This window comes from Streptomyces sp. CG 926 (assembly GCF_003148825.1).
In the GTDB taxonomy this organism is placed as follows: domain Bacteria; phylum Actinomycetota; class Actinomycetes; order Streptomycetales; family Streptomycetaceae; genus Streptomyces.
Genome location: NZ_QGGZ01000005.1, coordinates 1 through 110,096 on the forward strand (window position 1 = coordinate 1; position 110,096 = coordinate 110,096).

115 protein-coding genes, 1 tRNA gene and 1 rRNA gene (1 of these 117 running past the window's edge) are annotated in these 110,096 nt (G+C 71.6%); 61 read left to right on the top strand and 56 right to left on the bottom strand.

Annotated elements, in window-relative coordinates; all coding sequences use genetic code 11:
• From rrf to BCL76_RS14605, 3 genes are all read left to right on the top strand, one after another.
• Positions 1-93 (top strand): 5S ribosomal RNA (rrf, locus tag BCL76_RS14595); the annotation flags it as partial.
• Between the two features lie 132 nt (positions 94-225).
• Entirely contained in the window at positions 226-807 is a 582-nt protein-coding gene (locus tag BCL76_RS14600; RefSeq protein ID WP_109779956.1) for a GNAT family N-acetyltransferase, read from the top strand.
• A complete protein-coding gene (locus BCL76_RS14605) occupies positions 804-1,238 on the top strand; it encodes a hypothetical protein (RefSeq protein WP_109779957.1) in 435 nt (144 codons plus the stop codon). The genes BCL76_RS14600 and BCL76_RS14605 overlap by 4 nt, the downstream gene beginning before the upstream one ends.
• Here the strand turns inward: BCL76_RS14605 and BCL76_RS14610 are convergent.
• The 6 genes from BCL76_RS14610 to BCL76_RS14635 all read right to left on the bottom strand — a co-directional run bounded on the left by BCL76_RS14610 (position 1,235) and on the right by BCL76_RS14635 (position 8,485).
• A complete protein-coding gene (locus tag BCL76_RS14610; protein WP_109779958.1) occupies positions 1,235-2,938 on the bottom strand; it encodes a type VI secretion protein in 1,704 nt (567 codons plus the stop codon). The two genes, BCL76_RS14605 and BCL76_RS14610, sit on opposite strands and share 4 nt — an antisense overlap.
• A gap of 2 nt (positions 2,939-2,940) precedes the next feature.
• Positions 2,941-4,356: an ATP-binding protein gene (locus tag BCL76_RS14615; RefSeq protein WP_030733206.1), complete on the bottom strand. Its 1,416-nt coding sequence runs from the start codon at positions 4,354-4,356 to the stop codon at positions 2,941-2,943.
• Positions 4,357-4,375: 19 nt separating this feature from the next.
• Positions 4,376-5,938 (bottom strand): SCO6880 family protein, encoded by a 1,563-nt coding sequence (locus BCL76_RS14620; protein ID WP_030768218.1) that lies wholly within the window; start codon positions 5,936-5,938, stop codon positions 4,376-4,378.
• Positions 5,935-7,248: a hypothetical protein gene (locus BCL76_RS14625; RefSeq protein ID WP_109779959.1), complete on the bottom strand. Its 1,314-nt coding sequence runs from the start codon at positions 7,246-7,248 to the stop codon at positions 5,935-5,937. Before BCL76_RS14625 ends, BCL76_RS14620 begins: the two co-directional genes overlap by 4 nt.
• Positions 7,238-8,074 (bottom strand): hypothetical protein, encoded by an 837-nt coding sequence (locus BCL76_RS14630; RefSeq protein ID WP_109779960.1) that lies wholly within the window; start codon positions 8,072-8,074, stop codon positions 7,238-7,240. The genes BCL76_RS14625 and BCL76_RS14630 overlap by 11 nt, the downstream gene beginning before the upstream one ends.
• A 102-nt stretch (positions 8,075-8,176) precedes the next feature.
• The gene (locus BCL76_RS14635) at positions 8,177-8,485 is read right to left on the bottom strand and encodes a hypothetical protein (protein ID WP_008742356.1); all 309 of its coding nucleotides are present in this window, start codon (positions 8,483-8,485) and stop codon (positions 8,177-8,179) included.
• 399 nt (positions 8,486-8,884) lie between these two features.
• Here BCL76_RS14635 and BCL76_RS14645 point away from each other — a divergent pair, with 399 nt between their 5' ends.
• Entirely contained in the window at positions 8,885-10,039 is a 1,155-nt protein-coding gene (locus BCL76_RS14645) for an alpha/beta fold hydrolase (protein WP_309136836.1), read from the top strand.
• Positions 10,040-10,253: 214 nt separating this feature from the next.
• Here BCL76_RS14645 and BCL76_RS14650 read toward each other — a convergent pair whose 3' ends face one another.
• On the bottom strand, positions 10,254-11,099 hold the full coding sequence (locus tag BCL76_RS14650; protein WP_109779961.1) for a pentapeptide repeat-containing protein: 846 nt from the start codon (positions 11,097-11,099) through the stop codon (positions 10,254-10,256).
• Between the two features lie 77 nt (positions 11,100-11,176).
• Between BCL76_RS14650 and BCL76_RS14655 the strand changes: the two genes are divergently transcribed.
• From BCL76_RS14655 to BCL76_RS14675, 5 genes are all read left to right on the top strand, one after another.
• The gene (locus BCL76_RS14655; protein WP_030728571.1) at positions 11,177-11,785 is read left to right on the top strand and encodes a LysE family translocator; all 609 of its coding nucleotides are present in this window, start codon (positions 11,177-11,179) and stop codon (positions 11,783-11,785) included.
• A 51-nt stretch (positions 11,786-11,836) separates the two neighbouring features.
• Complete coding sequence (locus tag BCL76_RS14660) at positions 11,837-12,640, top strand: thioesterase family protein (protein WP_109779962.1); 804 nt, start codon at positions 11,837-11,839, stop codon at positions 12,638-12,640.
• A gap of 80 nt (positions 12,641-12,720) precedes the next feature.
• A complete protein-coding gene (locus BCL76_RS14665) occupies positions 12,721-14,433 on the top strand; it encodes a serine/threonine-protein kinase (RefSeq protein WP_109779963.1) in 1,713 nt (570 codons plus the stop codon).
• A 58-nt stretch (positions 14,434-14,491) separates the two neighbouring features.
• Entirely contained in the window at positions 14,492-15,511 is a 1,020-nt protein-coding gene (locus BCL76_RS14670; RefSeq protein WP_181382553.1) for a C40 family peptidase, read from the top strand.
• Positions 15,512-15,712: 201 nt separating this feature from the next.
• A complete protein-coding gene (locus BCL76_RS14675) occupies positions 15,713-16,429 on the top strand; it encodes a phosphatase PAP2 family protein (protein ID WP_109779964.1) in 717 nt (238 codons plus the stop codon).
• A gap of 208 nt (positions 16,430-16,637) precedes the next feature.
• Here the strand turns inward: BCL76_RS14675 and BCL76_RS14680 are convergent, their stop codons facing one another.
• The gene (locus tag BCL76_RS14680) at positions 16,638-16,850 is read right to left on the bottom strand and encodes a hypothetical protein (protein ID WP_109779965.1); all 213 of its coding nucleotides are present in this window, start codon (positions 16,848-16,850) and stop codon (positions 16,638-16,640) included.
• A gap of 83 nt (positions 16,851-16,933) precedes the next feature.
• Positions 16,934-17,149, bottom strand: a complete 216-nt coding sequence (locus BCL76_RS14685) for a hypothetical protein (RefSeq protein WP_109779966.1) — start codon at positions 17,147-17,149, stop codon at positions 16,934-16,936.
• Between the two features lie 132 nt (positions 17,150-17,281).
• Here BCL76_RS14685 and BCL76_RS14690 point away from each other — a divergent pair, with 132 nt between their 5' ends.
• The gene (locus BCL76_RS14690) at positions 17,282-18,115 is read left to right on the top strand and encodes a hypothetical protein (RefSeq protein ID WP_030768184.1); all 834 of its coding nucleotides are present in this window, start codon (positions 17,282-17,284) and stop codon (positions 18,113-18,115) included.
• 159 nt (positions 18,116-18,274) lie between these two features.
• Entirely contained in the window at positions 18,275-18,460 is a 186-nt protein-coding gene (locus BCL76_RS14695; protein ID WP_037883851.1) for a hypothetical protein, read from the top strand.
• 207 nt (positions 18,461-18,667) lie between these two features.
• Here the strand turns inward: BCL76_RS14695 and BCL76_RS14700 are convergent, their stop codons facing one another.
• The gene (locus BCL76_RS14700) at positions 18,668-18,982 is read right to left on the bottom strand and encodes a metal-sensitive transcriptional regulator (RefSeq protein ID WP_030009310.1); all 315 of its coding nucleotides are present in this window, start codon (positions 18,980-18,982) and stop codon (positions 18,668-18,670) included.
• A gap of 206 nt (positions 18,983-19,188) precedes the next feature.
• Here BCL76_RS14700 and BCL76_RS14705 point away from each other — a divergent pair, with 206 nt between their 5' ends.
• Together BCL76_RS14705 and BCL76_RS14710 are read left to right on the top strand one after the other, a co-directional pair.
• On the top strand, positions 19,189-19,809 hold the full coding sequence (locus BCL76_RS14705; RefSeq protein ID WP_008742369.1) for a DUF47 domain-containing protein: 621 nt from the start codon (positions 19,189-19,191) through the stop codon (positions 19,807-19,809).
• A gap of 5 nt (positions 19,810-19,814) precedes the next feature.
• Positions 19,815-20,816, top strand: a complete 1,002-nt coding sequence (locus tag BCL76_RS14710; RefSeq protein WP_109779967.1) for an inorganic phosphate transporter — start codon at positions 19,815-19,817, stop codon at positions 20,814-20,816.
• A gap of 175 nt (positions 20,817-20,991) precedes the next feature.
• Here the strand turns inward: BCL76_RS14710 and pstB are convergent, their stop codons facing one another.
• The 7 genes from pstB to mshD form a co-directional block, all read right to left on the bottom strand.
• Complete coding sequence (pstB, locus tag BCL76_RS14715) at positions 20,992-21,768, bottom strand: phosphate ABC transporter ATP-binding protein PstB (RefSeq protein WP_030768179.1); 777 nt, start codon at positions 21,766-21,768, stop codon at positions 20,992-20,994.
• 29 nt (positions 21,769-21,797) lie between these two features.
• Positions 21,798-22,880: a phosphate ABC transporter permease PstA gene (gene pstA, locus BCL76_RS14720; RefSeq protein ID WP_109779968.1), complete on the bottom strand. Its 1,083-nt coding sequence runs from the start codon at positions 22,878-22,880 to the stop codon at positions 21,798-21,800.
• A complete protein-coding gene (pstC, locus tag BCL76_RS14725; protein WP_109779969.1) occupies positions 22,880-23,869 on the bottom strand; it encodes a phosphate ABC transporter permease subunit PstC in 990 nt (329 codons plus the stop codon). The genes pstA and pstC overlap by 1 nt, the downstream gene beginning before the upstream one ends.
• Before the next feature lie 130 nt (positions 23,870-23,999).
• Positions 24,000-25,136, bottom strand: coding sequence for a phosphate ABC transporter substrate-binding protein PstS (gene pstS / locus BCL76_RS14730; RefSeq protein WP_030768171.1), 1,137 nt, complete (start codon positions 25,134-25,136; stop codon positions 24,000-24,002).
• A gap of 247 nt (positions 25,137-25,383) precedes the next feature.
• The gene (locus BCL76_RS14735) at positions 25,384-26,358 is read right to left on the bottom strand and encodes a CHAD domain-containing protein (protein ID WP_109779970.1); all 975 of its coding nucleotides are present in this window, start codon (positions 26,356-26,358) and stop codon (positions 25,384-25,386) included.
• A complete protein-coding gene (locus BCL76_RS14740) occupies positions 26,339-28,618 on the bottom strand; it encodes an RNA degradosome polyphosphate kinase (RefSeq protein WP_109779971.1) in 2,280 nt (759 codons plus the stop codon). The genes BCL76_RS14735 and BCL76_RS14740 overlap by 20 nt, the downstream gene beginning before the upstream one ends.
• A 409-nt stretch (positions 28,619-29,027) precedes the next feature.
• Complete coding sequence (gene mshD, locus BCL76_RS14745) at positions 29,028-29,954, bottom strand: mycothiol synthase (protein WP_109779972.1); 927 nt, start codon at positions 29,952-29,954, stop codon at positions 29,028-29,030.
• Between the two features lie 168 nt (positions 29,955-30,122).
• Here mshD and BCL76_RS14750 point away from each other — a divergent pair, with 168 nt between their 5' ends.
• A complete protein-coding gene (locus BCL76_RS14750; RefSeq protein ID WP_109779973.1) occupies positions 30,123-31,940 on the top strand; it encodes a bifunctional metallophosphatase/5'-nucleotidase in 1,818 nt (605 codons plus the stop codon).
• 114 nt (positions 31,941-32,054) lie between these two features.
• Here the strand turns inward: BCL76_RS14750 and BCL76_RS14755 are convergent, their stop codons facing one another.
• Positions 32,055-32,837, bottom strand: coding sequence for an alpha/beta fold hydrolase (locus BCL76_RS14755; protein WP_109779974.1), 783 nt, complete (start codon positions 32,835-32,837; stop codon positions 32,055-32,057).
• A 122-nt stretch (positions 32,838-32,959) separates the two neighbouring features.
• On the opposite strand from BCL76_RS14755, the gene BCL76_RS14760 reads away from it, so the two are divergent.
• Positions 32,960-33,529, top strand: coding sequence for a TetR/AcrR family transcriptional regulator (locus BCL76_RS14760; protein ID WP_109779975.1), 570 nt, complete (start codon positions 32,960-32,962; stop codon positions 33,527-33,529).
• Between the two features lie 147 nt (positions 33,530-33,676).
• Positions 33,677-34,543 (top strand): phosphatidylinositol-specific phospholipase C, encoded by an 867-nt coding sequence (locus BCL76_RS14765; protein WP_109779976.1) that lies wholly within the window; start codon positions 33,677-33,679, stop codon positions 34,541-34,543.
• Here the strand turns inward: BCL76_RS14765 and BCL76_RS14770 are convergent.
• The 3 genes from BCL76_RS14770 to BCL76_RS14780 all read right to left on the bottom strand — a co-directional run bounded on the left by BCL76_RS14770 (position 34,523) and on the right by BCL76_RS14780 (position 38,031).
• Positions 34,523-35,956, bottom strand: coding sequence for a HAMP domain-containing sensor histidine kinase (locus tag BCL76_RS14770; protein ID WP_109779977.1), 1,434 nt, complete (start codon positions 35,954-35,956; stop codon positions 34,523-34,525). The genes BCL76_RS14765 and BCL76_RS14770 overlap by 21 nt on opposite strands.
• The gene (locus tag BCL76_RS14775) at positions 35,953-36,684 is read right to left on the bottom strand and encodes a response regulator transcription factor (RefSeq protein WP_109779978.1); all 732 of its coding nucleotides are present in this window, start codon (positions 36,682-36,684) and stop codon (positions 35,953-35,955) included. The genes BCL76_RS14770 and BCL76_RS14775 overlap by 4 nt, the downstream gene beginning before the upstream one ends.
• 75 nt (positions 36,685-36,759) lie before the next feature.
• Entirely contained in the window at positions 36,760-38,031 is a 1,272-nt protein-coding gene (locus tag BCL76_RS14780; RefSeq protein ID WP_109779979.1) for a S1C family serine protease, read from the bottom strand.
• Positions 38,032-38,175: 144 nt separating this feature from the next.
• Here BCL76_RS14780 and BCL76_RS14785 point away from each other — a divergent pair, with 144 nt between their 5' ends.
• Positions 38,176-39,228 carry a MerR family transcriptional regulator gene (locus BCL76_RS14785; protein ID WP_109780301.1) on the top strand — a complete coding sequence of 351 codons (1,053 nt, stop codon included), beginning with the start codon at positions 38,176-38,178 and terminating at the stop codon, positions 39,226-39,228.
• A gap of 7 nt (positions 39,229-39,235) precedes the next feature.
• On the opposite strand, the gene BCL76_RS14790 is transcribed toward BCL76_RS14785, so the two are convergent.
• Positions 39,236-40,258 (bottom strand): LacI family DNA-binding transcriptional regulator, encoded by a 1,023-nt coding sequence (locus BCL76_RS14790; RefSeq protein ID WP_109779980.1) that lies wholly within the window; start codon positions 40,256-40,258, stop codon positions 39,236-39,238.
• A 24-nt stretch (positions 40,259-40,282) separates the two neighbouring features.
• Complete coding sequence (locus tag BCL76_RS14795) at positions 40,283-41,119, bottom strand: response regulator transcription factor (protein WP_109779981.1); 837 nt, start codon at positions 41,117-41,119, stop codon at positions 40,283-40,285.
• A 469-nt stretch (positions 41,120-41,588) separates the two neighbouring features.
• Here BCL76_RS14795 and BCL76_RS14800 point away from each other — a divergent pair, with 469 nt between their 5' ends.
• The 13 genes from BCL76_RS14800 (at position 41,589) to ygfZ (ending at position 51,295) form a co-directional block, all read left to right on the top strand.
• Positions 41,589-41,843: a MoaD/ThiS family protein gene (locus tag BCL76_RS14800; RefSeq protein ID WP_030387258.1), complete on the top strand. Its 255-nt coding sequence runs from the start codon at positions 41,589-41,591 to the stop codon at positions 41,841-41,843.
• A gap of 10 nt (positions 41,844-41,853) precedes the next feature.
• Positions 41,854-43,392 (top strand): hypothetical protein, encoded by a 1,539-nt coding sequence (locus BCL76_RS39765; protein ID WP_258309671.1) that lies wholly within the window; start codon positions 41,854-41,856, stop codon positions 43,390-43,392.
• Positions 43,393-43,455: 63 nt separating this feature from the next.
• Positions 43,456-44,172, top strand: coding sequence for an LmeA family phospholipid-binding protein (locus tag BCL76_RS14810; protein ID WP_109779982.1), 717 nt, complete (start codon positions 43,456-43,458; stop codon positions 44,170-44,172).
• A 161-nt stretch (positions 44,173-44,333) separates the two neighbouring features.
• Positions 44,334-44,417, top strand: coding sequence for a putative leader peptide (locus BCL76_RS40495; RefSeq protein ID WP_350206375.1), 84 nt, complete (start codon positions 44,334-44,336; stop codon positions 44,415-44,417).
• 177 nt (positions 44,418-44,594) lie between these two features.
• The gene (locus BCL76_RS14815) at positions 44,595-45,440 is read left to right on the top strand and encodes a sulfurtransferase (RefSeq protein ID WP_030768131.1); all 846 of its coding nucleotides are present in this window, start codon (positions 44,595-44,597) and stop codon (positions 45,438-45,440) included.
• 65 nt (positions 45,441-45,505) lie between these two features.
• Positions 45,506-45,796 carry a DUF1416 domain-containing protein gene (locus BCL76_RS14820; protein WP_030011783.1) on the top strand — a complete coding sequence of 97 codons (291 nt, stop codon included), beginning with the start codon at positions 45,506-45,508 and terminating at the stop codon, positions 45,794-45,796.
• Positions 45,797-45,961: 165 nt separating this feature from the next.
• Positions 45,962-46,225, top strand: a complete 264-nt coding sequence (locus BCL76_RS14825; RefSeq protein WP_109779983.1) for a DUF3099 domain-containing protein — start codon at positions 45,962-45,964, stop codon at positions 46,223-46,225.
• A gap of 112 nt (positions 46,226-46,337) precedes the next feature.
• Entirely contained in the window at positions 46,338-47,123 is a 786-nt protein-coding gene (locus tag BCL76_RS14830) for a hypothetical protein (protein WP_258309672.1), read from the top strand.
• Complete coding sequence (locus BCL76_RS14835) at positions 47,120-47,956, top strand: hypothetical protein (protein WP_258309673.1); 837 nt, start codon at positions 47,120-47,122, stop codon at positions 47,954-47,956. Before BCL76_RS14830 ends, BCL76_RS14835 begins: the two co-directional genes overlap by 4 nt.
• The gene (locus tag BCL76_RS14840; RefSeq protein ID WP_258309674.1) at positions 47,953-48,924 is read left to right on the top strand and encodes a hypothetical protein; all 972 of its coding nucleotides are present in this window, start codon (positions 47,953-47,955) and stop codon (positions 48,922-48,924) included. The genes BCL76_RS14835 and BCL76_RS14840 overlap by 4 nt, the downstream gene beginning before the upstream one ends.
• A 281-nt stretch (positions 48,925-49,205) precedes the next feature.
• Positions 49,206-49,778, top strand: coding sequence for an FABP family protein (locus tag BCL76_RS14845; protein ID WP_109779985.1), 573 nt, complete (start codon positions 49,206-49,208; stop codon positions 49,776-49,778).
• A 65-nt stretch (positions 49,779-49,843) separates the two neighbouring features.
• On the top strand, positions 49,844-50,299 hold the full coding sequence (locus BCL76_RS14850) for a Fur family transcriptional regulator (RefSeq protein ID WP_258309675.1): 456 nt from the start codon (positions 49,844-49,846) through the stop codon (positions 50,297-50,299).
• A 21-nt stretch (positions 50,300-50,320) separates the two neighbouring features.
• The gene (gene ygfZ, locus BCL76_RS14855) at positions 50,321-51,295 is read left to right on the top strand and encodes a CAF17-like 4Fe-4S cluster assembly/insertion protein YgfZ (protein WP_109779987.1); all 975 of its coding nucleotides are present in this window, start codon (positions 50,321-50,323) and stop codon (positions 51,293-51,295) included.
• Between the two features lie 9 nt (positions 51,296-51,304).
• On the opposite strand, the gene dtd is transcribed toward ygfZ, so the two are convergent.
• A complete protein-coding gene (gene dtd, locus BCL76_RS14860; RefSeq protein WP_109779988.1) occupies positions 51,305-51,730 on the bottom strand; it encodes a D-aminoacyl-tRNA deacylase in 426 nt (141 codons plus the stop codon).
• A gap of 136 nt (positions 51,731-51,866) precedes the next feature.
• Here dtd and BCL76_RS14865 point away from each other — a divergent pair, with 136 nt between their 5' ends.
• The 4 genes from BCL76_RS14865 (at position 51,867) to BCL76_RS14880 (ending at position 55,015) form a co-directional block, all read left to right on the top strand.
• Positions 51,867-52,442, top strand: a complete 576-nt coding sequence (locus BCL76_RS14865; protein ID WP_109779989.1) for an RsiG family protein — start codon at positions 51,867-51,869, stop codon at positions 52,440-52,442.
• 45 nt (positions 52,443-52,487) lie between these two features.
• On the top strand, positions 52,488-53,732 hold the full coding sequence (locus BCL76_RS14870; RefSeq protein WP_109779990.1) for a GNAT family N-acetyltransferase: 1,245 nt from the start codon (positions 52,488-52,490) through the stop codon (positions 53,730-53,732).
• A 73-nt stretch (positions 53,733-53,805) separates the two neighbouring features.
• On the top strand, positions 53,806-54,564 hold the full coding sequence (locus tag BCL76_RS14875; RefSeq protein ID WP_109780304.1) for a putative protein N(5)-glutamine methyltransferase: 759 nt from the start codon (positions 53,806-53,808) through the stop codon (positions 54,562-54,564).
• A 4-nt stretch (positions 54,565-54,568) separates the two neighbouring features.
• Positions 54,569-55,015 (top strand): hypothetical protein, encoded by a 447-nt coding sequence (locus BCL76_RS14880; RefSeq protein ID WP_109779991.1) that lies wholly within the window; start codon positions 54,569-54,571, stop codon positions 55,013-55,015.
• Here the strand turns inward: BCL76_RS14880 and BCL76_RS14885 are convergent.
• Both BCL76_RS14885 and BCL76_RS14890 read right to left on the bottom strand, forming a co-directional pair.
• Positions 55,012-55,560, bottom strand: coding sequence for a hypothetical protein (locus BCL76_RS14885; RefSeq protein ID WP_258309676.1), 549 nt, complete (start codon positions 55,558-55,560; stop codon positions 55,012-55,014). The genes BCL76_RS14880 and BCL76_RS14885 overlap by 4 nt on opposite strands.
• An 85-nt stretch (positions 55,561-55,645) precedes the next feature.
• Positions 55,646-56,149: an NUDIX domain-containing protein gene (locus tag BCL76_RS14890; protein ID WP_375137919.1), complete on the bottom strand. Its 504-nt coding sequence runs from the start codon at positions 56,147-56,149 to the stop codon at positions 55,646-55,648.
• Between the two features lie 143 nt (positions 56,150-56,292).
• Between BCL76_RS14890 and BCL76_RS14895 the strand changes: the two genes are divergently transcribed.
• From BCL76_RS14895 to BCL76_RS14905, 3 genes are all read left to right on the top strand, one after another.
• Positions 56,293-56,676, top strand: coding sequence for a helix-turn-helix domain-containing protein (locus BCL76_RS14895; RefSeq protein ID WP_109779994.1), 384 nt, complete (start codon positions 56,293-56,295; stop codon positions 56,674-56,676).
• 23 nt (positions 56,677-56,699) lie between these two features.
• Positions 56,700-57,242, top strand: coding sequence for a hypothetical protein (locus BCL76_RS14900; protein ID WP_109780305.1), 543 nt, complete (start codon positions 56,700-56,702; stop codon positions 57,240-57,242).
• Positions 57,243-57,383: 141 nt separating this feature from the next.
• Positions 57,384-57,722, top strand: a complete 339-nt coding sequence (locus tag BCL76_RS14905; protein WP_030728455.1) for a DUF2516 family protein — start codon at positions 57,384-57,386, stop codon at positions 57,720-57,722.
• Positions 57,723-57,798: 76 nt separating this feature from the next.
• Here the strand turns inward: BCL76_RS14905 and BCL76_RS14910 are convergent, their stop codons facing one another.
• The 9 genes from BCL76_RS14910 to BCL76_RS14955 form a co-directional block, all read right to left on the bottom strand.
• On the bottom strand, positions 57,799-59,205 hold the full coding sequence (locus BCL76_RS14910; protein WP_109779995.1) for a PP2C family protein-serine/threonine phosphatase: 1,407 nt from the start codon (positions 59,203-59,205) through the stop codon (positions 57,799-57,801).
• A gap of 354 nt (positions 59,206-59,559) precedes the next feature.
• Entirely contained in the window at positions 59,560-60,627 is a 1,068-nt protein-coding gene (locus tag BCL76_RS14915) for a C40 family peptidase (RefSeq protein ID WP_258309678.1), read from the bottom strand.
• A gap of 262 nt (positions 60,628-60,889) precedes the next feature.
• Positions 60,890-61,711: an SAM-dependent methyltransferase gene (locus BCL76_RS14920; protein WP_109779997.1), complete on the bottom strand. Its 822-nt coding sequence runs from the start codon at positions 61,709-61,711 to the stop codon at positions 60,890-60,892.
• 125 nt (positions 61,712-61,836) lie between these two features.
• Complete coding sequence (locus tag BCL76_RS14925; protein WP_109779998.1) at positions 61,837-62,754, bottom strand: hypothetical protein; 918 nt, start codon at positions 62,752-62,754, stop codon at positions 61,837-61,839.
• A gap of 30 nt (positions 62,755-62,784) precedes the next feature.
• On the bottom strand, positions 62,785-63,684 hold the full coding sequence (locus BCL76_RS14930) for a hypothetical protein (protein WP_109779999.1): 900 nt from the start codon (positions 63,682-63,684) through the stop codon (positions 62,785-62,787).
• Positions 63,685-63,794: 110 nt separating this feature from the next.
• Entirely contained in the window at positions 63,795-64,667 is an 873-nt protein-coding gene (locus tag BCL76_RS14935; protein ID WP_181382555.1) for a hypothetical protein, read from the bottom strand.
• Between the two features lie 35 nt (positions 64,668-64,702).
• On the bottom strand, positions 64,703-65,614 hold the full coding sequence (locus BCL76_RS38960; RefSeq protein WP_181382556.1) for a hypothetical protein: 912 nt from the start codon (positions 65,612-65,614) through the stop codon (positions 64,703-64,705).
• A gap of 68 nt (positions 65,615-65,682) precedes the next feature.
• Positions 65,683-66,591 carry a hypothetical protein gene (locus BCL76_RS14945; protein WP_109780002.1) on the bottom strand — a complete coding sequence of 303 codons (909 nt, stop codon included), beginning with the start codon at positions 66,589-66,591 and terminating at the stop codon, positions 65,683-65,685.
• A gap of 238 nt (positions 66,592-66,829) precedes the next feature.
• Positions 66,830-67,222, bottom strand: a complete 393-nt coding sequence (locus BCL76_RS14955) for a YgjP-like metallopeptidase domain-containing protein (RefSeq protein WP_109780004.1) — start codon at positions 67,220-67,222, stop codon at positions 66,830-66,832.
• A 329-nt stretch (positions 67,223-67,551) separates the two neighbouring features.
• Between BCL76_RS14955 and mshA the strand changes: the two genes are divergently transcribed.
• Both mshA and BCL76_RS14965 read left to right on the top strand, forming a co-directional pair.
• Positions 67,552-68,922: a D-inositol-3-phosphate glycosyltransferase gene (mshA, locus tag BCL76_RS14960; protein ID WP_109780005.1), complete on the top strand. Its 1,371-nt coding sequence runs from the start codon at positions 67,552-67,554 to the stop codon at positions 68,920-68,922.
• Positions 68,915-69,400, top strand: a complete 486-nt coding sequence (locus tag BCL76_RS14965; RefSeq protein WP_030768078.1) for a YbjN domain-containing protein — start codon at positions 68,915-68,917, stop codon at positions 69,398-69,400. The genes mshA and BCL76_RS14965 overlap by 8 nt, the downstream gene beginning before the upstream one ends.
• A 50-nt stretch (positions 69,401-69,450) precedes the next feature.
• Here the strand turns inward: BCL76_RS14965 and BCL76_RS14970 are convergent, their stop codons facing one another.
• Entirely contained in the window at positions 69,451-70,779 is a 1,329-nt protein-coding gene (locus tag BCL76_RS14970) for an MDR family MFS transporter (RefSeq protein ID WP_109780006.1), read from the bottom strand.
• Positions 70,780-70,932: 153 nt separating this feature from the next.
• On the opposite strand from BCL76_RS14970, the gene BCL76_RS14975 reads away from it, so the two are divergent.
• Complete coding sequence (locus BCL76_RS14975; RefSeq protein ID WP_109780007.1) at positions 70,933-71,694, top strand: phosphoglyceromutase; 762 nt, start codon at positions 70,933-70,935, stop codon at positions 71,692-71,694.
• 89 nt (positions 71,695-71,783) lie between these two features.
• Here BCL76_RS14975 and BCL76_RS14980 read toward each other — a convergent pair whose 3' ends face one another.
• Both BCL76_RS14980 and BCL76_RS14985 read right to left on the bottom strand, forming a co-directional pair.
• Positions 71,784-72,275, bottom strand: a complete 492-nt coding sequence (locus BCL76_RS14980) for a hypothetical protein (protein ID WP_109780008.1) — start codon at positions 72,273-72,275, stop codon at positions 71,784-71,786.
• A gap of 92 nt (positions 72,276-72,367) precedes the next feature.
• Positions 72,368-72,946: a DUF2867 domain-containing protein gene (locus tag BCL76_RS14985; protein WP_109780009.1), complete on the bottom strand. Its 579-nt coding sequence runs from the start codon at positions 72,944-72,946 to the stop codon at positions 72,368-72,370.
• Positions 72,947-73,042: 96 nt separating this feature from the next.
• Between BCL76_RS14985 and BCL76_RS14990 the strand changes: the two genes are divergently transcribed.
• Positions 73,043-73,600, top strand: a complete 558-nt coding sequence (locus BCL76_RS14990; RefSeq protein ID WP_109780010.1) for a TetR/AcrR family transcriptional regulator — start codon at positions 73,043-73,045, stop codon at positions 73,598-73,600.
• Positions 73,601-73,623: 23 nt separating this feature from the next.
• Here the strand turns inward: BCL76_RS14990 and BCL76_RS14995 are convergent, their stop codons facing one another.
• From BCL76_RS14995 to phoU, 3 genes are all read right to left on the bottom strand, one after another.
• On the bottom strand, positions 73,624-74,106 hold the full coding sequence (locus BCL76_RS14995; RefSeq protein ID WP_109780011.1) for a hypothetical protein: 483 nt from the start codon (positions 74,104-74,106) through the stop codon (positions 73,624-73,626).
• A 140-nt stretch (positions 74,107-74,246) separates the two neighbouring features.
• The gene (locus BCL76_RS38965; RefSeq protein ID WP_181382557.1) at positions 74,247-74,396 is read right to left on the bottom strand and encodes a hypothetical protein; all 150 of its coding nucleotides are present in this window, start codon (positions 74,394-74,396) and stop codon (positions 74,247-74,249) included.
• Between the two features lie 170 nt (positions 74,397-74,566).
• Positions 74,567-75,244, bottom strand: a complete 678-nt coding sequence (gene phoU, locus BCL76_RS15000; RefSeq protein WP_030009600.1) for a phosphate signaling complex protein PhoU — start codon at positions 75,242-75,244, stop codon at positions 74,567-74,569.
• A 217-nt stretch (positions 75,245-75,461) separates the two neighbouring features.
• Between phoU and BCL76_RS15005 the strand changes: the two genes are divergently transcribed.
• Both BCL76_RS15005 and BCL76_RS15010 read left to right on the top strand, forming a co-directional pair.
• Positions 75,462-76,661 (top strand): sensor histidine kinase, encoded by a 1,200-nt coding sequence (locus BCL76_RS15005; protein ID WP_051763887.1) that lies wholly within the window; start codon positions 75,462-75,464, stop codon positions 76,659-76,661.
• Positions 76,662-76,702: 41 nt separating this feature from the next.
• The gene (locus tag BCL76_RS15010; protein ID WP_030009598.1) at positions 76,703-77,383 is read left to right on the top strand and encodes a response regulator transcription factor; all 681 of its coding nucleotides are present in this window, start codon (positions 76,703-76,705) and stop codon (positions 77,381-77,383) included.
• 224 nt (positions 77,384-77,607) lie between these two features.
• Here the strand turns inward: BCL76_RS15010 and BCL76_RS15015 are convergent, their stop codons facing one another.
• A complete protein-coding gene (locus BCL76_RS15015; protein ID WP_109780012.1) occupies positions 77,608-78,300 on the bottom strand; it encodes a DUF461 domain-containing protein in 693 nt (230 codons plus the stop codon).
• A 636-nt stretch (positions 78,301-78,936) separates the two neighbouring features.
• Between BCL76_RS15015 and BCL76_RS15025 the strand changes: the two genes are divergently transcribed.
• The 6 genes from BCL76_RS15025 (at position 78,937) to BCL76_RS15050 (ending at position 85,194) form a co-directional block, all read left to right on the top strand.
• Positions 78,937-79,419 carry a CarD family transcriptional regulator gene (locus tag BCL76_RS15025; protein ID WP_003953493.1) on the top strand — a complete coding sequence of 161 codons (483 nt, stop codon included), beginning with the start codon at positions 78,937-78,939 and terminating at the stop codon, positions 79,417-79,419.
• Positions 79,420-79,690: 271 nt separating this feature from the next.
• Positions 79,691-80,437 (top strand): 2-C-methyl-D-erythritol 4-phosphate cytidylyltransferase, encoded by a 747-nt coding sequence (gene ispD / locus BCL76_RS15030; protein WP_109780013.1) that lies wholly within the window; start codon positions 79,691-79,693, stop codon positions 80,435-80,437.
• Complete coding sequence (gene ispF, locus BCL76_RS15035; protein WP_109780014.1) at positions 80,427-80,939, top strand: 2-C-methyl-D-erythritol 2,4-cyclodiphosphate synthase; 513 nt, start codon at positions 80,427-80,429, stop codon at positions 80,937-80,939. The genes ispD and ispF overlap by 11 nt, the downstream gene beginning before the upstream one ends.
• Positions 80,940-81,033: 94 nt before the next feature.
• The gene (cysS, locus tag BCL76_RS15040; protein WP_109780015.1) at positions 81,034-82,440 is read left to right on the top strand and encodes a cysteine--tRNA ligase; all 1,407 of its coding nucleotides are present in this window, start codon (positions 81,034-81,036) and stop codon (positions 82,438-82,440) included.
• Between the two features lie 94 nt (positions 82,441-82,534).
• Positions 82,535-83,506 (top strand): 23S rRNA (guanosine(2251)-2'-O)-methyltransferase RlmB, encoded by a 972-nt coding sequence (gene rlmB / locus BCL76_RS15045; RefSeq protein WP_030768032.1) that lies wholly within the window; start codon positions 82,535-82,537, stop codon positions 83,504-83,506.
• Between the two features lie 158 nt (positions 83,507-83,664).
• Complete coding sequence (locus BCL76_RS15050; protein WP_109780016.1) at positions 83,665-85,194, top strand: DoxX family membrane protein; 1,530 nt, start codon at positions 83,665-83,667, stop codon at positions 85,192-85,194.
• A 152-nt stretch (positions 85,195-85,346) separates the two neighbouring features.
• Here the strand turns inward: BCL76_RS15050 and BCL76_RS15055 are convergent, their stop codons facing one another.
• The 3 genes from BCL76_RS15055 to BCL76_RS15065 all read right to left on the bottom strand — a co-directional run bounded on the left by BCL76_RS15055 (position 85,347) and on the right by BCL76_RS15065 (position 87,858).
• The gene (locus BCL76_RS15055) at positions 85,347-86,114 is read right to left on the bottom strand and encodes a nucleotidyltransferase family protein (protein ID WP_109780017.1); all 768 of its coding nucleotides are present in this window, start codon (positions 86,112-86,114) and stop codon (positions 85,347-85,349) included.
• Between the two features lie 28 nt (positions 86,115-86,142).
• Positions 86,143-86,556: a hypothetical protein gene (locus BCL76_RS15060; protein ID WP_030768027.1), complete on the bottom strand. Its 414-nt coding sequence runs from the start codon at positions 86,554-86,556 to the stop codon at positions 86,143-86,145.
• A 213-nt stretch (positions 86,557-86,769) separates the two neighbouring features.
• Positions 86,770-87,858: an ABC transporter ATP-binding protein gene (locus BCL76_RS15065; RefSeq protein WP_109780018.1), complete on the bottom strand. Its 1,089-nt coding sequence runs from the start codon at positions 87,856-87,858 to the stop codon at positions 86,770-86,772.
• Between the two features lie 173 nt (positions 87,859-88,031).
• Between BCL76_RS15065 and BCL76_RS15070 the strand changes: the two genes are divergently transcribed.
• From BCL76_RS15070 to BCL76_RS15080, 3 genes are all read left to right on the top strand, one after another.
• On the top strand, positions 88,032-88,721 hold the full coding sequence (locus tag BCL76_RS15070) for a hypothetical protein (protein WP_109780019.1): 690 nt from the start codon (positions 88,032-88,034) through the stop codon (positions 88,719-88,721).
• Between the two features lie 68 nt (positions 88,722-88,789).
• A tRNA-Thr gene (locus tag BCL76_RS15075) sits at positions 88,790-88,864 on the top strand.
• Between the two features lie 455 nt (positions 88,865-89,319).
• Positions 89,320-90,540, top strand: coding sequence for a DUF7927 domain-containing protein (locus tag BCL76_RS15080; protein WP_181382558.1), 1,221 nt, complete (start codon positions 89,320-89,322; stop codon positions 90,538-90,540).
• Positions 90,541-90,575: 35 nt separating this feature from the next.
• Here BCL76_RS15080 and BCL76_RS15085 read toward each other — a convergent pair whose 3' ends face one another.
• Positions 90,576-91,976, bottom strand: coding sequence for an NAD(P)/FAD-dependent oxidoreductase (locus BCL76_RS15085; protein ID WP_109780021.1), 1,401 nt, complete (start codon positions 91,974-91,976; stop codon positions 90,576-90,578).
• A gap of 671 nt (positions 91,977-92,647) precedes the next feature.
• On the opposite strand from BCL76_RS15085, the gene BCL76_RS15090 reads away from it, so the two are divergent.
• The gene (locus BCL76_RS15090) at positions 92,648-93,541 is read left to right on the top strand and encodes an aminoglycoside phosphotransferase family protein (protein WP_109780022.1); all 894 of its coding nucleotides are present in this window, start codon (positions 92,648-92,650) and stop codon (positions 93,539-93,541) included.
• Positions 93,538-94,011 (top strand): GNAT family N-acetyltransferase, encoded by a 474-nt coding sequence (locus tag BCL76_RS15095; protein WP_109780023.1) that lies wholly within the window; start codon positions 93,538-93,540, stop codon positions 94,009-94,011. The genes BCL76_RS15090 and BCL76_RS15095 overlap by 4 nt, the downstream gene beginning before the upstream one ends.
• A 2-nt stretch (positions 94,012-94,013) precedes the next feature.
• Here the strand turns inward: BCL76_RS15095 and BCL76_RS15100 are convergent, their stop codons facing one another.
• Positions 94,014-95,006, bottom strand: a complete 993-nt coding sequence (locus tag BCL76_RS15100) for a zinc-binding dehydrogenase (protein ID WP_109780306.1) — start codon at positions 95,004-95,006, stop codon at positions 94,014-94,016.
• Between the two features lie 79 nt (positions 95,007-95,085).
• On the opposite strand from BCL76_RS15100, the gene BCL76_RS15105 reads away from it, so the two are divergent.
• Together BCL76_RS15105 and BCL76_RS15110 are read left to right on the top strand one after the other, a co-directional pair.
• Complete coding sequence (locus BCL76_RS15105; protein WP_109780024.1) at positions 95,086-95,766, top strand: pentapeptide repeat-containing protein; 681 nt, start codon at positions 95,086-95,088, stop codon at positions 95,764-95,766.
• A 152-nt stretch (positions 95,767-95,918) separates the two neighbouring features.
• Positions 95,919-96,914, top strand: coding sequence for a glycoside hydrolase family 26 protein (locus BCL76_RS15110; RefSeq protein ID WP_109780025.1), 996 nt, complete (start codon positions 95,919-95,921; stop codon positions 96,912-96,914).
• Between the two features lie 40 nt (positions 96,915-96,954).
• On the opposite strand, the gene BCL76_RS15115 is transcribed toward BCL76_RS15110, so the two are convergent.
• Genes BCL76_RS15115 through BCL76_RS15125 form a run of 3 tightly spaced genes read right to left on the bottom strand, consistent with a single transcriptional unit; the run spans position 96,955 to position 99,337 of the window.
• A complete protein-coding gene (locus tag BCL76_RS15115) occupies positions 96,955-97,458 on the bottom strand; it encodes a hypothetical protein (RefSeq protein WP_109780307.1) in 504 nt (167 codons plus the stop codon).
• A 44-nt stretch (positions 97,459-97,502) separates the two neighbouring features.
• The gene (locus BCL76_RS15120) at positions 97,503-98,123 is read right to left on the bottom strand and encodes a response regulator (protein ID WP_109780026.1); all 621 of its coding nucleotides are present in this window, start codon (positions 98,121-98,123) and stop codon (positions 97,503-97,505) included.
• The gene (locus BCL76_RS15125) at positions 98,120-99,337 is read right to left on the bottom strand and encodes a sensor histidine kinase (protein WP_109780027.1); all 1,218 of its coding nucleotides are present in this window, start codon (positions 99,335-99,337) and stop codon (positions 98,120-98,122) included. Before BCL76_RS15125 ends, BCL76_RS15120 begins: the two co-directional genes overlap by 4 nt.
• Before the next feature lie 386 nt (positions 99,338-99,723).
• Here BCL76_RS15125 and BCL76_RS15130 point away from each other — a divergent pair, with 386 nt between their 5' ends.
• Complete coding sequence (locus BCL76_RS15130; protein ID WP_030766406.1) at positions 99,724-100,290, top strand: GlcG/HbpS family heme-binding protein; 567 nt, start codon at positions 99,724-99,726, stop codon at positions 100,288-100,290.
• Positions 100,291-100,322: 32 nt separating this feature from the next.
• Positions 100,323-101,732 carry a M1 family metallopeptidase gene (locus tag BCL76_RS15135; protein WP_181382559.1) on the top strand — a complete coding sequence of 470 codons (1,410 nt, stop codon included), beginning with the start codon at positions 100,323-100,325 and terminating at the stop codon, positions 101,730-101,732.
• A 37-nt stretch (positions 101,733-101,769) separates the two neighbouring features.
• Here BCL76_RS15135 and BCL76_RS15140 read toward each other — a convergent pair whose 3' ends face one another.
• On the bottom strand, positions 101,770-102,288 hold the full coding sequence (locus BCL76_RS15140; RefSeq protein WP_109780029.1) for a GNAT family N-acetyltransferase: 519 nt from the start codon (positions 102,286-102,288) through the stop codon (positions 101,770-101,772).
• 68 nt (positions 102,289-102,356) lie between these two features.
• Positions 102,357-102,932, bottom strand: coding sequence for a TerD family protein (locus BCL76_RS15145; RefSeq protein ID WP_030718836.1), 576 nt, complete (start codon positions 102,930-102,932; stop codon positions 102,357-102,359).
• 235 nt (positions 102,933-103,167) lie between these two features.
• Between BCL76_RS15145 and arfB the strand changes: the two genes are divergently transcribed.
• Positions 103,168-103,593: an alternative ribosome rescue aminoacyl-tRNA hydrolase ArfB gene (arfB, locus tag BCL76_RS15150; RefSeq protein ID WP_109780030.1), complete on the top strand. Its 426-nt coding sequence runs from the start codon at positions 103,168-103,170 to the stop codon at positions 103,591-103,593.
• Positions 103,594-103,656: 63 nt separating this feature from the next.
• On the opposite strand, the gene BCL76_RS15155 is transcribed toward arfB, so the two are convergent.
• On the bottom strand, positions 103,657-104,226 hold the full coding sequence (locus tag BCL76_RS15155) for a flavin reductase family protein (protein ID WP_258309699.1): 570 nt from the start codon (positions 104,224-104,226) through the stop codon (positions 103,657-103,659).
• 302 nt (positions 104,227-104,528) lie between these two features.
• Between BCL76_RS15155 and cdgB the strand changes: the two genes are divergently transcribed.
• Positions 104,529-106,331, top strand: a complete 1,803-nt coding sequence (cdgB, locus tag BCL76_RS15160) for a diguanylate cyclase CdgB (RefSeq protein WP_109780031.1) — start codon at positions 104,529-104,531, stop codon at positions 106,329-106,331.
• Positions 106,332-106,399: 68 nt separating this feature from the next.
• Positions 106,400-107,449 (top strand): CBM35 domain-containing protein, encoded by a 1,050-nt coding sequence (locus BCL76_RS15165; protein ID WP_109780032.1) that lies wholly within the window; start codon positions 106,400-106,402, stop codon positions 107,447-107,449.
• A 165-nt stretch (positions 107,450-107,614) separates the two neighbouring features.
• On the opposite strand, the gene BCL76_RS15170 is transcribed toward BCL76_RS15165, so the two are convergent.
• The 3 genes from BCL76_RS15170 to BCL76_RS15180 form a co-directional block, all read right to left on the bottom strand.
• Positions 107,615-108,535, bottom strand: coding sequence for a 1-phosphofructokinase family hexose kinase (locus BCL76_RS15170; protein ID WP_109780033.1), 921 nt, complete (start codon positions 108,533-108,535; stop codon positions 107,615-107,617).
• A 112-nt stretch (positions 108,536-108,647) separates the two neighbouring features.
• Positions 108,648-109,799, bottom strand: a complete 1,152-nt coding sequence (gene nagA, locus BCL76_RS15175; protein ID WP_109780034.1) for an N-acetylglucosamine-6-phosphate deacetylase — start codon at positions 109,797-109,799, stop codon at positions 108,648-108,650.
• Positions 109,799-110,096 carry the 3' end of an ROK family protein gene (locus BCL76_RS15180; protein ID WP_109780035.1) on the bottom strand. It continues 635 nt past the right edge of the window, so only the last 298 of its 933 coding nucleotides appear in the window; its start codon lies off the right edge, out of view; it ends in the stop codon at positions 109,799-109,801. Before BCL76_RS15180 ends, nagA begins: the two co-directional genes overlap by 1 nt.

Genomic DNA, 110,096 nt, shown 5'->3' on the forward strand with positions numbered 1-110,096 from the left:
CGCCCGGTTTACATTCCGAACCCGGAAGCTAAGCCTTTCAGCGCCGATGGTACTGCAGGGGGGACCCTGTGGGAGAGTAGGACGCCGCCGAACAATCATTGTGGGAAAGCCCCGCACCAACCCTTCACGGGTTCGGTGCGGGGCTTTTCTGCGTTCACGGGCCGGAATCGAGGGCGTCGGAAAACGCAGGTGAGCCGGCAATGGTCCGTGGTTAGGATCCCGGACATGAGCGATGACAGCGATGACTATGTGATCAGGGCCGTACGGGGCGACGAGTGGAAGCAGGTCAAGGAGCTGCGGCTGGTGGCGCTCCGGGATCCGGCTGCGGCCGTGGCCTTCCTGGAGACCGAGGAAGGCGCCCTGGCCCAGGGCGACGAGTTCTGGCAGCAGCGTGCCGCGGGGGCGGCCGAGGGGCGGGGCGCTCGGCAGTTCATCGCCGAGGCCGGCGACGGGCGGTGGGTCGGGTCGGTGACCGTGCTCATCGAGGCGCAGGGCGGTACCGACTACTTCGGTGAGGCCATCGAGCAGCAGCAGGGCCACCTGGTCGGGGTGTTCGTACGGCCCGAGCAGCGGGGAAGCGGGCTCGTGGAGAGGCTGTTCGACGCCGCGCTGGAATGGGCCTGGTCGCTGGAGGAGCCGGCGACCGAGCGGGTGCGGTTGTTCGTGCACGAGGACAACCCGCGGGCGGAGAGCTTCTATCGGCGGTACGGGTTCAAGGCCAGTGGTCTGCTGATACCGCTGGAGACGGGCGCCAAGGAGCGGGAGTACGTCTACACGCGGCCGACCCAGTCGGGCGCCGCGATGTGAGGACGGAAGAGGACGCTCCGGTCGAGGAGCGGTTCCTGTCGGTCGAGTGCCATGCCGATGGGACCGCTCTGACGGCTTTCGGCCAGGGGCTTCCACGGCTTGCGGCGAACGAGGCGGCCGTGTTCCTCGGGTACAACTACGCCGATGTCCCGGTGGGAAGGCGGTACACGCACTGCTTCCGGCGTGCGGACGCGGAGGTCGCCGAGCAGGTGACCACCACCGTCGTCGCTGTCACCCAGCAGTTCGGACACGCCTGGGACTACATCCCTCACGGGTGGAAGACGCTGGCCGTGCTGCGGTTCGAGCCCGGGATCCCGGCGATGGTCCGGGATCTTCCGCACAGCGGGCTCTGGTTCGACCATCGCGCTTGCGTGTACATCGCGGACGCGCAGACGTGGGGAGCCCATGTCGCCGGCGGGTCGGCGTACTAGGGGAGGGCGGCTTCCGGCCAGCGGGAGCGGGCCTGTTCGCGGCTGCGGCACAGGGCGAGCAGGGGGAGCGTTCCCTCGGTCAGGAGTTCCGGGAGCTGGGGGATCGGGGCCACGGCGGCCACGTCGTCCAGCACCAGGGAGAGTGGTGGGTCGAGCCGACCGTGGGATGACCGTGCGGCCATGCGGCGGCCGTGCTCGACCACGTGAGAGGCGAGTGCGGTGAGCAAGGGCATCGCACCCGGGTGGGTGCGGGGATCCTCCAGAGCTTCACCCACCAGGTAGAGGGTGCCCCCTTCGGCGACGAATGATGCCAGGGCGAGGGCATCGGCCCGGTTCGGGTTGCAGGCCTCGCGGATGTGGATCGAGGTCAGGCAGGACAGGGCACGGGCCGTCAGGTTCTGGGCGAGCTCGCGGCGTTCGGGGTGGGCGGTGAGGGCGCTCTCCAGCTCGCCGGCCGCGCCGGGGGCGGCCTGGGGGTGGGTACGCAGGACGCGGACCGGGTCCTGGGCGCTGTTGCCCTGTGCCCAGCGGTGGAGCAGCTTGAACGGGCGGTTGTCCAGGGCGGCGGCCTGGAGCCAGCTGCGCAGGAGGGTTTCCGCGGTGTCGGCCATTGCCGCGTCCATGCGGGCCTGTGGGCGTACGGGGGCCAGCAGGGCGATGGCTCGGGCGGCGGCGGTATCGCGGTCGGCGCAGCCATCGGCGGGGTTCCAGTGCATGCGGGCCGGGGTGTCGCACAGGTGGGAGGGGTCGTAGAGGAGGACCGGGCCGAGTTTGGCGCGGGCGTCCTTGGTCTCGGCCCACAGGGTGGGGGACGAGGTCACGACGAGGGCGGCGCCTTCGATCTCGCGGATGCGGTGGGTGGCGGCGCGGAGGCGGGTGTTGGGGCCGGTGTAGGTGAGGCCGTCGGCGGTGGCGCCTTGCTGGGAGTTGGCTGCCGTCGCTGCCGTCGCTGCCGTCGCTGCCGCCGCTGCCGCCGCTGGTTGGGGGGCGTAGCCGAAGCCGTAGCGGTAGGCCTCGTCGGCGGGTGCGGCGCCGTGGCCGGGGGCGCTGCCCCCGGACCCCCGCGCCTCAAACGCCGGCGAGGCTGAAAGATCGGGGCTCCGCCCCGCGCCCCGCGCCTCAAACGCCGGCGAGGCTGGAGGGGACGGCAGGGCTGGAGGGGACGGCAGGGCTGGAGGGGACGGCGAGGCTGAAGGGGATGGCGAGGCTGGAGGGGGCGGTGAGGTTGGGAGGGGTGACTGAGCGGGAATGGGTGACGAGGACGGCTGGGGCGAGGGGGTCGGCTGTGTCGCGGAGGGTTGGGGGGCCGGTTCGGGGACGGTGGCTTGTTCGGCCAGGGCGCGGCGGGACTTGGTGCGGGCCACCACGCCGATCACGAAGACCGTGAGGACGAAGAGGATCAGCAGCTGGCTGACGAACAGGCCCCAGAAGAGGCCCCAGCCCGACAGGGCCGCCGGGTCGGTGTCCGGCCAGGCGGCGGGGATGTCGTGCGGTTGCGCTATCAGGGCGCGGACGGCTTCGGGGGTGCGGGTGAAGGTGATCGTGTCGGGCCAGGAGCCTTTGGCGAAGACGGCCGCGAGGCCGGTGGCCGACCAGACGAGGACGGCGAGGCCGAGGAGGAAGGCCAGGAGGCCGACCAGCAGGCCGTCCGGGACGCCGCCGCTGCGCGCGGGGGGCTCCGTACGTCGTGCGTCGTGCATGGTCAGGCCACCGTGGTCGCGGAACCGGGGCCGCCGCGGCGGCGTTCGATGGACAGGGCCCGTTCCTCCGCCTCCAGTTCGGCGGCGAGCATGTCGGCGGGGAGGCGGGTGGGGGTGGAGGACTCGGTCATGGCGCGGTCGGTGAAGACGAGGGGGCGTTCGGCTTCGGTGATCAGGTGTTTGACCACCTGGACGTTGCCGTTGACGTCCCAGACCGCGATGCCCGGGGTGAGGGTCGGGATGATTTCGACGGCCCAGCGGGGCAGGCCCAGGACCCGGCCCGTGGCTCTGGCTTCGTCCGCCTTCTGGGCGTAGATCGTTCGGGTCGAGGCCATCTTGAGGATGGCCGCGGCCTCGCGTGCGGCCGCGCCGTCGACGACGTCCGAGAGGTGGTGGACGACGGCGACGAAGGACAGGCCCAGGCGCCGGCCGAACTTCAGCAGGCGCTGGAACAGCTGGGCCACGAAGGGGCTGTTGATGATGTGCCAGGCCTCCTCGACGAGGAAGATGCGCTTCTTCCGGTCGGGGCGGATCCAGGTGTGCTCCAGCCAGACGCCGACGATCGCCATGAGGATCGGCATCGCGATGGAGTTGCGGTCGATGTGGGAGAGGTCGAAGACGATCAGCGGGGCGTCGAGGTCGATGCCGACGGTGGTGGGGCCGTCGAACATGCCGCGCAGGTCACCGTCGACGAGGCGGTCGATGACGAGCGCGACGTCGAGGCCCCAGGCCCGGACATCGTCTATGTCGACGTTCATCGCGAGGGCGGATTCGGGCTCGGGGTGGCGCAGTTGTTCCACGATGTCGGTGAGCACGGGCTGGCGCGTGGTGATGGTTTCCACGACGTAGGCGTGCGCGACCTTGAGGGCGAAGCCGGAGCGTTCGTCCAGGCCGTGGCCCATGGCCACCTCGATGATGGTCCGGAGCAGCGCGAGCTGACCGGTCGCGGTGATGGCCGGGTCGAGGGGGTTGAGGCGGATCCCGTCGTCGTTGGCGGCGATGGGGTCCAGGCGGATGGGGGTTATCCCCAGCTGCTGGGCGATCAGGTTCCACTCGCCGACGCCGTCCTCGCCCTGGGCGTCGAGGACGACGACCTGGCGGTCCTTGAAGCGGAGCTGGCGTAGGACGTAGGTCTTCTCCAGGGCGGACTTGCCGTTTCCGGATTCGCCGAGGACCAGCCAGTGGGGGGCCGGGAGCTGTTGTCCGTAGAGCTGGAAGGGGTCGTAGATGTAGCCCTTGCCGCTGTAGACCTCGCGGCCGATGATGACGCCGGAGTCGCCGAGTCCGGGGGCGGCGGTGGGCAGGTAGACGGCTTGCGCCTGCCCGGTGGAGGTGCGGACGGGCAGGCGCGTGGTTTCGACTTTGCCGAAGAGGAAGCTGGTGAAGGCGTCCGTCAGGGCGGACATGGGATCTCGCATGGGCGGCACTTCCCTCCAGCTAGCGTCGGATGCCGGTGGCGAACGGCAAGGTGTTGACGAAGGCGCGGTGGTGCTCGCGGTCGCACCATTCCAGCTTCAGGTAGGACTTGCCGGCGGAGGCGCGGATCGTCCGCTTGTCGCGGGCGAGGGCCTCCGGCGAACGCGAGGACACCGTGATGTACCCGACGAGGTTGACTCCTGCCGCACCGCTGGCGAGATCTTCACCTCTTTGGTCGAGTCGGCCGTGGGCGGCGATGTCGCGGGGGTCGACGGTGCGGTTCATCTTGGCGGCGCGGGAGGCGTCGGCCTCGTCGTTGGTCTTCTCGGTGAGCATGCGCTCGATGGCGATCTCGGTGGGCTCCAGGTCCATGGTGACGGCGACGGTACGGATCACGTCGGGGGTGTGGACGAGGAGCGGGGCGAGGAAGTTGACGCCCACGGGCGTCATCGGCCATTCCTTGACCCAGGCGGTGGCGTGGCACCAGGGGGCGCGGGTGGAGGATTCGCGGGTCTTGGCCTGGAGGAAGGTGGGCTCCACGGCGTCGAGCTCGGCGGGCCAGGCGTTGCGCTTGGTCATGGCCTGGATGTGGTCGATGGGGTGGTCCGGGTCGTACATGGAGTGCACGAGGGAGGAGAGGCGGCCCTGGCCGAGGGGTTGGCGGACGCGGATGTCGGCCTCGGCGAGGCGGGCGCAGATGTCGGTGAGTTCGCGGGCCATGACGATGGCGAGGCCGGCGTCGCGGTCGAGCTTGCGGCCCTTGTGGGGGGTGCCGGCGCGGGCGATGGCGTTGGCCTCGGCGGCGAGGTCGCGCGTGTAGTGCATGCAGGCGACGAGGTACGCGCGGTGCTGCTCGGAGGAGGTGGACACCATCGACTGGAGCTGGTCGTAGGAGTCGCGGAGCCAGCCGGGGGCCTGGGTGTCGCCGCGTTGGGCGACGTCCTTGGCGTGTGCGTCGGGGTCGGCGGGGAGGGTGCGGGCGAGCATCTGGAGGCGGGTGACGAAGCCGTCGCCGTTGGCCACGTGCTTGAGGAGGGTGCCGAAGCGGTCGACGAGGGCCTCTTGGTCCTCGCTGTCGCGTAGGCCGACGCCGGGGCCCTCGATCTCGATGGCGGCGGTGACGGTGCGGCGGTCGGCGTGCAGGAGGACGGCGATCTCGTCGGGGCCGAAGGGGGCGGCGAGCCAGTTGATGCGGCCGATGCCGGGGGGCGGGCCGACCTCGACCTCGCGGCCGTCGGCGCCGCGGATGCCGGCTTCCATGGCGCCCGAGCGGTAGGTCGTACCGCGGCGCAGGGTGCGCTTGTAGCTGCGGCTGATCTCGAACCAGCGGTAGAAGGTGCGGCCCTTGTACGGGACGTACACGGCGGCGAGCGCGATCATGGGGAAGCCCGCGAGGCTGACGATGCGCAGGGTGAGGTCGGGGACGAGCAGTCCGCTCATCATGCCGAAGAACGCCCCGGCGATGATCAGGGCGATCTCGCCGGTCTCGCGGTTCTTGCCGACGATCGCGTTCGGCCGGGCGCGGCCGATGAGATACGTGCGGCGGGGCGCGACCGGGTGCAGCTGGTGGGACTGGGTCGTCAACGCCCGTCACCTCCTGTGTTCCTCGTGCTCGAGCTCGTGCGGGGCGGGGGTGCGGCGGAGGGGACAGATCCGCCGCCGGCGCCGCCGCCGGAGGTGGGTCGGCTGCTGTGGGCGGCCACGCCTCCGGAGATGGGGTTGGCGGGGCGGGGCGCGTTGTTGCCGCCGCTGCCGCCGTCGCCGCGGTGGGCGCCGCGGCTGCTGTGGGTTTTGATGCCCTGCGAGACGAGGGAGGCCGGGGAGCTGATGACGGCGGCCGCCTGGGCGCCGTCGGTGGCCTTGCTGCGGTTGGAGTGGGCGGAGGCGATCTCGTCGCCGAAGCCGGGGACGAAGCGGTAGATCATCGCGGAGGCGAAGATCGCCAGGAGGATGATGGCGAGGCCGGTGACGACGGCGGAGAAGGCGTTGGGGCCCTTTTCTCCGGTCAGGGCGCCGGCGAGGCCGAGGACGATGACGATGACCGGCTTCACGAGGATGACGGCGATCATGATGCCGGCCCAGCGGCGGACGTGGCCCCAGAGGTTGCGGTCGACGAGCCCGGAGTAGACGACGACGCCGAGGAGGGCGCCGACGTAGAGGAGGGCGGCCCGGATGAACAGCTCCAGGTAGAGCACGCCGGCGGCGAGGACGGTGACGAGCGCGACGACGATCAGCATGATCGGGCCGCCGCCGATGTCGTCGCCCTTCTTGAGGGCTTCGGAGAAGGAGCCGAAGAAGACGTCGGTCTGGCCGCCGGTGGCGGAGGCGATGACCTCGGTGACGCCGTCGGTGGCGGAGACGACGGTGTAGAGGACGAGGGGGGTGAAGGCGGAGGCGAGGACGGTGAGCCAGAGGAAGCCGATGGCTTCGGACATGGCGGTGGTGAGGGGGACGCCGCGGACGGCTCGCTTGGCTACGGCGAAGAGCCAGAGGACGAGGGTGAGGATGGTGGAGGCGGCGAAGACGACGGAGTACTGCTTGAGGAAGGCGGGGTTGGTGAAGTCGACCTCGGCCGAGCCCTTTACCGCTTCGCTGAGCTTGCTGACGATCCAGGAGGCGGCGTCGGCGCAGCCGCGGGCGAGGGAGGCGAGGGGGTTGAGGGCGTCGGCCGGGTCGGTGGGGGCGAGACCGGGTGCCCCGCCGGTGGCTCCGCCGTTGCCGCGCTCGCAGTATTCCTTGGCCGGGCCCCGGATCAGGTCGCACGGGTTGTTCGAGGCCGAGGGAGTCGGTGTTGGCGTGGGCGCGGCCACTGCTCGCGTGGCCATGAGGACAATGGTCGCCTGGACGGCGGCGAGGACGGCCGCGAAGGACAGGCTGCGACGGCTAGCGTGCATAGGTGAGTCCCCCGAACTGCGATACAGCAGCGGCCATCTCCTCGGCGGTGGCGGCGCGCTGGTCCTGGCCCACGGGAGCTGGACCGTCCTTCTGCGAGAAGTCGGCGATGCGCCAGTCGCCGTTGATCCAGCGCAGCTCAAAGGTGTTCGTGTACCAGCTCTCGGTGACCGGGTTCTTCGAGCCCTCGCCTGCGAGGCCGAAGAGGGTCGAGTGCCAGACCGAGACGGATGCGGCGTCCGCGCTGTACTTCTCGACTTTGGTCCCCACCGGATTGGTCCGGGAGATGAAGGTCAGCCCCTTCGGGGACTTCCCGGCGGCGTCGAGGCCGATGCGTGCCAGGAACTCGGCGTCGGTGTAGACACGGTCCAGGTCGGACTGTCGCGCAGCGGCGACGTCCGGAACGTACACGGCCTGGACGATGGCTCCTCTTCGAGCTGTGCTGAACATGCCGTCGGAGCCGAGTGCCACCGCGAAGTTGGCGGCCGCCGATTGGGCGCCCTGTTCGTCGTGGGCGTAGCCCTTGGGGATGCCTGCGGTTTTGTCCGTCACCGGGTTCGTGCCCGTGGCTGCCGTGGAGGAGTCCGTCGGGGGTTTGTCCGAGGCGGGGTCCGACGGGGTGTCCGGGGCCGAGTTGGCGAAGGCGATGGCGGCGATCAGGAGGACCACTACGCCGACCACGGTGATGAGGCTGCGGGAGGCGCGGGGGGTGCGGCGGGTGGGGCCGTACGGGTCGGCCGGGGAGTCCGGGAGGCGGGTGCGGGTCTGGCCGGTGCCGCCGACCTCGCCGTAGCCGCCGGCGCCGCCGTACTGGTCGTCGTTGCTCATTCCGTGTCCGCCCCCTCCGCGTCGTACGACGGTAGCGCTGGTTCCCGCGTGGATGTGGTGTCGTGATGCGTCATCAGCTACGGGGCCCGGCGCGTGACCCGGCTAGACGGCCATCCCGTAGACGATCGTGAACAGCGTCCCGAGGGAGCCGATGATGAAGACTCCGGTCAGGCCGGCCACGATCAGGCCCTTGCCCTGTTCGGCGCTGAAGGTGTCGCGCAGGGCGGTCGCGCCGATGCGCTGTTTGGCCGCCCCCCAGATGGCGATGCCCAGGCAGAGCAGGATCGCGACGGCCATGACCACCTCGATCATGACCTTCGCTTCGTTGCCGAGACTGCCGAAAGGCCCCCAGTTCGGGGCGATTCCGCCGATGATGGTGGTGATGTCGCCCTTTTCGGCTGCCAGGATCATGTAACTCACCGCCCCTGTATGGGTAGTTCCGGAAGGCCCTTGCCCTACGGCAGGGGTTACGCACTATCTTCGCTGATGAAACCGCCGCCGTCGTCGACTTGACGGCTCTCTTTACCCGATCTCGCGGCCCGCGCTTCGCTTCCGCGCTCTGACCTGGGCAGGGGCGGGGTGTGTGGGCGAGAACATGTGGTCACTCTGTGTATCACGAGGGGTGACGTCGGACGCTGTTTTGTCGACTCGGCGTTCGGGGGGTGGGGTGAGGGGCCGCCGTTCGGAGCAGTGGTTGGCGTGTCGTTGGGCCGACCCGCCGACATGCGTCGGATGGTCCTTCCGTCGTTTCATCGGCGCGCGGGGGTGTGGCGGGCCGGGTTGTCAGTGGGGTGCGGCAGGCTGGGGAGCATGACGACTCCATGGACTCTCGCGGACCTCGAGGCGGCCATCCGGGCGGGATGGTCGGCCGAGACCTGTGAGCCCTCCGACATCACGAAGATCCCTTGGACTCCGGAGAACCCGGGCTGGGGGCACTGTGACATCACGGCTCTCGTGGTGCAGGACCTCGTGGGTGGGGACCTGGTGCTGGGCGAGGTGTTCCATGACGGCCGGCAGGAGGGTTACCACTGGTGGAACCTGCTGTCCGAGGGTGTCCTCATCGATCTGACGCGGGAACAGTTCCGGCGGGGGGAGACGGTCACGCCGGGGCGGATCGTGAAGCGGCCGCCGGGGCGGTTGCGCAGGCGGTGGGAGGAGTACCAGCTGCTGCGGCAGCGGGTCATCGACAAGCTGGGGCCGTTGCCGGGCGTGATGGTGACCCAGGACGGGCGGCGGCTCGCCTATACGGACTTCGGCGGGCCGGGGGCGCCGCTGCTGGCGCTGCACGGGCACTTCGAGGCGGGGGCGAGCGCCTTCGAGCGGCTGGCCCAGGAGGTGGGTCCGGCGTGGCGGGTGATCGCCCTGGACCAGCGGGGGCACGGGAGGTCCGACCGGGCGGCGGAGTACTCGCGGGACGGGTACGTGGCGGACGCCGCCGCGCTGCTGGAGCAGCTGGGGCTGGGGCCGGCGGTGGTACTGGGGCACTCGCTGGGCGGCGTCAACGCGTACCAGCTCGCGGCGCGGCGGCCGGATCTGGTGCGGGCGGTGGTCGTCGAGGACATCGGGGCGGTGGTCGACGGTGATCTGTCGTTCGTGCGGGAGTGGCCGAGGCGGGCGGGGTCCCGGGCCGGGTTCCTGGCGGGGGTGGGGAGCTCGGCGCCGTTCCTGGAGCGGTCGCTGCAGGAGTACCCGGACGGGTGGGGGACCGTGTTCGAGGTGGAGGACATGGTGGAGTCCCAGCGGGGGCTGAACGGGGACCACTGGGGGGACTGGCTGGGGGTGGGGAAGCCGACGCTGCTGGTGCGGGGGGATCGGAGCGGGGTGTTGTCGGCGGAGCACGCGCGGGAGATGACGGTGCGGAGGGCGGGGGTGCGGTTGGTGGAGTTGCCGGCGGGGCATTCGGTGCGGGTGGGGGACCCGGAGGGGTTCTTCGCTGCCGTGCGGGGGTTTTTGGCGCGGGTGTGAGGTGTGGGCGTGCCGGGGCCGGGCGGGTGCGGCGCCGTTGCTGGGGCTCCGCCCCAGACCCCGCGCCTCAAACGCCGGCGGGGCTGGAAGTGCGCGGGGCTGGAAGTGTGCGGGGCCGGAAGAGTGCCTCGAGTGCCGGCGGGGCTGGGAGTGTGCGGGGTTGGAAGGGCGCCTTGAGCGTCGGTATGGCCGGGCGTTCGGCTGGGGCGGTGGGTCAGGTCCAGTGGGTGGGGCGGGTGAGGGTCGGGGGGATTCGGGTGGTCGGGTCGCCTTGGGCCGCGTTCAGTTGGGGCTGGGTGAGGAAGACGGCTTCGCGTAGGTCCGCGCCGCGCAGGTCTGTGTCGCGGAGGTCCGCGCCGATCAGGTCGGCCGTGCGGAGGTCGGCGCGGGTGAGGTCGGCGGCGATCAGGTAGGCGCCGCGGAGGTTCGCGCCGCGGAGGTCGGCTCCGGAGAGGCGGGCGCCCATCAGGTCGGCGCCGCGGTGGTTCTTCTTGCGGCCCGGCACCTTCGCCCGTACGAGTTCGCTGGTCTTCAGGAGCAGGGTGTTGATCCGTTGCCGGAGTTCGCCGACGTCGAGGTCGGTGGTCAGGGCCTGGGCGTCGGCCCGGGTCCATTCCTCGGTCTCCGCGAGGGCTCGGCGCAGGTCCGCGTGGATCGGGGTGGCGGCCGGGAGGGTCAGGGCCTCGCTGACGTAGAAGAGCAGCTCGTGCAGGTGCCGCAGTACCGGGAAGACCTCGAACATCTGGCGGGCGGTGCCGGGGTGGGTGCGCCAGTCGCGGCCGCCGAAGGTGACCTGGGAGACCTGCTGGCCCGCGCCGAAGCAGTCGAAGACGGTGCAGCCCTGGAAGCCCTTGTCGCGCAGCCGGGTGTGGATGCCGCAGCGGAAGTCCTGCTGGAGGTTGCCGCAGGGGGTGCCGGCGGGCTTGTTCACCGCGAAGTCGTTGGACTTGGCGAAGGGGAGGGCCACGCAGCAGAGCGCGAAGCAGTTCGCGCAGTCGGCCTGCAGGACCGGCAGGGGGGCGGGGGCGGGGGTGGCGGGGCTACTGGGCACGTCGTCCATTGTCGCTCGTCGGGTGCGTGGACCTGGGCTGTCCGGAATTGCTTGATCCACGGGGCGGTGGCGGTGAGCATCGCCGTATGACAGAAGTGATCGCAGTCGCCGTCATCACCCTCCTCGCCGTGATCAGTCCCGGCGCCGATTTCGCCATGGTGGTCCGTAACAGCTATCTCTACGGGCGGCCCACCGGGCTGTTCGCCGCCGCCGGGGTCGCGGCCGGTGTGCTGGTCCACGTCTCCTACACGATGCTCGGGGTCGGTCTGCTGATCGCCTCCTCCACCGCGCTGTTCACCGCGATCAAGCTGGCGGGTGCGGCCTATCTGGTGTGGATCGGGATACGTACCTTCCGGGCGCGGGCCGAGTTGACCGTGGACCTGGAGTCGAAGCCGCAGCTGACCCGGCTGGGGGCGATGCGGTCGGGCTTCCTGACCAATGTGCTCAATCCGAAGACGACGCTGTTCGTGGTGTCGACCTTCACGCAGGTGGTGAATCCGCAGACGCCCGTGTGGCAGCAGGTGGGCTACGGGTTGTTCATGTCGGCGGCGCATCTGGGCTGGTTCGGGGCGGTGGCGCTGTTCTTCTCCGTGTCGCGGCTGCGTGATCGGATGCTGAAGGCGCAGAAGGCGCTGAACCGGGCCATCGGGTCGGTGCTGGTGGGGCTGGGGGTGGGTCTGGGGTTCGCCCGCTGAGCCGGTTCCGGGGGCTGGTGGCCCGGGTTACCTGTCGGTAGCGTGGCCGGTATGGGTGCTGCGGAGGGGTACGAGGGATTCTTCGAGCGGGTCGACGCCGGGCGGTTCCTGGCCACCGAGTACACGCGGGGGCCGTGGGATCCGGGGGCGCAGCACGCCGGGCCGCCGGCCGCGCTGCTCGGGCGGGCCGTCGAGGAGCGGCCGGGTGCGCGTACGGACATGCGGATCGCCCGGATCACGTACGAGATCCTGCGCCCGGTGCCGATCGGCGAGCTGGAGATCACCACCGGTGTGCTGCGGGCCGGGCGTGGGACCGAGGTGGTCGAGGCGGCCCTCGCGCCGGCGGGCGGCGTCCCCGTGATGCTGGCGCGGGCCCTGCGGATCCGGGTCGCGGACGAGGCCGTACCGGCCGTGGTCCCGGGGCCGCAGCTGCCGCCGCCCGGCGAGGTGGAGGTGACGCCGTTCTTCCCGGTGCCGTGGGAGACCGGTTACCACTCGGCCATGGAGACCCGGTTCACCGAGGGAGCCTTCGTCGAGCTGGGTCCTGGCACCTGCTGGATGCGGATGAAGGTGCCCCTCGTCGCCGGGGAGGAGCCCCGGCCGCTGGACCGGGTGCTGATCGCCGCCGATTCGGGGAACGGGATCAGTTCGGTGATGGACTTCGGGCGGTACGTGTTCGTCAACGGTGACCTGACCGTGCACCTGCACCGCCATCCGGTGGGCGAGTGGGCGTGCGTGGAGGCCCGTACGAGTGTGGACGCGGCCGGGATCGGCCTCGCGGACGCGCGGTTGCACGACGAGAAGGGGCCCATCGGGCGCAGCGCGCAGAGTTTGTTCGTGGCTCCGCGGCCGTAGCCGGATCTCGGCCGCTTTCCAACCGCTCTCCGGTCAACCCGCCTTCGTCCGGCGGAAGTCGGTGTGGCAGGCTCGGGGCGGTGGAGGCCCTGAGAGACGTCGACCCCGCGCAGATCGGGGCGCATGCGCTGTTGGCCCGGCTCGGCGCCGGCGGGATGGGGCAGGTGTATCTGGCGCGGTCGCCGGGTGGGCGGCTCGTCGCGGTGAAGGTGATCCGGGACGAGATCACCGGGCATCCGGAGGCGTTGGCCCGGTTCCGGCGTGAGGCCGAGACCGTGCGCGCGGTGCGGTCGGCGTACACGGCGAACCTGATCGACGCCTCGCTGGCAGGGGCGCCGTACTGGCTGGCGACCGAGTACGTGGCGGGCCCGACGCTCGGTCGTGCCGTCGCGGAGCGGGGCGGCCTGCCCGCGGACACCTGTCGGCGGCTGTTCGCGGCGCTGGCGGAGGGGCTCGCGAGCGTGCACGCGTACGGGGTGACGCACCGGGACCTCAAGCCGCAGAACGTCGTGCTGGGTGCGCAGGGGCCGCAGCTCATCGACTTCGGCATCGCGCGGGGTGTGGGCGAGACGGCTCTCACCCAGGACGGGCAGGCCCCGGGGACGCCGGGGTACACCGCGCCCGAGGTGCTGCTGGGTGCGGAGGCCGGGGCCGCGGCGGACGTGTTCGCGCTGGGTGCGACCCTCGCGTACGCGGCGACCGGGCGGCCGCCGTTCGGTACGGGTGCGGCGACGACGGTGAGCTATCGGTCGGTGCACGAGCCGGTCGACGTGGCCGGGGTGGAGCCGGGGCTGGCGGGCCTGATCGAGGCGTGCGTGGCGAAGGACCCGGCGGTGCGGCCCGGTCCGGGTGAGGTCATCGCCCGGTGCGGGGTGCGGGACGCGTTGATCGACGATCCGGTGTACCTCGGGCTCGGTGCGCTGGGTGAGGCGATACCGGTGCACGAGATGCGGACGCAGGGGCCGGGGTTGGTGCACGGCTACACCCCGACCCAGGGCGTGGCCGGCGCCGCGGTCACGGCCCCGCCGGGGCGCGGGCGGATGCGTGGTAGGGGGATGTGGGTGGCCGCCGGGGTCGTGTCGGCCGTGGTGGTCGGGGCCTTGGTGGTGTGGAAGTTGCCGCCGGGGGGCTTGGGGGGCTCGGGAGGTCCGGGGGGTGGGGACGATCGGGCCGGCGGGCGGGAAACGGGCCGGAGCCCCGCCGCGCAGGCACCCGCCGGGCAGACGCCCGCCGGGCAGGTTCCCGCCGTACCGACGCCTGCGGTGAAGTCCCCGGCCGGTCCGCCCACGTACATCAGGCAGACCGAGCCCAACCTGGACGACTACAACCCCGTCCACCGCACCTGTGCCCGGACCGGTGGTGGGGACGGCCTGCTGGATTTCCAGACCTCGATGCCCAGGACCCTGGACGACCCACAGCTGAAGTCGGGGAAGGTGACGATCTCGTTCCGGGTCAAGAACGCGCTCCCCGACGCGTCCCCGTACTACGTGGCCGTCGTCGTGAAGCCGCAGCACGAGGTCGACGAGAACGGCCGGTCCACCGCGGTGACCGACAATCGCCAGCTCGGGTTCGTTGCCAAGGCCCAGGACCTGTACGAAGGTGACGAGGTGGAGTGGAAGTCCGTCACGTACCCGGACGACTTCTCCATGGAGCTGAACGGAAAGACCGTCAAGGCGCCTTTGCTGGCGCAGGATCCCGGCGGGTGGACGGTGGTGTTCCGGCACGCCGTCTCGGATACGGAACACACGACGTTGGTCTGCGACGGCTTCGACAGCGGGCCGCAAAAGGGATAAATCCGACACGTCATGGTGAATCCCGGTGAAAGACCGGCCGATGGGGGAGGGTTGACGGGTGCGCAGATTCTGGGTGATCGGCGGGATCAGCTTCGGAGCGTGTCTGTGCTTCGTGGCTCTCCTCGTGGTCGGCACGTACTCCGCCGCCGCGGGCATCGCGACCGCCGGTGGTCGGCAGGTCGGGCTGGCGAAGGGCGCCGTACCCGGGAAGTACCAGGCCCTGGTGCAGAAGTGGGGCGTTCTGTGCCCGACGCTGAGTCCGGCCGTCCTCGCCGCCCAGCTGTACTCGGAGAGCGGCTGGAACCCGAACATCGTCAGCCCCGCCGATGCGCGGGGCATCGCCCAGTTCATCCCCGGGACCTGGGCCACGCACGGGATCGACGGGGACGGCGACGGCGACCGTGACATCTGGGACCCGAACGACGCCATTCCCTCGGCCGCTTCGTACGACTGCGAACTCGCGCGCTATGTGAGCAAGGTGCCCGGAGACCCCGTCGCGAACATGCTGGCCGCCTACAACGCCGGCCCCGGCGCGGTGACGCAGCACCAGGGTGTGCCCCCGTTCCGCGAGACGCAGGGGTACGTGAAGGCCATCACCACGCTGGCCAAGAGCTTCGAACGGCCCGTCGGCCGGGTGGCGCCCTCGCAACAGGCCGCCGGGGCGATCTACTTCGCGCAGAAGCAGCTCGGCACGCCGTACCTGTGGGGCGGCAACGGGACGCCCGATCAGGACGGGCGGTTCGACTGTTCCGGGTTGACCAAGGCCGCGTACGAGACCGTGGGGATCGAGCTGCCGCGGGTGGCGAACGACCAGTACAACGCCGGTCCGCATCCTTCGCGGGATCAACTCCTGCCCGGTGACCTCGTCTTCTTCTCCGATGATCTGACGAACTCTCGGGAGATCCGGCACGTCGGGCTGTACGTGGGAGGCGGGTACATGATCAACGCCCCCTACACCGGCGCCGTGATCCGGTTCGACAAGATCGACACCCCCGACTACTTCGGTGCGACGCGCGTGACCAAGGACGGCGCGGAGGCGCTTCCGGAGCGCACCGCCGCCGGTCGCGCGGCTTCGTAACTCACCGTAAGGCAAAGGCCCTGAGCTGCGACGATGAGTCACTCTTCGATAACGTTGGAGTGATCATTGCGTGGAGAATGGAACGTAGGAGCCAGAACGGGCGTTCCATGGGCGCGGGGGTTGGTCAAGTGGGGGTGGAGGGGCGCACACATGGGTGCGTTCCACAGGGGAACCACGGCAAGGGCAAGGGGCCGCGTCACCATGGCTGGACTCACAACAGGTGGGCCGAACGTGGATGTCAGCCTGCTGTACGAGGTCAACGGAGCGGCCCGGCATGCTCCGGCGTGGCTGGACCGGGTCGTGAGCCTGGTCGGGGAGTACGGGATCCTGCTGGCCCTGGTGCTCCTGGTCCTGTGGTGCTGGCGTGGTGCCCGCCGGCAGGACGAAGCCACCGCCGTCGAGTCCGTCGCCGCGCTCGTCTGGGCCCCGCTGGCCGCCGGGCTGGCGCTGCTCGTGAATGTGCCGCTGCGTGAATTCGTCGGGCGGCAGCGGCCGTTCCGCCAGCACGAGGGCCTGCAGGTGCTCGATCCCGCCTTCGGCTGGGGGCTCGGGCGCACCGAGTTCTCCTTCGTCAGCGGCCACACCACCCTCGCGATGGCCCTGGGCGTGGGCCTGTTCGTGGCGAACCGGAAGTTCGGCCTCCTGGGGATCGGGCTGGCCTTCGCCGAGGGCCTGTGCCGCGTCTACATGGGCATCCACTACCCGACCGACGTCATCGGCGGCCTCGCGCTGGGCACCGCCGTGGTGCTCGTGCTCGCGCCGCTCGCGATGGCGGCGCTGACCCCGCTGGTGCGGGCGGTGGCCCGCTCCCGGCGCGGTGGCCGGCTCGTACGGGCCAAGCACCTCGCGCTGCCCCGGCCGGTCGGCCTCCCGCAGGCGCAGACCCCGCCCACGCACGAGAGCGACCTCGCGGCCTGACGCCGTTCGCGGCGGTACGGGGCCACGGTCGGGATCGGGGTCGGGTCGGGTCGGGATCGGATTCGCGGTCGGGATCGGGTCGATCGGGTCCACCGGGTCGATCAGGTCTGCGCGTACGCGTTCCATACGGCGAGCAGCGCGGCCGCCAGCAGGCACAGCACCGCGGCCCCGAAGCACACCCGCACCGCCTTCGGTCGGGAGCGCCGCATCAGGGATCGCCGCCGTCGGAGTCGCGGCGGTACCGGGAACGCAGCCACCAGCCGGTCGCCGCGGCCGCGGCCGAGGTGAGCCCGATGGCCAGGGCCACGTCGGCGGGGCTGTCCGCCGAGCCCACGGGTCGGGCCCAGGCCGCGGCGGCCGGGGCGGACACGATGAGCAGGGCCCAGAGAAGGGTCGCGAGGCGGGCTGCGGAACCTGGCATGAGTCAAGGGCATCCGCTGCGGCGCGCCCCGGCCAGCCGGGCCGTCCGAACGGGCGAGCCCGGCCCGATCCGCAAGACACGCCCTAAGGGCTCGGGTGCCGGGCGGCGTCCTTGCGGGCCAGGTCGCGGGAGCGGCGGGCGGGGCCGTTCCAGCCGCACGTGCAGACGGCCAGGCAGAACGATCCGCGATCTGCGGTGGATGTGGTGTGGCCGGTCGGCGGCTCCGGCTGCGCGTGCGGTCTCGGGAGCGGCAGGGAGTCGAGCGGAGGGACCAGGGTCGCGTCGGTGTGCGGTTCCACAGGTCCACGGTACCGGGGCGGGCGGCGCGCGGGGGAGGGTGCGCCCCCGTGACGGGAAACCGCGGACCTCGTTAAACGGAGCGGGTGGGGGCCTCGGGCAAGCAGCGGTCATGCGTTGGGGGTTGGCAGGCGATGGTGGATCACCAGCACAGGCGGCCACGCGGGCGTGCGGGTGAGGCGGTTCTCGCCGCCGGCGTCACCCTGGCGGTCTCGACGATGACCGGGTGCGCGGGCGACGCGAGCGACGGCCGGCCTCCGGCGGACGCGGCGGCGGTGGTCCGCGGGGCCGCCGACGCACTGGCGAGGACCGGCAGCGCCCGGGCCCGTACGGCCATGGAGATGGCGACGGGCGGCACCCGGGTCACGATCCGCGGTGAGGGCGGTGTCGACTTCAAGAAGCGGATGGGCCAGCTCCTGGTGATGCTCCCGGCCGATGTGAAGGGCAAGGCCGAGCACCGGCCCATCACCGAGCTGCTCGTGCCGGGCGCGCTCTACATGAAGAACCGGGGCGCGGGCGTCCCGGACGACAAGTGGGTCCGGGTCGACACGACGACCCTGAACGACGGGAACCTGGTCACGGGCGGGGCCACCGACCCGCTGGTCGCGGCCGAGCTGTTGCGGGGCGCGCAGGAGGTGACGTACGTGGGGGAGACCGAGGTGGCGGGCACCAAGGTGCGGCACTACCGGGGGACCACGGACATCGGGCGGGCGGCGGGGAGCGCGTCGCCGGAGGTACGGGGGGCACTGGAGGCGGCGGCGAAAGGGTTCAGCACGGACACGGTGCCGTTCGACGCCTACCTCGACGAGGAGGGGCGCCTGCGGAAGGTCAGGCACCGTTTCACGTACGTCAACAATGGCGTGATCGATGTGTCCTCGACCACGCTGCTGTACGGGTTCGGGACGCCGGTGACCGTCGTATTGCCCGCAAGTGGGGACATTTACGCCGGGAAGATCTCCGATCAGTGAGTCGGAGGGGGAGCGGACGGCGCGATCGGGCCACGGCCGGGTATCCGGAAATGGTCCATCCGTGTCATGCGGGGGACGGCACGGCCTCCCTACGCTGAGAAGCCGGGCGCCGGCGCGTGGTGCGGTGCGGTATGACCGATGACCGATGACCGATGACCGATGACGGCCGGTGGCCGGTGGCAGATTGAGGTGACACGCGTGACTCCCGCAGGCGGTACGACGGTGCAGGACCACGTTGCTCTCGCCGAGATCGAGCTGTGTGGTGAGCTGATCATCGCCGCGTCGGCGGCCGCGGAGGAGCGGCTGAGCCTGGACCGTATCGACGAGGTCCTGCTCGGGCACTGACCGGTCGCCTTCAGGCCGGGTCGCCTCCGGCCGGGTCGCCTCCCGCGGGGTCGTGGATGGTGTGTGCGCGGGTCCCGCTGTCGGCTGCCGCGCCGCTGCTGGGGCTCCGCCCCAGACCCCGCGCCTCAAACGCCGGCGGGGCTGGGATTCGCGGGGCGCGGAGGGTGCGCGTCAGGCGCCGGCGGGGCTGGGATTCGCCGGGGCGGGTCAGGTGCGGAGGAGGCGGGCGATGGCTTTGGTGGCTTCTTCGACCTTGGCGTCGATCTCGGTGCCGCCCTTGACCGCCGCGTCCGCGACGCAGTGCCGCAGGTGCTCCTCCAGCAGCTGGAGCGCGAAGGACTGCAGTGCCTTCGTGCTCGCCGAGACCTGGGTGAGTATGTCGATGCAGTAGACGTCCTCGTCGACGAGCCGCTGGAGGCCGCGGATCTGGCCCTCGATCCGGCGCAGCCGCTTGAGGTGCTCGTCCTTCTGGTGGTGGTAGCCGTGGACGGCTCCGGAGCCCTCCGCCTCGATGGTCGTCATACGTCCTCCCGTGGTCCGGAACGAGGGGTGCATGCGGGAACGCATACCCCTCATGGGTATAGGATACTGGGCCGCGCCGCCCGGGGCAGGGGTCCGTGGTTCTCACTCTGCCCGATGGAGGACACTGGGGAACGGCCGGTTAGCCGTGGCCGGGGGATGCGCCTAGCATCAGCCTGACCGAATCCAATGCACCCCGAGGACCTCACGTGCGATTTCGTCTGACCCCCAGGGAGACGAGCTTCTACGACATGTTCGCCGCATCCGCGGACAACATCGTCACGGGCTCCAAGCTCCTGATGGAACTGCTCGGAGCGGACTCCTCCGCCCGGGCCGAGATCGCGGAGCGGATGCGGGCAGCGGAGCACGCGGGGGACGACGCCACGCACGCGATCTTCCACCAGCTGAACTCCTCCTTCATCACGCCGTTCGACCGCGAGGACATCTACAACCTGGCCTCGTCGCTCGACGACATCATGGACTTCATGGAGGAGGCCGTCGATCTCGTCGTCCTCTACAACGTGGAGGAGCTCCCCAAGGGTGTCGAGCAGCAGATCGAGGTGCTGGCGCGCGCGGCCGAGCTGACCGCCGAGGCCATGCCGCACCTGCGGACGATGGACAACCTGACCGAGTACTGGATCGAGGTCAACCGCCTCGAGAACCAGGCCGACCAGATCCACCGCAAGCTGCTCGCCCAGCTCTTCAACGGCAAGTACGACGCCATCGAGGTGCTGAAGCTCAAGCAGATCGTCGACGTGCTCGAAGAGGCGGCCGACGCGTTCGAGCACGTTGCGAACACGGTGGAGACCATCGCGGTCAAGGAGTCCTGAACCTCGTGGACACCTTCGCTCTGGTCGTGACCATCGGTGTCGCGCTCGGCTTTACCTATACGAACGGTTTTCACGACTCCGCGAACGCGATCGCGACGTCCGTCTCCACGCGGGCGCTGACCCCGCGCGCGGCGTTGGCGATGGCGGCCGTGATGAACCTCGCCGGCGCCTTCCTCGGCAGCGGTGTGGCCAAGACGGTCAGCCAGGGTCTGATCGAGACGCCCACGGGCGCCACGGGCATGTGGATCCTCTTCGCGGCGCTGGTCGGCGCGATCGTCTGGAACCTGATCACCTGGTACTTCGGTCTGCCCTCGTCCTCCTCGCACGCGCTGTTCGGCGGCATGGTGGGTGCGGCGCTGGCCGGCGGTACCGAGGTGATCTGGTCGGGCGTCCTCGACAAGGTCGTCATCCCGATGTTCGTCTCGCCGGTCGTCGGTCTGGTCGTCGGTTACCTGGTGATGGTGGCCATCCTGTGGATGTTCCGCCGGTCCAACCCGCACAAGGCCAAGCACGGCTTCCGTATCGCGCAGACGGTGTCGGCGGCGGCGATGGCGCTCGGCCACGGCCTCCAGGACGCCCAGAAGACGATGGGTATCGTCGTGATGGCCCTGGTCATCGCGGATGTGCAGACCGCCGACGAGGCGATCCCGGTCTGGGTCAAGGTCGTGTGCGCGGTGATGCTGTCGCTGGGTACGTACGCGGGCGGCTGGCGCATCATGCGTACGCTCGGCCGCAAGATCATCGAGCTGGACCCGCCGCAGGGCTTCGCGGCCGAGACCACCGGTGCGTCCATCATGTTCGGCTCGGCGTTCCTCTTCCACGCGCCGATCTCCACCACCCACGTGATCACCTCGGCGATCATGGGTGTGGGTGCGACCAAGCGCGTGAACGCGGTCCGCTGGGGCGTCGCCAAGAACATCGTGCTGGGCTGGTTCATCACGATGCCGGCCGCGGCCTTGGTCGCCGCGCTGAGTTTCTGGGTCGTGGATCTCGCGTTCGTCGGCTAGTGCCGGGCCGCGGCCCTTCTCGCCGCGCTGAGCTTCTGGGTCGTGGACCTCGCGTTCGTGTAGGGCGCGGGAACGAAAGCGGGCCGGCTCCCCCCACCCAGGGGGAGCCGGCCCTTTTCTTTCTTTCGCCTTGCGGTGGCACCGCCATGCAGCACCGCAGGACGTGCGGTCCCGGTTAGCCGAAGCGACCCGAGATGTAGTCCTCGGTCGCCTGGACGGACGGGTTCGAGAAGATCCGGTCCGTGTCGTCGAGCTCGATGAGCTTGCCGGGCTGGCCGACGGCCGAGAGGTTGAAGAAGGCGGTGCGGTCCGAGACGCGGGCCGCCTGCTGCATGTTGTGCGTCACGATGACGATCGTGAAGCGCTCCTTGAGCTCGCCGATCAGGTCCTCGATCGCCAGGGTGGAGATCGGGTCGAGGGCGGAGCAGGGCTCGTCCATCAGCAGGACCTGGGGCTCGACCGCGATGGCGCGGGCGATGCACAGACGCTGCTGCTGGCCGCCGGAGAGGCCGGAGCCGGGCTTGTTCAGGCGGTCCTTGACCTCGTTCCAGAGGTTGGCGCCCTGGAGCGACTTCTCGACGATGTCCGTGAGCTCGGACTTCTTGTAGTTGCCGTTCAGCCGCAGGCCCGCCGCCACGTTGTCGAAGATCGACATGGTGGGGAAGGGGTTCGGGCGCTGGAAGACCATGCCGACCGTGCGGCGGACCGCGACGGGGTCCACGCCGGTGCCGTACAGGTTCTCGTCGTCCAGCAGGACCTTGCCCTCCACGCGGCCGCCGGGGGTGACCTCGTGCATGCGGTTGAGGGTGCGCAGGAAGGTGGACTTGCCGCAGCCGGAGGGGCCGATGAAGGCGGTCACGGAGCGGGGCTCCACGGTCATCGAGATGTCATCGATGGCCTTGTGGGTGCCGTAGAAGGCGGACAGTCCGGAGACGTCGATTCGCTTCGCCATGAGGGGTCACTTCGCTTTCATAAGTCGCGTCAGCGACCGGTCTTCGGGGCCTTCCAGCGGGCGATGCCGCGGGCCACCAGATTGAGGATCATGACGAAGGCGATCAGGACGAGGGCTGCGGCCCAGGCCCGGTCGTAGGAGGCTTCACTACCGACCTTGTACTGCTCCCAAATGTAGAGGGGGAGCGAGGACTGGGCGCCTTCGAAGGGGTTGCCGTTGATCAGCTGGGAGCCGAAGACCAGCAGCATGATCGGCGCGGTCTCGCCGGCGATGCGGGCGACGGCCAGCATCACACCGGTGGAGATGCCGCCGATGGCGGTCGGGAGCACGACTTTGAGGATCACGCGCCACTTCGGCACACCGAGGGCGAGGGCGGCCTCGCGCAGCTCGTTCGGGACGAGCTTGAGCATCTCCTCGGTGGAGCGGACCACGACCGGCATCATCAGGATCGACAGGGCCATGGCGCCGGCGAAGCCGGACGGGCCGAAGCCGAGCATCAGGTTCCAGGTCGTCAGGATGAACAGGCCCGCGACGATGGAGGGGATGCCGGTCATGACGTCGACGAAGAAGGTGACGGACTTGGCGAGGCGGCCCTTGCCGTACTCGACCAGGTACACGGCGGTCAGCAGGCCGATGGGGGCCGCGATCAGTGTGGCGAGGGCGACCTGCTCGATGGTGCCGAGCAGGGCGTGGTAGACGCCGCCGCCCTCGTCGAAGCTGGTCACGCCGTTCATGGAGTGGCTGAGGAAGTTGCCGCTCAGCAGCTTCAGGCCGCGGCTGATCGTGGTCCACATCAGCGAGAGCAGCGGGATGACCGCGAGGACGAAGCAGACCCACACGAGGGAGGTCGCGACGCGGTCCTTGGCCTGGCGGCGGTTCTCGATCACCGAGCTGGCGGTGTACGTGACGGCGACGAAGAGCAGCGCCGCGAGCAGACCCCACTGGATCTTGCTGTCGAGGCCGAAGACGAGGCCGATGCCGCAGCCGAGGGCGATCGAGAGGACCGCGATGGCCGCCGGGGCCCAGCGGGGCAGGCCGCCGCGGGTGAGGCCGGCGGGGGCGGGGGACTTGCGGGCCCGGGTGGGGCGCGGGTCCTGGAGTGCGTGGCTCATCAGGCGTTCGCCCCCGAGAAGTCCTTGCGGCGAGCGATGATCAGGCGAGCTGCACCGTTGACCAGCAGGGTGAGCAGGAAGAGGACCAGGCCGGAGGCGATCAGAGCGTCGCGGCCGAACTCGTTGGCCTCGTCGAACTTCGCGGCGATGTTCTGCGCGAACGTGCCGCCGCCCGGGTCCAGGATGTGGCCGGAGATCAGGAAGCTCGGGGAGAGGACGGTCGCGACGGCCATGGTCTCGCCGAGGGCGCGGCCCAGGCCGAGCATCGAGGCGGAGATGACGCCGGAGCGGCCGAAGGGCAGCACCGACATGCGGATGACCTCCCAGCGGGTCGCGCCGAGGGCCAGGGCGGCCTCCTCGTTCATGCGCGGGACCTGGAGGAAGACCTCACGGCTGACGCTGGTCACGATCGGCAGGATCATGATCGCGAGCAGGATGCCGACGGTGAAGAGCGAACGGGCCACGCCGACCTGGGTCTTGTCGAAGACGTACGTCCAGCCCAGGTACTCGTCGAGCCAGAGGTTCAGGCCGTTCAGCTGCGGGACGAGGAAGAGGGCGCCCCAGATGCCGTAGATGATCGACGGCACGGCGGCCAGCAGGTCGACCGTGTAGGCGAGGGGCGCGGCCAGCTTGCGCGGCGCGTAGTGCGAGATGAACAGGGCGATGCCGACAGCGATCGGTACGGCGATGGCCATCGCGACGATCGAGCTGACGACGGTGCCGAAGAGCAGGACGGCGATGCCGAAGACGGGCGGGTTGGCCGACGCGTTCCAGTCGAAGGTGGTGAGGAAGTTGCCCTCGTTCTTCGACAGGGCGATCGAGGCGCGGTAGGTGAGGAAGGCGGCGATCGACGCCATGATCACCAGGAGCAGGATGCCGGAGCCCTTGGAGAGGCCGGCGAAGATCTTGTCACCGGCGCGGCCGGTGGACCCTTCGCTCTTGGCGACAGGCGGAGCCGTGTCTATCTGGGTGGGTGTGGTGGAAGCCATGGTCTTTCCGGTCTGTGTGGGGGGCAGGCCCCCTGGCGGCGGTGCACCGGATTCCCCTGGGTGGAAGGGGAAGGGTCCCCGGGGTGTCGGCTGCCCGGACGGGGGCGGCCGACACCTCGGGGGTCAGGATTCAGCCGAGGGTGTTGATGACCTCGCGGACCTTGGTGTTGATCTCGGCGGGGATCGGCGCGTAGCCGTTCTCCAGCAGGACCTTCTGGCCGGCGTCCGAGGCCGCGTAGTTCAGGAAGGACTTCACGGTCGGGAGCGTCTCGGCCTTGTTGCCCTTGTCGCAGACGACCTCGTAGGTCACCAGGACGAGCGGGTAGGCGCCCTCGGCCTTGGTGGTGTAGTCGAGCTTGAGCGCCAGGTCGGAGCCGGTGCCGGCGATCTTGGCGGCGGCGATGGCCTTGGAGGCGTTCTCACCGCTGGCCTTGACCGGGGCGGCGGCACCGGTGTTCAGGTCGACGGTCTTGATGCTCTGCGAGCTGGCGAAGGAGAGCTCGAAGTAGCCGATCGCACCGTCGACCTGCTTGACCTGGGCGGCGACGCTGGAGGAGCCGGAGGCCGACTGACCGCCCGGGGCGGCCCACTTCTTCGCGGCCTCGTACGGCCAGGCGTCGCCCGCGGTGGCCTTGAGGTACTTGGTGAGGTTCTCGGTGGTGCCCGAGTCGTCGGAGCGGTGGAAGGCCTGGATTGCGGTGGAGGGAAGCGTGACGCCGGGGTTCAGCTTCTTGATCGCCTCGTCGTCCCACTTCTTGATCTTGTCGTTGAAGATGTTGGCGACCGTGGCGGCGTCGAGGTTCAGCTTGTCGACGCCGGCGACGTTGAAGCCGAGGGCGATCGGGCCGCCGACCATGGGGAGGTCGATGCCCTGGCCACCGGTGCAGATCTTCTTCGACTCCTCGACCTGCTCCGGCTTCAGCGCCGAGTCGGAGCCGGCGAAACCGACGGTGCCCTGGTTGAAGGCGACGATGCCCTCACCGGAGGAGGAGGACTTGTAGTTCACCTCGACGCCGGAGCAGGCGGCCATGTAGTTCTTGATCCACAGCTCGATCGCGTTCTTCTGCGCGGAGGAGCCGGAGGCCAGGAGCTTGCCCTTGGCGTCGTCGCACTTGATGTCGCCCGCGGCGGCCGCGGAGGGCTTCGCCGAGCCGTCGGCCGTCTTGGTGTTGTCGTCCGAGCCGCACGCCGTGAGGACCAGGGCGCCGGACACGACAAGCGCCCCGAGGGCGGAGGCACGAAGCATGTTCTTGCGCTGAAGCTTCACTTTTCGGGTGTTCCTTCCAGAAGCCGCCGGCCGCTTTCTGTATCGGGGCGGCGTGCGAAGAGGACTACGTCGGTTGTGCGCGGCTGAGCTGCTCGACCTCCGGGCGACTCGCTCCGTGCATCACCGAAATTAGGCAGAACAGGTGAAGCAGCCGACCGGGCCGAGTGAACGGATGGTGAACCGTGGCGGACGACCCGGTGCGTCACGGGCGTGGCGCACACAGCCGTCATCATCCGTTACCCCGACGTTATCGCGACGTGACCGCGGGCTCCGGAAGCCAGAGATGCCGGAACGCGAGACGGGCGGCCTCGACCTCGTGGCGCTGGTCGGCGTGCAGGACACCGAGGGCGTAGGCCGTCGCCGGGGCGATGCGCGGGGTGCGGGCCGCCGTCGCCGAGGCGGTCGCCGCCTCGGCCGCGTCGCGGTGGCGGTCCAGGGCCTCGCCCGCGGCCGCCGGCCGGGTCACGTCCTCGCCGAGGGCCTCCCGCGCGTACCGGTGGATCCGCAGCAGGCGGCGTACCTCGTGCCAGGGCCCGTCGTGGTCCGCGTTGTAGGCGTTGTACGGCTGGGCCCCGTCGACGGGGGGCAGCACCGCGACCGCCGCCGACAGGCGGGTTTCGGCCACGGCCGCCAGTGGGACGAGTACGTCCGACACCTGGCCCCGGGCGGCTACCACGTCCAGCGGGACCTCCGAGGCCAGCACCGCCACCGCGTCCGCCACCGCGTGGAAGCGGGAGGAGCCGAGGGCCTGGAGGGTGGCCGAGTGGGCGCGCGTACGGGCCAGGGTCAGCTGCCGTTCCAGCAGCGCGCCCGCCCGCGCGGAGCCCACCGTCAGCGCGCCGGCCGAGCCGCGCGGGGCGGGCAGCTCCCCAGACCCCGACAGCCGGTGCAGGGCGTCCATCAGCCGGGTCAGCCGGGCCGCGTAGGCGTGCTCGTCGGCCAGCGTCGAGGACAGCCACACCAGCTCGGTGCGCAGTCCGTCCGCCCAGGAGGACTCGGTCACCACCCGGAAGGTGGCCAGGGATCCGCTGATGCGGCGCGCAGCCCCCCGCAGGCTGCGCGCCGCGTCGCTTCCTTCGGTGGCGTCGGCCCCGCTCCCCCCGTTCTCCGCGTGGAGGCGCAGCGCGCGCAGGAAAGCGGTGGCCTGGGCGCGCAGGTACGTGCCGAGCACGGCACCCGCGTCCGCCGTCGCCGTAATCGGGTCATGGTTTGGCTGAGCCACGCCGGCGCCTCCGGGCGTCTATGAGCGTCTCCTGTACGTGCCGCAGCGGCTGGCCGTCCGCGTCCGTGCTGTGCCGCGTCCACTCGCCGTCCGGGCCCAGGTGCCAGGAGGAGGTGGCGTCGGACATCCCGGTTTCCAGCATCCGGTCCAGTGCCGCGCGGTGGGCCGGGTCGGCGACCCTGACCAGTGCCTCGATACGGCGGTCGAGGTTGCGGTGCATCATGTCGGCGCTGCCGATCCACACCTCGGGTTCGCCGCCGTTGCCGAAGGCGAAGACCCGGGAGTGTTCCAGGAAGCGGCCGAGGATCGAGCGGACCCGGATGTTGTCCGAGAGTCCGGGGACCCCGGGGCGCACGGCGCAGATGCCGCGCACCCAGATGTCGACGGGCACTCCCGCCTGGGAGGCCCGGTAGAGCGAGTCGATGAGGGCCTCGTCGACGATCGAGTTCATCTTGAGCCGTACGTAGGCGGGGCGGCCGGCCTTGTGGTGGGCGGCCTCCTTGTCGATCCGCGCTATCAGTCCGTCCCGCAGTGAGCGGGGCGCCACCATCAGCCGGCGGTAGGTCTCGCGGCGCGAGTAGCCGGACAGCCGGTTGAAGAGGTCGGAGAGGTCCGCGCCGACCTGCGGGTCGGCGGTGAGCAGGCCGAGGTCCTCGTAGAGCCGGGCGGTCTTGGGGTGGTAGTTGCCGGTGCCGACGTGCGAGTAGCGGCGCAGCTGGTCGCCCTCCTGGCGGACGACGAGCGAGAGCTTGCAGTGGGTCTTGAGGCCGACGAGCCCGTAGACGACGTGGCAGCCGGACTCCTCCAGCTTGCGGGCCCATTTGATGTTGGCCTGCTCGTCGAAGCGGGCCTTGATCTCGACGAGTACGAGGACCTGCTTGCCGGAGTCGGCGGCGTCGATCAGGGCGTCCACGATCGGGGAGTCGCCGGAGGTGCGGTAGAGCGTCTGCTTGATGGCGAGGACGTCCGGGTCGGCGGCGGCCTGCTCCAGGAAGGCCTGCACCGAGGTGGAGAAGGAGTCGTACGGGTGGTGCAGCAGGACGTCCCGCTCGCGCAGGGCGGCGAAGATGTCGGGCGCGGACGCGGACTCGACCTCGGCGAGGTCGCGGTGGGTGCCGGCGACGAACTTCGGGTACTTCAGCTCCGGGATGTCCAGCGAGGCGATGCCGAAGAGGGCGGTCAGGTCCAGTGGGCCGGGCAGCGGGTAGACCTCGGAGGCGTTGACCTTCAGCTCCTGGACCAGCAGGTCCAGTACGCCCGGGTCGATGGACTCCTCGACCTCCAGGCGGACGGGCGGGCCGAAGCGGCGCCGCATGAGCTCCTTCTCCAGGGCCTGGAGGAGGTTCTCGGCGTCGTCCTCCTCGACCTCCAGGTCCTCGTTGCGGGTCACCCGGAACATGTGGTGCGCGAGCACCTCCATGCCGGGGAACAGCTCCTCCAGGTGCGCGGCGATGACGTCCTCCAGCGGGACGTAGCGCTGCGGGGAGGCCTCCAGGAAGCGGGACAGCAGCGGCGGGACCTTGACCCGGGCGAAGTGGCGGTGGCCGCTGACGGGGTTGCGTACGACCACGGCCAGGTTCAGGGAGAGGCCGGAGATGTACGGGAACGGGTGCGCGGGGTCCACGGCCAGCGGGGTGAGCACCGGGAAGATCTGGTTGCGGAACAGGGTGAAGAGGCGCGCCTGCTCCTTCTCGGTGAGATCCGGCCAGCGGATCAGGTGGACGCCTTCCTCGGCGAGTGCCGGGGAGATGTCCTGCTGGAAGCAGGCGGCGTGCCGGGCCATGAGCTCGCGCGAGCGCGTCCAGATGAGGTCCAGCACCTCGCGGGGCTGCAGGCCGGAGGCCGAACGGGTGGCGACGCCGGTCGCGATGCGCCGCTTGAGGCCGGCCACGCGCACCATGAAGAACTCGTCGAGGTTGCTCGCGAAGATCGCCAGGAAGTTGGCGCGCTCCAGCAGGGGCGTCGTCGGGTCCTCGGCGAGCTCCAGCACCCGCTCGTTGAAGGCGAGCCAGCTGCGCTCCCGGTCGAGGAAGCGTCCCGGGGGGAGCTCGTCGTCGCCGTCCTTGTCCTCGTAGGCGTCCAGATCCGCGTCGAGATCGGGTTCGAGATCGACGTGCGGGCGGTGTGCGGAGATGGACCCTATGCGGGCGTGGGCTCCGGTGACGGCCCGGCCGGGGGCGGCGCCGGAGGCGGTGGCGGGGGTGTGAGACGGGTGCTGGGCGGGGACCTCGGTGGGGCCTGCGCTGGGCTGGTGGCTCATGACTCCATTCTTCCGCGCACGCGGGAGGACAGGCACGTCGGACGAGTCGGCCGTCAGTCGGAGGCGGGGCTGCATTGGGGGAGAGTCGCAAGCGCGTCTGAATGCCTGGTTAATGGCGTGTGGCTTCCCGGGTCCGACGGGGTGCACGGGTCGCCTCCCGGTGGGGTGGCGGGGGCCGGTGCACCCCGGCGTACGCGGGTGCGGGTGCGGGTGCGGTGCGTGGTGTGCCGGGTGCGGCGCCGTTGCCGGGGGCGCTGCCCCCGGGCCCCCGCCGGGCGCTGCCCGGACCCGCGCCTCAAACGCCGGCGGGGCTGGGAAGGTGCGCCGGCGGGGCTGGGAGGGTGCGCCGGTGGGGGTGGGAGGGTGCGCCGGTGGGGGTGGGAGGGTGCGCCGGTGGGGCCGGGGTGGGTCAGCTTTCCGTGCGGTACATCAGGTCCACCTCGTGGGTGGTGAAGCCGAGGCCCTCGTACACGGCCAGGGCCGCCGGGTTGTCGGCGTCCACGTAGAGCATGGCCGTCGGCAGGCCCTGGGCCGCCAGGTGGCGCAGGCCGATCGCGGTGAGGGCCTTGCCGAGGCCGCCGCCCTGGGCGCCCGGGCGGACGCCGACCACGTAGACCTCGCCCAGCTGCTCGGCGGTGTGGACCTTCGTCCAGTGGAAGCCGACGAGCCGGCCGTCGCGCTCCGCGAGGAAGAACCCCTTGGGGTCGAACCACGGCTGCGCGATCCGGTCGTCCAGGTCGCGCTGGGTCAGCGAGCCCTGCTCGGGGTGATGGGCGAAGGCGGCCGCGTTCGCCGTGAGCCAGGCCGTGTCGTCGGCGCCGGGCACGAAGGTCCGTACGGTCACCCCGGGCGGGAGTACCGGCTCCGGCAGCGGGTCCCCCTCGGTCAGCGGGCGGCGCAGTTGGCGCAGCTCGCGGAAGAGGGTGAGGCCGAGCACCTGCGCGAGGTGCCGGGCGGCGGACTTCCCGCCGTGCGCCCAGACCCGTAGCCGCTTGCCGGAGGCGGCCAGCAGGGCCGTGCCCATGGCTCGACCGTGCCCGCGCCCGCGCAGGGCCGGGTGCACGACGAGTTCGGCTGCCGGGGCCTCCACCGGGTCGGTGTCCTCCAGTTGCCCGTAGGCGGAGAGTCGGCCGCCCTCGGTGAGCAGGAAGTGTCGGATCCCCTCGCGCGGCCCCCCGCGCAGCTGGAGCCGGCCCTGTTCGGACACGGCGGTGGTGCCGTCCGTGCGTGCCGCGTCCTCGATGAGGTCGAGTACGGCGCTCGCCTGTTCCTCCGTCAGCTCGTCGAGGGTCTGAATCTGCCGTCCCGGCTCCAGGGCCGCTGCTGCGTCAGTCATGACACGAGCGTACGACCGCCGTGGGGAGGGGTGGAGTGCGGGCGCGTGGTCGGTGCTTCTTCTGCGCGTAACCAACGCGATACCGCTACCCCCTGGTAGAGCTACGCGCGTTGACCTTAGGCTTCGGCGGACCTCCCAAGTCTTACCGCTGTCACATAAGGGGACTAAATGTCAGCGACGCCACAACGGCACCGCCGAACCCGCCGGTTGACCCTCGCCGCTCTCGCCGTCACGGCCGGAGCCGGGGCGATGGTCGCGGCCGCACTTCCGGCCGGTGCCGCGAGTGGTGGCGGTGCGGCCAAGAGCCGGACCGTCGATGTGCAGATGCTGTCGTTCAACGACTTCCACGGCACCCTGGAGCCCCCGCAGGGCTCTTCCGGCACCGTGACCGAGCGTCAGGCCGACGGCACCACCAAGGCCATACCCGCGGGCGGTGTCGAGTACCTCGCGACCAGCCTGCGCGAGGCCCGCAAGGGCCACGAGTACTCCGTCACGGCCGCGGCCGGTGACATGATCGGCGGCAGCCCGATGCTGTCCGGGCTCTTCCACGACGAGCCGAGCATCGAGGCGCTGAACAAGATCGGCCTGGACGTGTCCAGCGTCGGCAACCACGAGTTCGACGAGGGCAAGACCGAGCTGCGCCGCATGGGTTACGGCGGCTGCCACCCGGTCGAGGGCTGCTTCGAGTACGGCAAGGACTTCACCGGCGCCGAATTCCAGTACCTCGCGGCCAACGTCACGGACGAGAAGACCAAGCGTCCGCTGATGTCGCCCACGTTCATCTGGAAGAAGGGGGACGTGAAGATCGGCTTCATCGGCGTCACCCTGGAGGGCACTCCGGACGTCGTGACCGCCGCGGGCGTCAAGGGCCTGAAGTTCGGCGACGAGGTCGAGACGATCAACAAGTACGCCGCCGAGCTGAACAAGCAGGGCGTGAAGTCGATCGTCGCGCTGATCCACGAGGGCGGTCTGCCCGCCAACGGCGCGTACAACTACGACTGTGACGTCCCGGGCGCCGGTGCCGGCATCTCGGGCGCGATCGTGGACATCGCCAAGAACGTGGACCCGAAGGTCGACGCGCTGGTCACCGGCCACACGCACCAGGCCTACGCCTGCAACATCCCGGACCCGGCGGGCAACCCGCGTTCGGTGACCTCGGCCGCCTCCATCGGTCGCCTGTTCACCGACACCACCCTCACCTACGACCGGCAGACCAAGGACATCGTCCGTACGCCGATCACCTCGCCGAAGCCGGTGAACAAGGTCGTGGGTCGGGAGCAGCCGAAGGCTCCCGACATGACCGAGCTGATCGACCGCTGGAAGGCGCTGGCGGCCCCGATCGCCAACCGTCCGCAGGGCTTCATCTCGGCCGACATCCCGGGCCGCGGCAGCGAGGCGCCCGAGAAGCCGCTCGGTGACCTGATCGCCGACGCGCAGCTCGAAGCGCTGGCTCCGGCGGACAAGGGTGGCGCGCAGCTGGCCGTCATGAACCCGGGCGGCATCCGCTCGGACCTCGCCTACAAGGCCTCGGGTGACGAGGGCGACGGTGTGGTGACGTACGGCGAGTCCTTCACGGTCCAGCCGTTCACCAACATGATGAACATCGTGGACCTGACCGGCGCGCAGCTGATCACCGCGCTCCAGCAGCAGGTCAGTGGCCCGGTCAACGGTCCGAGCCCGAAGATCCTGCAGGTGTCGAAGGGCTTCACCTACACCCTGGACATGACGAAGGCCGGCGCGGACCGCATCGTCGTGGACTCGGTGAAGCTGAACGGCGTGCCGCTGGACCCCTCGAAGACCTACCGGGTCGCGATGAACGAGTTCCTCGCGGGCGGCGGTGACGGCTTCACCGTCCTGAAGGAGCACAAGAACAAGCTCGTGGGCGCGTCCGACCTGGACTGCTTCAACGACTACCTGACGAAGAACTCCTCGGCGTCGGCTCCGATCGCCCCGCCGGCGGCGAACCGGATCACCGTCGTCAAGTAGCACCACGTGAAGTAGCACCACGTGCGGTAGAGCCCGGGAGGGGCGGTGGGCCATGGGCCCGCCGCCCCTTCTGCATGTCCGCGCGCACCCCCGTGGCGCGGGGACCGCGGTGGGTCAGAGGGTGGCCAGGAAGGTGGCGACCGCGGTGTGGAAGCCGTCCGGGTTCGTGAACGGCACGAAGTGGTCGCCGTCGAGGGGCGCGTACGAGGTCTTCGGGCGGCGGGCGACCATGGCCTCGGCGACGGGCCGGGTGAGCGCCTGGCTGCCGGTGCCGTGGATGAGCAGGGCCGGGCAGGTGCTCGCGAGCCAGGTGTCCCAGTGGTCGCCGGCGCAGGCGTGGATGGAGTCGAGCATGTCCTGCGGGTGGTAGGCGAGGCGCCATCCGGTGCCGTCCGCCAGGGGGCGCAGTCCGTCGGCGACGAAGGGTGCGGCCGGTCCGGCGGCGGCGAGGAGTTCCTCGCGGGTGGGGGCGGTGTAGGGGAGGCGGTCCAGGAAGTCGAACCAGTTCGGCCCGGTGGGGATGCTGATCTCGACGGTGGCGTCGACGTCGATGAGCGCGGCGATCCGGTCCGGGTGGGCGGCGGCCAGGTGGTAGGCGTTGGCCCCGCCGAGGGAGTAGCCGAGGAGGGCGACGGGGGCGTCCAGGCCCAGGTGGTCCAGGAGGGCGACGGCGTCGGCGACGTAGCCCTCGCGGCGGTGGTCGGGCGCACGGTCGGAGTCTCCGTGGCCGCGCTGGTCGGGGGCGATGACCCGCCACGCCTCGCCCAGGGCCTCGGCGAGGCCGGTGAAGGCGAGGGCCTCGGACATGCCGCCGTGCAGGGCGAGGAGCGGCCGGCCGGGGCCGCCGAAGTCCAGGTAGGAGAGGGTCCGGTCGTCGATCTTCAGCTCGTGGCGCATGGCTCGTGCCTCCCGTGGTCCTGCGGATCTTCCGATGGCTGCAGCCTGCCAGGATTTGGGCAAGCGCGCAATACGTTTGTCTTGCGCGCTTGCCCAAAAGGTGGCGCGGCTACGATCCCCGCATGGGAAATCGCGAGGACCTGCTGGCCGGAGCCCGGCGCTGCCTGGAGGAGAAGGGCTATCTGCGCACGACCGTGCGCGACATCGCCACGGCCTCGGGGGTGAGCATGGCCGCGATCGGCTACCACTTCGGATCGCGCGAGACCCTGCTCAACCAGGCGCTGTTCGCCGCCATGGAGGAGTGGGCCGCGGGCTCGGGCCGGCTCACCGGTGAGGGCGGGACCGCCGGGGAGCGCTACGCCGACACCTGGGACCGCAAGATCCGCGACTTCGGCGAGATGCGCTGGCTCTGGTTGGCCTCCGTCGAGGCCTTCGTCCACGCGCAGTCCTCGCCCGAGCTGCTCGCGATCCTGGCCGAGGGGCAGCGCCGCAACCGCCGGATGGTGGCCGCCGCGCTGCGCGGGGTGCCGGTGGCCGAGGTGTCGGAGGAGGACGTACGGGCTCTCGGGTCGATGCACATCGCGCTGCTCAGCGGGGTGATGGTGCAGACGCTGACCGATCCGGAGCAGGCGCCCGACGGTCGTGAGTTGCTCCAGGGGCTGCGGTCCATGGTCGAGTTGCTCGAAAGCTGACCCCTACCGACGGGTAGTAACTCTGACGTGTGCACGCCATAATCCGGCCAACACCGGGTCGGCGAAGGGGCGGGCATGGGTACGGTCACGAGCACGGGCAGGACCACGGGGACAGGCACGGGAACGGGAACGAGCCCGGGCACGGGGATGCGCCGCAGGGCGTTCCTGGCCGGAGCGCTGGCCGTGGGAGCGGTCGCCGGACTGGGAGCCGCGTCCGCACCGGCCGCCGCGTCGGCCCTCGGCACCCAGGACTGGATGGCCGGCCTCGGCGACTCCACCGCCCTCCAGCGCATGACCATCCCCGGCACCCACGACTCCGGCGCCACCAAGGGCGGCCTCTACGTCGCCTGCCAGAACACCTCGATCGCCCAGCAGCTCGACTCCGGGATCCGCTTCCTCGACGTCCGCTGCCGCGTCACGGGCGGCTCCTTCGCCATCCACCACGCGGCCTTCTTCCAGGACCTGATGTTCGGGGACGTCCTCGTCGCCTGCTGGAACTTCCTCGCCGCGCACCCCTCCGAGACCGTCCTGATGCGGGTCAAGCAGGAGTACTCCGGGGAGAGCGACGCCACCTTCCGCGCCGTCTTCGACGACTACCTGGACAACCGCGGCTGGCGGCCCCTGTTCCGGATCGCCGACTCCCTGCCCACCCTGGGACAGGCCCGCGGCAAGGTGGTCCTGCTCGCCGACAACGGCGGCCTGCCGGGCCTGCGCTACGGCGACGGCAACGTCTTCGACATCCAGGACGACTACAACACCGAGCCCTTCGCCAAGCGCGGCCGGATCGAGAACCACTTCCGCAAGGCCGTCCAGCAGCCCGGCAAGCTCTTCGTGAACTACGTCAGCACCGCGGCGTACATGCCGCCGCGCTGGAACTCCGACCGCCTGAACCCGCAGGTCCACGGCTTCGTCGACGGCGGGGAGCTGGCCGGCCGGACCGGGCTCGGCATCGTCCCGATGGACTTCCCGGGCACCCGCTCCGGCCTGGTCACCTCACTGATCCGGCACAACTGACGGATCGGACGGCGGCGGCGTAGGCGCCCCCGGGATGCGGAGCACCGCCTCCGTGCCCGGGCCCCCGTCGGCCGCCGCCCGCAGTTCGGCGCTCCCGCCCGCACGCGCCGCCGTACGGGCCACGATCGACAGGCCCAGTCCGCTGCCGGGCAGGGCGCGGGCCGAGGGGGAGCGCCAGAACCGCTCGAAGACGTACGGCAGGTCCTCGTCGGGGATGCCCGGTCCGTGGTCCCGGACGGTCAGCTGACCCGCCCGCAGCGACACCTCGACGGTGCCGCCCGGCGGGCTGAACTTCACCGCGTTGTCCAGGAGGTTGACCACCGCCCGCTCCAGCGCCGCCGCCTCGCCCCGGACGTACCAGGGCCGCAGGTCCGAGTCGAAACGGAGCTCCGGACCGCGCAGCCGGGCCCGGGACAGCGCCGCCCCGGTGATCTCGTGCAGGGCCACCACCCCGAGCGGGCCGGGGGAGGTCGCGTCCGGCCGGGACAGCTCCTGCAGGTCGCCGATCAGCGAGGCCAGCTCCGTCATCTGCGCCTTGACCGAGGCCAGCAACTCCCGCCGGTCGTCGGGCGGGATGGCTCGGCCGGTCTCCTCGCTGCGGGCGAGCAGCTCGATGTTGGTGCGCAACGAGGTCAGCGGGGTGCGCAGCTCGTGCCCGGCGTCCGCGATCAGTTGTGCCTGCCGCTCCTGGGAGGAGGCGAGGGCGGCCGTCATCGAGTTGAAGGACCGCGACAGGCGGGCGATCTCGTCGTCCCCCTCGTCGGGGATCCGTACGGTCAGGTCCTCGGTCCGGGCGATGTGTTCGACGGCGTCGGTCAGTTCGTCGACCGGCTGCAGTCCCGCACGGGCCACCCACAGACCGGCGGCACCCGCGCCGACGACCCCGACGCCGCAGACCAGGAGCAGCACCCAGGCCAGGGTGGACAGGGGCTTGTCGATGTCGGCGAGCGGCTTGGCCACGGACAGCGCGGCGGGCTGGCTGCCCACGAGGGCGGGCTGCGTGTAGACGCGGACGGGGATGCCGTTGGAGGTGGTCGCGTCGTAGAGCACGGGGCCCCGGCGCCGCTGGGCGACCTCCAGGTCGATCGCGGTGACCTTCAGGGTGTTGTTGCCGTCGACCCAGCAGTGGCCGCCGTCCTGCAGCACGATCTGCACCTGGGCGCTGAGGTTGTTGGCGGCCTGGTCCGGCAGGGGCGGGCCGGGGACGCAGCGCAGCTTGGCGTAGACCTGGTTGGCCTGGGCCGCGGCGTCGGTGGCGCGCAGCGAGCTGTCCAACTGTTCGCTCAGTTGGGTGCGGACCATCACCCAGGACACCGCCGCCACGCCCGCGACGGCGAGCGCCACCGCCACCGTGACCAGCAGCGCGAGGCGGGAGCGCAGCGGCAGGGCGCGGAATCTGGCCGTCGGGCTCACTCGGGCCCGCTCTCGCCGGCGCGCAGGGCGTAGCCGACCCCGCGCACGGTGTGGACCAGGCGCGGCTCGCCGCCGGCCTCGGTCTTGCGGCGCAGGTACATCACGTACACGTCCAGGGAGTTGGAGCTGGGCTCGAAGTCGAAGCCCCAGACGGTCTTGAGGATCTGCTCGCGGGTCAGGACCTGGCGGGGGTGCGCGAGGAACATCTCCAGCAGGGTGAACTCGGTCCGGGTCAGCTCCACCGGCCGCCCGGCCCGGGTGACCTCGCGGGTGGCGAGGTCCATGCGCAGGTCACCGAAGGTCAGGGCGTCCTCGTGGCTCTCGCCGGGGGCCTGCGGGGTCGCGTAGGAGCTGCGGCGCAGCAGGGCGCGGACCCGGGCGAAGAGCTCGTCGAGTTCGAACGGCTTGACGAGGTAGTCGTCGGCGCCCGCGTCGAGGCCGGTGACGCGGTCGCCGACGGTGTCGCGGGCGGTGAGCATCAGGATCGGTGTGACGCTGCCGGAGGCCCGCAGCCGGCGGGCGGCCGTCAGCCCGTCCATCCGGGGCATCTGGATGTCCAGGACGATCAGGTCGGGGGCGTACGAGGCCGCCTTGTCGAGGGCGTCGAGCCCGTCGACGGCCGTCTGCACGGCGTACCCCTCGAAGGCGAGACTGCGGCGCAGGGCCTCGCGTACGGCCGGTTCGTCGTCGACGACGAGGATCCGCGCTTCGCCTTCGGCGGGGTTCATGGATGGGTCTCCCGGAGGTGGTGGTCGGCCGTGAGGTGCGGCACGGGACGGCGCCTCCAGCCTCGCACGGGTGGGTCAGAAGCTGGTGCCGAAGCCGTCGGCGGCGGAGCCGGAGCCGGAGTCCGTGTCGGAGGAGCCCGCGCCGCCGGGGCCGCCCTTGCGCAGGGAGTCCAGGTCGGCCTTGATCGTGTCGACCGGGATGGCGAAGCCGAGGCCGACGCTGCCGGCGGCGGAGTTGCCGGAGGCGGGGGAGTAGATCGCGGAGGGCATGCCCACGATCCGGCCGCTCATGTCGACGAGGGCGCCGCCGGAGTTGCCGGGGTTCAGGGAGGCGTCCGTCTGGAGGGCCTTGTACGAGGTGGTGTCGGAGCCGGTGTTCCCGTTGAACTGGCGGCCGCCGAAGGAGAACGGCCAGCTGTCCTCGCCCTGCTGCCGGCTCTGCGGGGACTGCTGCTCGGACTTCGGCACCTTCACCTCGCGGTTCAGCGCGGAGACGATGCCGCTGGTGACGGTGCCGGTGAGACCGTCGGGGGAGCCGATGGCGACGACCTGGTCGCCGACCTTGACGCCGCCGGAGTCGCCGAGCGTGGCGGGCTTCAGTCCCGAGGCGCCCTGGAGCTTGATCAGGGCCAGGTCCTTGGCGGGGTCGGTGCCCACGATCTTGGCGGGGTACTTCTTGCCGTCGCTCATCGTCACCTGGACCTCGGCGGCGCCGCTCACCACGTGGTTGTTGGTGACGATCTCGCCGTCGGCGGTGAGGACGATGCCGGAGCCCGTGCCCTGGCCGGAGCCGGTACGGACATCGATGCGGACGACCGAGGGGCTGACCTGCTCGGCGACTCCGGCGACGGTGCCGGAGCTGGACTGCGAGACGGTGGTGCCGTCGACGCCGCCGGTGGTGCCGGCCTGCCGGTCCATCAGCTGCTCGACGGCGGCCGCCGTGCCGCCGCCGACCAGGGCCGCGGCGAGTGCCACGGCGGCCAGCAGGGCGACGGGCCGCTTGGCGCGGGGTGCGGGGGCGGCCGCGTGGGCGGGCCGGTGCGGGCCGCCGCCTTCGTAGCCGCCGCCTTCGTACGCGCCGCTCTCGTACCCGCCGCCCGCGCCGGCGCCGCCCGCGCCCGGCGGGACCGTCTCGCCCTGGATGACCTGCGGCCGGTGCGCCTCGTGCCAACCGGGCGCGTTCGGCGGGTACGAGGGCGGCGGCGGGTAGGCCGCCGCTCCGGGTCCGGCTCCGGCCTCCTGCGCGAGCCGGTCGCGCCCGCGCTGCCAGTCCTCGCCGAACGGCGCGTGCTGGGCCGGGCTGTTCTCCTGCGGGTACTCGCCTTCGCGGCGGAAGCTGTCGGTCATGACACAGACTCTGACCCCCGATCATGAGAGCTTCCTGAGTCAGGCCTGAGAAGCCCGACAGAACCGCGTACGAGCGACATGAGAACCGGCCGCCTTGACCCTCGACCTGGTGGAGGTCCCACAGTCACGGGTGTGGAGAGCGAGATGCACAGCATTGGCGAGATGGGCCGCGACAGCGGGCTGGGCGTGAGCGCGTTGCGCTTCTACGACCGGGCGGGCGTCCTGCCGCCCGCCCGGGTGGATCCGGCGACCGGATACCGCTGGTACACGCCCGAACAGCTCGACGAGGCCCGGCTGCTGGCCCGGCTCCGGCAGGCGGGGATGCCGCTCGCGGACGTCCGGCTGGTCCTGGCGGCCTGGTCCGGCGGGGACACCGGCCTGGTGCCCCGGCTGCTCGACGGGCACCTGCGCCGGCTCGAACGCGAGCTCGCCGACGCGCGCGGCGCGCTCTCCGCGGTACGCGCCCGACTCGGACCCAAGGAGAGCACCATGACCACCACCACCGCTGCCCGCACGACCCGGCTGACCGTGCCCGCCGACGAGTTCGCGGCCGCGCTGGACTCCGTACGCTTCGCCGTCGGGACCGACCCCGAGCTGCCGGTGCTCGGCGGGATCCTCTTCGACGTGGAGGAGGCGGACCTGCACCTCGTGGCCACCGACCGCTACCGGATGGCCGTGGCCCGCGCCACCACCACCGGCCACGGCGGCGGGCGGATCCAGCTGACCGTGCCCGCCCCGCTCGTGGACGCCATGCGGGCCCTGCTGACCGACGACTCTCCGGCGCTGCTCACCGTGGACGGGGACGCGATCGAGGTGGAGACGCAGGGCCGCCGGGTCGCCGGGCGGGCCCTGGGCGAGGAGTTCCCCGACTACCGCCGCCTGACGCGGCTCCCCGAGGGCCGCCGTATCCCGCTGGACGTGCCGGCCCTGCGGAAGGCCCTCGCCGGGCAGGACGGCGAACGGTGCGCCCTGGTCCTGACCGACACCGTGACCGTCGCCGACGAGGTCGACGAGGTCGACGAGCCCGGCACCGGGGACCGGGTGGGGGTCGACCCCGCCTTCCTCCTCGACGCGCTCGCCGGCGGGGAGGACGGCATGGTGCTGGAGTACGTGGGTCCCAAGGCCCCGCTGGTGCTCCTGCGCCCCGACACCGAGGACGCCTTCTCCCTGTTGATGCCGTGCACGCTCGACGCGTGACCTGAGCTCAGCGGCAGCCGCAGGAGCGGCGGACCACCAGCGCCGACGGGAACTGCTTCAGCCGTTCCCGTCGGGAGCCGGCCACGCGCAGGCCGTCGTCCAGGACCAGGTCCACGGCCGCCCGGGCCATCGCCGGGCGGTCCGAGGCGATCGTGGTCAGCGGCGGGTCGGTGAGGGCGGCTTCCTTGACGTCGTCGAAGCCCGCGACGGCCAGTTCCCCGGGCACGTCGATGCGCAGCTCGCGCGCGGCGCGCAGCACACCGATGGCCTGGTCGTCCGTGGCGCAGAAGATGGCCGTCGGCCGATCGGGCCGCGCCAGGACCTCCAGGGCGACCGTGTACGCGTCGTAGCGGTTGTACGGGGCCTCGATGAGCCGGCCCTCCACCGAGCGGCCGGCTTCCTGCATGGCGCGCCGCCAGCCCTCGACGTGGTCCGCGACCGGGTCGCCGACGGAGGGGGTGTTCTCGATGCCGCCGATACAGGCCACGTACTCGTGCCCGTGCTCCAACAGGTGGCGGGTGGCGAGCTGGGCGCCGCCGATGTCGTCCGTGACGACCGCGACGTCGTCCATCGCCTCCGGGCGCTCGTGCAGGAGGACCACGCGAGCGTCCCAGGCCTCGATCTCGCTGGCGGCCTGCTCGCTCATGCCCTGGCTGACCAGGATCAGGCCGGAGACCCGCATCCCGAGGAAGGCCCGCAGGTAGTGGACCTCGCGCTCGGTGCGGTAGTCGGAGTTGCCGACCAGCACCATCTTTCCGCGCTCGGCGGCGGCCTGTTCGACCGCGTGCGCCATCTCCGCGAAGAACGGCTGCCGGGCGTCCGGGACGATCATGCCTATGAGGTCGGTGCGTCGCGAGGCCATCGCCTGGGCGACCCGGTCCGGGCGGTAGCCCAGATCCTTGATCGCGGCGAGGACACGCTCGCGCGTGGCCGGGGCGACCGGCCGGGGTCCGTTGTTGATGACGTAGCTCACGACGGCGGTAGACGTACCCGCAAGTCGTGCAACGTCATCCCGCGTCACCTTGGCCACGCGCGGCAGTCTACGCGGGGTGACCTACCTCTGGGCAGGGCGTCCGGCCGAGTGGATGCTCACAGCGTCTTCGGCCGATCGGGTGACGGCCGGAGCCGTCCGCGCGGTCGTCTGCGCGGTCGTCTGCGCGGCGGTCCGGGCCTTGGCCTCGGCCGCCGCCTTGGCCGCGGCCTCCGCCGCCCGCTCGACCTTCTCCGGCGTGACGAAGCGGTAGCCGACGTTGCGGACCGTGCCGATCAGGGACTCGTGCTCGGGGCCGAGCTTGGCGCGCAGCCGCCGTACGTGCACGTCGACGGTCCGGGTGCCGCCGAAGTAGTCGTAGCCCCAGACCTCCTGCAGCAGCTGGGCGCGGGTGAAGACCCGGCCCGGGTGCTGGGCGAGGTACTTGAGCAGCTCGAACTCCTTGAAGGTGAGGTCGAGCACGCGCCCCTTGAGCTTGGCGGAGTACGTGGCCTCGTCCACCGACAGGTCGCCGTTGCGGATCTCCATCGGGGAGTCGTCCGAGCCCAGCTGCTGGCGGCCGGTGGCCAGCCGCAGCCGCGCCTCGACCTCGGCCGGGCCCGCGGTGTCCAGCAGGACGTCGTCGATGCCCCAGTCGGCGGTGACGGCCGCCAGGCCGCCCTCGGTGACGACCAGGATCAGCGGACAGCCGGGTCCGGTGGAGCGGAGCAGCTGGCACAGCGACCGCACCTGCGGCAGGTCGCGGCGGCCGTCCACGAGGATGACATCGGCTCCCGGGGTGTCCACCAGGGCGGGGCCCTCGGCCGGGGCGACCCGGACGTTGTGCAGCAGCAGGCCGAGGGCGGGCAGCACCTCGGAGGACGGCTGCAGGGCGTTGGTGAGCAGCAGGAGTGAGCTCACGACCGACCACCCGCCCGGGTCGGACGATGGTGCACGGTTCGCTGGTCCATCACGTCGGTTCCTCCTCGGTCCCGTCGAGGACATGCGCGGTACTGCTTCGTACGTCTTGCCCGGCGTCCCCGCGGCCCCGCGCCCTGGGGTCCGCATGGATGCCACTGTTCTCGGTTCGTTCAACGTGCTGAAAGCACAAAAGGACCCGGGGGCAACGTTGCCCGGATCCTCTCGCCAAGCAGAATAGCCCACCCGTCGATGCGTGGCCGAGGCCTCTTCCGCTTCCACTTCTGTGGTTCATGCCACGCTTCGGCCCTGCGTATTCCCAGGTTTCACCGGTTCGGGGGCCCGCCGAGCGGTGCGCCCGGGCACCCGGGGCCGCCCGGGCGCACACCCGGCGCGTCGGGGCACGCCGGGGTCGGCGGTGGGAGGGGCCATCATGGAGGCCGACGGTAGAGAGCCGACGAGAGGAGCTGCAGTGGCAACCGGAACCATCCGCTACTGGGCGGCGGCCAAGGCCGCGGCCAAGACGGCGGAGGAGCCGTACTCGGCGGGCACACTCGCCGAGGCGCTCGACGCCGTGCGGGAGCGCCACCCCGGGGAGCTGACCCGGGTCCTGCTGCGCTGCTCCTTCCTCGTGAACGATGAGCCTGTGGGCAAGCGCCCGCATGATTCCGTCCCGCTGACCGAGGGGGGCACCGTCGAGGTGCTCCCGCCGTTCGCGGGCGGGTGAGCGGGAGCCGATGAGTACCCCTGAGGAACAGCAGCGCCGGCAGTACGCGCAGCAGCAGCAGCACCAGCAGCAGCAGCAGCCGGAGGACCCGTACGGGACCCAGACCTGGCAGTCCGACACCTGGGACACCAGCTACCAACCGGTGCATCCGCCGCTGGGCGCGGTGCCCGGGCAGCCGGTGGCGCCCGAGGGCTGGTTCCGCGACGAGGCCCAGGCCCAGGCGGATCCGGCGACCCCCGCCGCCCCCGGCCCCTGGCCGGACGGCGGCTACCCGGCCCCGGCACCGATCCCGGACCCGTACCAGCAGCAGGTGGCTCCGCAGAGCTGGTACCGCGACGAGGCCCAGGCTTCGGCTCCGTCCCCGGCTCCCGTGCAGGACTGGCCGCAGGGCGCCGAGACGGCCTACCTGCCGCCGTACCCGGGTCCCGAGCACGACCGGCAGCAGCTCCAGCCCCAGCAGCAGGTGGCTCCGGAGGGCTGGTTCCGGGACGAGGTCCAGGCTCCGGCTCCCGCCCCGGCTCCCGTGCAGGACTGGCCGCAGGGCGCCGAGACGGCCTACCTGCCGCCGTACCCGGGTCCCGAGCACGACCAGCGGCAGCTCCAGCAGTCGCCGCCGGTCGAGGAGACGGCCTACCTGCCGCCGGTGGTGGACGCGCCCGCCGCCGAGCAGACCGCCTACCTCCCGCCGCAGTCGGCCGCCGCCGCCCCGGGCGAGGACGCGGCCGAGGTTCCGGGTGAGCCGCAGGAGATCACCTCCTGGTCGCCGCCCACCCTCGCCGGCAACACCTTGCGCGCCGTCGACCCCGCCCAGGCGCGCGCCGAGGGCCGGTCGCCGATCATCGACCCCGGACCGCAGTCCGCCATACTGACCGCCGTCCTCGGGCTGCTGCTCGCCGTGGCCGCCGCCGTCGGGCAGTACGTCCTGCTCCTGCCGCTGATCGCCCTGCAGGGCCTCACGGCGGCCGGCTGGTTCCGCCTCAACGGCATGTGGCCCGCCCGCCAGGGCATCGCCCTCGCCTTCGCCGGAGCCGTCGCCGCCGACGTGGCCGTGCTCGCCGTCGACCCCTCGTACGGGCCCGGCGCGATCGTCGGGACCCTGGGCGCCTGGGTGCTGCTCACGCTCGTCCTGCAGTTGCGCAGCCACGCCGATCCCGACGAGCGGATGTACGGCCTGATGGCCTCGGTGGCCTCGGCCGCCCTCGCCATCATCTGCGCCGGCTATCTCGCGGCCGATTCCGCCGCCGCCACGGTCGGCGCCGCGGCCGTCGCGGTCGCGGTCTTCGCCCGCGCCCTGCCGCTGCCCACCGCCCCCTCGGTCGGCGTCTCGCTGGCCGCGGCCGCCGGAGCGGGCATCGCGGTCGGCGGGCTGACCTCGGTCGGTACGGGCGGGGCGCTGATCGGCCTCGTCGCCGGGGTGTGCGCGCTGGTCGGCCTGCGCGTGGCGGCGTACGACTACCCGTCGAAGTTCGTGCACATGACGGCCGGGGTGGCCCTGCCGCTCGCGGCGGCCGCCCCCGCCGTGTACCTGATCGGCCGGGTGGTGGGCTGATCCCTGCCTGACGGCGGGCATGGTCAACTAGGGCGCACGTACCGATTAGTAGGGGGAGGGAACGTGCGTTTCCTGCGCGTCTTTGTGATCATCGCAGTGGTTCTGGGGGGCCTGTTCGTGGGCGTGGACCGCTGGGCCGCGAGTTATGTCGAGAACCGGCTGGCCGACCGAATACAGGCGCGGCAGGGCCTGGCCGGTTCCTCGGAGGTGGAGGTCCACGGCTTCCCCTTCCTGACGCAGGTGCTCAGCCGGGACCTCGATCAGGTCGACCTGAAGCTGCGGGGCGTCGAGGTCACCGCCGAGGACCGCAAGACGCGGCTGTCGGAGCTGAACGCGAGCTTCCACGGGGTGAAGCTGAACGGTGACTACAGCGGTGGCACCGCCGAGCGGGCCGAGGGCAGCGCGCTCATCACGTACGCCGACCTGACGGCGGCCTCGCAGACCGGCGCGACCCTCTCCTACGGCGGGGCGCCGGGCAAGGTGAAGGTCACCGCGGCGGTGGACGTCCTCGGCAAGACCCTGACGCACAGCGTGGTGTCGACCGTCACCCTGGAGGACGCGCCCGGCGGCAAGGGCGGCAAGATCGTCCGGGTCCGCGCCGACGAGGTGCCGGGCGCCGGTGTTCCCGGGGTCGAGAAGCTGATCCGCAAGAAGACCGACTTCGACCGCAATCTCGACAGCGGCATGCCGGCCGGGCTCCAGCTCTCGTCCCTGACCTCGGACGAGACCGGTGTGCACCTCGTGCTCGGCGGTTCGAACGTGGTGGTGGCCGGATCGTGAGACAGGGCGGTCCGATCCGTAGAAGGACGGGCCGCACGGCAGGTCCCCGGGGCGGCGCGGCGGCCGTCCAGGGCCCTCGGATCCCAGTATTCGGACGATCCTGTCTCGATATATGACACGCCGGTGACAGGGCGGCTGATTCGTCCCTACGATCCATGGCTATGAAGCATCAGCAGGCGGACCTCACGAAGCGACGGGCAGTAGACCTGTGTCGCGTCGCCGCCATGCTCTGTCGATCCATGTGAACTGTGAGCGCATCGCTCCATCGACCGGACGACGGCCCCACGGCCCTTCCCGCGTGACCGCACCAGCCTCCTGAACCCCTGACGCCTCCCCGCGCAGGACCTCGAGCGCACCCGTAGGCACGCAGCACACGCGTCACCCGCACCGCCCCGCCGCACACTGCCCCGGAGGAGAACACCATGAGCCGCAGCGACGTCCTCGTAGACGCCGACTGGGTCGAGGCCCACCTGAACGACGCGAACGTCGTGATCGTCGAGGTGGACGAGGACACGTCCGCTTACGACAAGAACCACATCACCAACGCGGTCCGGATCGACTGGAAGACCGACCTCCAGGACCCGGTCCGCCGCGACTTCGTGGACCAGGAGGGCTTCGAGAAGCTCCTCTCCGCCAAGGGCATCTCCAACGACGACACCGTCGTCCTCTACGGCGGCAACAACAACTGGTTCGCGTCCTACGCCTACTGGTACTTCAAGCTCTACGGTCACCAGGACGTGAAGCTCCTCGACGGCGGCCGCAAGAAGTGGGAGCTCGACTCCCGCGACCTGGTCGACGGCAAGGACGTCCCGAACCGCCCGGCCACCGCGTACAAGGCCAAGGCCCAGGACACCTCCATCCGTGCCTTCCGCGACGACGTCGTGGCCGCGATCGGCTCCCTGAACCTGGTCGACGTGCGTTCGCCCGACGAGTTCTCCGGCAAGCTGCTCGCCCCGGCGCACCTCCCGCAGGAGCAGTCGCAGCGCCCCGGCCACGTGCCGAGCGCCCGCAACATCCCGTGGTCGAAGAACGCCAACGACGACGGCACCTTCAAGTCGGACGACGAACTGACCGCCCTGTACCAGGCGGAGCAGGTCGACCTGGCGAAGGACACCATCGCCTACTGCCGCATCGGTGAGCGCTCCGCGCTCACGTGGTTCGTGCTGCACGAGCTCCTGGGCCAGGAGAACGTCAAGAACTACGACGGTTCGTGGACCGAGTACGGCTCGCTCGTCGGTGTGCCGATCGAGCTCGGCCCCAACAAGTAACCAGACGCACGACCGGGCACGCGACGCCCTTCGTAGTACCACCTCTCCAGGACAGGACAGAGAACATGTGTGGAGCACAGATCGGCGGGCCCGACCTCGCGACGCTGAAGCCCGGTGAGACCGCCATCCAGGGTCAGATCACCAAGGACGGCGAGCCGGTGTCCGGCTACGTCCGCCTGCTGGACTCGACCGGCGAGTTCACCGCGGAGGTCCCGACCTCGGCGACCGGCCAGTTCCGCTTCTACGCCGCCACCGGCTCCTGGACCCTGCGGGCGCTCGTCCCGGGTGCCCAGGCCGACCGCGCCGTGGTCGTCGCCGAGGCCGGCGGCGTGACGGACGTGGCGATCGCGGTCTGAGCACCGCACATGTGATCGCCTGATCGAACGGCCGAAGGGCCGCACCCCCGGGGGTTGGACGCCACTGGAACGGGGTGCGGCCCTTCGTGCCGTCCGCGTCCGCCCGACCCCGGCCGCCCCCGCCCGCACCCTTGCGCGCGGGGGCGCCGGATCTACGCTGGAGGCATGTACGCCCGGCGCCGACGCGTCTACTTCTTGCTCATGGGCGGATGCCTGTTCCTGTTCGTCTCCGCCTGGGCCTTCGTGCGCCTGTTCTCGGTGGAGGCCGCCGTGGCCATGTGCGTGGTCGCGATGGTCATCCCGCCGGTCGCCGCGATGGTCGCCAACCGGCGCGGGCCGGACGACCGCTGGTGGGACGACCCCTCGGGCGATCCGAAGTCCGACGAGTGGTGGGACGAACTGGACGGAAAGCGGCGTCACGAGGATTGAAACCTCGTGAGACGAGAATGTGATCCAGGTTCGTACAACTGCCCCCCTCCTATGCGGGTCATGGGTACGCGCGGGTAACCAGCTCGTGCCTGCAGTCCTGTGGGGGACCCTTTTGGAACACGAACAGACCATCCCGGAGCAGCGGAAAGAGGGGGAGAGTGCACCGGAGCCGGACACTTCGGTCCCGCGCCGCCGGGTGGGGCGCACGGCTCTTCTGATCGCGGGCGCGGCCGCGCTCGGCGTCCTCGCCGGGACGATCACCGGCTACGCGATCCAGTACGACCGCGAGCCCACGCCGCTGCCGCCGCTGGCCCAGCAGACGATGGCCGCGCCGAAGCCGCAGGCGATGAACGAGACGACGACCCACCGCTCGATCAACGCCAACCGCTGGCACAAGGCGGACGAGGACCTGGCCAAGAAGCTCGTCGAGGTGCCGGGCGGCACCCAGAACAGCGTCTCGGGTGCGGTCGCCCCCGACGCGTTCTCCGCGGACTACTTCGTCGACCCCGCCGACGGCCTCGGCCCGATCGGCCGACATGCCAAGAGCATCGCGTCCGCCCGGTGGTCCAAGAACGACCGGGACTTCGTCGAGATCACCCTGATCCGGTACCGCGACCGGCTCGGGGCCGACGACTACTACTCGGGCGTCGTGCAGTACATGCCCGAGAAGAACTACGCGGGCAACAACGGCAAGGACTTCGCCGGCGTGCCCGGGGACTTCGGCCACATGTGGATCTCCGAGCTGAGCGAGAAGCCCGGCTACCACCCGGTGCGCCAGGGCCGCGTCCTGGTCCGCCGCGGCGACATCGTGATGCTCGTCGAGTGGACGAACAACCGCGGCGACATCGACGAGAAGGCCCTGGTCGAGCTGGCCCAGCGACAGATGGAGCGGCTGTGAGCGAGCAGCAGGACATGACCACCGCCGACGCGGTGCCGACCGAGCCGGTGCAGGAGCCCACGGTCGCCGCCGCGCCGGCGCCCGCGCCCGCGGCGAACCGCAGGACGCTGAAGTGGGTGTCGGCGGCCGTCGGCGTCGTCGTGCTGGCGGGTGCCTGCCTGGCGGGTGCGTCCGCGCTGGCGGGCGCCGACCGGACCGCGTCGACGCGGTACTGGGTGGCCGAGGACTACACCACGAAGGGCACGCAGCCCTCGGTGCCGTCCGTGCCGCCCAACGAGCTGACGGGCAAACTGCTGCCGCTGCCCACGGAGTACTGGCTCGGCCCCGACCTCGACACCGAGGGCAACGACTACTACCTCGCGAGCGAGAAGGCGCTGCAGACCTTCAAGGACGGCCGCACCGGCCTTTCCGGCAGTCAGCGCGCCGAGCGGGACAAGGCGCTCGCGGACCTGAAGCTCAAGGGCATGGCGGGGCGCAGCTACGCCCGCCAGGAGGGACACGGCTCCGCCGTGGCCGAGATCCGGCTCATGCAGGCCGACCCGCAGCAGCTGGCCAAGTTCGCCGAGTTCTCGAAGAAGCTCATCGAGCTCACCGGGGCGGGCGGCGGGGCGCCGCAGGTGGAGGGCTACCCGCAGGCCAAGTGCGGGCTGGACCCGCTCAGCGGAGGAGAGGACGGCAAGAAGAAGATCGACGTCCTCGACTGCGTGGCCGTGGAGGGCGACGTACTGGTGAGCTTCCGGATGTACGGGTCCACGGGCTTCGCGGTGAAGGACGCCGCGAGCCTGCTGAAGCAGCAACTCGACCACCTCAAGTCCCCCGGAGAGTCCGCGTGAGCGAGCAGACCACCAACGAGGCCACCGAGCCCGCCCCGGAGGCCACCGCGACGGTCACCGACACGACGACCACCAAGGTGCTCACCGAGAAGGCCGAGGTCCCCGAAGCCGCCGCTCAGACCGCCGAGGCCGCGGTGCCGTCCGAGGTCCCCGCGGCCGTGCCGGCTCCGCCCAAGGACCGGCGCAAGCTCTTCGCCGCCCTGCGCTGGACCGCCGCCGTCGTGGTCTTCGCCACCGTCGGCGCGGGAGTCGCGTACGGGATCACGCAGCCCGACCGCACCGACCTCCCGGGCCTGTCCACCGAGGACGACGGCCGCTGGACGTTCCCGACGCTGTCGCAGCCCGCGCTGCCCGCCGGCGCCCCGGTGCCCCAGGGTCCGGACAACAAGGACGGGACGCACTACGCGCAGCTCACCGGCCTGCTGCTGCCCGCTCCCGTGGGCTCCGAGGTCGACGACGCGGTCAAGGCGGACAAGGACGGGAAGGTGTCGCCCGACACCTTCCTGGAGGAGTACACGCCCGAGTCCCGCGAGAAGCTGAAGCAGTCCCTCGAATGGGACGGGCTGCGGCAGATCGTCGGTCGGGGCTGGACGACGGCGGACGGCACGCGCACCCACGTGTACCTGCTGCGCTTCCACTCGTCCGGCTTCGTGGACGCGTTCAAGGGGTGCGACTCCAACGCGCAGCTGAACGGCGTCTCCGCCCTGGACCTGGACGACGTCTGGAGCAAGGCCAAGAACACGCAGATGAACAGCACCACGCTGGACTTCCCGGGGGCGGCCAACTTCGACGGCACCGACCTCAGCGTGTACCAGGAGGTGAAGCCCCTCCTCGGCGAGGAGCAGAGCAAGATCGGGTGCCTCCGGACGGGTGACGTCCTCGGCATGGTCATCCAGACCCGCAAGGGCGAGGTGGCCCCCGTTCCGTTCCACCAGACCGTGATCCTGCAGAGCCAGCTGCTGAGCTGACCACCGGGCCGGGCGCGGGCCCGGCCCGGGGCTACGGGCCACCTCGCACGGTGCGCCCGGCCCCGGCCCAGTACGCTTGGGAACCGGCCCGTACCCCCGAACGAATTCCGAGGAGCACCCCGTGCTTGAGGCAGTCTTCACCTCCCTGCTGGTCCTGGTCTGCGTCGGCGTCCTGGCTTTCACCGGCCTGGCCGTCAAGAAGCTGTACCAGGGTCAGCGCTGAGCATCCGCCCAGCAGACCGCCCCGGAACCCCTCCCACAGATCGCCTGAGCAGCCATTCATGATCCAGATCCCGTCCGACCTGAACCCGGGCCTCGTCCCCCTCGCCTTCCTCCTCGGCAACTGGGAGGGTGCGGGAGTTTTCGACTTCCCCGGTGAGGAGAAGTGCAACTTCGGCCAGGAGGTCGTCTTCAGCCACGACGGCCGGGACTTCCTGGAGTACACCTCCCACACCTGGGTCCTCGACGCCGAGGGCAACAAGGTGCGGCCGCTGGAGTCCGAGTCGGGCTACTGGCGCATCGACAAGAACCGCAAGGTCGAGATCGTCATGGTCCGCGACCAGGGCGTCGTCGAGGTCTGGTACGGCGAGCTCGCCGACCAGAAGCCCCAGATCGACCTGGCCACGGACGCGGTCGCCCGTACCGCGGCCTCCGGCCCGTACAGCGGCGGCAAGCGGCTCTACGGCTACGTGAAGAGCGACCTCATGTGGGTCGGCGAGAAGGCCACGCCGGATGTCGAGCTGCGTCCGTACATGTCGGCCCAGCTGAAGAAGGTCGTCACGCCCGAGGAGGTCGCCGAGATGGCGCGCAACCTCCCGGACATGCCGGACGACGGCATCGCCTTCTTCCGCTGAGTCCAGAGGTCGAAAGGGGGCCGCGGAACCGCCCGCGGTCCCCTTCGCGCACATACACTGGCCGGGTGGGGAGCAGCGTGGACACCGAGAGCTCTGACTGGAAGAGCGACCTGCGGCAGCGCGGATACCGGCTGACACCGCAGCGCCAGCTCGTGCTGGAGGCGGTCGACGCCCTGGAGCACGCCACCCCGGACGAGATCCTCGTCGAGGTGCGCAAGACCGCCTCCGGGGTCAACATCTCCACCGTCTACCGCACCCTGGAGCTCCTGGAGGAGCTCAAGCTGGTCTCGCACGCCCACCTCGGGCACGGGGCCCCGACCTACCACCTCGCCGACCGGCACCACCACATCCACCTGGTCTGCCGTGACTGCGCCGAGGTCATCGAGGCGGACGTGGACATCGCCGCCGAGTTCACGGCGAAGCTCCGCACCACCTTCGGTTTCGAGACCGACATGAAGCACTTCGCGATCTTCGGTCTGTGCCGCAAGTGCGCCGCGAAGCAGCGTGCCGCGCAGGCGTAGCAGGGTCGTACGCTTGGTCCCATGACCAGCAGCCCCTTGCTCCATCTCCCCGGCGCCGTACCGGCCGAAGGCCGTGACGAGGGCGTCGCCGCCCACTACGGCGAGCTGTACGGCGAACAGCGCGCCCTCACGCAGGGGCGCGGCTTCGTCGACCTCTCGCACCGCGGAGTCGTCAGCGTCAGCGGGCCGGAGCGCCTGAGCTGGCTGCACCTCCTGCTCACCCAGCACCTCACCGAGCTGCCGGCCGGGCAGGCCACCGAGGCGCTGATCCTCTCCGCCAACGGGCACATCGAGCACGCGCTCTACCTCGTCGACGACGGCGAGACCACGTGGGCGCACGTGGAGCCGGGCACCCAGGGCGAGCTGATCGCCTACCTGGAGTCGATGAAGTTCTTCTACCGCGTCGAAGTCACGGACCGCACCGAGGAGTTCGCGGTCGTGCACCTCCCGGCCGGCTCCATCGCCGAGGTTCCCGGCGACAAGGAGCACGTCGTCCGGGAGACCGCGTACGGCCGGGACGTCTTCCTGCCCCGCGCCGAGCTGGAGTCCTTCGCCGCCGCGCACGGCCCGGCCGCGGGCCTGCTCGCGTACGAGGCCCTGCGCGTCGAGGCGCACCGGCCGCGGCTCGGCCTGGAGACCGACCACCGCACCATTCCGCACGAGCTGGGCTGGATCGGCACCGCCGTGCACCTGCAGAAGGGCTGCTACCGCGGTCAGGAGACGGTCGCCCGTGTCCACAACCTGGGGAAGCCCCCGCGCCGCCTGGTCTTCCTGCACCTGGACGGCTCGGAGGTGCTGCTCCCGGCGCACGGCACGCCGGTGCGGCTCGCCTCGGACGGGGAGGAGGGACGTCAGCTGGGCTTTGTGACCACGGCCGTCCGCCACCACGAGCTGGGCCCGATCGCGCTCGCGCTGGTCAAGCGGAACGTCCCGGTCGACGCGCCGCTGCTGGCCGGCAAGACGGCCGCCGCGCAGGAGGTCGTCGTAGCGCCCTGACCGTCGTGGTCAGATGTCGATGACGATGGTGAACGGGCCGTGGTTGGTCAGCGAGACCCGCATGTCCGCGCCGAACCGGCCCGTCTCCACCGTCGCGCCCAGCGCGCGCAGCTGCGCCACGACCTCGTCGACCAGCGGCTCGGCCACCGGGCCGGGCGCCGCCGCGTTCCAGGTGGGCCGGCGGCCCTTGCGCGCGTCGCCGTAGAGCGTGAACTGGGAGATCACCAGCAGCGGTGCGCCGTTGTCGCTGCAGGACTTCTCGCCCTCCAGGATCCGTACGGACCACAGTTTGCGGGCCAGGAGCGCCGCCTTCTCCGGGGTGTCGTCGTGCGTCACCCCCACCAGCACGCACAGTCCCTCGCCGACGATCTCGCCCACGGTCTCGCCGCCCACGTCGACGCGTGCGCCGTCCACCCTCTGCACCACTGCTCGCATACCACCTGTGTACCAGGCTTGCACCCGTCCGGGGCCGATCGGGTGGAGTGGGACTGCGTGGGGGCCACGGGGAGTGGCACGATGCAACCAGGCGGTGCGGGTGCGCCGCACCGGTCGAGGGGACGGACCCGAACGCATGAATACTCCTGGTACCTCCGTACCTGCGTCACCCGCTTCCGTCGCGGCTGCCGCGGTACGACCGCCCGCGCAGCGCACGGCCGAGACGCAGGGGCCGCCGACCCCGACCACCGCGCTCGGACTGCCGGAGCTGCGCGCGCTGCGCCGTGACGCGCAGCGCGACGAGGCCGATCTGAGCTACGTACGCAGACTGCTCCAGGGCCGCATCGACATCCTGCGGGCCGAGCTGGCCCGGCGCACGGACCCCGAGGCGCCGGTGGTGGACCGGCTCTCGGTGATCCTGGCCGACGCCCCCTCCAGCCGCAGTGCCTCGGCCCGGCACGTCACGCTCGGCACCCCGTACAGCGAGGAGTACCGGGTGCTGGCCGCGGAGATGCTGTCCGATGTGGAGCTCTCGGACCTGGGTGCCCGTACGGACGACGAACTGCACGACGGGATGGGGCGGTTGGTGCGTTACGAGCAGCAGGTCTCGCGGCGTCGGCAGCAGCTCCAGCGCACGGTGGACGACTGCAGCGCCGAGATCACCCGGCGGTACCGGGAGGGCGAGGCGCAGGTGGACGACCTGCTGGCGTAGAAATTCGGGCGACCGGCCGCCGTCGGCGGATTAGCGTGGGCGGCTATGAGTGCTGACGTCCGGCCGATCGCCGAATCCGAGCTCCCCGACTGGGTGCGCAGTGTGCACACCGGTTTCCTGACCGCCTCCCGGGTGACCGAGGCCGACATAGCCCTGCGCGCCAAGTACACCGACTTCTCGCGGACGCACGGGGCGTTCGACCCGGACACCGGTCGCTGCGTGGCGACCCTGCGGTCCTTCCCACAGGAGTTGACCGTGCCCGGCGGTGCGGCGGTCCGCTCCACCGCGATCTCCAACGTGGGCGTGCTGCCCACCCACCGCCGCCAGGGTCTGCTGACCCGGATGATGGCCGCCGAGTTCGCCGCGGCCGAGGCGCGCGGCGACGCGCTGATGACGCTGGTCGCCGCCGAGTACCAGATCTACGGGCGGTACGGGTTCGGGCCGGCAACCTCCCTCGTGGAGTGGGAGATCGACGTCGCGCGCACCGGGCTGGACCGGCGGCTGTCGGCGCCGGTGGACGGCGGCCGGATCGACCTGGTGGACGTCGAGGAGCTGCGGCGGGTGGGGCCCGAGCTGCACGAGCGGCTGCGGGCACGCACGCCGGGCGCGGTGAACCGGGACGACCGCTGGTGGAACATGACGACCGGCGTGGAGGAGTGGTCGTACCGGGCCTTCCGGGACAAGTTCTACGCCGTGTACCGGACGCCGGAGGGCGAGGTGGCCAGCCTGGCCGTCTACAGCGCAGACGACCATTGGACGGACGCGAAGATCCCGCAGAGCAGCGTGCAGGTCAGGGACCTGTTGGCCGTCACCCCGCAGGCGGAACGGGCGTTGTGGCAGTTCCTGTGCTCGATCGACTGGGTGTTGAAGGTCCGCACCGGCTACCGGGCCCCCGACGCCCTCGTCCCCGACCTGCTGCCCGACCCGCGTGCGGCCCGGGTCGTCACGGCCGCGGACTTCCTGTGGGTGCGGGTGCTCGACGTCGTACGAGCGCTGGGCGCGCGGACGTACGAGGTGCCCGGGGTGCTCGTCCTGGAGGTCACGGACGGGACGGGCCCGGCGGCCGGCCGCTACCGGCTGGACGCGGGCACCGGCGTGTGCGAGCGGACCGAGGAGGCCCCGGAGCTGCGGCTGGGCGTGGCCGAACTGGGCTCCCTGTACCTGGGCGGCGCCTCCGCGGTGCGGTTGGCCGCGCTGGGACGGGTGGCGGAGGAACGTCCGGGGGCGGCCGCGCTGGCCGACGCGATGTTCCGTACCGCGCGCAGCCCGTGGTGCCCAGACATCTTCTGACCCCGTGCCGATACCCCGTGCTGATGACCCCGTGCCGATGACCGAGTACCGAGTACCGAGGACCGAACTCTTGATGTCACTTGTGGAATCGCTGCGCGCGGCGGGCTGCGTCTTCGCGGAGGAGGAGGCGGAACTCCTGACCGGGGCGGCCACCGACGCGGACCACCTGGCGGAGCTGCTTGCCCGCCGGGTGGGCGGCGAACCGTTGGAACACGTCGTCGGCTGGGCGGAGTTCTGCGGACTGCGCATGGAGGTCGGCGCGGGCGCCTTCGTACCGCGCCGGCGCACCGAGTTCCTGGTGCGGGAGGCGGTGGCACTGGCCCGGCCCGGCGCGGTGGTGCTGGACCTGTGCTGCGGGGTCGGCGCCCTGGGCGCGGCGGTGGCCGCGGGACTGCCGGGCGGCGCCGAGCTGCACGCGGCCGACATCGACCCGGCGGCGCTGGTGTACGCGCGGCGCAACGTGGCCCCGTACGGCGGTCGGGTGTGGGAGGGCGACCTGTACGCGGCCCTTCCGTCCTCGTTGCGCGGCCGGGTGGACGTGCTGGTGGTCAACGCCCCGTACGTGCCGACGGAGGAGATCGTCCTCATGCCGTCGGAGGCGCGGGACCACGAGCCGCTCGTCTCGCTGGACGGCGGGGCCGACGGCCTGGACATCCACCGCCGGGTGGCGGCGGGCGCGCTGCCCTGGCTGGCGCCGGGCGGGCACCTGCTGATCGAGACGAGCGCCCGCCAGTCCCCGTCGACGGCCTCGGCCCTGACCTCGGCGGGCCTCGCCGTCCGGGCGGTGACCTCGCAGGAGCTGTACGCGACGGTGGTCATCGGCACGGCCTGACGACATGGCGTTCGAGGTGCTGCCGGGTACGGGTCTGGCCCTGCCGCGGGGCGCCGGCGTCCTGCGGTTCGGCGGGTCCGAGCGGGAGGCCCGGTGGGCCGTCGCGACCGTGGCGGACGTGCGGGGGACGTGGGTGTGCGGGACGGGCTGGGCCTTCACCGCCCGCTACGAGGGCCTGGATCTGCTGGCCTACGGTGACTGCCCGGACCGCCTAGGCCGCGCCGGCCACGACCGGCACGGTCTCGCGGCCGTCCACCTTCGCCGGTACGGGTCGGAGCCGACCGGGCCGGCCGCCGTCCCGGTGGTCCTGCGCGACGTCGACCTGTTCGGGTACCCGGCCGCCGAGGTGCTGGAGGCCCTCGGGCCGGGTCCGTACCCCGGCGTGACCTTGCCGCGGGCCGCGTCGCCGACCGGCCACTACCTGCCGGAGGTACGGCTCGCGGCCCCCTAGGGGGCGAGCGGGTCGGGGGCGAGCGGGTCCGGGGCGAGCGGCACCGGTGCCGCCAGGGCCTCTTCGTAGGCGGGGCGCGAGAAGACGTACGGGCCCAGGGGCAGCTCGCCCCACTGCGGCCGGTGGATCTGGTGGAATCCGGACCAGGTGACCTCGCTCTCCGTGACGTCGACCGTGGCGAGCAGGGGCCAACAGGCGTCGATCCCGCAGGCGCAGCTCAGCAGGCACAGGGCCCCGGTGTCGTGGTCGCGGAGCCACGGGGGCGCGTCGCCCAGGAAGTGTGCCCGGATCCGGGCACCGTCGGGGTCGTCGTCCAGGTGCAGCGGGGCGTGCTGGTTCACCAGGAACTCGTCGCGTTCCTGCGGGGTGTCGTCGTCCTCGTCGAGTTCCCGAGCCCAGAGCGCGCGCGTCGCTTCCGCGACGAGTACGCGCAGGTCGGTGCCGTCGACGCGGACGCCCCAGGCGGTGAGGTGCGGGAAGCCGGGGTGGGGGTGGTGCCGGAACTCCACCTGGTGCCGGGCCGGCGGGACGGGCGGTCGACTCATGCGCCCCATCCTGTGGTGTCGGCGCGACCGGGGCCACGGAGTATCGGCACCGACAGGGCCCGCTCCGACGGCGCCGCCCCGGTCGTCAAGGCCGCGCGGTCCGGAACGCGAGGTACCGACCGAAGGCTTCGTGGCTGTCGGGGGTGAAGCGCCACTCCAGCAGGGCCGACCGCAGCTCCGGCTCGGTCAGCCATCCGTGCCAGGCGACCTCGTCAGGGTCGGCGGTCACCGTGTCCGGCACCACGGCTTCGTGCACGCCGAGCCAGTGCGGGCTCAAGCCGCTGCGGTTGAGGAACGTGAACAGCAGGCGCGGCAGCACATGAATGCCCAGCTCTTCGGCCAGCTCCCGGGCGGCGGCCTGTTCGTAGGACTCACCGACATCCACGGCGCCACCGACCACGACCTCGTGGTGGCCGGGGAAGCGGTACAGCTGCTCCGACCGCCGGTGGACGAGGATCCGTCCGCGCTCGTCACGACACACCGTCACGGCGACCCGGTGCAGCCAACCCTCCCGGACGGCCTGCCGGCGGCCGACCACCACCCCCAGCACACGATCTTGCTCGTCGACACGCTCCACCGGTTCGTCCACGGCGCACACCCTGGCAGACCCCACCGACAACGCGGGCTCGACGGGACGGGCCCGACGGGACGGGCTCGGCGGGGCGACACGAGGTGGGAGCTGTTGCAAGCAGGGCGCTTGCAATAGTTAGCAGAGTCGGGCAGGATCTCAGCATGGCATCGCTCAACGTCGGAAATCTCGGCGAGTACCTCCGTGAGCAGCGTCGGCAGGCCCAGCTTTCGCTGCGGCAGCTGGCGGAGCAGGCGGGGGTGTCGAATCCGTACCTGAGCCAGATCGAGCGCGGGCTGCGCAAGCCGAGCGCGGACATCCTGCAGCAGCTGGCCAAGGCGCTGCGGATCTCCGCGGAGACGCTGTACGTGCAGGCCGGGATCCTGGATGAGCGGGACCCCGACGAGGTGGAGACGCGAGCCGTCATACTCGCCGACCCGTCCATCAACGAGCGGCAGAAGCAGGTGCTGCTCCAGATCTACGAGTCGTTCCGCAAGGAGAACGCGCTCGATACGCCCGCCGACGAGATGCCGCCGAAGACGAACTGAAGTTGATCCGGGAGGACCAGCACATGGCCATCGCCGATGACCTGAAGAAGACCCTCACCGACCCCACTCCCCTCTACTTCGCCGCCGGCACCGCCGATCTGGCCGTGCAGCAGGCCAAGAAGGTGCCCGACCTGATCGAGCAGCTGCGCGCCGAGGCCCCCGCGCGCATCGAGGCCGTGAAGAACACGGACCCGAAGGCTGTGCAGGACGCGGTCACCGCCAAGTTCAACGAGGTGCTCGGCGCGATCGACCCGAAGAAGCTCGGGGAGACCGCCCAGGACCTCGCGCTGCGCGGTGTCGGCGTGGCCGCCGAGTACGCGGTGCGCGCCAAGGAGACGTACGACAAGGTCGCCGTGCACGGCGAGCAGGCCGTGCGGAACTGGCGGGGCGACGTCTCCGCCGAGATCGTCGACATCGCCGTCGCGGTCGAGCCCGAGGCCGGGACGGAGCAGGTGTCGGAGCCGGTCGCCGAGGCCTCCGCCGACGAGAAGCCCGCCGCGAAGAAGCCCGCCGCGCGCAAGAGCACGGCCAAGAAGGCCACGGTCACGGCGGACGACGCGAGCTGAAGCGGAACCGCATGAGTGACGGCGGGCCGGGCACCCTTCAGGTGCCCGGCCCGTTGTGGTTCATGAAGGCACTCGTGCAGGTAGCGTGGAGTCGGGCGGCACCCGAAGAGCGAAGCAGAAGCTGAGAAGGCGGTCGAAGCGATGTTGATCGATGGGTTCGATCGGGGCGTGATCCCGTTCCTCGGGTACGTCATGCTGGCGCTCGCCGTCGTGGCCTTCGTGATCGCCCTGGTGGCGCGCGAGGACGCGTACCGGGCGGCCGACAAGCAGAGCAAGACCTTCTGGCTGGTGATCCTCGGCATCACCGTGGCCGTGGACTTCCTCCTGGGGATGCTGTTCCTGCAGATCGCCGGTCTCGTCGCGACCATCGTCTTCTTCGTCGACGTACGCCCGGCGCTCAAGCAGGTCTCGGGCGGTGGCGGCCGGCGCGGCGGCAGCAGCAGTGACGGGCCGTACGGGCCCTACAACGGCGGACGCTAGGCGCGAGGCGGCCGAAGTCCCGGCCGAAGTGCCGGCCTGAGCCTGAGCCGGATCCCGGTATCGGAGCCCTTGGCCCTCAGCCCTCGGCGCGGGAGAGCAGGACCACGGCCACGTCGTCGGTCAGCTCGCCGCCGTTGAGGCGGCGGGCCTCGGTGACGGAGGCCTCCAGCAGGCCCTCACCGCTCAGTCCGCGATCCAGGTGGCGGTTGATCATGTCGACCATGCCGTCCTGGCCCAGACGTTCCTTGCCCTGGCCGATGTGGCCCTCGATCAGGCCGTCGGTGTAGAGCATCAGGCTCCAGGTACCGCCGAGCTCCACCTGGCGGCGCGGCCAGCGGGCCCGGGGCAGCAGCCCGAGGGCCGGACCGCTGTTCTCGTACGGGAGCAGCCGCGCGCGGCGGCCCGGTCGGGATATCAGCGGGGCCGGATGGCCGGCCAGGCACAGACCGGCGCGGCGGCCGTCCGGGGCGATGTCGACCGTGCACAGCGTCGCGAATATCTCCTCGCACGGCCGCTCCACCTCCAGGACCTCCTGGAGGGTGGCCAGCAGGTCGTCGCCGCAGAGGCCGGCCAGGGTCAGGGCGCGCCAGGCGATGCGGAGCTCGACGCCGAGCGCGGCCTCGTCGGGGCCGTGACCGCAGACGTCGCCGATCATGGCGTGGACGGTGCCGTCGGGGGTGCGGACGGTGTCGTAGAAGTCACCGCCGAGCAGGGCCCGGCTGCGGCCGGGGCGGTAGCGGGCGGCGAAGCGGAGGTCGGAGCCCTCCAGGAGGGGCGTGGGGAGCAGACCGCGTTCCAGCCGGGCGTTCTCCTGGGCGCGCAGTTTCGATTCTGCGAGCTTGTACTGGGCGATGTCCGCCCGTTTTCTCTCCACGGCGTAGCGGATGGCGCGGCTCAGCAGTCGGCCGTCCAGCTCGTCGCGGAAGAGGAAGTCCTGGGCACCGACCCGCACGGCCTCGGTGGCGCGCTCGACATCGTCCTCGCCGGTCAGGACGAGGACCGCGTGGCGCGGGGCGATGCGCAGCACCTGGCGGAGGGCCAGCAGCTGGTCCACGGCGGTGGCGGTGCCGGTTCCGGTTCCGGTGCCTGCGCCCGCCGTCCCGTTGATCGCTCCGTTGCTCGTTCCGTTGACCGAGCCGTTCGCCGGCGCTCCGGGCGTACGGGCGCTGGCGTCCGGGAGGGACAGGTCGAGGAGGATGCAGTGCACGTCGGGTGTGAGCAGCCGCTCGGCCTCGGTGAGGTTGCGGGCGGTGCGGACGCGGATGCGGTGGCCGTCCGCGTCGAGGATCTCGGGGACGGTGAGACCGCCCGCCGGGTCGTCCTCGATGACCAGGAGGGTCAGCGGGGTCGTGTGCGGGGTGGTCGTCTGAGGGGTCGCTTGCGCGACGCCCGTGGCGGCTACGGCCGGGGCGGCGGTGTGCAGAACGGCCTGACCGCTCTCCGTGGCCGAGGTGTCCCTCTGCCGCGGTACGGGTACGGGCATCGTCTCCGGTTCCTTCCCTCCCCCCGAGGGTGCGCTCGTCCGGCAGACCCTAGCGGTCCCTGCCCGACAAACGGAATGCCGTTCTTGGCGCGGGCCTCCGTCATATGCGGTTATCGCGGGGGAAAATCGGCTCACTGGATGACAAAGGTCACGGCGGGGCCGCGTTCCGTCCCGTCCATCGAGACGTGTTCGGGGCCCGCCGGGTTGCCTGCGTCACCCGACCCCACCCGCCCGGCCGAAGATCCCCGCGCCGTGCCGCGTCCCGGCGGCGGGTACGGCCGGTGCCCCGGCAAGGGGTACCGGCCGGGGCGGGCCGGGGCGGGGCGCGCGCGTCGCCGGGCCGCGGCGCGGGGGCTACGCGTCGGGGCGGACCACTGCCTTGATCGGCATCGAGCCGGCGCCCGCCAGGGTCACGTTCCGGCCGGGGCGCGGGGCGTGGACCATCGCGCCGTCGCCGACGTACATGCCGACGTGGGTCGCGTCGTCGAAGTAGATGATCAGGTCACCCGGGCGCATGTCCTTCAGCGCGACCTTCGGCAGCAGCCGCAGCTGCTCCTGCGAGGTGCGCGGGATGCCCCGGCCCGCCGCCAGCCAGGCCTGGGAGGTCAGCCCGGAGCAGTCGAAGGACGAGGGGCCCACGGCGCCCCATTGGTACGGCTTGCCGATCTGGCCCGTGGCGAACTGCACGGCCCGCTTGCCCGCTTCGGTCGCCGCGCCGTTGACGTCCTTCATCGCGCCCGTCGACAGCCATGCCGTCTGCGCCTTGTACTGGGCTTCCTGTTCCAGCTGGATCAGCCGGGCCTTCTCCTCGGCCTCCAGCTTGCTCTCCAGCTCCTCGGCGGCCTTGATCTTCTCCTCGACCTGCTTCTTGGATTCCTCCGACTTGATCCGGTTGGCCTCCAGGATGGCCCAGCGGTCGCTCGCCTCCTTGGCGTAGCGCTCCAAGTCGGCCTGGGTCCGGTCCAGTTCGGAGAGCATGTCCGAGGCGGCCTTCTCGCCCTGGCGCAGCCGGCCCGCCCCGTCGAGGTAGTGGTTCGGGTTGTCGCTCAGCGCCAGCTGCGCGCCCGGCGGCATTCCGCCCGAGCGGTACTGGGCGCGGGCGGCGGCACCCGCCCGGTTCTTCAGGGTGGTGATCTTCTCCTTGCCGGCGACGACGAGGTTCGCGATCTCGACGATCTTGTTCGACTGGGCCTTGGTCTCGGCCTCGGCGAGGTTGTACGCGTCGGTGGCGGTGCCCGCCTGCCGGTACAGGTCCTCGATCTCCTTGCGGACCTGCTCCAGGGACTTGCCGCCCGGTTCGGGGAGGGGCGCGGCCGGAGCCGCCGGTGCGGCGGGCGCGACCGGTGCGACCGGTGTGGCCGGTGCGGCCGGAGCCGCGTACGCGATGCCCGTCGCGAGTCCCGGCGCCGTCAGTATCGCCATCGTGCACAGCAGCACGAGAGAACTTGCGCCTCGCCGTTGCCTTGCGGCTCCCATGGTCCCCCCAGGCACCCGAGTCAGTCCTCGTATCAGATCTGACTATTCATCAGTAACTTTGCACCGCCATCGGGATGGTGCCACGAGTCGATGAATTGCAACACCCTTGTGGGTGGCGATGCGATCTTGTCCCACCCGACGGACGCCATTTCCGGCCCCGCACGGTCCAACGGGCCACTCGGACCCCTGGTTCCCCCGCACGCCCTGTTCACCCCACCGGGCGCAACGCCTCCCAGGGCAACGTCAGTTCCCCCTGCCGCCACCGCCGCGGCCCGTCCACCAGCGACCAGTCGCCGGACAGGTCCCGCGCCGTCCGGATCCAGCGCTGCCGCGCCCCGTAGGCGGCGTACGGTGCAGCCGCCGCCCACGCCCGGTCGAAGTCGCGCAGGAACGCGTGCACCGGCTCACCGGGCACGTTCCGGTGGATCAGCGCCTTCGGGAGCCGCTCCGCCAGGTCCGAGGGGCGCTCCAAGGAGCCCAGCCGGGTCGCGAACGTCACCGTGCGCGGCCCCTCCGGGCCCAGCGCCACCCACACGTGCCGCCGCCCGATCTCGTCGCAGGTCCCCTCCACCAGCAGCCCCTCCGGCGCCAGCCGCCCGCACAACCGTGCCCAGACCTCGGCGACCTGCTCCTCGTCGTACTGGCGCAATACGTTCGCCGCGCGGATCAGCGCCGGCCGGGCCCCGCCGTCCAGCGGCACCTCGAAACCGCCGTGCCGGAAGCTCAGTCCCTCCCGCTCGTACGGCTTCGCGCCCGCCACCCGCGCCGGTTCGATCTCGATGCCGACCACCCGCACCCGCGGCGCCGCGTCCCTTAGCCGCGCCAGCAGTTCGACCGCCGTCCAGGGCGCGGCCCCGTAGCCCAGGTCCACCGCGACCGGCGCCTCCGCGCGGCGCAGCGCGGCCCCGTGGGTGGCCGCGATCCAGCGGTCCATCCGGCGCAACCGGTTCGGATTCGTCGTCCCGCGCGTCACCGAGCCCACGGGGCGGCCGGGCGCGCGGCTGGAGGGCGGGGTACTGCGGGAGGCCATGAGTCGAGGGTAAGCGGAGGGCCCGCGCACCATGAAAACCCCGCGGCGCACCACCGCACAGGCCCGGCGGCGCTCATGCGGAAGGGGCGGCGCGCCGTACGGCACACCGCCCCTTCCGCGTGAGCTCAGATCTTGTTCCAGGTCCCGCTGTGCCAGAGCGCGCCGCCCTTGCCGGGGCCGCCGTCCGCCTTGTAGACGACGAAGTTGCCGTCGTCCTGGAGCAGCGCGTACGCGCCGGGGTTGTTGCCGGTTCCGGAGCTCCAGGCCACCGTGTGCGGGGAGAACCAGTCGCGCAGGGTCAGGTTGCCGTCGGCGGTGATGCTCAGTTCCGTCGCGTAGTAACCCGTGTTGTACGTTCCGCTGTTCCAGATGGCCTTGCCGTCGCTCTTGCGGTAGATGACCAGGTTGCCGTCATCCTGGATGAGCATCCAGACGGTGGCGCTCTGGGCCCAGTCGCCGTCGAACCGGTAGCGGTACTCGTGCGTCGCGTCCTTCGCGCACACCTTTGAGGTCCGCTCCCGCGTCATGGCCGACCAGTGCAGCCCGAGGAACTCTCGCTCCTTGCGTCCGATGACCTTGAAGTTGCCGTCCCAGTCCAGCTTCGCCCTGGGCTTGGTATCGGTGTGGTCGCCGTACGTGTCGGTGTGCCAGATGCCGCCGCCCGTCTGGGAGCTGCCGCCCTGCTTGTAGATGACGAAGTTGCCGTCCTCCTGCATGGTGGCGTACGCGCCCGGGTTGCCGTAGGTGGCGCTGTTCCACAGGGGGAGCCTCGGCCCGCCCGGGTTGCCCAGGGCGTACAGCACGAGGTTGCCGTCGGCCTGCATGACCAGCTCGGTCGACTTGGTCGGGCTGGTCAGCTTCTCGCCCGGAGCGAGCCGCTGGCCCATGCTCAGGACCGTTTCGAGCTGGTCGTAGGGCTCGTCGCACTCGGCCATCCCGGGGCGGGTGGCCGGCGCGGCACCGGCCGTGCCCGGGACCAGGCCGGTCAGGGCCGAGGCGGCGAGCAGGGATATGAACGCACTGCGGAGCAGGCGGTTGTGCATGAGTGGTTCCCCCGTGATTCGTTTCGTCGGTCAGATCTTGTTGTAGGTTCCGGTGTTCCAGAGGGCGCCGCCCTTGCCGGGGCCGCCGTCCTTCGCGTAGACGACGAAGTTGCCGTCGTCCTGGAGCAGGGCGTAAGCGCCCCGGTTGTTCTCGGTACCGGTGTGCCACGCCCACGCGTACGTGTAGTACTGGCGCAGGCCCACGTCGCCGTTCACTTCCACCTGCAGGATCACGGGCTTGTCCGAGCCGTACGACGCGCTGTTCCAGATGGCCGCGCCGTCCCGCTTGCGGTACATGACGAGGTTGCGGTCCTCCTGGAGCACGAGGTAGACGGAGGCCGACTGCGCGAAGGAGCCCTCGAGCCAGTCCCGGTACGGTGCCCCGGGGCCGGGCGTGCACAGCATCGGGGACTCCTCGTGGGTCATGGAGGACCATTTCACCCAGGCCCCTTCGTTGCCCCACACGGTGAACTCGCCGTCGGCCTCCAGACGGGCCTTCGCCTGCGCGGTCCCCCAGGTCTTGGTGGCCCACAGGGCGCCGCCCCTGTCGGGGCCGCCGTCCTTCGTGTAGACGACGAAGTTGCCGTCCTCCTGCATCAGGGCGTATGCGCCCGGGTTGCCGTACGTACCGCTGTTCCACAGCGGGTGGCGGGTGCCCGTGCCCGAGGGGTCCTGGACGTAGAGCACCAGGTTCCCGTCGGCCTGCATCACCAGGGCGGTGGTCTTGCGGCTGCTGACCAGGCTCTGGCCGGACTCCAGGCGCTTGCCGGTGTCCAGGTAGCGGACGCTGAGCGTGTCGTTGTACGGAAGGTCGCACGCGACCGGCTCGGCGGCCGGGGCGGCGGTCGCGGCCGGAGCCACGGCCCCCGCCAGGGCGGCTGCGGCGAGCAGCGTGGTCAGGGCTGCGCGGCCGGTAAGGCGTTTGTGCATGGTGTTGTTCCCCCTTGAACGGCCCCGGATCGCGGGGCCGGTGAGCGCGGTGGGGGGTACGGACGGGTCCTGCCGCCCGTACCCCCACCAGGACGGTTCTCGTCCGTCGGTCACATCTTGTTGTAGGTGCCGCTGTTCCAGAGGGCGCCGCCCTTGCCGGGGCCGCCGCTCTTCTTGTAGACGACGAAGTTGCCGTCGTCCTGGAGCAGGCCGTAGGCGTCCGAGTTGCCCCCGGTGCCGGTGCGCCAGCGGACCGTCTGGTTCGGGCCGTTCTCGTGCAGGGTCAGGTCGCCGTTGTCGCCCATCTCCAGGTTCAGGCCGTTGCGGTTGCCCCAGGTGCCGCTGCTCCAGATGGCCTTGCCGTCCCGCTTGCGGTACATGACGAGGTTGTTGTCGTGCTGGAGCACCAGCCAGGCGTTCGCGGACTGGGCCCAGTTGCCCCGGATCCAGGAGGCGTCGGTCGAGCACACCTTGTTGGGCTGCTCGCTGGTCTCGGTCGACCAGTACCAGTCCTCGCTGCGGCCGCTGACGCTGAACTCGCCGTTGTCCCTGATGGAGGCACGGATGTAGGAGTTGGCCCGGTCGCCGTAGGTCGCGGTGTGCCAGACGCCGCCGCCCGTCTGGGGGCCGCCGCCCTGCTTGTAGATGACGAAGTTGCCGTCCTCCTGCATCAGGGCGTAGGCCCCGGGGTTGCCGTACGTGCCGCTGTACCACAGGGGGAGCTTGGGCCCGCCGGGGTAGGTGGTCGCGTACACGACGAGGTTGCCGTCGGACTGCATGACCAGCTCGGGCTTGCCGGGCGTGGGGACCAGGCTCTGGCCGGACTCGAGGCGCTGGCCGGGCCGCAGGTCCGAGCTGTAGCCGCCCTCGCTGGACCGGCACTGGCCGGGTACGACGGCCGACGCCGTGGCCGGGGCCAGGGCGGTGACGGCGCAGGCGGCGAGTACGGGCACGAGTGCTCTGCGGAGTGCGTGGATGCGCATGTGGTGGTTCCCCCCATGGTGGTGCGCCATGTCGGTCAGATCTTGTTGTAGGTGCCGCTGTTCCAGAGGGCGCCGCCCTTGCCGGGGCCGCCGGTCTTCTTGTAGACGACGAAGTTGCCGTCGTCCTGGAGCAGGGCCCAGGCGTCCGGGTTTCCGCCCGTGTAGGTGCGCCAGCGGACCGCGCCGTCGTTGTTGAGGCTGGCGTTGGCGATCGTCAGGTCGCCGCGGTCCTTGTAGAGCATCTGCAGGGTCACCCGCTGGCTGCCGCCGTAGGTGCCGCTGTTCCAGATGGCCTTGCCGTCGCGCTTGCGGTACATGACGAGGTTGTTGTCCTGCTGGAGGACCAGCCAGACGGTGGCCGACTGGGCCCAGTTCCCCGACCCCCAGGCGTACCCGGCCCCCTCGAAGTCCGAGCAGAGCTGGTTCTGGCGCTCCACGGTCCGGCTCGTCCACCGCTGGCCGGCGGCGCTGTTGCCGCGGCCGTCGACGGCGAACTCACCCCCGACGAGGTAGGCCTTGGGCCGCCAGTCGGTCCGGGTGCCGTAGGTCGCGGTGTGCCAGATGCCGCCGCCGGTCTGGGGGCCGCCGCCCTGCTTGTAGATGACGAAGTTGCCGTCCTCCTGCATCAGGGCGTAGGCGCCGGGGTTGCCGTACGTGCCGCTGTTCCACAGCGGGAGGTCATAGCCGCCGGGGTTGCCGAGGGCGTAGAGCACCAGGTTGCCGTCGGGCTGCATGACCAGCTCGGTCCGGCTCACCTTGTCCGCCAGGCGGGCGCCCGACTCCAGGCGCTGGCCGGGACCGATCTCCGCGATCACACCCCCCGTGGAGTTGCGGCACTCGCCGGGGCCGGCCGCCGCGGCCGGGGTGGCCATCGCCGGGACCAGGGCGGTCACGGCGGAGGCGGCGAGCAGGGCGACGAACGTTCTGCGGAGCGCATGGGTGCGCATGGTGTGGTTCCCCCCAGGGTTCTTCAGGTTCATCAGGCTGGACAGGCCGGACAGGCCGGACAGGTGGATCAGATCTTGTTGTAGGTGCCGCTGTTCCAGAGGGCGCCGCCCTTGTCGGGGCCGCCGTCCTTCTTGTAGACGACGAGGTTGCCGTCGTCCTGGAGGAGGGCGTAGGCGCCGTCGTTGCCGGCCGTGCCGGTCCGCCAGCGCGTCGCGAAGTACGGGCCGTAGTCGCGCACGATCAGGTCGCCGCTCCGCAGCATCTCCAGGTACACGCGACCGTTGTCGGCTGCGGAGGTGTGCCAGGTGCCGCTGCTCCAGATGGCCTTGCCGTCGCGCTTGCGGTACATGACGAGGTTGTTGTCGTTCTGGAGCACCAGCCACACGGAGGCGGACTCGGCCCAGCCACCCTGGTCCCAGTGCGGCTGCTGACCGCTCGGCGGGTTCGCGCACAGCTTCGCGTGCCGCTTCGTGGTGCCGCTGTCCCACGAGATGCGGTTGTTGCCGGTGCCGCGGCCGGTCACCCACAGCTGGCCGGAGTCGGAGAACCAGGCGCGGACGCTCGTGTCGGTCCGGTCACCGTAGGTGCCGCTGTTCCAGAGGGCGCCGCCCTTGTCGGGGCCGCCGTCCTTCTTGTAGACGACGAAGTTGCCGTCCTCCTGCATCAGGGCGTACGCGCCCGGGTTGCCGTACGTGCCGGTGCTCCACAGCGCGAGGCCGGGCCCACCGGGGAGGCCGACCGCGTAGATGACGAGGTTGCCGTCCTCCTGCATGACGAACTCGGGCTTGAGCGGCGTGGGGACCACGCGGGTGCCCGGGGCGAGGCGCTGGCCGGGGGCGAGGAACGTGCTGTCGCCGGCGGTGAAGTTGTCGCATTCGGTGGGGTCGGAGGCCGATGCCGTCGCCGGGACCAGGGCGGTCAGGGCGGAGGCGGCGAGCAGGGCGACGAACGTTCTGCGGAGCGCATGGGTGCGCATGGTGTGGTTCCCCCCAGGGAGCGAGTGCCTGGCCGGAAACGGCTGGGCATGCGTGATCCCTTTCTACCCTGCCGACCCGGGACCGGTTCAACTGGTATATGCCTTGCCCCGCCGCATCCGGGCATGCGTGAGGGTCGACCGGTGGCCTGAAGGAACGAGTTGACCTCGATCGTCCCGGTACGGCCCGGGCCGACGCCGATCGCGGAGATCGGGGCGTCCGACATCTCCTCGAGGGCCTTCACGTACGTCGCGGTCGATGCGGCGCAGGTTCAGGGACATCCGGGCTCCCCCACCGGTGCCGCTGGTCTCGCACCCGCACGGCGGGCTCGGGGACGCCCATGCGGGCCGCCCAGGGCTGGAGCCTGCCGCGCATCCGGCGCCGGCCCGCGTGGACGTACCGGTCGGCGAGCGCCGCACGGGCACGCTCGGGGTCTGCGGCAGTGGAGCGGTCCATACGCAAGCGTCCTGTCACGAGCCGCACCGGCATGGCCTCCCCGTCCCCGTCCGGTACTCCGTCGTCGACGACCAGGAGGCGCTGGTCCCGCCCCAGGTAGCGGTGGATCTCACCGTTCCGAAGACACTCGACGACGACGAGCGGAATGCCGTTCACGAACAGCACGAGGTCGAGCACGGCCGGACGGCCGTCGGCGGCCTTGTGCTCCTGGCCATGGCCGGGAGCACAAGGCCAAGGGGCTCGTTCTGCAGGTCAGGGGGCGCCATCGGAGCCGTCGCCCGCGACACGCCACGTAGTTCGCACGCTGGGACAGAGAGAGGAGCTCCGGGCCGGATACGAGGAAACCTCCAGGAAAACCGGACACCCCGGAATGCGCGGGACGGCCATCCGGGTTGCACTCCTTGCAGGGCGTCTTCCGCGCCCTCGCCGTCATGCCTTCCGGCATGTCGTTCGTCATGCCGTCCGAGCGTCGGGCGCGCGCCGTCCGAGCCGAGAGGACTGGTCCCTTGAGCCAGTACGTGTCCCGCCTCAGTGGCCGCCTCGCCGCCGCCCGTGCCACCCGGCACGAGCCGCCCCGACTGCGCCTGCCTGCCGTCGGCCACCACCGCAAGCCCCGCCGCGTGGCCATGCTGAGCGTGCACACCTCACCGCTGCACCAGCCCGGCACCGGCGACGCGGGGGGCATGAACGTCTACATCGTGGAGCTGGCCAAGCGGCTCGCCGCGATCAACATCGAGGTCGAGATCTTCACCCGGGCCACCACCGGCGGCCTGCCGCCCGTGGTCGACCTGGCCCCCGGCGTCCTCGTACGGCACGTGGACGCGGGCCCCTACGAAGGTCTCGCCAAGGAGGAGCTCCCGGCCCAGCTGTGCGCCTTCACCCACGGCGTGATGCAGGCCTGGGCCGGCCACCGCCCCGGCTACTACGACCTCGTCCACTCGCACTACTGGCTTTCCGGCCATGTGGGCTGGCTCGCCGCCGAACGCTGGGGCGTCCCGCTCGTGCACGCCATGCACACCATGGCGAAGGTCAAGAACGCGGCGCTGGCCGAGGGGGACACGCCCGAGCCCGCCGCCCGCGTCATAGGCGAGACGCAGATCGTGGCCGCCGCCGACCGGCTCATCGCGAACACCGCCGAGGAGGCCGACGAGCTCGTGCGGTACTACGAGGCCGACCCCGCCAAGGTGGCCGTCGTCCACCCCGGCGTGAACCTCGATCGCTTCACGGTCGGCGACGGCAGGGCGGCCGCCCGCGCCCGCCTCGGCCTCCCGCAGGACGCCGTCATTCCCCTGTTCGCCGGGCGGATCCAGCCGCTGAAGGCCCCCGACATCCTGCTGCGCGCCGTGGCCGTCATGGTCGACCAGGACCCCTCGCTGCGCCGCCGGCTCTTCGTCCCCGTCGTCGGCGGGCCCAGCGGCAGCGGCCTCGCCAAGCCGGAGGGCCTGCAGAAGCTCGCCGCGAAGCTCGGTATCGCCGACCTCGTCCACTTCCACCCGCCGGTCGCGCAGGACGGGCTCGCGGACTGGTTCCGGGCGGCGTCCGTGCTGGTCATGCCCTCCTACAGCGAGTCCTTCGGGCTCGTCGCCATAGAGGCCCAGGCCGCCGGCACGCCGGTGCTCGCCGCCGAGGTCGGCGGTCTGCCCGTCGCCGTCGACGACGGGGTCACCGGGCTCCTCGTACCCGGGCACGACCCGGTGGACTACGCGCGGGAGCTGCGGCGCTTCGTCGACGAGCCGGCGCTCGCCGACCGGATGGGCGCCCAGGCGGCGCGTCACGCGCAGTTCTTCGGCTGGGACACCGCGGCGAGCGGCACGGCCGAGGTCTACACCGCGGCCATGCATGATCATCGTCGTCGCGTACGCTCCCACCATGGCTGACACCGCCGAGATCATCGAGAGCGCGCTCACCGGCGCGGAGCTGAGCTGGGAGAGCCCCGAGCCGGGGTCCTACGTCGTCCAGCTCCCCGGGACCCGCAAGCTGAGCACCACCTGCTCGCTCAAGGTCGGCCGGCACTCGCTGTCGGTCAACGCCTTCGTGATCCGGCACCCCGACGAGAACGAGGCGGGCGTCCACCGCTGGCTGCTGGAGCGCAACCTCAAGCTGTACGGCATGGCGTACGCGGTGGACCGCCTCGGCGACATCTACCTGACGGCCCGGCTCCCGCTGTCGGTCGTCGACCCGGAGGAACTGGACCGGCTGCTCGGCACGGTCCTGGAGGCGGCGGACGGCTCCTTCAACACCCTGCTGGAGCTGGGCTTCGCGAGCGCGATCCGGCGCGAGTACGAGTGGCGGGTCTCGCGCGGCGAGCCGACCTTCAACCTCGACGCGTTCAAGCACCTGACGCGTCCCTCGTAGGCCCACCGGCGCACCCCGCACGGGAGGCGCGGGTCCGGCGGGCCCGGTGGCTACGCCACCCCGGTCGCCGGCGCCGCCGCGGGCTTCGCGTCCACCTGAGGCTCACCCGCCACCTCGGCCCGGTCCGTACGCGGGGACCCGGCGGCGACGGTCACCCCCGCCTCCCCCTCGGGGAGCCTGCGCATCAGCAACCAGTAGCCGGCCGCCGCCACCGTGCCCAGTACACCGGTGGCCGCCCACAGCCGGTCCGCCCCGTACCGGTCGATCACGAAGCCCGCCATCAGCGGCGCGACCAGCGAGGCCACCGCCCAGGACAGGTTGTAGACCCCCTGGTAGCGCCCGCGCCCGTGGACCGGCGAGAGCCGCACGACCAGGCCCATCTGGGTCGGCGAGTTCACGATCTCGGCCAGGGTCCACACGCACACCGTCAGCGCGTAGGCCCACAGCGGCCCGGCGAAGGCCGTCAGCGCGAAGCCGTACCCCGCCAGCAGCGCCGAGATCACCAGCAGCTTCTGCGGGTCGCGGTGCTCGATGAAGGCCGTGACCGGGATCTGGAGCAGCACGATCAGGAACCCGTTCACGGCGACGACCAGCCCGTAGTCCCCGGGCGAGAAGCCTGCCGCGCCCATCGCGACCGGCAGGCCGACCGAGCCCTGGGTGAAGATCAGCGAGATCAGGAACGACAGGCCGACGACGCCCATGAACCGGCCGTCCCGCAACACCGTCCCGAGCCCGATCGCGGGCTCGGCGCCGGTCCCCTTCCCCGCGCCGGTGGGCCCACCCTCGGGCCGGGACTCGGGCAGCTTGACGAAGACCAGCACCGCACAGGCCAAGGTCAGCACGGCCTCGCCGAGGAAGCCGGCCAAGTAGCTGTACTCCGCGATCAGGCCCGCCGCCGCCGCGCTGACGCCGAAGCCGAGGTTGATGGCCCAGTAGTTGAGCGCGAAGGCCCGTACGCGGTCCTCGGGGCGGACGATGTCCGCCATCATCGCCGCGACCGCCGGCCGGGAGGCGTTCGAGGTCATACCGACCAGCAGGGCCGCGGCCGCGATCGCCGCCGGGTGTTCCATGAAGCCGAGCAGCGCCACCGAGAAGGCGGTCGACGCCTGGGCCGCCAGCAGCGTGGGCCGACGCCCGAGCCGGTCGGTCAGCACACCGGCGACGAGGGAGGACATCACACCGCCGAGCCCGTGGAGGGCGACCACGAGCCCCGCGAAGGAGGCCGAGTAGCCCCGGTCCGAGGTCAGGTACAAGGTCATGAAGGTGGCGACGAAGGCCCCGAGCCGGTTCACCAGGGTGCTCGTCCAGAGCCACCAGAAGGCCCGGGGCAGCCCGGAGACGCGTTCCTGGGCGGCCTGTCTGAAACGGGCAGTGGACATGAGGGATCCCCCCGGCGGTGTAAGCGTCACTCGTATGCGGTGCACATTACGAGTGGCAGGCTTCAGGGCGCCAGTCGATTGACGCGCACCGTCAATCCGACGGGACCCCGCACCGCGCGCGAGCGCCCCCGGGCGTCCACTAGGCTCGTACGCATGGCCGACGCACCGTACAAGCTGATCCTCCTCCGCCACGGCGAGAGCGACTGGAACGCGAAGAACCTGTTCACCGGCTGGGTGGACGTCAACCTCACCGAGAAGGGCGAGAAGGAGGCGGTCCGGGGCGGTGAGCTGCTCAAGGACGCCGGCCTGCTGCCCGACGTGCTGCACACCTCGCTGCAGAAGCGCGCCATCCGCACGGCGCAGCTCGCGCTGGAGGCCGCGGACCGTCACTGGATCCCGGTGCACCGCTCCTGGCGCCTGAACGAGCGCCACTACGGTGCGCTCCAGGGCAAGGACAAGGCGCAGACCCTCGCGGAGTTCGGCGAGGAGCAGTTCATGCTGTGGCGCCGCTCGTACGACACCCCGCCGCCGGTCCTGGAGGACGGTACGGAGTTCTCGCAGTCCGAGGACCCGCGCTACGCGTCGATCCCGAACGAGCTGCGTCCGCGCACGGAGTGCCTCAAGGACGTCGTCGAGCGCATGCTGCCGTACTGGTACGACGGCATCGTCCCGGACCTGCTGGCGGGCCGCACCGTCCTGGTCGCCGCGCACGGCAACTCCCTGCGCGGTCTGGTCAAGCACCTGGACGGCATCTCGGACGCCGACATCACGGGCCTGAACATCCCGACCGGCATCCCGCTCGTCTACGAACTGGACGCCGACTTCAAGCCCCTGAACCCGGGCGGCACCTACCTCGACCCGGACGCCGCGGCGGCCGCCATCGAGGCCGTCAAGAACCAGGGCAAGAAGAAGTAACCTTCGTGATCATGCCTTCCACCTGCGCGTACGGCGCGGGTGGGAGGCATTTTCGTTCCCGGTGAGGTGCGGCGCGGCGTCGGACCCGGCTAGCGGGCGGCGAGTTGTTTTTCGCAGGCGGCGGTGTCGCGGATCGCGATGAGGGAGAGGACGGGCGGGCCGGACGGCGGCTCGGGGGTGACGGTCAGGACCCAGGTCCCCTTGGACAGGGCCACCACCACCGGATCGGTGCGGCGTCGGGTGATCTGCCAGCCGTGCTCCACCAGCCCGTTCAAGAGCTCGGTCTGCTGTGTGCCGTTCGTCGGGCCGAGGTGGTTCCGGCCCGCCACGCAGCCGGCCGGGTTCACCCCCGCGCTCGCGACGCCGGGGCCCAGGCCCGCCGAGGCGGTGACGGACTCGAAGTCCTGGAGTACGTCCGCCTGCTCCGGGTCCGGGCCGCTGTACGCGGGCGCGGTCGAGGCCGGCTCCGCCTCCCAGCCCTTGGCGGCGGGGCTCTCGGGGTCCTTGGCGATGAGGCAGCCGCCCACCACTACGCCGAGCCAGCCGGCCACGACCGCCACTGCTTTGACCTTGTTGTTCATGTGCCCCACCCCTGGTCGGGCCGCCGGGCGACGATCACCGCGACGGCACTCGCAGGAGTTTCACACGCCCCGCGGCGTCGATCGACCTCGTATCACGGCCTCTTGTTCCATTCGCGGCCGATCGAGCGCAGCAGGGCCGGGTAGACGCCGAGGTACCGGAAGGGCTTGATGGCCAGCATGTAGAGGGTGCCGAGGCGGCCGTTCGGCTTCACCAGGACGGTCATCTGGCCGTGGTGGCCGCCCTTGCCGTCCGGGACCCAGCCGATGTGCAGCACCCCGTGCACGGTCCGGTTGGCTGACTCCGCGGCCCACTCGTCATGGGTCTGGAAGATCGAGGTGAACGGGGCCGATCGCAGGTCCGGGCCCCGTTCGCCCTCGCGGAGGTCGGCCGGCAGGCGGTCGCGCAGGGTCGGGACCCGAGCGCCGAGGCCGTCGGCCGGCTTGTCCCAGCCGAACAGCTTGCCCAGCCCGCGGCGGACCGCGAAGAGTACGCGTGCCACGGGGGAGGGGACCGGATCCCCCGTGCCTTCCGCGAACTGGCGCACCAGGCGGTCGAGATCGTCGGGCCCGCCCGGGGTCGGTAGCGCCCACACGTCCTCGACCCGGAAGTCGCCGGCGATCTCGTGGATCCGCCAGGGGCGGGAGGTGTACGCGGTCTTGGGGAGTCTCATCGGTCGGCCCCTATCTATACGATGCCGTATAGATCGAGACTAGCACTCATCTATACGGCACCGTATAGATAGGGGCGACGTGAGGCGGAGCACTACATGGGCGCGACCCGGACACCACGCGGGAAGTGGATCGAGGAAGGGCTGCGGGCGCTCGCCGCCGGCGGCCCCGAGGCCGTGCGCGTCGAGGCGCTGGCGCAGGCGCTCGGCGTCAGCAAGGGCGGCTTCTACGGGCACTTCGGCAGCCGGGGCGCGCTGCTCACCGAGATGCTCGACACCTGGGAGCACGAGGTCGCCGAGGCCGTGATCGAGCAGGTCGAGAGCGGCGGGGGAGACGCGCGGACCCGACTGGAGCGGCTGTTCGCGATCGCCTCGTCCGACGACGGGCCGGTCAGGGGCACCACCGCCGACCTCGCGATCCGCGACTGGGCCCGGCGCGACGAGGACGTCGCCCAGCGGGTGCGACGTACCGACAACCGGCGCATGGAGTACCTGCGTTCGCTGTTCCGCGTCATCTGCACGGACGAGGACGACGTCGAGGTCCGCTGCCTGCTCGCCTACTCGCTGCGGATCGGCGAGCACTTCATCCACGTCGACCACGGCCCCCGCACCCGCGCCGAGGTCATGGAGCTCACCCGGAACTGGCTGCTGAGGTAGGCACCGCCGCGCGGTTTCGCGCGCTAGCCGGGATAGGTCTTGAAGGTGACGACCGCGTTGTCCTCGCCCTCCCACTCGGCCTTGACGACGACCGCGTCGAGGTCGCCCTGCCCGAAATTGGGTGACTTCAGGTAGCTGAGGTTGATGTGGATCCCGTTCTTGTCGTCGACCGGTCCTTCGTCGGGCCGCTGGTCCGGGAACCGCTTCGGGGGGTGGGTGCCGAGCCACGCTCGGACCTCCGGCCGGGGCATGCGGAAGGTCCCCGACCACTGGCTGGGGAAGGCGCCGGAGGGGTTCTCCACGCAGGCCCCCTCGTCCGCGTGCTCCGGCATGCTCCAGCCGATCGCCGTCATCGCCCGCTCGCATCCCGTGCTGTGCGGCGTCGTCCCGTTGTCGCGGATGAACGCCCGGACGGCCGAGTCCGCCCGCATCGCCGTCGCCGCCCCCAGCGTGACCACTGCGAGCCCTGCCAGGGCGATCAGCCACTTCGTCCGCCGCCGCCGCATACCAACCCCAAGATCGATTCGAACAGGTTCAGAACTTGGGACGTCGGAGGGGGCACACCGGTTCCCTGCCCGGCATGCGAAAGGCCCCGGCCGAGGGAACTCGGACGGGGCCCGTCTTCGCGTGCGGCCGACGGAGGCGGTCAGCCGCCGCACTGGCAAGGGGCACCGGACTGGCAGCCGCAGCCGCAGCCGGAGCCGCAGCCGCAGGCCGCGAGCAGCGGTAGCCGCAGCGGCTCCGGCCTCGCCGGCTGCTCCTGCTCCGGGGTGATGGGGACGGGGGAATCGGGCATGGTTCCTCCTCGCAGGGGCGGTGCCCCGCGGCATACGGGACTACGTACGACGACCGCCCTCGCCCTCATTCATGCCCAGCGGTACCGGCGCGTCAACGGCGCATTGGGGCTCGGCGTGACCTGCACCCCGGACGCCCCGGCCCGGATTCCCCGCTTCCGATGCCGGTGGCTCAGACGCCCTCGACCTGGGTCGGCTGCTGGAGGTCGTCCGCGTGCTCACCCGTCACCAGGTAGACCACGCGCTTGGCCACCGACACCGCGTGGTCCGCGAAGCGCTCGTAATAGCGGCCCAGCAGGGTCACGTCCACGGCCGTCTCGATGCCGTGCTTCCAGCGGTCGTCCATCAGGTGCTGGAACAGCGTGCGGTGCAGCTGGTCCATCTCGTCGTCGTCCTGCTCCAACTGGAGCGCCAGGTCGACGTCCTTCGTGATGATCACCTCGGCGGCCTTCGCCATCAGACGCTGCGCCAGCTGCCCCATCTCCAGGATGGTGGCGTGCAGGTCCCGCGGCACGGCCCGGTCCGGGAAGCGCAGCCGGGCGAGCTTCGCCACGTGCTGGGCGAGGTCGCCGCTGCGCTCCAGGTCGGCGCTCATCCGCAGGGAGGTCACGACGATGCGCAGGTCCGTGGCGACCGGCTGCTGGCGGGCCAGCAGGGCGATGGCGCGGGCTTCCAGGTCGTGCTGGAGGTCGTCGACCTTCTGGTCGGCGGCGATCACGCTCTCGGCGAGCTTCAGGTCGGCGTCGAGCATGGACGTCGTGGCCCGTCCGATCGCGGAGCCGACCAGCCGGGCCATCTCGACCAGGCCTTCTCCGATCGAGTCCAGTTCCTCGTGGTACGCGTCGCGCATGTCTCGTGTCCCTCTCTCGACCTACTACTGCGGTACTGCCCGGGGGCGGTCCGGGGCTGCCGGCGGCCCCACGTTGACACGGTGAGCCGCAAACGCGTCCGACTCCGGCACCACAAGTGAATCAACCCCGTCGCCAGGGTGAACTCTGGGCGACGACTGTTCGAGCTGCCACCCGAACGGCTGTGGAAGTGTCGTCGCGCCTGCTTAACCTGGATCCATGGACGTGAACGCGGCGGTCGCCGCAGCTGCAGCGATCGCCGGTCTTTGCACCGGTGTGATCGCGATGCTGGCGTTCCGCTGGAGCGAGCGCGACCAGGCCCGCCCCACCCGGAGCTCCATGCGCCCCGACATCAACGCGGTGCTGCCGCCCGGCGTGGACACCGTCCTCTCCGTGCTGCGCTCCTCGGCGGTCGTACTGGACGAGGGCGACGCCGTGGTCAAGGCCAGCTCGGCGGCGTACGCCCTCGGCCTGGTCCGCGGCGGAAAGCTCGCCGTGGAGCCGATGCTCCACATGGCCCGCGACACCCGCCGCGACGGGGAGATACGCCAGGTCGAGCTGGACCTGCCCCGGCGCGGTACCGGTCGGGGAGAGGCCCTCGCGGTCTCGGCGCGCGTGGCCCCGCTCGGCTCCCGCCTGGTGCTCCTCCTGGTCGAGGACCTCACCGAGGCCCGCCGCATCGAGGCCGTACGCCGCGACTTCGTCGCCAACGTGTCGCACGAGCTGAAGACCCCGGTCGGGGCGATCTCCCTGCTGTCCGAGGCCGTCATGGACGCCGCGGACGACCCCGAGGCGGTCAGCCGCTTCGCCGGCCGCATGCAGATCGAGTCCACCCGCCTGATCAACCTCGTGCAGGAGCTCATCGACCTCTCCCGGGTACAGAACGACGACCCGCTGGAGGACGCCGAGCCCGTCCGCGTGGACACGCTGGTGGCCGAAGCCATCGACCGCTGCCGCCACACGGCCTCCTCGAAGCAGATCACCATGGCCGCGGGCGGCACCGCCGACCTGCGGGTATGGGGCAACCGCGGACAGCTCGCGGCCGCCCTCGGAAATCTGGTCGAGAACGCCGTCAACTACAGCCCCGCCCGCACCCGCGTCGGCATCGCCGGACGCAGGGTGACGGCTCCTGGGGGAGACTTGATCGAGATCGCCGTGACCGACCAGGGCATCGGCATCCCGGAAAAGGACCGCGAGCGCATCTTCGAGCGCTTCTACCGCGTGGACCCGGCCCGCTCCCGAGCCACGGGAGGAACCGGCCTCGGCCTTGCGATCGTGAAGCACGTGGCGGCCTCGCACGGCGGGGAGGTGTCGGTATGGAGCTCGGAGGGCCAGGGCTCCACGTTCACCCTGCGACTCCCCGAAGCGGCCGCACCGGCCCCGGCGGCGGCCCACGCCACCCACCCGACCCCCGCCTGACCCAGAACCGCCCCAGCCATTCCTGCCCCGGAGGTCCTTCCGTGACCCGAGTGCTCGTCGTCGAGGATGAGGAATCCTTCAGCGACGCCCTGTCCTACATGCTCCGCAAGGAGGGCTTCGAGGTCGCCATCGCCGCGACCGGGCCCGACGGGCTCGACGAGTTCGAGCGCAACGGCGCCGACCTCGTCCTCCTCGACCTGATGCTCCCCGGCCTGCCCGGCACGGAGGTCTGCCGGCAGCTGCGCGGCCGCTCCAACGTCCCCGTGATCATGGTGACCGCCAAGGACAGCGAGATCGACAAGGTCGTCGGGCTGGAGATAGGAGCAGATGACTACGTCACCAAGCCCTTCTCCTCCCGCGAGCTGGTCGCCCGCATCCGCGCGGTCCTGCGCCGCCGCGGCGAGCCGGAGGAGGTCACCCCGGCGGCCCTGGAGGCCGGCCCCGTACGGATGGACGTCGACCGCCACGTGGTCACCGTCTCCGGCGGCAAGGTGGACCTCCCGCTGAAGGAGTTCGACCTGCTGGAGATGCTGCTGCGCAACGCGGGCCGCGTGCTGACCCGGATGCAGCTCATCGACCGGGTCTGGGGCGCCGACTACGTCGGTGACACCAAGACGCTGGACGTCCACGTCAAGCGCCTGCGCGCCAAGATCGAGCCGGACCCGGGCGCGCCGCGTTACCTGGTGACGGTGCGGGGCCTGGGCTACAAGTTCGAGCCGTAGGCCGACGGGGTTCGCGTGGCCCGTCCGGGCCGGTCGGAGGCCGGCGCAGCGTGCCGATGCCGGTGAGGCCCCTCGGGGCCGTGCCGTGCGAGGGGCGCACGCGGAAGGACGACGGTGTGCGGCCTCGGCCGGGCGTTCGAGGTGTGAGTCGGACATAGGGGAAGGGCCCCCACCCGCTGATGCGGGTGGGGGCCCTTCCCATGTGCGTACGTGGAGCCCTGGGGTCAGTGGCCCGCGCTGTGCGACGGGGAACCCGACGGGGTACCGGCGGCGGCGCCCGCGGCGGAGCCGGACGGGGTCGCGCCCGCGGCCGCGCCGCTGGCACCGGCCGACGGGGAGCCCGAAGGGGAGCCCGACGGCGTGCCCGAGGGGGAGCCGGACGGGGACGGGACGGCGGCCGGGGCCGCGGTCGGGCCGAACGGGGCGAACGCGCCGGTGCTGGGGACCACGAAGGCCTGCAGCTCGACACCGCCCGTGCTGCTCAGCTGGAAGACGACGTCCTGCACCTCGCCGTCCCTGGCGGCCACGGAACCGTCCTCGATCACGGCGGAGGCGTTGCCCTTGCCGCCGATCACCACGTAGCCGAGGGCCGGCACGGTGACCTTGCCCGAGCCTTCGGCGGGCTTCAGCGCGACCTTGCCCTTGCCACCCGGGAGGGTGATGGAGTCCAGCGTCTCCGCCTTGGTCCCGTTGTTGAAGAGCGTCGCCGAGACGACCGCGGGGCCCTTCTCGCCCTTCTGGCCCTGGGTGATCACCAGCGCGTTCTGGACCTGGATGTCGCCCTTGGTGGCGGCGGCGTTGTCGGGCTTGATCTGGAGGGTCTGCGCGTCCTGGCCCGCACCGCACGCGGCCAGCGAGGCGATCGAGAACACGACGGCAGTGGCGGCGAGGGCGCCGCGTCGAAGGCTGCGGCTCACGGCGGCGGCAACTCCTTGGACGAACGGAAGGGGCGGGTGGTCGCTCGGAACGGCCGAGGTAAAGCCGCTCTAAGGGTGTGTCAGCGCGCTTAGGTTACCGAGCCGCCGCCCCGCCCCCGCACCCGACCCTCCGCAGGGCGGCCCCCGCCCTGGAGCGTCCCGCGATCTTGCATTCCGCGGCAACCGATCACCGCACCGATCACCGCACCGATCACCATGCCGATCACCGTGCCGTTCACCGCGCCGATCTTGTGGCGCTCGCATATCGTGCCCGACCCCTGTTGATCAATTTCCGGATTCCCTCGAACGCCACTCGGTGATCAATTCGGGATTGGGCCGGAACCCGCCCGGTGGGCGCGGTCGCCAGTCGGACGGAGTAGTTCGGTTTCTCGACTCGGAACCCGGCAAAACGGGACGTACGTCACACGGATGGGGGTGCCGGGCAGGTGTAGCGTGGCCCTTTCGCCCGGTCCGCGCAGCGCCCCCGACCTGCGAATACCCCCTTCCGGAAGCTCTCCGCAGCACGTTCCTGTTGCTGTTGTCAAGCCCCGAGATGTGCCCTGACCTGCGAAAACGCCATTCATAACAGTCAGTTCTCGTGTTACCCTGGATAGCCACGGAAGGGGTACCTGTCACATGACGTTCAAGGTTGGCGACACCGTGGTCTATCCCCATCACGGGGCCGCGCTGATCGAGGCCATTGAGACTCGTCAGATCAAAGGCGTGGACAAGACCTACTTGGTGCTCAAGGTCGCCCAGGGCGACCTGACGGTTCGTGTGCCTGCGGACAATGCGGAGTTCGTCGGCGTTCGCGACGTAGTCGGCCAGGACGGGCTGGACCGGGTCTTCGAGGTGCTTCGTGCACCGTATGCCGAAGAGCCGACGAACTGGTCCCGGCGCTACAAGGCAAATCTGGAGAAGCTCGCTTCTGGCGATGTCATCAAGGTCGCCGAAGTGGTGCGTGACCTGTGGCGTCGTGAGCGTGAGCGCGGGCTGTCCGCGGGTGAGAAGCGCATGCTCGCGAAGGCACGTCAGATTCTGGTGAGCGAGCTCGCGCTCGCTGAGAACACGAACGAGGACAAGGCCGAGGCCCTCCTCGACGAGGTGCTCGCGTCCTGACGCGAGTTCCCGTGCACCAACTTGGTGCGCAGCTTGCCGCGGTGCCCGATGACAAGGTCTCTCCTCCACGAGAGGCCTGTTGCCGGGCGCTGCGGCATGTCTGTATCCGTACCTTTTGCCTTACTGCCTCACCGCCACCATCGCGATGGCGTGCCGGGTCCGGGCAGCCTGCTCGACCGGTCGTCACGGAAGGGGCGAGGGGCGTCGCACCCGGCACCCTTCAGGCCATACCCATGTCGGCCGAAGTCACAAACCTGGCTCGGAGCTACTGATGTCTGACGTTACGCGTCCCCACCGCACCGCCGCGGTGATCCCGGCCGCCGGCCGGGGGGTACGCCTCGGTCCCGGTGCCCCCAAGGCCCTGCGGGCCCTCGGCGGCACCCCCATGCTCATCCACGCCGTACGCGCGATGGCCCGCTCCCGCGCGGTCTCCCTCGTGGTGGTCGTCGCCCCGCCCGCGGAGGCCGCCGAGGTGCGCCTGCTGCTGGGCGAGCACGCCCTGCCCGAGCGCACCGAGTTGCTGGTCGTCCCCGGTGGGGAGACCCGCCAGGAGTCCGTCCGCGCGGGCCTCGACGCGCTGCCGCCGGACGTCACCTCCGTACTCATCCACGACGCGGCCCGCCCGCTCGTCCCCGTGGACACCGTGGACTCGGTCGTCGAGGCCGTACGTGACGGGGCGCCCGCGGTCGTGCCCGCGCTGCCCTTGGCCGACACCGTCAAGGAGGTCGAGCCAGGCAAGCCCGGCGAGCCCGAGCCGGTCCTCGGCACGCCCGAGCGGGCCCGGCTGCGCGCCGTGCAGACCCCGCAGGGCTTCGACCTCACCACCCTCCGGGAGGCGCACGCCGCGATCGCCGTCGCCGGCGAGGGCGCCACCGACGACGCCGGAATGGTGGAACGGCTCGGCGTCACCGTCGTGGTGATCCCGGGCCACGAAGAGGCCTTCAAGGTCACCCGCCCGCTCGACCTGGTCCTCGCAGAGGCCGTACTCGCCCGCAGGAGGGCCACCGATGGCTACTGAGCCCACCACTTCCGCCGTGCCGCTGATCCCGCTCGTCGGCATCGGCACCGACGTCCACGCCTTCGAGACCGGCCGCGAGCTGTGGTGCGCCGGCCTGCTCTGGGAGGGTGAGGACGGCCTCGCCGGCCACTCCGACGGCGACGTCGCCGCCCACGCCGCCTGCGACGCGCTCTTCTCCGCCGCCGGTGTCGGCGACCTCGGCGCGCACTTCGGCACCTCCCGCCCCGAGTGGTCCGGCGCCGCCGGTGTCACCCTTCTGGCGGAGGCGGCCCGTATCGTCCGCGCCGAGGGCTTCGAGATCGGCAACATCGCCATCCAGGTGATCGGCGTACGCCCGAAGATCGGCAAGCGGCGCGAAGAGGCGCAGAAGGCGCTCGGGGCCGCCGCCGGCGCCCCCGTCTCGGTGTCCGGCACCACCACCGACGGGCTGGGGCTCACCGGCCGCGCCGAAGGGCTCGCGGCGATCGCCACCGCCCTCGTGTACCGGACGAACCGGGCCTGATCGCTCGTAGCGGCCGTAGATCTTCGGCAACAAAGGTGCCCCGGGTCCCGAAAGGGTCGCGGGGCACTGCTACAGGGCCACTACCCTGGATGCCGTGACTATTCGCCTGTACGACACCAGCGCCCGGCAGATCCGTGACTTCACCCCGCTCACCGCGGGCTGTGTCTCGATCTACCTGTGCGGCGCCACGGTGCAGGCCGCCCCGCACATCGGGCACATCCGGTCGGGCCTCAACTTCGACATCATGCGCCGCTGGTTCGAGTACCGGGGCTACGCGGTCACCTTCATCCGCAACGTCACGGACATCGACGACAAGATCATCGCGAAGGCGGCCGAGCAGCGCCGCCCGTGGTGGTCCATCGGCTACGAGAACGAGCGCGCCTTCAACGACGGCTACACCGCGCTCGGCTGCCTCCCGCCCACCTACGAGCCCCGCGCCACCGGTCATGTCACCGAGATGGTCGAGATGATGCGCGGCCTCATCGAGCGCGGTCACGCGTACGAGTCCGAGGGCAACGTCTACTTCGACGTGAAGTCCTTCCCCGGCTACCTCTCGCTCTCCCGCCAGGAGCTCGACAACATCCGCCAGCCGGAGAGCACCGGCGAGACGGGCAAGCGCGACCCGCGCGACTTCGCGATGTGGAAGTCCGTGAAGCCCGGCGAGCCCTCCTGGGAGACCCCTTGGGGTCGCGGCCGTCCCGGCTGGCACCTGGAGTGCTCCGCCATGGCGCACAAGTACCTCGGTGAGGCCTTCGACATCCACGGCGGCGGGCTCGACCTGATCTTCCCGCACCACGAGAACGAGATCGCCCAGGCCCAGGCCTTCGGCGACGAGTTCGCGAAGTACTGGGTGCACAACGCCTGGGTCACCATGTCCGGCGAGAAGATGTCCAAGTCGCTGGGCAATTCCGTCCTCGTCTCCGAGATGGTCAAGCAGTGGCGTCCGATCGTCCTGCGCTACTACCTGGGCACCCCGCACTACCGGTCGATGATCGAGTACAGCGAGGAGGCCCTGCGCGAGGCCGAGTCGGCCTTCGCCCGGATCGAGGGCTTCTACCAGCGCGTCATCGAGAAGGCCGGCGGTCCCGTCGAGCCGGCGCGCGAGGTCCCGCCGGCCTTCGCCGAGGTCATGGACGACGACCTGGGTGTCCCGCAGGCGCTCGCGATCGTCCACACCACCGTCCGTCAGGGCAACAGCGCGCTCGCCGCCGACGACAAGGACGCGGCCATCGCGCGCCTGTCCGAGGTGCGGGCCATGCTGGGCGTCCTCGGCCTGGATCCGCTCGACCCGCACTGGGACGGTGGGAACGGGTCCGACCGCGGCGAGGAGCTCCACGGCGCCGTGGACACCCTCGTACGACTGGTCCTGGAGCAGCGCGAGTCCGCCCGGGCCCGCAAGGACTGGGCGAGTGCCGACGCGATCCGCGACCAGCTCCAGCAGTCCGGGCTGGTCATCGAGGACAGCCCCACCGGTCCGCGCTGGACGCTCGGCCCCCGCTGAGCCCAGCAGCTGAGCTTGGTGTGCTGCCCGGCGCTCCGGGCGGCACACTCTTCATACGTACATATCGCAGCACCAACGAAAACAGGTAGAAGTCATGGCCGGGAACAGCCAGCGCAGGAACCGCCGCACGTCCAACAAGAAGGGCGCGACGGTCGGCAGCGGTGGCCAGCGGCGCAAGGGCCTCGAAGGCAAGGGCCCCACGCCCAAGGCCGAGGACCGCAAGAAGCACAAGGCCAACCGCATCAGCAACGCCATGGCCCGCCAGGCCGCCAAGCGTCGCCCGGCCCCGCGCCGCGGCGGTCCCAAGGGCACCAGCGAGATGGTCGTCGGCCGCAACCCGGTCTTCGAGGCGCTGCGCGACGGTGTCCCGGCCACGACGCTCTACGTCCAGCAGTTCATCGACAACGACGAGCGCGTCCGCGAGGCCCTCCAGCTCGCGGCCGAGCGCGGCAACATCAACCTGATGGAAGCCCCGCGCCCCGAGCTCGACCGGCTGACCAACGGGCTCAACCACCAGGGCTTGGTCCTCCAGGTCCCGCCCTACGAGTACGCGCTCCCGGACGAGCTCACCGCCGCCGCGTACGACAACGGCGAGGACCCCCTCATCGTCGCGCTCGACGGCATCACCGACCCGCGCAACCTCGGCGCGATCATCCGCTCCGTCTCCGCCTTCGGCGGCCACGGCGTGGTCGTCCCCGAGCGCCGGGCCGCCAGCATGACCGCCGGCGCCTGGAAGTCCTCGGCGGGCACCGCGGCCCGTACGCCGGTCTCGCGCTGCACCAACCTGACCCGTGCCATCCAGGACTACAAGAAGGAAGGCCTGACCGTCGTCGGCCTCGCGGCCGAAGGCACGCACGAGGTCCACGAACTCGAAGCGCTGGGCGGCCCCGTCGTCATCGTCGTCGGCTCCGAGGGCAAGGGTCTCGGCCGCCTCGTCGGCGAGAACTGCGACTACCTCGTGCGCATCCCGATGCCGGGCGGCGCCGAGTCCCTCAACGCCGGTGTCGCCGCCGGTGTGGTGCTCTACGAGGCGGCCCGCCGCCGCGCCACCCAGGGTCGCGTCTGAGCTCCGCACGACTGATCCGCACTGATCCACTTGGCTCACGGAACATGACCCGTGAGCGTGTCACCCCGCCCGTTTCGGGCGGGGTGGCTTGATCTTGACGGGTCTCGGACACATCCCTGACGTCAAGGCAGTGTCCTAACCACTGATCACTCGGTTAGATGAGTGTGGACACCAGAACGTCAGGGTTCGACGACCAGCCCGCGCTGAGCATGGTCAAGGTGCCGTGCGACCCCGCACAGGTCATCGTCAACCACGCCAGCTTCCGCGTGCGGCTCGCACCGAGCCCGAGCGCGCGTTCCAAGCCCGCGAAGGCCCCCGGCCGCGCACCCGTTCTGGGTGGCGCCGTGGTGGCGGCCGCCGGGGCCACCCGCCGCCGGGCCCCCGTGGTCTGGAGCGGCAAGTCCGACGCCGGCGACGCCGCCGCCATGGGCGGCCTGCTCCAGGCCGTCCGCGAGGCCGGCCGCGGACACGACGAGTACGACGGCGGCGCCACCCAGGTCATCCCCCGCGTCGACCTGGCCCACGACCTCGCCGAGGACACCCTCGCCACGCCGACCGTCATCGGCCAGCGCAGCTACGGGGACCCCGGCGAGACCCGCCCGTTGGCCGCCGTACGCGACCTGCCCTACCAGCAGGAGCCGCCCGGCTCCGGTCCCGGGGCCGACTCCCGTCGGGCCGGCTCCGACACGCGCGGGCAGGCCTCCTACTACCCCGGCCGCCGGATGAACCTCGGCGTCGTGCTGCTCCCGCTGCGCGTCTTCCTCGGCTTCATCTCCATCTACGCCGGCATGGGCAAGCTCTGCGACCCCGTCTACTTCGACGGCGGCGAGCGCGGCTCCATGGTCACCTGGCTGCACACGCTGAACCCGTGGGCGCTCGCCGAGCCGCTGCGGGACTTCGCCCTCGCGCACCCGGTCGGCGCGGGTCTGAGCGTGGCCTTCCTCCAGGTCATCGTCGGCGTGCTCACGGTCTTCGGCCTGTGGCAGCGGTTCGCCGCCTGCTTCGGGGCGCTGCTGTCCGCCGCGCTGCTGATGACGGTGAGCTGGAAGACCGTCCCGGCCTACGACGCGCCCGACATCATCTACCTCGCCGCCTGGAGCCCGCTGATCATCGCGGGCGCCCCGGTCTACTCCCTCGACGGCCGCCTCGCCGGCGAGGCCTGGCGGACCCTCGGCCCGCGCTCGGAGATCTGGCGGCTGCGGCGGCGCGTCCTGCGGCGCGGGGCCGTCATGGCCACCGTCGTGTGCGGGCTCACCCTGCTCGTCGGCTCGCTCCTCGGCGGCGCCGTCCGCTCCTCCACCGTCGTCACCGTCCCGGGGCCGGGCGAGGCGCCCAGCAACTACCTGCCGGGTCGTCCGCTGCCGCAGGCGCCGACCGGCCGGCAGCCGGGGCAGCAGCAGCGGTCCACGCAGGCGCCGAGCAAGGCGGCCTCGCCCTCGGCGAGCGCGACCGAGCCCGCCGCGAAGTCCGGGAAGACCCCGTCCGGCAGCCCCTCCAAGGGGACCTCGGGGACCCGCTCCGAGTCGCCGGCCGCGACGCGCGGCACCACCGGCAAGCAGCAGACCCCGCGCAGCACCCCCCGGCAGTCCGCCGCTCCGAGGCAGCCGTCCTCCTCCGCGGGCAGCAGCACCGGCGGCGGGGCTCCGGCCCCCAAGCAGCCCGGCCTGATCGGCGGGCTCATCGGCTGACACCGGCACAGGACGACCGGGGCCCGGCGCGCGCGAGCGTGCCGGGCCTTGGTGCGTGGCGGGCCCGGTGCGTGTGCCGGGCCCCTGTGCGTGTGCCGGGCGCGCGAAGCCGCGTACGTACGGGCACGGGCCCGATCGGCGCGTGAGGGGCCTCAGGGGCCCTTCTGCGCCTCCAACTCCCGTGCGGCCTCGGTGAGGTCCTTCGCGGTGTCGATGGCCCGCCAGTAGGCGCCCTGCGGCAGCGGGAAGCCCGCGAGGCGTCGCTCGCGGGCCAGGCGCGGGAACGTCGTGCGCTCGTGGTCGCCCAAGTCCGGCAGCAGCGAAGCGAATTCGGCACTGAAGACGTACACGCCGGCATTGACGAGGTAGGGCGACGGCGGGGCCTCGATGAAGTCCAGCACGTGCCCGAACTCGTTGGTCTCCACGACCCCCCACGGGATGCGCGGCCGGGCCAGCGCGAGCGTGGCCACCGCGTCCCGTTCCGCGTGGAAGGCGGCCATCTCGCGGAGCGAGAAGCGGGTCCACACGTCGCCGTTGGTCGCGTACCAGGCACGATCGGGGTGCGGGAGGTGCCGGGCGGCGTACTTGAGACCGCCGCCGCGCCCCAGCGGCTCCTCCTCGACCACCGTGGTCACGCGGAGCGGCAACCGGGCCCCGGCCAGCCACTCCTGGAGCACCTCGGCCAGGTGCCCGCAGGAGACCACGGCGTCCGTGACCCCTTCGGAGGCCAGCCAGGCCAGCTGGTGCCCGATGATCGGCATCCCCGTCCCCGGGATCTCCACCATCGGCTTGGGGCGGTCGTCCGTGTACGGCCGCAGCCGCGAACCCTGGCCGCCCGCCAGGACGACGGCCTGGGTGGGTGCGGCGGGGAACGCGGCTGCGGAGGGCGCGGGTGGAGCGGATCGGTGGTCGTCGGTCATGACGGCCAGCGTAGGGACGTGAGCGGCGTCAGCCCATGGAGGCGACGCCGGAGGCGTACGAGGTGTCGCAGACGGGCCGGGAGTAGGACTGCGCCTTCGTCGGGCCGTACGCGTCCACGGCGGCCCGCCCCAGCGCCCGCGCGATCCCCACGCAGTGCTCGGCGAGCGAGGGCCGCTTGTTCACCTCCTGCTGGAGGTGGGTCAGGACGTCGTCCGGCCGCTCGCCCTGCTGCAGCTCACCGACGAGCTGCTCGCGCAGCACCTCGTGCGCGGCACGCGGCTTCGCGGGGACGGAGACGTCCTCGGCGGCGGCGGTCAGGACCTGGGAGGACGAAGTGTCCGCCCAGGGGACCATGGTGACCGCGAGGGTCCCGGACAGGACCAGGACGACGGGCAGGACCAGGGCGAGGGAACGGCCGATACGGCGGGCAGTGTGGGTCACGAGGGCGAGAGTAGCGCTCGGTGAAGATTTGGCGACATTTAGTCACTCTGTCGGGGGATGGTTCGACGTGGTTTTTCGAATTAAGGGTTGACGGTTGGGGCCGAATGGCCCGGTCTGCCGGGTTCCGGCGACGGCCCCGGTCGGGCAACGCACGCCGAAGGGGCGCCCCTTGACGGGACGCCCCTCCAACGACCGCGAAACCTGCGGGAGCTGCTACTTGGACAGGCGCTCGCCGGAGGAGGTCGAGAAGACGTGGATCTCGTCGGCGCGCGGCACCACGTGGAGGCTGGAGCCCTTCTCCGGGACCTGGCGGCCGCCCACGCGGACCACGAGGTCCTGCGAGCCCTCGGCGGTGGTGGTGGAGCCGTAGACGTAGCCGTCGGCGCCGAGTTCCTCGACGACGTTCACGACGATGGTCAGACCGCCGGCCTCGGCGACGTCGAAGTGCTCCGGGCGGACGCCGACCGTGACGGTGCGGTCGCCCGCGTCGGCCGCCGCGGACAGCGCCTCGCGGGACACCGGGACGACGCTGTCGCCGAACTTCACGCCGCCGTCGGTGATCGGCGCCTCGACCAGGTTCATGGCGGGCGAGCCGATGAAGCCGGCGACGAAGAGGTTCGCGGGGCGGTCGTACATGTTGCGCGGGGTGTCGACCTGCTGGAGCAGCCCGTCCTTCAGGACCGCCACGCGGTCGCCCATCGTCATCGCCTCGACCTGGTCGTGGGTGACGTAGACGGTGGTGATGCCGAGGTCGCGCTGGAGCGCCGCGATCTGCGTGCGGGTGGAGACGCGGAGCTTGGCGTCGAGGTTCGACAGCGGCTCGTCCATCAGGAACACCTGCGGCTTGCGCACGATGGCGCGGCCCATGGCGACGCGCTGGCGCTGACCGCCGGAGAGCGCCTTGGGCTTGCGGTCGAGGTACTGGGTGAGGTCGAGCATCTTCGCCGCGTCCTCCACCTTCTTGCGGATGGTGGCCTTGTCCTCGCCGGCGATCTTGAGCGCGAAGCCCATGTTGTCGGCAACGGACATGTGCGGGTAGAGCGCGTAGTTCTGGAACACCATCGCGATGTCCCGGTCCTTGGGCGGCAGGTGCGTGACGTCGCGGTCACCGATGCGGATGGCGCCGCCGTTGACGTCCTCCAGGCCGGCGAGCATGCGCAGCGAGGTGGACTTGCCGCAGCCGGACGGGCCGACGAGGACGAGGAACTCGCCGTCCTGGATCTCCAGCTCGAGCTGGTCGACGGCCGGCTTGTCGCCGCCGGGGTACAGACGGGTCGCCTTGTCGAAAGTGACAGAAGCCATGGTGATGAATCCCTTCTACCGGCAGGAACGTGCCGGACGATCCGAGTGGAAGGTCTAGTCCAGAATCCGGACTCCGCCCGACGCTACCCGCCGTTCCTCCGGCTGTCAGCACCGCGCCGCCGTGACTTCGAACTTTGTGCGATCTGTCGGACCCGCCTGCTTCCATGTCGCGCATGACCGCAGCACAGCGCCTCCGCGGCGTCCACGAACTGATCGCCGTCCTCCCGGCCGTCCCCGTCCTGCGCGACCGCTGCAGGGCGCTCGCGGCTCTCGAAGCCATGATCGGCGGCCGGTACGGGAGCTACTTCGACTACGACCCCGGGTGGGGCCCGGGGACCGAGGCCGGGCTGATGAACAACGGCGCGGGCGACGAGTACACGATCCTCTTCACCCCCGACGGGGTCTTCGGCCGCGGGTTCGACCACGAGTCCTCCATGAGCCCCTACACGAACGAGGACATGGCCCTGTGGCCCGGTCTGGTGGACACCCTGCCGGAGGTGTTCCGCCCGCTGCTCGACGAGCCGGCCTTCTGCGACGACGAGGTGCGGGTGGCCACCGTCGTCTTCTGGCGGGAGAGGCACGACACGGCCTGGCGGGCGGGGCAGGTGGAGTACGAGGAGTACGACGACGACGGCACCGGCCACCTCTTCCACGTCTTGGCGGCCGGCACGCCGGAGGCCTACCAGGCCTTCGCGGAGACCTACTACGGGCGGCAGCTCGACCTCGAAGCGATCCGCCACGTCTTCGCCCTGCGCCCCCTGACGGACGACGTGGTCGAAGCACTGAACCCGCAGGCCGACCCCGACGCCGTGACGCGAGCGGTGGCGGCCACGGGGTACCCCGTGGGGGGCCGGCCAATGTGATGGCAGGGGGATTCGCGTGCTGTGTAGAGTGATGGCGGCTTCGCTCGGCGTGTGCGCGAGCGGGTCCTGCCCCCTTAGCTCAGTCCGGCCAGAGCAACGCACTTGTAATGCGTAGGTCGTCGGTTCGAATCCGACAGGGGGCTCCGCCAACCCCAGGTCACGTGCCGTGACCTGGGGTTTTTCTGTTCCGGAGGCGTGGTGGCCGCGCCGGGCCGTCGGCGGCTGTCACCCGGTCCGCTCCGAGGGCAGCGCCTCGGCGTCGTGCGCCAGCCTGTTCGAGTGGTCGTGATGGGCCGGAAGGGGGGCTTCCGCCGGCCCTCATGATCCGAGGGCTCCGCTCCGGGAACTCTGCGTCGACCGGTTCTGCCGGCCCGGTGCCCGCTCGGGGCTCCCGGCCGGCTGCGCGCGCGATCCGTTCCTCACGGGAGGAACGGGAGAAGTGAGGAGCCTTCATGGCGTGTTACGGGCAGAACAGCCTGCGACGTGTGCTGACGGGAGCGGCGATCGGCCTCGTCCTGGCTGTCACCGGCACCGTGGGACCGCGCATGCGCAGACGGGGACGGCCTCGGCCGGAGTCGCCGCGTCGAAGGCGCGGGCGGTGTGCCCGCCGACGCCGCTGTGGGCGAACACCGGCGGGAACGACCGGAGGCTCGTCCAGTACGACACGACGGGCAACCCGCTCAGCAACGTCCCGCTGGCCCGCGACTACGGTGACATCGCCTTCAGCCCCAACGGCTCGACGCTCTACGGGGTGGACTTCCCCGGATCCCCCGGCGCGACCACGCTCTACACCATCGACCCCGTCACCGGCGCGGAGACGGCGAGCCGGCCGATCTCGGGACCGCTCGCGGCGGTGACGTCGACGCCTGCCGTCAACGGCCTGACGGCCCGCGCGGACGGAACGCTGATCGCGGGCTCGTTCAACACGAGCCAGATCTTCCTGATCGATCCCGCCACGGGCGTCTCCACGCTGTTCCCCGCCTCCTTCCCGGCCGGCATCGTCTCGGCGGGTGACTTCATCACCCTCGACGACGGCGACGTCCTGGCCTTCGGAGCCGCGGACACCACGAGCCCGTCCCCGGTGTTCCGGATCCACCCCGACAACACCGTCGTGCAGATCGGCACGGTCCCCCAGACCTTCGGCGCGGCCAAATCCGCGGGGAGCGTCTACGCCTTCGCCTCCAACGGCGACATCAACCTGCTGACCTCCCTGCCCACCACGGAGTCGACCTCGCCGCTGCCGGTCACGACCGTCGAGGCGACGGGCCGCGGCTTCTTCGGGGCCACCTCCACGCAGGACAGCGGCAGCTGCGTCGTGCCCGCCTACACGGTGGCGAAGTCGGCCTCGCCGACCGGGCCGGTCAACGAGGGCAACACCATCACCTACCGGCTCACCGTCACGAACACCGGCACCGTCGCCGCGAACGGCGACTTCACCGACGACCTGAGCGACGTCCTGGACGACGCCACCTTCGTACCCGGCTCGCTCACCTCCACCAGCGGTTCCGCGAACCTCACCGGTGACACGCTGTCCTGGACCGGCACGCTGGCACCCGGCGGTACCGCGACCGTCACGTACCAGGTGCGGGTCGACACCCCCGACACCGGCGACCACACCTTGGTCAACTACGTCGCACCCACCGCGCCGGGCGGCTCCTGCTCATCGGCGCGCACCTGCTCCGTCACGATCCACGTGAAGAAGAAGCACGACCACAAGGACTGCGACAAGCCCGGCCACGGTCACAAGCCCGGGCACGGCGGCAAGCACGACCACGACCACGACGAGGCGCACGAAGGGGAAGGGGGCAAGGCCGCCTAGCGGGACGGACACCACCCCGCGGTGAGCCGGCAGGGTCAGTGGCGGCCCGAGATCCGGTCGGCCAGGCGGGCCAGCGGGGTGGTCGTCGGGCGGTGGCTGGCGCTCTCGCGGCGGTCCGCCTCGCGGTAGGCGGCGTAGAGGGCCTGGACGCCGAGCCAGCGCAGGGGTTCCGGCTCCCAGCGGCGGACGCGGTGGTTCACCCAGGGCAGCGTGGTCAGTTCGGTGGCTTCGCCGAGGACCAGGTCGCGCAGGGTGCGGGCCGCGAGGTTGGCGGTGGCGACGCCCGAGCCGACGTAGCCGCCCGCCCAGCCCAGGCCCGAGGCGCGGTCCAGGGTGACGGTGGCGCACCAGTCGCGGGGCACGCCGAGCACCCCTGACCAGGCGTGGGTGATCTCCGTACCCGCGAGCTGCGGGAAGAAGGAGGTCAGCAGGCCGGTCAGGGCGGAGACGGTGGCGGGCTGGGTACGGCCGTCGTTGTCGGTGCGCGAGCCGAAGCGGTACGGGACCCCGCGGCCGCCGATCGCGATGCGGTCGTCGGCGGTGCGCTGCGCGTACATGTACGCATGGGCCATGTCGCCCAGCAGCGTGCTGTCCGACCAGCCCAGCCGGGACCAGGTCTCGGCGGGCAGCGGGGCCGTCACGATCATCGAGGAGTTCATCGGCAGCCATGAGCGCTTCTGGCCCTTGAGGGCGGCGGTGAAGCCCTCCGTGCAGCGCAGCACGTACGGGGCGCGGACCGTGCCGTACGGGGTGACGGCCCGGCGTGGGGCGATCTCGGTGACGGGCGTGGACTCGTGGATGACCACCCCGAGCGCTTCGACGGCGGCGGCCAGGCCCTTGACCAGCTTCAGCGGATGGATGCGGGCGCCGTGGGGGCTCCAGCTGGAGCCGACGGCGTCGGCGATGTCGATGCGGGCGCGGGTGGCGGGGGCGTCGAGGAGTTCGCGGTCGGTCGCGCCCTCGTCGAAGGCGACCTCGTGGGCGTGGAAGGCCTTCAGACGGGCGAGTTGGGCGGGGGTGCGGGCGACTTCGAGGACGCCGCCGCGGTGGATGTCGGCGTCGATGCCTTCCTTGGCGGCGACGTCGACGACCTCGGTGACGGTGGCGTTCATGGCGTGCTGGAGGCGGCGGGCGGCCGGGCGGCCGTGGAGGGCGGCGTAGCGGTCGCGGCCGGCGATGCCGTTGTAGAGCCAGCCGCCGTTGCGGCCGGAGGCGCCGTAGCCGCAGAACTTCTGTTCCAGGACGGTGATGCGGAGGTCGGGGGCGGCGCGCTTGAGGTAATAGGCGGTCCACAGGCCGGTGTAGCCACCGCCGACGATGACGACGTCGGCGGTGGTGTCGGTGGTGAGGGGTGCGCGGGGTGGGGTGGCGGGGCCGCCGCCGCCGCCGCTCGGCGCGGACGCGTACCAGAAGGAAATGCCGCCGTTGATCGTCATGGGGGAGTTGGTACACCCCGTTTCGGAGGGGTGTCCAGGGACGGGGTGTCGCGGGTCGGGGGTGTCGCCTGGACGTGTTGCGGTGTGCTCGGCCGGTGCGGGCGGTATCCCGGTGCTCCGCCCCGGCCCCCGCGCCTCAATCGCCGGCGGGGCTGGATTTGGCGGGCCCGTGCCTGTGCGGTGCGGGTCGGGCTGCGCCGGGCCCTGCGCCTCAATCGCCGGCGGGGCTGGATTTGGCGGGTCCGTGACTCGGTGTCGGTGGGGGGTCGGGGCGGGGGGCCGGGGTGGGGTGTCTCCTCGGCTCGCGCCTTACTGGTTTGTCTCGGTTGTGGGGCGGGGTTGTGCGCTCGTCCTGCGGGGACACCCCACCCCGTCCCCCCGCCCCTTGGGCCGTCGCTGTCGTAGCCCTGCCGTGGGGCGGGGACACGGAGGAGGGTCCCCGCAGGACGAGGCGCGACCACGGCCGTCTTGCCGTGACGAGGCAGCACGCGCCGAGCCGAGGAGATCCTCCTGCGGGGCCCCGCCCCACACCACCAGCCCCGCCGGCGCTTGAGGCGGCCGCCCGGGCGCAGCCCGAGCAGTACCGCACACCGCCGAGCACCCCGCAGGGGCACCGCACACCGCCGAGCACCCCGCAGGGGACACCGCAGGGACACCGGTACCGTCTGGGCATGGTTGAGGTTCCGGTGGGGTTGGTCGAGGCTCTGGGGGACGCCGGGCGGGAGTTCGTCGCCGCGTTGCCCGGGCGGGCGGCGCTGTTTCTGGAGCGGTGGGGGCTGCGGCGGGTCGGGCCGGCGATGCACGGGGTGACGGCCTTGGTGTTGCCGGTGGAGCGGGCCGACGGGAGCTCGGCGGTGCTGAAGCTGGTGGCGGTGGACGAGGAGAGCGTGGGGGAGCCGGTCGCGCTGCGCGCGTGGGACGGGCGGGGCTGCGTACGGCTGCTGGAGCACGACGCGGACACCGGGACCCTGCTGCTGGAGCGGTTGGACGAGGGGCGGGATCTGGCGGCGCTCGCGCGGGAGGACGCGCGGCAGGCGGTGGTGGTGGTCGGGGAGTTGGTGGCGCGGCTGACGGCGGTGCCGGCTCCGGCCGGGTTGCGCGGGCTCGGTGAGATGGCCGCCGGGATGCTCCAGGAGGTGCCGCGGGCGCTGGCGGGGCTGGTGGAGGAGCGGGACCGGCGGTTGCTGAAGGACTGCGCGGCGGCGGTGGCGGAGGTCGTGGGGGAGCCGGGGGATCGGCTGCTGCACTGGGACCTGCACTACGGGAACGTCCTGGCGGGCGGCCGGGAGCCGTGGCTGGCCATCGACCCGAAGCCGCTGGCGGGCGATCCGGGTTTCGATCTCATGCCGGCGATCGTCGACAACTTCCGGGCCGGTGACGTGCGGTGGCGGTTCGACCTGCTGACGGAGGTGGCGGGTCTGGAGCGCGAGCGGGCGCGGGCCTGGACGCTGGGGCGGGTGCTCCAGAACTGCCTGTGGGACGTCGAGGACGGGGACGAGCGGCTGGACGAGGTCCAGTTGACGGTCGCCGAGGCGCTGCGCCGTGGTTCTAGGCTGCGGGCATGATCCGTAGCGCTGAGGTCCATGACGTTCCCGCCGTCCACGCGATGATCCGCGAGCTCGCGGAGTACGAGAAGGTGCCGCACGAGGCGCGGGCCACCGAGGAGCAGTTGCGCGAGGCGCTGTTCGGGGAGCGCCCGGCGGTGTTCGCGCACGTCGCGGAGACGGAGGACGGGGAGGTCGTCGGCTTCGCGGTGTGGTTCCTCTCCTTCTCGACGTGGCGCGGGGTGCACGGGATCTATCTGGAGGACCTGTACGTGCGGCCGGGTGTGCGCGGGGGCGGTCATGGCAAGGCGCTGTTGCGGGAGTTGGCGCGGACATGCGTGGAGCGGGGCTACGAGCGGCTGGAGTGGTCGGTGCTGAGGTGGAACGCGCCGACGATCGCCTTCTACGAGGCCTTGGGCGCGCGGCCGCAGGAGGAGTGGTCGGTGTACCGGCTGACGGACGGGGCGTTGGCGGAGTTGGGCGCCCCGTAGCGTCAGGGTTCCAGGACGACCTTGCCGGTGGTGGCGCGGGTTTCCAGGTCGTGGTGGGCGGTGGCGGCCTCGGCGAGCGGGTAGCGGGACAGGGCGGGGCGTAGGCGGCCCGTGGCGGCCTCGGCGAGGGCGCGGGTTTCCAGGACGCGCAGCGGGTCGGGGGCGCCGACCCGCTGGAGCATGGTGGGGCCGAGGACGCCCTGGGTGGTGATGGCGCGGGCGTCGAGGTCGGCGCGTTCGGCGTCGGTGAGGTGGAGGGGGCCGCCGGCCCAGCCGAAGACCAGGTGCCGGGCGCCGGGGGCGAGGAGGCCGAGGGCGGTGCGGGCGGTGTCGCCGCCGACGGAGTCGAAGAGGACGGTGACGCCGCCGGGGTGCTGGGCGCGTACGGCGTCGGGCCAGGTGGGGTCGGTGTGGTCGAGGGCGAGGTGGGCGCCGTTGGCCGCGGCCCGGGCGGTTTTGGCGGGGCCGCCGGCGAGGGCGACGACGGAGGCGCCGGCGTTGACCGCGTACTGGACGAGGAGCGTGCCGATGCCGCCGGCGGCGGCGGGGATCAGGGCGACGGAGTCCGGTCCGAGGTCGGCGAACTGCAGGATGCCGAGGGTGGTGCGGCCGGTGCCGATCATGGCGACGGCTTCGGCGGGGTCGAGGCCGGGCGGTACGGGGTGCAGGCGGTCGGCGTCGGCGACGGCGTACTCGGCGTAGCCGCCGGGGGCGAAGCCGAGGTGGACGACGACGGTGCGGCCGAGCCAGGCGGGGTCGGTGCCGGGGCCGAGGGCGTCGACGGTGCCGGCGACCTCGCGGCCGGGGATGGTCGGGAGCTCGGGGAGCGGGGCGGGCGGCCCCTGGATGCCTTGGCGGAGGCTGGTGTCGAGGAGGTGGACGCCGGCGGCGGCGACGGCGATCCGGACCTGGCCGGGGGCGGGGACGGGGGTGTCCGTGTGCTCGTAGGAGAGGTTCTCGGCGGGGCCGAAGGCGTGCAGGCGGATGGCTCGCATGGTGGGCATGGCCCCAGGTTGCGACCTCGAGCGCGGTTGAGGTCAAGCCGTTGTCGGTGGCGTGGTTCACGATGGGGGAATGGCGCGCAAAGGGCAGCAGGGACAGCAGACGGTGAAGGCGGCACGGCGGCCGGAGCTGCGGCTGCCCGAGCTGACGGTGTGGGAGGGGGGTGAGCTGGAGCCGGACGGGGACTACGACGGGCTGGAGTTCGCGGATCTCGACCTGGCGGGGCAGGAGGGGATCGGGGCCCGGTTCATGGACTGCGCGGTGCGGCGGTGTGCGGTGGACGAGGCGGGGCTGGCGAAGGCGCGGGTCCTGGATTCGGTGCTGGAGGGCATCCGGGGGGTGGGGACCGACCTGTCGGGGGCTTCGCTGCGGGACGTGGAGGTGGTCGACGCCCGGCTGGGCGGGGTGCAGCTGCACGGGGCGGTGCTGGAGCGGGTGCTGGTCCGCGGGGGCAAGATCGACTACCTGAATCTGCGGAAGGCGCGGCTCAAGGACGTGGTCTTCGAGGGGTGCGTGCTGGTGGAGCCGGACTTCGCGGGGGCGGTGCTGGAGCGGGTGGAGTTCCGGGACTGCGCGCTGCGGGGGGCGGATTTCAGCGAGGTGCGGATGACGGACGTGGATCTGCGGGAGGCGTCCGTGCTGGAGATCGCGCGGGGGGTGGAGGCGCTGGCCGGGGCGGTGATCAGCCCGGCGCAGCTGTTCGACCTGGCTCCGGCGCTGGCGGCGCAGCTGGGGGTGCGGGTGGTGGGGTAGGGGCTCGATCGCCGGTCACCCGGACGGCCCGGGCGGGGGTGGGTGGCTGCGGCGAATGGCCGAGCATCCCGATGCCCGGACAGGCCGTGCGGCCGGTGCGGTGCCTATCGTCGCCGGCAGACACATCGGTGCACGAGGCCTGTGGAGGTGTCATGTCCCGTCTGGGCCGTTGGCTGGCGGGGGCCTGCGCGAGTACGGTCGCCGTCGGCCTGCTCATCGCGGGGAGCGCCCTCGGCGGGCGGCCGCCGAGGGCGGGCGCCGGGGGCGGCGCGGGCGCGGGGCCCGAGGTCGCCGTGGGCGCCTATCTCCACTACGGCTCGCCCGGAGTCGAGCGGATGCGGGAACTGTCGAGCTGGCTCGGCGGTACCGAGCTGCGCGCCGGGCACACCTACCTGCCCGGCGACACCTGGGCGAACATCGAGGGGGCACCCGATTCCCTGCGCACCTGGGCGCGGTGGCGCCAGGAGAAGGCGGATCGGCTGTTCGTCCTGAACGTGCCCATGCAGGAGCGCAACGAGGCGGGCGTCCCCGACGACCGGGTCGCCGAGCTGATCCGCTCCGGCGCGCGGGGCGCCAACGACCAGCACTTCCGGCGGCTGGCCACGCGGCTGGTCGAACTCGGGGTCCCGGACACGGTGATCGTGCTCGGCTGGGAGATGAACGGCTTCAACTACACCCACCGTTGCCGTCCCGACCCCGAGAGCTGGAAGACGTACTGGCGGCGCGTCGTGGCCGCCATGCGTTCGGTGGAGGGGCAGCGGTTCCGGTTCGACTACGCCCCCAACCGTGGCGGTGACGCGATCGCCTGGACCAGCTGCTACCCGGGTGACGACGTGGTCGACGTCATCGGCATGGACTCCTACGACCAGGAGCCCGGCCCTACCTTCGACGAGCAGGTCAGCCAGCCCTACGGGCTCCAGCAGCAGGTCGACTTCGCGCGGGCCCACGGCAAGCGGATCTCGTACCCCGAGTGGGGGCTGTTCCGGCACGGGGACAATCCGGCGTACGTGCGGGGCATGCTGGCCTGGTTCGCCGAGCACCGGCCGCTCTACCACAGCATCACCGACTACTGCCCGCACGGCGTGTGGCAGTGCGGGCAGAACCCGCGCTCGGCGCAGGTGTTCCGGGAGTTGCTGTCCGCCGGTTGATCCGGCCCGGTCGGGGCCCGCGGTCGGGGGCCCGGTCGGGCTACGCGGGGACGCGGGGGAAGCGGGCCTGGAGGGTCCAGATGGCCGGGTTGTCGGCGAGGCCGTCGTGCATGTCGATCAGGTCGGCGACGAGGTCGTGCAGGAAGTCGCGGGCCTCGCGGCGCAGCAGGCGGTGGCTGAAGGTCAGCGGCGCTTCCTCGGCGGGCATCCAGTCGGCCTCGACGTCGACCCACCCGAAGCGGCGCTCGAAGAGCATCCGGTCCGTGGACTCGGTGAAGTCGAGCTCGGCGTACTGCCGGTTCGCGGAACGGTTGCCGCGGGGGTCCTTGTCGAGCTGCTCGACGATGTCGCACAGCGCCCAGGCGAAGTCCAGTACGGGCACCCATCCCCAGGCTGTGGACACTTCCCGGTCCGCGGTGGTGTCGGCGAGGTACACGTCCCCGCAGAACAGGTCGTGCCGCAGGGTGTGGACGTCCGCGGAGCGGTAGTCGGTCTGCGGGGGGTCCGGGAAACGCCGGGAGAGGGAGTAGCCGATGTCGAGCACGTAGCTGATGGTGTCACGGGTGCCGGGGCCGTTCACCTCCGGTGTCAGGGCAGCAGGCGCTGTTCCTTCGCGACGGAGACGGCGCCGGCGCGGGTGTCGACGCCGAGCTTGTCGTAGATGCGGCCCAGGTGGGTCTTGACGGTGGCCTCGCTGATGAACAGGGCGCGGGCGATGTCGCGGTTGCCCAGGCCCCGGGCCAGCTGGCCGAGGATGTCGAGCTCGCGGTCGGTGAGGGTGGGCCGGGTGCCGCGCATGTGGGCCATGACCCGGCTGGCCACGGGCGCGGACAGGGTGGTGCGGCCCTGGGCGGCGGAGTGGATGGCGGCGAAGAGCTCCTCGGGGCGTTCGGCCTTGAGGAGGTAGCCGGTGGCGCCGGCCCCGATCGCCCGTGTGATGTCCGCGTCCGTGTCGTAGGTGGTCAGGACCAGGACGTGCGGGGGCGTGGGGAGCGCGGTGATGCGGCGGGTGGCCTCGACCCCGTCGATGCCCTCGCCCAGCTGGAGGTCCATCAGGACCACGTCGGGGCGGAGCTTCGCGGCGAGGGCGACGGCTTCCTCGCCGCTGCCGGCCTCGCCGAGGACCTCGATGTCGGGCTCGCTGCCGAGCAGGGCCAGCAGCCCGGCGCGGACCACCACGTGGTCGTCGCAGAGGAGGATCGTGGTCATGGGGCCGGCTCCAGGGGGATGGCCGCGGAGAGGACGGTGCCCTCGCCCGGCGTGGATTCGATCGTCAGGGTGCCGCCGAGCTGGCGGACGCGGGCCCGCATGGCGGGGAGGCCGTGGCCGCGTCCGGCGCTGTCGGTGCGGGCGCGGGTGCGGGCGTGGGTGCCGGTACGGGGTTCGGTGAAGCCGTGGCCGTCGTCGGCGATGTCCAGGACGACCTGGTCGCCCAGGAAGCTCAGGGTGAGTGCGGCCGTACGGGCGCCGGAGTGCTCGCGGACGTTGGCCAGCGCGCCCTGGGCTATGCGCAGCAACGCGGACTGGACGCGGTCGGGGAGCGGGGCCGGGGTGCCTTCGAGGTGGAAGCGGACCTCGATGTCCGGGCCGGCGCCGAGGGAGCGCAGGGCTTCGGCCAGACCGGCGCCGTCGGCGAGCTCGGAGGGGGCCAGGTCGTGGACGAGCCGGCGGGCTTCGGAGAGGCCGTGTGCGGCGATGCCGGTGGCGGTACGGACGTGCGCGCGGGCGGTGGCCGGGTCGCTGTCCCAGGTGCGGTCCGCGGCCTGGAGCAGCATCTGCTGGCTGGACAGGTTCTGGGCGAGGGTGTCGTGGATCTCCATGGACAGCCGCTGCCGTTCGGCGAGGGTGCCTTCGCGGCGTTCGGTGGCGGCCAGCTCGCGGCGGGTGCGGATCAGGTCGTCGATGAGGGTGCGCTGGGCCTGGGCCTGGCGCTCCATGTGGACGAAGACGGCGGTGGCGAGCGCGGCGACGGCGGGCGGGGCGAGGAGGAGGTTGGGGTCGAAGGACTTGGCCAGCTGGAGCTGGGCGATCACCACGAAGGTGGTGAGGAGGGCCACGAGGACGATCGCGGCGCGCGGCGGGAGGGTGCGCAGGGCGGTGAAGAACAGCGGTACGGCGCACCAGGCGAAGCTCGGCGCGAGGACGACCAGGACCGTCCAGTTGGTGACGACCAGGCCGAGCCACAGGAGCCGCCGGGCGGTGGGGGCGGCGCCGAGGGCGGGGCCGAGTACGTAGAGCAGGGCGAGGGTGATGCTGAGGGCGATGATCCACGGGGTGCGGGGTTCGCCGGGGTGGCGGAGCAGGAAGCGGACCACGGAGGCGCCGAGGAGCAGGAAGAACGCGGTGTGGGCGACGGTGGTCAGCGTGCGGGTGTCGTCGCGCGGCGGGGCGGGGTGGCTCACCGGTGCTCCTCGGTCGGGCATGCGTCCATTGTCGGCTGCGGCGCCGCTGCCGGGGCTCCGCCCCGGACCCCGCGCCTCAAACGCCGGCGGGGCTGGGAGAGCGGGGCTCCGTCCCCGGCCCCGCGCCTCAAACGCCGGCGGGGCTGGGAGAGCGGGGCTGGAAGAGCGGGGCTCCGCCCCCCAGCGCGGTGGGGGTGACCAGCCAATACCTCGCCGGAGGCGGTGCGCATCGACCGATCGGATGACCCTGGGGTCAGCCGGTGCGGTAGGTGGGGCGAGCCGGTACGGGGACGGGGCGCGGGGGGTTTCGGGCCGAGGCTTGGAGCAGTGAAGGAGCCGGTCCGACCGGCCCCGGAGCGACCCGATGCCGACCCCGTGCCACCGTGCCACCGTTCTCAGGAGCAGAGATGAACACCCGCACCCGCGTTCTCACCGGTACCGCCCTCGCCGTCGCCCTGGGCGCCGGAGCCTTCGGGGCCGTGAGCGCCAGCGCGACCCCCGCCTCCGACGCCGCCGCGGCGTCCGTCGCCTCGGTCTCCTCGAAGAAGGACGGGCCGGGCGACAAGAACTTCACCACGACGACGCACCTCACCGTCGACGCCGCGACCCGCGCCGCCCAGGCCGCGCTGAAGGCCGCCGAGTCCGAGAACCAGAAGGTGACGGTCGCCGTCGTCGACCGCAACGGCAACACCATCGTCACCCTGCGCGGCGACGGCGCGGGTCCGCAGTCCTACGAGTCGGCCGAGCGCAAGGCCTTCACCGCCGTGTCCTGGAACGCCCCGACCTCGGTGCTCGCGGGTCGCCTCGCCCAGACCCCGAACCTGAAGGACATCCCCGGCACCCTCTTCCTGGGCGGTGGCACCCCGGTCCAGGCGAACGGCGCGCCCGTCGCCGGCATCGGTGTGGCCGGTGCCCCGAGCGGTGACCTGGACGAGAAGTTCGCCAAGGCGGGCGTGGACGCGCTGGGCAAGTAGCCCGCGGCGCCGACCCGCCTAGGATCGAGTGCGTGGACCTCCGTGCGCTCTCCCGCCTCGCCGCCCCCGTCGTCGTCGCCCTGCTCGCCCTCACCACGGGGTGTACGGGGGACACGGTGCAGGGGCGGCCGGGTGCGTCGGGGCTGCGTGATCCGTACTTCCCCCGGGCCGGGAACGGCGGGTACCAGGTCGACCACTACGCGCTGGATCTGGACTACGACCCCGACGACGGGCAGCTGCACGGCACGGCCGTGATCACCGCCCGCGCCGAGCAGACGCTCAGCTCCTTCAACCTGGACTTCAGCGGCCTGAAGGTCGAGGGCGTGACCGTCCAGGGCGAGGGGGCCCGGTACAACCGGTCCGGGAACGAGCTGACGGTGCGCCCGGCCGAGGACCTGGAGAAGGGCGAGGTCTTCCGTACGGAGGTCGACTACAGCGGGAAGCCGAAGGCCCTCGCGGATCCGGACGGCGCCGAGGAGGGCTGGATCACCACGCGGGACGGGGCGGTCGCCGTCGGCGAGCCGGTCGGTTCGATGACCTGGTTCCCCGGCAACCACCACCCCAGCGACAAGGCCACGTACGACATCACCATCACCGTGCCGCGCGGCTACGAGGCGGTGTCGAACGGCGAGCTGCGTTCCCGCGTCGAGGGCACGGACGGGCGGACCGTGTTCGCGTGGCACAGCCCGGAGCCGATGGCGAGCTATCTGGCGACCGCCGCCATCGGGCGGTACAAGGTGACGACCGGTCGGACGCCTTCGGGGGTCGGCCTCTACAGTGCCGTCACGCCGGAGGAGGAGGCCGCGAGCGCCGGTCCGCTCGGGCGGCTGCCGGAGATGGTGGAGTGGGGCAGCGGCCGGTTCGGCCCGTATCCGTTCGCCTCGGCGGGGGCGATCGTGGTGCCCGCCGGGACCCTCGGCTACGCGCTGGAGACCCAGGGCCGGCCCGTCTACCCCGGCGCGCTGAGCGAGGACCTCGTCGTGCACGAGCTCGCGCACCAGTGGTTCGGCGACTCGGTGTCGCCGAAGTCCTGGAAGGACATGTGGCTCAACGAGGGCTTCGCGACCTACGCCGAGTGGCTGTGGACCGAGGACCACGGCGGGCCCACGGCGCAGCAGCACTTCGAGGCGTTCCGGACCGGTGACACGGACGTCGACGAGGACGCCGACAAGGACTGGGGCGCGTTCCCGCCGGCCGACCCGCCCGGGCCCCAGGACATCTCCGCGGATCCGGTGTACTACCGGGGCGCGATGGTCCTGCACCGGATCCGGCAGGAGGTGGGCGACGAGAAGTTCTTCGCCCTGGTGCGCGGCTGGGCCGAGGCCCACCGGCACGGGAACGTGAGCACGGCCGACTTCACCGCCTACGCCGAGCAGAGCACGGGGCGGAGCCTGAAGAAGGTCTGGGACGTGTGGCTGTACGGGAGGGCTCGCCCCGCGTAGGGGCGGGGTGCGCCGCAGGGCGCCGCCGCGAAGTCCGCTACGGGGTTTCGAGCGGCTTGCGCAGCACGGTGCAGTCGCGGCCCATCTCGCGGTCCTTGGCCCGGCGCAGGGTGACGTACCCCTGGGACTGCCAGAAGGCCAGGGCCTCGGGGTTGTTGTCCAGTACGGCGATCCGTACGCCCGCGCGCCCGGCGGCGCGGAAGCGGTCCTCGACCAGGGTGGCCACGGCGCGGCCGTGTCCCGTTCGGTGCGTGGTGGCGTCGATGAGCAGCAGGCCGATCCACGGGTCCGGGTCGTCGGCGGCGGGTGCCTGCGCGAGGGTGGCGGCCAGCCCGACGAGGCGGCCGGCGGACCGGGCGAGGAGCACCTCGGCGCTGTCGTGGGCCAGTTCACCGGCGAGTGCGGCGGCGACCTGTTCGACCGTGATGCGGTCCGGGTCGGGGAAGTCTCCGCTGAGTTCGAAGAACGCGTGGTTCGTCGAGTAGAGCGCGGCGATCTCGGTGAGTACCGGGCCGGGAAGGGCGCCGTCGACGGGGACGAGCGGTTGCAGGATCACCTGTCGAAGGTAGCGAAACCCCCTCCCCGGACGGCCGGGAGGGGGTTTCACCTGCGCTCGTGTCCGACCTAGACGTTGACGCCGAAGTCCTGCGCGATGCCGGTGAGGCCGGAGGCGTAACCCTGGCCGACCGCGCGGAACTTCCACTCGGCGCCGTTGCGGTAGAGCTCGCCGAAGACCATGGCGGTCTCGGTCGCCGCGTCCTCGGAGAGGTCGTAGCGGGCGATCTCGGCGCCGCCGGCCTGGTTCACGACGCGGATGTACGCGTTGCGGACCTGGCCGAAGTTCTGGCTGCGGGCCTCGGCGTCGTAGATGGAGACCGGGAAGACGATCTTGTCCACGTCGGCCGGCAGGCCGGCGAGGTTGACGTTGATGGCCTCGTCGTCGCCCGCGCCCTCGCCGGTGCGGTTGTCACCGGTGTGGACGATGGTCTGGTCCGGGGTGGACTTGTTGTTGAAGAAGACGAAGTGGCCGTCGGAGACGACCTTGCCCGTCGGGTTGACCGCGATCGCCGAGGCGTCGAGGTCGAAGTCGACACCGGTGGTCGTGCGGACGTCCCAGCCGAGGCCGACCGTGACGGCAGCGAGGCCCGGGGCCTCCTTCGTGAGCGAGACGTTGCCGCCCTTGGACAGGCTGACAGCCATGGGAATGTCCCTTTCCTCATCCAACATGCACGTACAGGCGGTCAAACTACCGCTGCCCCCTATAACGCGACGAGAGGCCGGTCGGGTTCCCGTCGTGAATTGTCCGTGACGGCGAATCTCCACGGGCCGGATCGCGGGCCGGCTCGCGAGCCGATAGCGGGCCTTTTCGCGGGCCGCGTGCGCAGGGCGGTAAATACGGGTGACGGCGGCCGGGGCGGGGGCGGATCATAGGGGCATGCCTGGTCCCTATGTCATCCGCGGTTCGGTCGTGCTCCCCGAGGGAGAGCTCGCCTGGCGGTTCTCGCGATCCTCGGGGCCCGGCGGTCAGCACGTGAACACCTCGGACTCGCGCGCGGAGCTGCTGTTCGACCTGGCGGCCACCAAGGCGCTCCCCGAGGTGTGGAAGGAGCGGGCGCTGGAGCGGCTCGCGGCGAAGCTGGTGGACGGGGTGGTGACCGTACGGGCCTCCGAGCACCGCTCGCAGCTGCGCAACCGGGAGATGGCGCTGGTCCGGCTGGCCTCGCTGCTGGCCGAGGCGACGGCGCCGCCGCCCAAGCAGCGCCGGGCGACGAAGATCCCGCGCGGGATCAACGAGCGCCGGCTGCGGGAGAAGAAGGCGCGGGCCGAGACCAAGCGGGGCCGTACGGGCCGGGACTGGTAGCCTCCGCCCGTGCCCGTCTTACGCGTCCTACCCGCCCCGGCAGCCCTGGCAGCCCCACGGGCCCTACGTGCCCAGGTGCCGGTAGCGCCCGCGGAAGTACGTGAGCGGCTGCCCGTCCGGCGACGGCAGGTCGGCCGTCAGGACCCGGCCGACGACCAGGGTGTGGTCGCCCGCCTCGACGCGGTTCTCCGTACGGCATTCCAGGGTGGCCAGGGCGCCGCTCAGCAGGGGTGCGCCGGAGGCCTCGCCGCGTACGTGCGGCAGGTCGGCGAAGAGCAGTCGGTCACTGATGCGGCCCTTCATCGCGAAGCGGCCCGCCACCTGGAGTTGGTGGTCGGCGAGGACCGACACCGCCCACAGGGGCTGTTCCGCCAGCAGGTCGTCCATCCGGGAGCCCTCGCGCAGGCTCACCAGGACCAGCGGCGGGTCCAGGGACACGGACATGAAGGCGGTGGCCGTCATCCCGACGTCCTCGCCGCGCGGGCCGTCCGTCGTCAGCGGGGGCTCGTGCGCGGTGATCAGGCACACGCCCGCCGCCAGCCGGGACATCGCGGCCCGGAACTCGTCATTGCTCACTCCCTCAGCATGGGGGGTTCCGTGGGACGCGGTGGGTACGGGGGTCGTCTTCAGCACGCCGAAACGCTAATCTCGCCCTCCCGCGTCGCACATCGGGCCCTGGTCCGAGTCGCGTCCCCGCCCCTTGGCCTAGGCCCCGGCGTATCGTTTGCTCTCGGGAATGTGAGGGAGCGCTCCCAGCCATGTACGACCCCACGGCGCACCGATATTCACCTGATGTGACTTGAGTCACAGAGGGCAAGATTTGTTGACCCTGTGTACCTGCCGCACAGCTCACTGTGATTCAGTGGACGGGACACCGCAACGAAACGCCGATGACAAACCTGGAGTTGCTGTCGAGGTCTCGGGGAGAGCGAGCAATGGAGACCGAGTCGGAGCCGTACGTCCGTCTTGCGACCCTGCGGCAGCTGCACCGGGTGGTGGCCGAGCTCAATACGGCCCGGAGCCTGGCGGACACTCTGCAGACCGTCGTGGACGGCATCGTCGTGGGCCTCGGCTACGAACTCGCCTGTGTCAACCTCGTTCGCCCGGACGGTGATCTTGTCGTCGCCGCCTTCGCCGGCGACCCCGCCGCGGAGGCCCTCATCACCGGCCGCGTCGGCTCCCGCGCCTCCTGGGAACGCCGTCTGACGATGGGTGAGAACTGGGACGGGCTCAGGTTCATCCCGCACACCGAGGGCTGGGTCCTGATGGAGGACGACGTCCCCCAGTGGCACACCGACGGCCCCGATCCCCGGTTCGAGGACGAGTGGCACCCCGAGGACCGGCTCTACGCACCCATGTATGCGTCCGGCGGGGAACTTCTGGGTGTCATTTCGGTGGACAGACCGCGCAACGGCCGCCGGCCCGGCGCCTGGGGCCGTGAAGCGCTCCAGATGTACGCCTTCCAGGCAGCCATTGCGATCAGCAATGCCAGGCTCCGGGCGAACATGCAGCGGGCCCTCGTCCGGCTGGAGCGCGAGCAGCAGGCGCTGCGGGCCAGTGAAGAGTCGTTCCGCCAGGCCTTCGAGTACGCGCCCAGCGGCATGGCCATCGCCGAGATGGGCGGGGACCAGCACGGCCGGCTGCTGCGGACCAACGACGCGCTGTGCCGGCTGCTCGGCCGGCCCGCCTCCGTGCTGCGCCGCTACTCCTTCTCCGACCTGGTCCACCCCGAGGACATCGGCACCCTGCTGCGCACCTCCGCCGAGGGCGGCCGCGCCGAGCTGCGCCTGGGCCGCCGCGACGGCACGTATGTATGGGTCTCCCTGCGCAACTCCGTCGTCGCCGACGCCGCCGACGGACCCCGGTTCCTGCTCACGCACGTCGAGGACATCGAGGAGCGCAAGCGGCACGAGCTCCAGCTCGCCCACCGCGCCAGTCACGACTCGCTGACCGGCCTGCCCAACAGCGCCGAACTGCGGGCCCGACTCGGCGCCCGGCTGTGCCGTAGGCCACAGTCCGTGCGGGCCAGCGCCATCGAGGCGCTGGACGCGGCCTTCGAAGGGCGTGACGGATACGACGGCCACGCGGCGCACGGCGGCCACGCGGCGCACGGCGGCCACGCGGCGGGCGGCGGCCACGCGGCGCACGCCGGGCACGACGGACATCCGGTGGGCGCGGAGGCGGGTGGTGCCGGTGAGCACGGGTTTCACGCCGACGGCCCCGACCGGTACCCCGGGGCCGACCCCTTCGAATTCCCCGGGGCGCCGCCCGCCCCGTCGGACGGTCCGTACGACCACCACGTGCACACGGTCGCGCCCGCGACCGACATCGACGACGGGACGAAGGGGCTCGCGGTCCTCTTCTGCGACCTGGACGGCTTCAAGTCGATCAACGACCGGTTCGGGCACCACACGGGTGACGCGGTCCTGATCGAGGTCGCCCGGCGGCTGACGACCGGCGTCAGGGACGGTGACACCGTCGCTCGGCTGGGTGGTGACGAATTCGTCGTCCTGGCCGACGGCCTGGGCGCCGCCGACGCCGCCGACCTCGCCGTCCGGCTGCGCAACGCGATCATCCCGCCGATCCGGGTCGACGGCCGTGCGGTGCGGGTCGGGGCCAGTTTCGGCATCGGCTGGGCCAGCTGCGGGATGTCCGCCGACGAGGTTCTGCGCTCCGCCGACCAGCGGATGTACATCGAGAAGAGGTCCCGGTCGAAGGCACATCGTCGGGCGGGATGAGGCGGTCTGCCGCTCGTGGGCGCACCTGTTCGGGGTAGGCTCCCGTGGGTCGAAAGGAGTGACCTGCGATGACGACGCCCGCGAACGGCCCGCACGGTGGGGCGAACAAGCCCGAGGACGACGATCCGTTCGGCTACCTCTACGAGGACGGCCAGGCGGCCGGAGCCACCCCGCCCACGTCGGGTGGTGGATACGGCTACCCCGGCGCGTCGGCCGGCGGTCACCCCGGGCCTCAGCCGGGCGTCCCCCGCACCTCGCACCACCAGGTGCGTACGGTCGGCGAGCGCAGGAACGGCGGCCAGCGCGGCCCCGTCCCCCACCAGCAGGGTCCCACGCAGCAGGCTCCTGGCTACCAGGCCCAGTACCAGGCCCCGGAAGCCCTCCAGGCGGGCGGCTACGGCGTTCCGGCCCAGCAGACGCAGACGGTCCCGCATCCGGGCGGTCACGGCGGCGGTCACGGCGGCGGTCGTGGCGCCGGCGGCGGGTCCAGCCGACGCGGTCTGTTGATCGCGGCCGTCGCCGTGGTCGCGGTGGTCGTGATCGGCATCGTCGCGGCCCTGCAGTTCGGCGACAAGGACAAGGGCAAGAACAAGGACCAGCCCTCGGCGAACGGTGGCCAGCAGTCCGCGGCCCCCCAGAACCCGACCGGCCCGGCGACCAACAGCCCGAAGCCCTCCGCGGCTCCGCTGCCCAAGGGCGAGGCGGCCGGCGCCGGCATGGTGCTGACCGGTGGCGCGCGGCTGGAGAGCACGGTGCCCGGTTCGAAGAGCTCGGGCGGCCAGTACGTCGCCGGCTTCAACACGCCCGGTGCGGCGCTCACCTGGACGGTGGACGTGCCGGAGGCGGGCGAATACACGCTGTTCGTCAACTACGGCGTTCCCGGCAAGGACGGCAAGGCGACCCTCACGGTGAACGGGCAGAGCCCGAACCAGTCGCTGAACCTGGCCAACTTCGCCAAGGCCGCGGACGGCGCCTGGGACAAGGGCTGGACGCGTACCTTCGCGTTCATCAACCTCAAGAAGGGCACGAACGCGATGAAGATCTCGTGCGAGCCCGGCAACCAGTGCGACGTCGTCTTCGACCAGCTGGAGCTGGCTTCGGGCCACGTCAGGCGCTGACGTCGGGGAGGACCTCCCCGGAACGGATCCGGCTCCGCCGCACCTGCGGTGGAGCCGGATTTTTGCGTTCTGTCGCGTCCGCCGGGTCCGTCGGCCGCCGAGGGGCCGTCAGGAACGGTCTCGGCGCGCTCCTTCGAGGGGCGCCCGGCCGGATCCGCGCGGGCGTCAGCCGCCGGCGGTGACGCGGACCGCGCCCCGCATCTCCTCGTAGACGCCGGGGTCGAACTCGCCCGCCACCGGGGCGAGGACCGTGGCCGCCGAGAGGGCGACCGCGCGGCTGAGGCGTTCCGGCCAGTCCAGGCCCTCCGCGAGCGCGGACAGCAGGCCGGCGACCGCGGAGTCACCGGCTCCGGTGGGGTTGCCGGACAGCCGGCGCGGCGGGGCCGCCTGCCAGGAGCCCTCGGCGGTGGCCGCCAGCAGGCCGGCCGGGCCGAGCGAGGTGACCACCGCGTGGGCGCCCCGGCGGCGGGCGTCGCGGGTGGCGGGGAGCGGGTCGCGGGATCCGGTGAGTTCGGCCAGTTCGGCGGCGTTCGGCTTGATGATCTCCGGGCGGGCGGCGACCCCGCGGCGCAGTGCCTCGCCGCTGGTGTCCAGCAGGACGGGCACCCCGGCCGCTCGGGCCGCCCGTACGAGCAGCGCGTAGGCGCCCACCGGCACGCCCGGCGGGAGGCTGCCGCACAGGGCGACGGCGCGGGCGCCGCGCACCAGTTCCTCGTAGTGGGCGAGGAAGCGGGACCACTCCGCGGCGGTGATCGGCGGGCCGGGCTCGTTGAACTGCGTGGTGTCGCCGGAGGCCGCGTCGGCCACCGCGACCGTGCGGCGGGTGTTGCCGGAGCAGGGCACCAGGGCGTCGACCACCCCCGGGGACCGTGCGAGCAGCCCTCGTACGACGGCGCCGACCGGGCCGCCCGCGAAGCCGGTCGCCGTCACCTCGTGGCCGAGGGCGGCCAGGACCTGGGCGACGTTGATCCCCTTGCCGCCGGGGCGTTCGGTGACGGCCGAGACCCGGTGCGAGGCGTGCGGGAGCAGCCGCGGCACTTGGTACGTGACGTCGAGCGCGGTGTTGAGCGTCACGGTAAGGATCATGGGCACTCCCGGGTCCGTTGCTGCCGGGATCATGCCAAACACACGGCGGTCGGCCCAGTCCTGGGGCCGACCGTTTTCCCTGCGCGCGGCCGCTCGGCCGTCAGATCGGCGGTCAGGGGGCCGGGTTGACGATCCATTCGCCGCGCCGCATGACGCCCTTGAGGTCGAACGCGGCGTCCAGCACGACGAGGTCCGCGTACTTGCCGGGCTCCAGCGAGCCGATCTCGTCGTACAGGCCGATCAGCTTGGCCGGGTTGGCGGAGATCGCCTGGACCACGGACTCCACGGGCAGTTTGTCGAGGGTCACCGAGCGCTTGAAGGCGGTGTCCAGGGTCAGCGTCGATCCGGCGATGGAACCGCCCTCCACCAGCCGGGCCACGCCGTGCTTGACCTCGACCTCCAGCGGGCCGAGGTGGTAGGTCCCGTCGCCGAAGCCGGCCGCGTCCATGGCGTCGGTGATCAGCGCGACGCGGTGCGCGCCCGCGTGGTGGAAGGCCAGTTCCAGGGCCGCCGGGTGCAGGTGGGTGCCGTCGTTGATGAGCTCGACGGTGATCCGCTCGTCCTCCAGCAGCGCCGCGATCGGGCCGGGTTCGCGGTGGGCGAGGGGCGGCATCGCATTGAAGAGGTGGGTGGCCACGGTCGCGCCCGCGTCGATGGCGGCGCGGGTCTGCTCGTAGGTGGCGTCCGTGTGGCCGATCGCCGCGATCACCCCGTGCTCGGCGAGTAGCCGTACGGAGTCCAGGCCGCCCGGCAGTTCGGTGGCGAGGGTGACCATGCGGGCGGCGCCGTGCGCGGCGTCGATCAGCTTGCGGACCTCGGCCGGGTCGGGGTCGCGCAGCAGGTCCTCCTTGTGCGCGCCCTTGCGGCAGGGGTTGATGAACGGGCCCTCGAAGTGGATGCCGGCGATCTCACCTTGCCGGGTCAGTTCGGCGAGCAGGGCGGCGCGGCGGGCCAGTTCGTCCAGGTCGCCGGTGACGGTGGAGGCGACCAGGGTGGTGGTGCCGTGCTCGCGGTGGGTGCGTACGCCCTTGAGGACGTCCTCGGCGGCGCCGGAGGTGAACGAGGCGCCACCGCCACCGTGGTTGTGCATGTCGACGAAGCCGGGGACGATCCAGTGCCCGGACAGGTCGACGGTCCGCGCGCCCTCGTGGGCGCTGCCGGCGATCTTCTCGCCGTCGACGATGACCCTGCCGTTGGCCACCGTTCCGGTGGGCAGCACCACCCTGGCGCCCGAAAGAACGGTGCTGTGAGCGCTTCCGGACATCAGGCAGGTACCTCCGTGGCGAGTAGGTCCCAGGCGAGCAGCCCTGCGCCCAGGCATCCGGCGGTGTCCCCGAGGGCCGCCGGCACGATGTGGGGGAGCCGCTGGAACGTCACGCGCTCCTCCACGGCCATCCGTAGTGGTGTGAACAAGGTTTCCCCGGCCTCCGCGAGCCCGCCACCGATGATCAGCGTGCGCGGGTCCAGCAGGGTGATGGCGGTGACCAGTCCGTCGGCGAGGGCGCCGACGGCGGCCAGCCAGACCTCCCGGGCGCGCGCGTCACCGGAGGCGACGGCCTTG

Bases quoted from the DNA above. Each gene is read 5' to 3' on its own strand.
- BCL76_RS14920 (WP_109779997.1), bottom strand. From the start codon at position 61,711: ATGGCCTCCCGCAGTACCCCGCCCTCCAGCCGCGCGCCCGGCCGCCCC.
- BCL76_RS15070 (WP_109780019.1), top strand. From the start codon at position 88,032: ATGACCGCAGCACAGCGCCTCCGCGGCGTCCACGAACTGATCGCCGTC.
- BCL76_RS15165 (WP_109780032.1), top strand. From the start codon at position 106,400: ATGACGACGCCCGCGAACGGCCCGCACGGTGGGGCGAACAAGCCCGAG.
- BCL76_RS40495 (WP_350206375.1), top strand. From the start codon at position 44,334: ATGAAGCATCAGCAGGCGGACCTCACGAAGCGACGGGCAGTAGACCTG.
- BCL76_RS15090 (WP_109780022.1), top strand. From the start codon at position 92,648: ATGGTTGAGGTTCCGGTGGGGTTGGTCGAGGCTCTGGGGGACGCCGGG.
- BCL76_RS15110 (WP_109780025.1), top strand. From the start codon at position 95,919: ATGTCCCGTCTGGGCCGTTGGCTGGCGGGGGCCTGCGCGAGTACGGTC.
- BCL76_RS14825 (WP_109779983.1), top strand. From the start codon at position 45,962: ATGTACGCCCGGCGCCGACGCGTCTACTTCTTGCTCATGGGCGGATGC.
- BCL76_RS14625 (WP_109779959.1), bottom strand. From the start codon at position 7,248: ATGCACGCTAGCCGTCGCAGCCTGTCCTTCGCGGCCGTCCTCGCCGCC.
- BCL76_RS14600 (WP_109779956.1), top strand. From the start codon at position 226: ATGAGCGATGACAGCGATGACTATGTGATCAGGGCCGTACGGGGCGAC.
- BCL76_RS14775 (WP_109779978.1), bottom strand. From the start codon at position 36,684: ATGAACCCCGCCGAAGGCGAAGCGCGGATCCTCGTCGTCGACGACGAA.
- BCL76_RS14650 (WP_109779961.1), bottom strand. From the start codon at position 11,099: ATGGACGACGTGCCCAGTAGCCCCGCCACCCCCGCCCCCGCCCCCCTG.
- BCL76_RS14675 (WP_109779964.1), top strand. From the start codon at position 15,713: ATGGCTGGACTCACAACAGGTGGGCCGAACGTGGATGTCAGCCTGCTG.
- BCL76_RS14905 (WP_030728455.1), top strand. From the start codon at position 57,384: ATGTTGATCGATGGGTTCGATCGGGGCGTGATCCCGTTCCTCGGGTAC.
- BCL76_RS14995 (WP_109780011.1), bottom strand. From the start codon at position 74,106: ATGCGGCGGCGGCGGACGAAGTGGCTGATCGCCCTGGCAGGGCTCGCA.
- BCL76_RS15005 (WP_051763887.1), top strand. From the start codon at position 75,462: ATGGACGTGAACGCGGCGGTCGCCGCAGCTGCAGCGATCGCCGGTCTT.
- BCL76_RS14815 (WP_030768131.1), top strand. From the start codon at position 44,595: ATGAGCCGCAGCGACGTCCTCGTAGACGCCGACTGGGTCGAGGCCCAC.
- BCL76_RS15120 (WP_109780026.1), bottom strand. From the start codon at position 98,123: ATGACCACGATCCTCCTCTGCGACGACCACGTGGTGGTCCGCGCCGGG.
- BCL76_RS38965 (WP_181382557.1), bottom strand. From the start codon at position 74,396: ATGCCCGATTCCCCCGTCCCCATCACCCCGGAGCAGGAGCAGCCGGCG.
- BCL76_RS14645 (WP_309136836.1), top strand. From the start codon at position 8,885: ATGACGACTCCATGGACTCTCGCGGACCTCGAGGCGGCCATCCGGGCG.
- BCL76_RS14680 (WP_109779965.1), bottom strand. From the start codon at position 16,850: ATGCCAGGTTCCGCAGCCCGCCTCGCGACCCTTCTCTGGGCCCTGCTC.
- BCL76_RS14785 (WP_109780301.1), top strand. From the start codon at position 38,176: ATGCACAGCATTGGCGAGATGGGCCGCGACAGCGGGCTGGGCGTGAGC.
- BCL76_RS14820 (WP_030011783.1), top strand. From the start codon at position 45,506: ATGTGTGGAGCACAGATCGGCGGGCCCGACCTCGCGACGCTGAAGCCC.
- BCL76_RS15065 (WP_109780018.1), bottom strand. From the start codon at position 87,858: ATGGCTTCTGTCACTTTCGACAAGGCGACCCGTCTGTACCCCGGCGGC.
- BCL76_RS38960 (WP_181382556.1), bottom strand. From the start codon at position 65,614: ATGCGCACCCATGCGCTCCGCAGAACGTTCGTCGCCCTGCTCGCCGCC.
- BCL76_RS14615 (WP_030733206.1), bottom strand. From the start codon at position 4,356: ATGCGAGATCCCATGTCCGCCCTGACGGACGCCTTCACCAGCTTCCTC.
- BCL76_RS14865 (WP_109779989.1), top strand. From the start codon at position 51,867: ATGAATACTCCTGGTACCTCCGTACCTGCGTCACCCGCTTCCGTCGCG.
- BCL76_RS14635 (WP_008742356.1), bottom strand. From the start codon at position 8,485: ATGATCCTGGCAGCCGAAAAGGGCGACATCACCACCATCATCGGCGGA.
- BCL76_RS14975 (WP_109780007.1), top strand. From the start codon at position 70,933: ATGGCCGACGCACCGTACAAGCTGATCCTCCTCCGCCACGGCGAGAGC.
- BCL76_RS14780 (WP_109779979.1), bottom strand. From the start codon at position 38,031: ATGACCGACAGCTTCCGCCGCGAAGGCGAGTACCCGCAGGAGAACAGC.
- phoU (WP_030009600.1), bottom strand. From the start codon at position 75,244: ATGCGCGACGCGTACCACGAGGAACTGGACTCGATCGGAGAAGGCCTG.
- arfB (WP_109780030.1), top strand. From the start codon at position 103,168: ATGCCTGGTCCCTATGTCATCCGCGGTTCGGTCGTGCTCCCCGAGGGA.
- BCL76_RS14750 (WP_109779973.1), top strand. From the start codon at position 30,123: ATGTCAGCGACGCCACAACGGCACCGCCGAACCCGCCGGTTGACCCTC.
- BCL76_RS14900 (WP_109780305.1), top strand. From the start codon at position 56,700: ATGGCCATCGCCGATGACCTGAAGAAGACCCTCACCGACCCCACTCCC.
- BCL76_RS15050 (WP_109780016.1), top strand. From the start codon at position 83,665: ATGAGTGTGGACACCAGAACGTCAGGGTTCGACGACCAGCCCGCGCTG.
- pstB (WP_030768179.1), bottom strand. From the start codon at position 21,768: ATGGCGAAGCGAATCGACGTCTCCGGACTGTCCGCCTTCTACGGCACC.
- BCL76_RS14655 (WP_030728571.1), top strand. From the start codon at position 11,177: ATGACAGAAGTGATCGCAGTCGCCGTCATCACCCTCCTCGCCGTGATC.
- BCL76_RS14965 (WP_030768078.1), top strand. From the start codon at position 68,915: ATGGCTGACACCGCCGAGATCATCGAGAGCGCGCTCACCGGCGCGGAG.
- ispD (WP_109780013.1), top strand. From the start codon at position 79,691: ATGTCTGACGTTACGCGTCCCCACCGCACCGCCGCGGTGATCCCGGCC.
- BCL76_RS15130 (WP_030766406.1), top strand. From the start codon at position 99,724: ATGAACACCCGCACCCGCGTTCTCACCGGTACCGCCCTCGCCGTCGCC.
- BCL76_RS15145 (WP_030718836.1), bottom strand. From the start codon at position 102,932: ATGGCTGTCAGCCTGTCCAAGGGCGGCAACGTCTCGCTCACGAAGGAG.
- BCL76_RS14700 (WP_030009310.1), bottom strand. From the start codon at position 18,982: ATGACGACCATCGAGGCGGAGGGCTCCGGAGCCGTCCACGGCTACCAC.
- BCL76_RS15100 (WP_109780306.1), bottom strand. From the start codon at position 95,006: ATGCGAGCCATCCGCCTGCACGCCTTCGGCCCCGCCGAGAACCTCTCC.
- BCL76_RS14980 (WP_109780008.1), bottom strand. From the start codon at position 72,275: ATGAACAACAAGGTCAAAGCAGTGGCGGTCGTGGCCGGCTGGCTCGGC.
- BCL76_RS15170 (WP_109780033.1), bottom strand. From the start codon at position 108,535: ATGATCCTTACCGTGACGCTCAACACCGCGCTCGACGTCACGTACCAA.
- BCL76_RS14765 (WP_109779976.1), top strand. From the start codon at position 33,677: ATGCGCCGCAGGGCGTTCCTGGCCGGAGCGCTGGCCGTGGGAGCGGTC.
- cdgB (WP_109780031.1), top strand. From the start codon at position 104,529: ATGGAGACCGAGTCGGAGCCGTACGTCCGTCTTGCGACCCTGCGGCAG.
- pstC (WP_109779969.1), bottom strand. From the start codon at position 23,869: ATGGCTTCCACCACACCCACCCAGATAGACACGGCTCCGCCTGTCGCC.
- BCL76_RS14870 (WP_109779990.1), top strand. From the start codon at position 52,488: ATGAGTGCTGACGTCCGGCCGATCGCCGAATCCGAGCTCCCCGACTGG.
- nagA (WP_109780034.1), bottom strand. From the start codon at position 109,799: ATGTCCGGAAGCGCTCACAGCACCGTTCTTTCGGGCGCCAGGGTGGTG.
- BCL76_RS14845 (WP_109779985.1), top strand. From the start codon at position 49,206: ATGATCCAGATCCCGTCCGACCTGAACCCGGGCCTCGTCCCCCTCGCC.
- dtd (WP_109779988.1), bottom strand. From the start codon at position 51,730: ATGCGAGCAGTGGTGCAGAGGGTGGACGGCGCACGCGTCGACGTGGGC.
- rlmB (WP_030768032.1), top strand. From the start codon at position 82,535: ATGGCCGGGAACAGCCAGCGCAGGAACCGCCGCACGTCCAACAAGAAG.
- BCL76_RS15105 (WP_109780024.1), top strand. From the start codon at position 95,086: ATGGCGCGCAAAGGGCAGCAGGGACAGCAGACGGTGAAGGCGGCACGG.
- BCL76_RS14925 (WP_109779998.1), bottom strand. From the start codon at position 62,754: ATGCACAACCGCCTGCTCCGCAGTGCGTTCATATCCCTGCTCGCCGCC.
- BCL76_RS14885 (WP_258309676.1), bottom strand. From the start codon at position 55,560: ATGAGTCGACCGCCCGTCCCGCCGGCCCGGCACCAGGTGGAGTTCCGG.
- BCL76_RS14990 (WP_109780010.1), top strand. From the start codon at position 73,043: ATGGGCGCGACCCGGACACCACGCGGGAAGTGGATCGAGGAAGGGCTG.
- BCL76_RS14610 (WP_109779958.1), bottom strand. From the start codon at position 2,938: ATGCACGACGCACGACGTACGGAGCCCCCCGCGCGCAGCGGCGGCGTC.
- BCL76_RS14740 (WP_109779971.1), bottom strand. From the start codon at position 28,618: ATGAGCCACCAGCCCAGCGCAGGCCCCACCGAGGTCCCCGCCCAGCAC.
- ygfZ (WP_109779987.1), top strand. From the start codon at position 50,321: ATGACCAGCAGCCCCTTGCTCCATCTCCCCGGCGCCGTACCGGCCGAA.
- BCL76_RS14910 (WP_109779995.1), bottom strand. From the start codon at position 59,205: ATGCCCGTACCCGTACCGCGGCAGAGGGACACCTCGGCCACGGAGAGC.
- BCL76_RS14945 (WP_109780002.1), bottom strand. From the start codon at position 66,591: ATGCGCACCCATGCGCTCCGCAGAACGTTCGTCGCCCTGCTCGCCGCC.
- BCL76_RS14690 (WP_030768184.1), top strand. From the start codon at position 17,282: ATGGTGGATCACCAGCACAGGCGGCCACGCGGGCGTGCGGGTGAGGCG.
- BCL76_RS14755 (WP_109779974.1), bottom strand. From the start codon at position 32,837: ATGCGCCACGAGCTGAAGATCGACGACCGGACCCTCTCCTACCTGGAC.
- BCL76_RS15095 (WP_109780023.1), top strand. From the start codon at position 93,538: ATGATCCGTAGCGCTGAGGTCCATGACGTTCCCGCCGTCCACGCGATG.
- BCL76_RS14915 (WP_258309678.1), bottom strand. From the start codon at position 60,627: ATGGCGATACTGACGGCGCCGGGACTCGCGACGGGCATCGCGTACGCG.
- BCL76_RS14880 (WP_109779991.1), top strand. From the start codon at position 54,569: ATGGCGTTCGAGGTGCTGCCGGGTACGGGTCTGGCCCTGCCGCGGGGC.
- BCL76_RS14630 (WP_109779960.1), bottom strand. From the start codon at position 8,074: ATGAGCAACGACGACCAGTACGGCGGCGCCGGCGGCTACGGCGAGGTC.
- BCL76_RS39765 (WP_258309671.1), top strand. From the start codon at position 41,854: ATGAGTACCCCTGAGGAACAGCAGCGCCGGCAGTACGCGCAGCAGCAG.
- BCL76_RS14970 (WP_109780006.1), bottom strand. From the start codon at position 70,779: ATGTCCACTGCCCGTTTCAGACAGGCCGCCCAGGAACGCGTCTCCGGG.
- BCL76_RS15125 (WP_109780027.1), bottom strand. From the start codon at position 99,337: ATGCCCGACCGAGGAGCACCGGTGAGCCACCCCGCCCCGCCGCGCGAC.
- BCL76_RS15055 (WP_109780017.1), bottom strand. From the start codon at position 86,114: ATGACCGACGACCACCGATCCGCTCCACCCGCGCCCTCCGCAGCCGCG.
- BCL76_RS14985 (WP_109780009.1), bottom strand. From the start codon at position 72,946: ATGAGACTCCCCAAGACCGCGTACACCTCCCGCCCCTGGCGGATCCAC.
- BCL76_RS14660 (WP_109779962.1), top strand. From the start codon at position 11,837: ATGGGTGCTGCGGAGGGGTACGAGGGATTCTTCGAGCGGGTCGACGCC.
- BCL76_RS14895 (WP_109779994.1), top strand. From the start codon at position 56,293: ATGGCATCGCTCAACGTCGGAAATCTCGGCGAGTACCTCCGTGAGCAG.
- mshD (WP_109779972.1), bottom strand. From the start codon at position 29,954: ATGACTGACGCAGCAGCGGCCCTGGAGCCGGGACGGCAGATTCAGACC.
- BCL76_RS14935 (WP_181382555.1), bottom strand. From the start codon at position 64,667: ATGCGCATCCACGCACTCCGCAGAGCACTCGTGCCCGTACTCGCCGCC.
- BCL76_RS14875 (WP_109780304.1), top strand. From the start codon at position 53,806: ATGTCACTTGTGGAATCGCTGCGCGCGGCGGGCTGCGTCTTCGCGGAG.
- BCL76_RS14695 (WP_037883851.1), top strand. From the start codon at position 18,275: ATGACGGCCGGTGGCCGGTGGCAGATTGAGGTGACACGCGTGACTCCC.
- BCL76_RS14760 (WP_109779975.1), top strand. From the start codon at position 32,960: ATGGGAAATCGCGAGGACCTGCTGGCCGGAGCCCGGCGCTGCCTGGAG.
- ispF (WP_109780014.1), top strand. From the start codon at position 80,427: ATGGCTACTGAGCCCACCACTTCCGCCGTGCCGCTGATCCCGCTCGTC.
- pstA (WP_109779968.1), bottom strand. From the start codon at position 22,880: ATGAGCCACGCACTCCAGGACCCGCGCCCCACCCGGGCCCGCAAGTCC.
- BCL76_RS15085 (WP_109780021.1), bottom strand. From the start codon at position 91,976: ATGACGATCAACGGCGGCATTTCCTTCTGGTACGCGTCCGCGCCGAGC.
- BCL76_RS15025 (WP_003953493.1), top strand. From the start codon at position 78,937: ATGACGTTCAAGGTTGGCGACACCGTGGTCTATCCCCATCACGGGGCC.
- BCL76_RS14930 (WP_109779999.1), bottom strand. From the start codon at position 63,684: ATGCACAAACGCCTTACCGGCCGCGCAGCCCTGACCACGCTGCTCGCC.